Source organism: Aquitalea aquatica, assembly GCF_013911085.1.
Classification (GTDB): Bacteria; Pseudomonadota; Gammaproteobacteria; order Burkholderiales; family Chromobacteriaceae; genus Aquitalea; species Aquitalea aquatica.
The window spans coordinates 111,089-209,150 of record NZ_JACERN010000023.1; the positions used below are offsets into that span (position 1 = coordinate 111,089).

The 98,062-nt window shown below is 61.7% G+C and carries 97 protein-coding genes (1 of these 97 only partly in view); 53 read left to right on the forward strand and 44 right to left on the reverse strand.

Annotation, left to right across the window (positions count from 1 at the left end; translation table 11 throughout):
- Together H2Z84_RS08100 and H2Z84_RS21120 are read left to right on the forward strand one after the other, a co-directional pair.
- On the forward strand, window positions 1–1,094 hold the 3' portion of the coding sequence (locus H2Z84_RS08100; RefSeq protein ID WP_220272740.1) for a M20 aminoacylase family protein. Its footprint begins 85 nt before the window's first position; only the last 1,094 of its 1,179 coding nucleotides appear in the window; its start codon lies off the left edge, out of view; it ends in the stop codon at window positions 1,092–1,094.
- Between the two features lie 50 nt (window positions 1,095–1,144).
- A complete protein-coding gene (locus tag H2Z84_RS21120) occupies window positions 1,145–3,385 on the forward strand; it encodes an MFS transporter (RefSeq protein WP_220272741.1) in 2,241 nt (746 codons plus the stop codon).
- A gap of 56 nt (window positions 3,386–3,441) precedes the next feature.
- Here the strand turns inward: H2Z84_RS21120 and H2Z84_RS08115 are convergent, their stop codons facing one another.
- From H2Z84_RS08115 to H2Z84_RS08130, 4 genes are all read right to left on the reverse strand, one after another.
- Window positions 3,442–4,596, reverse strand: coding sequence for an SLC13 family permease (locus tag H2Z84_RS08115; RefSeq protein WP_181835529.1), 1,155 nt, complete (start codon window positions 4,594–4,596; stop codon window positions 3,442–3,444).
- Between the two features lie 55 nt (window positions 4,597–4,651).
- Window positions 4,652–4,975, reverse strand: a complete 324-nt coding sequence (locus tag H2Z84_RS08120; protein WP_181835530.1) for a superinfection immunity protein — start codon at window positions 4,973–4,975, stop codon at window positions 4,652–4,654.
- Window positions 4,976–5,044: 69 nt separating this feature from the next.
- Entirely contained in the window at window positions 5,045–5,626 is a 582-nt protein-coding gene (locus H2Z84_RS08125; protein ID WP_181835531.1) for a uracil-DNA glycosylase family protein, read from the reverse strand.
- A gap of 81 nt (window positions 5,627–5,707) precedes the next feature.
- Window positions 5,708–6,601 (reverse strand): DMT family transporter, encoded by an 894-nt coding sequence (locus tag H2Z84_RS08130; RefSeq protein ID WP_181835532.1) that lies wholly within the window; start codon window positions 6,599–6,601, stop codon window positions 5,708–5,710.
- A gap of 83 nt (window positions 6,602–6,684) precedes the next feature.
- Between H2Z84_RS08130 and H2Z84_RS08135 the strand changes: the two genes are divergently transcribed.
- The gene (locus H2Z84_RS08135; protein WP_181835533.1) at window positions 6,685–7,263 is read left to right on the forward strand and encodes an XRE family transcriptional regulator; all 579 of its coding nucleotides are present in this window, start codon (window positions 6,685–6,687) and stop codon (window positions 7,261–7,263) included.
- A 62-nt stretch (window positions 7,264–7,325) separates the two neighbouring features.
- Here H2Z84_RS08135 and H2Z84_RS08140 read toward each other — a convergent pair whose 3' ends face one another.
- Together H2Z84_RS08140 and H2Z84_RS08145 are read right to left on the reverse strand one after the other, a co-directional pair.
- Window positions 7,326–7,865 carry a DUF2059 domain-containing protein gene (locus H2Z84_RS08140; RefSeq protein WP_181835534.1) on the reverse strand — a complete coding sequence of 180 codons (540 nt, stop codon included), beginning with the start codon at window positions 7,863–7,865 and terminating at the stop codon, window positions 7,326–7,328.
- Between the two features lie 194 nt (window positions 7,866–8,059).
- Window positions 8,060–8,632, reverse strand: a complete 573-nt coding sequence (locus H2Z84_RS08145; RefSeq protein WP_181835535.1) for an RBBP9/YdeN family alpha/beta hydrolase — start codon at window positions 8,630–8,632, stop codon at window positions 8,060–8,062.
- A gap of 217 nt (window positions 8,633–8,849) precedes the next feature.
- On the opposite strand from H2Z84_RS08145, the gene H2Z84_RS08150 reads away from it, so the two are divergent.
- The 6 genes from H2Z84_RS08150 to H2Z84_RS08175 all read left to right on the forward strand — a co-directional run bounded on the left by H2Z84_RS08150 (window position 8,850) and on the right by H2Z84_RS08175 (window position 13,677).
- Window positions 8,850–9,851: a sulfate ABC transporter substrate-binding protein gene (locus tag H2Z84_RS08150; RefSeq protein ID WP_181835536.1), complete on the forward strand. Its 1,002-nt coding sequence runs from the start codon at window positions 8,850–8,852 to the stop codon at window positions 9,849–9,851.
- A gap of 153 nt (window positions 9,852–10,004) precedes the next feature.
- Window positions 10,005–10,778: an alpha/beta fold hydrolase gene (locus H2Z84_RS08155; RefSeq protein WP_181835537.1), complete on the forward strand. Its 774-nt coding sequence runs from the start codon at window positions 10,005–10,007 to the stop codon at window positions 10,776–10,778.
- Window positions 10,768–11,694, forward strand: coding sequence for a dienelactone hydrolase family protein (locus H2Z84_RS08160; RefSeq protein WP_181835538.1), 927 nt, complete (start codon window positions 10,768–10,770; stop codon window positions 11,692–11,694). The genes H2Z84_RS08155 and H2Z84_RS08160 overlap by 11 nt, the downstream gene beginning before the upstream one ends.
- Window positions 11,695–11,955: 261 nt before the next feature.
- The gene (locus tag H2Z84_RS08165) at window positions 11,956–12,630 is read left to right on the forward strand and encodes a CsgG/HfaB family protein (RefSeq protein ID WP_181835539.1); all 675 of its coding nucleotides are present in this window, start codon (window positions 11,956–11,958) and stop codon (window positions 12,628–12,630) included.
- Window positions 12,631–12,648: 18 nt separating this feature from the next.
- Window positions 12,649–13,002: a DUF4810 domain-containing protein gene (locus H2Z84_RS08170; protein ID WP_220272742.1), complete on the forward strand. Its 354-nt coding sequence runs from the start codon at window positions 12,649–12,651 to the stop codon at window positions 13,000–13,002.
- 9 nt (window positions 13,003–13,011) lie between these two features.
- Window positions 13,012–13,677, forward strand: a complete 666-nt coding sequence (locus tag H2Z84_RS08175) for a DUF799 domain-containing protein (protein ID WP_181835540.1) — start codon at window positions 13,012–13,014, stop codon at window positions 13,675–13,677.
- A gap of 77 nt (window positions 13,678–13,754) precedes the next feature.
- Here the strand turns inward: H2Z84_RS08175 and pyk are convergent, their stop codons facing one another.
- Window positions 13,755–15,164 (reverse strand): pyruvate kinase, encoded by a 1,410-nt coding sequence (gene pyk, locus H2Z84_RS08180; RefSeq protein WP_181835541.1) that lies wholly within the window; start codon window positions 15,162–15,164, stop codon window positions 13,755–13,757.
- A 621-nt stretch (window positions 15,165–15,785) separates the two neighbouring features.
- Here pyk and glpK point away from each other — a divergent pair.
- From glpK to yddG, 5 genes are all read left to right on the forward strand, one after another.
- Complete coding sequence (gene glpK / locus H2Z84_RS08185; protein WP_181835542.1) at window positions 15,786–17,282, forward strand: glycerol kinase GlpK; 1,497 nt, start codon at window positions 15,786–15,788, stop codon at window positions 17,280–17,282.
- A gap of 227 nt (window positions 17,283–17,509) precedes the next feature.
- Window positions 17,510–18,214 carry an MIP/aquaporin family protein gene (locus tag H2Z84_RS08190; RefSeq protein ID WP_181835543.1) on the forward strand — a complete coding sequence of 235 codons (705 nt, stop codon included), beginning with the start codon at window positions 17,510–17,512 and terminating at the stop codon, window positions 18,212–18,214.
- Between the two features lie 309 nt (window positions 18,215–18,523).
- On the forward strand, window positions 18,524–20,062 hold the full coding sequence (glpD, locus tag H2Z84_RS08195) for a glycerol-3-phosphate dehydrogenase (protein ID WP_309545458.1): 1,539 nt from the start codon (window positions 18,524–18,526) through the stop codon (window positions 20,060–20,062).
- A gap of 138 nt (window positions 20,063–20,200) precedes the next feature.
- Window positions 20,201–20,935 carry a helix-turn-helix transcriptional regulator gene (locus H2Z84_RS08200; protein WP_181835544.1) on the forward strand — a complete coding sequence of 245 codons (735 nt, stop codon included), beginning with the start codon at window positions 20,201–20,203 and terminating at the stop codon, window positions 20,933–20,935.
- A 77-nt stretch (window positions 20,936–21,012) separates the two neighbouring features.
- Window positions 21,013–21,876 (forward strand): aromatic amino acid exporter YddG, encoded by an 864-nt coding sequence (gene yddG, locus H2Z84_RS08205; protein ID WP_181835545.1) that lies wholly within the window; start codon window positions 21,013–21,015, stop codon window positions 21,874–21,876.
- A gap of 28 nt (window positions 21,877–21,904) precedes the next feature.
- Here yddG and H2Z84_RS08210 read toward each other — a convergent pair whose 3' ends face one another.
- The 5 genes from H2Z84_RS08210 to H2Z84_RS08230 form a co-directional block, all read right to left on the reverse strand.
- On the reverse strand, window positions 21,905–22,453 hold the full coding sequence (locus H2Z84_RS08210; protein WP_181835546.1) for a peroxiredoxin: 549 nt from the start codon (window positions 22,451–22,453) through the stop codon (window positions 21,905–21,907).
- A gap of 40 nt (window positions 22,454–22,493) precedes the next feature.
- Window positions 22,494–23,258, reverse strand: a complete 765-nt coding sequence (locus H2Z84_RS08215) for a DeoR/GlpR family DNA-binding transcription regulator (protein WP_124641675.1) — start codon at window positions 23,256–23,258, stop codon at window positions 22,494–22,496.
- A 96-nt stretch (window positions 23,259–23,354) separates the two neighbouring features.
- Window positions 23,355–23,954 carry an MOSC domain-containing protein gene (locus tag H2Z84_RS08220; RefSeq protein WP_181835547.1) on the reverse strand — a complete coding sequence of 200 codons (600 nt, stop codon included), beginning with the start codon at window positions 23,952–23,954 and terminating at the stop codon, window positions 23,355–23,357.
- 7 nt (window positions 23,955–23,961) lie between these two features.
- On the reverse strand, window positions 23,962–25,062 hold the full coding sequence (locus H2Z84_RS08225; RefSeq protein WP_181835548.1) for an NAD(P)/FAD-dependent oxidoreductase: 1,101 nt from the start codon (window positions 25,060–25,062) through the stop codon (window positions 23,962–23,964).
- Entirely contained in the window at window positions 25,062–26,495 is a 1,434-nt protein-coding gene (locus H2Z84_RS08230) for an aminotransferase-like domain-containing protein (protein WP_181835549.1), read from the reverse strand. Before H2Z84_RS08230 ends, H2Z84_RS08225 begins: the two co-directional genes overlap by 1 nt.
- Before the next feature lie 114 nt (window positions 26,496–26,609).
- Here H2Z84_RS08230 and H2Z84_RS08235 point away from each other — a divergent pair, with 114 nt between their 5' ends.
- Window positions 26,610–27,872 carry a benzoate/H(+) symporter BenE family transporter gene (locus H2Z84_RS08235; RefSeq protein WP_181835550.1) on the forward strand — a complete coding sequence of 421 codons (1,263 nt, stop codon included), beginning with the start codon at window positions 26,610–26,612 and terminating at the stop codon, window positions 27,870–27,872.
- A gap of 51 nt (window positions 27,873–27,923) precedes the next feature.
- Here H2Z84_RS08235 and H2Z84_RS08240 read toward each other — a convergent pair whose 3' ends face one another.
- Both H2Z84_RS08240 and H2Z84_RS08245 read right to left on the reverse strand, forming a co-directional pair.
- Window positions 27,924–28,940, reverse strand: a complete 1,017-nt coding sequence (locus H2Z84_RS08240) for a fimbrial protein (RefSeq protein WP_181835551.1) — start codon at window positions 28,938–28,940, stop codon at window positions 27,924–27,926.
- Window positions 28,941–29,173: 233 nt separating this feature from the next.
- Window positions 29,174–30,166, reverse strand: coding sequence for a fimbrial protein (locus H2Z84_RS08245; RefSeq protein WP_181835552.1), 993 nt, complete (start codon window positions 30,164–30,166; stop codon window positions 29,174–29,176).
- Between the two features lie 373 nt (window positions 30,167–30,539).
- On the opposite strand from H2Z84_RS08245, the gene H2Z84_RS08250 reads away from it, so the two are divergent.
- Complete coding sequence (locus H2Z84_RS08250) at window positions 30,540–31,952, forward strand: aminopeptidase P family protein (protein WP_258869337.1); 1,413 nt, start codon at window positions 30,540–30,542, stop codon at window positions 31,950–31,952.
- A 315-nt stretch (window positions 31,953–32,267) separates the two neighbouring features.
- Complete coding sequence (locus H2Z84_RS08255; RefSeq protein WP_181835553.1) at window positions 32,268–32,870, forward strand: CBS domain-containing protein; 603 nt, start codon at window positions 32,268–32,270, stop codon at window positions 32,868–32,870.
- Window positions 32,871–32,901: 31 nt separating this feature from the next.
- On the opposite strand, the gene H2Z84_RS08260 is transcribed toward H2Z84_RS08255, so the two are convergent.
- Complete coding sequence (locus tag H2Z84_RS08260) at window positions 32,902–33,393, reverse strand: Lrp/AsnC family transcriptional regulator (RefSeq protein ID WP_103525828.1); 492 nt, start codon at window positions 33,391–33,393, stop codon at window positions 32,902–32,904.
- A 119-nt stretch (window positions 33,394–33,512) separates the two neighbouring features.
- Here H2Z84_RS08260 and H2Z84_RS08265 point away from each other — a divergent pair, with 119 nt between their 5' ends.
- The 5 genes from H2Z84_RS08265 (at window position 33,513) to H2Z84_RS08285 (ending at window position 37,969) form a co-directional block, all read left to right on the forward strand.
- Window positions 33,513–34,418 (forward strand): DMT family transporter, encoded by a 906-nt coding sequence (locus H2Z84_RS08265; RefSeq protein ID WP_181835554.1) that lies wholly within the window; start codon window positions 33,513–33,515, stop codon window positions 34,416–34,418.
- 174 nt (window positions 34,419–34,592) lie between these two features.
- Window positions 34,593–35,534, forward strand: coding sequence for a choline ABC transporter substrate-binding protein (locus tag H2Z84_RS08270; RefSeq protein WP_181835555.1), 942 nt, complete (start codon window positions 34,593–34,595; stop codon window positions 35,532–35,534).
- A gap of 38 nt (window positions 35,535–35,572) precedes the next feature.
- On the forward strand, window positions 35,573–36,472 hold the full coding sequence (gene cdhC / locus H2Z84_RS08275; protein ID WP_181835556.1) for a 3-dehydrocarnitine:acetyl-CoA trimethylamine transferase CdhC: 900 nt from the start codon (window positions 35,573–35,575) through the stop codon (window positions 36,470–36,472).
- A gap of 1 nt (window position 36,473) precedes the next feature.
- Entirely contained in the window at window positions 36,474–37,439 is a 966-nt protein-coding gene (locus H2Z84_RS08280) for an L-carnitine dehydrogenase (RefSeq protein WP_181835557.1), read from the forward strand.
- A gap of 53 nt (window positions 37,440–37,492) precedes the next feature.
- A complete protein-coding gene (locus tag H2Z84_RS08285; protein ID WP_181835558.1) occupies window positions 37,493–37,969 on the forward strand; it encodes a thioesterase family protein in 477 nt (158 codons plus the stop codon).
- Here the strand turns inward: H2Z84_RS08285 and H2Z84_RS08290 are convergent.
- The 4 genes from H2Z84_RS08290 to H2Z84_RS08305 form a co-directional block, all read right to left on the reverse strand.
- Entirely contained in the window at window positions 37,966–38,949 is a 984-nt protein-coding gene (locus H2Z84_RS08290; protein ID WP_309545459.1) for a GlxA family transcriptional regulator, read from the reverse strand. The genes H2Z84_RS08285 and H2Z84_RS08290 overlap by 4 nt on opposite strands.
- 113 nt (window positions 38,950–39,062) lie before the next feature.
- On the reverse strand, window positions 39,063–39,497 hold the full coding sequence (locus H2Z84_RS08295; RefSeq protein ID WP_181835559.1) for a hypothetical protein: 435 nt from the start codon (window positions 39,495–39,497) through the stop codon (window positions 39,063–39,065).
- Window positions 39,498–39,572: 75 nt separating this feature from the next.
- Complete coding sequence (locus H2Z84_RS08300) at window positions 39,573–40,496, reverse strand: DUF2145 domain-containing protein (RefSeq protein WP_181835560.1); 924 nt, start codon at window positions 40,494–40,496, stop codon at window positions 39,573–39,575.
- 11 nt (window positions 40,497–40,507) lie between these two features.
- Window positions 40,508–41,005, reverse strand: a complete 498-nt coding sequence (locus tag H2Z84_RS08305; RefSeq protein WP_181835561.1) for a hypothetical protein — start codon at window positions 41,003–41,005, stop codon at window positions 40,508–40,510.
- Between the two features lie 187 nt (window positions 41,006–41,192).
- On the opposite strand from H2Z84_RS08305, the gene H2Z84_RS08310 reads away from it, so the two are divergent.
- The 7 genes from H2Z84_RS08310 to H2Z84_RS08340 all read left to right on the forward strand — a co-directional run bounded on the left by H2Z84_RS08310 (window position 41,193) and on the right by H2Z84_RS08340 (window position 48,548).
- Window positions 41,193–42,269, forward strand: a complete 1,077-nt coding sequence (locus H2Z84_RS08310) for an AraC family transcriptional regulator (RefSeq protein ID WP_181835562.1) — start codon at window positions 41,193–41,195, stop codon at window positions 42,267–42,269.
- Window positions 42,270–42,576: 307 nt separating this feature from the next.
- Window positions 42,577–43,467 (forward strand): N-carbamoylputrescine amidase, encoded by an 891-nt coding sequence (gene aguB / locus H2Z84_RS08315; RefSeq protein ID WP_181835563.1) that lies wholly within the window; start codon window positions 42,577–42,579, stop codon window positions 43,465–43,467.
- A 96-nt stretch (window positions 43,468–43,563) separates the two neighbouring features.
- Window positions 43,564–44,649 (forward strand): ABC transporter ATP-binding protein, encoded by a 1,086-nt coding sequence (locus H2Z84_RS08320; protein ID WP_181835564.1) that lies wholly within the window; start codon window positions 43,564–43,566, stop codon window positions 44,647–44,649.
- On the forward strand, window positions 44,639–45,529 hold the full coding sequence (locus tag H2Z84_RS08325) for an ABC transporter permease (RefSeq protein ID WP_103525835.1): 891 nt from the start codon (window positions 44,639–44,641) through the stop codon (window positions 45,527–45,529). The genes H2Z84_RS08320 and H2Z84_RS08325 overlap by 11 nt, the downstream gene beginning before the upstream one ends.
- Before the next feature lies 1 nt (window position 45,530).
- Window positions 45,531–46,319: an ABC transporter permease gene (locus H2Z84_RS08330; protein ID WP_181835565.1), complete on the forward strand. Its 789-nt coding sequence runs from the start codon at window positions 45,531–45,533 to the stop codon at window positions 46,317–46,319.
- A 66-nt stretch (window positions 46,320–46,385) separates the two neighbouring features.
- Window positions 46,386–47,429, forward strand: a complete 1,044-nt coding sequence (locus tag H2Z84_RS08335) for an extracellular solute-binding protein (protein WP_181835566.1) — start codon at window positions 46,386–46,388, stop codon at window positions 47,427–47,429.
- Window positions 47,430–47,510: 81 nt separating this feature from the next.
- Window positions 47,511–48,548 carry a histone deacetylase family protein gene (locus tag H2Z84_RS08340; protein ID WP_181835567.1) on the forward strand — a complete coding sequence of 346 codons (1,038 nt, stop codon included), beginning with the start codon at window positions 47,511–47,513 and terminating at the stop codon, window positions 48,546–48,548.
- A 39-nt stretch (window positions 48,549–48,587) separates the two neighbouring features.
- Here the strand turns inward: H2Z84_RS08340 and H2Z84_RS08345 are convergent, their stop codons facing one another.
- A complete protein-coding gene (locus H2Z84_RS08345) occupies window positions 48,588–50,204 on the reverse strand; it encodes an FMN-binding glutamate synthase family protein (protein ID WP_181835568.1) in 1,617 nt (538 codons plus the stop codon).
- Between the two features lie 114 nt (window positions 50,205–50,318).
- Window positions 50,319–50,726 (reverse strand): ribonucleotide reductase subunit alpha, encoded by a 408-nt coding sequence (locus tag H2Z84_RS08350; RefSeq protein WP_181835569.1) that lies wholly within the window; start codon window positions 50,724–50,726, stop codon window positions 50,319–50,321.
- A 180-nt stretch (window positions 50,727–50,906) separates the two neighbouring features.
- On the opposite strand from H2Z84_RS08350, the gene H2Z84_RS08355 reads away from it, so the two are divergent.
- A complete protein-coding gene (locus H2Z84_RS08355) occupies window positions 50,907–51,767 on the forward strand; it encodes a DMT family transporter (protein WP_258869338.1) in 861 nt (286 codons plus the stop codon).
- A gap of 23 nt (window positions 51,768–51,790) precedes the next feature.
- On the opposite strand, the gene H2Z84_RS08360 is transcribed toward H2Z84_RS08355, so the two are convergent.
- Window positions 51,791–53,116 (reverse strand): ATP-binding protein, encoded by a 1,326-nt coding sequence (locus tag H2Z84_RS08360; protein WP_309545460.1) that lies wholly within the window; start codon window positions 53,114–53,116, stop codon window positions 51,791–51,793.
- 3 nt (window positions 53,117–53,119) lie between these two features.
- Entirely contained in the window at window positions 53,120–53,845 is a 726-nt protein-coding gene (ompR, locus tag H2Z84_RS08365) for an osmolarity response regulator transcription factor OmpR (protein ID WP_103525874.1), read from the reverse strand.
- Between the two features lie 215 nt (window positions 53,846–54,060).
- Here ompR and H2Z84_RS08370 point away from each other — a divergent pair, with 215 nt between their 5' ends.
- The 3 genes from H2Z84_RS08370 (at window position 54,061) to H2Z84_RS08380 (ending at window position 55,252) form a co-directional block, all read left to right on the forward strand.
- Window positions 54,061–54,273, forward strand: a complete 213-nt coding sequence (locus H2Z84_RS08370; protein WP_181835570.1) for a hypothetical protein — start codon at window positions 54,061–54,063, stop codon at window positions 54,271–54,273.
- 90 nt (window positions 54,274–54,363) lie between these two features.
- A complete protein-coding gene (locus H2Z84_RS08375) occupies window positions 54,364–54,735 on the forward strand; it encodes a hypothetical protein (RefSeq protein ID WP_181835571.1) in 372 nt (123 codons plus the stop codon).
- A 49-nt stretch (window positions 54,736–54,784) separates the two neighbouring features.
- Complete coding sequence (locus H2Z84_RS08380) at window positions 54,785–55,252, forward strand: hypothetical protein (protein WP_181835572.1); 468 nt, start codon at window positions 54,785–54,787, stop codon at window positions 55,250–55,252.
- 71 nt (window positions 55,253–55,323) lie between these two features.
- Here the strand turns inward: H2Z84_RS08380 and H2Z84_RS08385 are convergent, their stop codons facing one another.
- The gene (locus tag H2Z84_RS08385; RefSeq protein WP_181835573.1) at window positions 55,324–56,298 is read right to left on the reverse strand and encodes a quinone oxidoreductase family protein; all 975 of its coding nucleotides are present in this window, start codon (window positions 56,296–56,298) and stop codon (window positions 55,324–55,326) included.
- 216 nt (window positions 56,299–56,514) lie between these two features.
- Here H2Z84_RS08385 and H2Z84_RS08390 point away from each other — a divergent pair, with 216 nt between their 5' ends.
- Both H2Z84_RS08390 and H2Z84_RS08395 read left to right on the forward strand, forming a co-directional pair.
- Window positions 56,515–57,054, forward strand: a complete 540-nt coding sequence (locus H2Z84_RS08390; RefSeq protein ID WP_181835574.1) for a heme NO-binding domain-containing protein — start codon at window positions 56,515–56,517, stop codon at window positions 57,052–57,054.
- Entirely contained in the window at window positions 57,051–58,469 is a 1,419-nt protein-coding gene (locus H2Z84_RS08395) for an ATP-binding protein (protein WP_181835575.1), read from the forward strand. Before H2Z84_RS08390 ends, H2Z84_RS08395 begins: the two co-directional genes overlap by 4 nt.
- On the opposite strand, the gene H2Z84_RS08400 is transcribed toward H2Z84_RS08395, so the two are convergent.
- Complete coding sequence (locus H2Z84_RS08400; RefSeq protein ID WP_181835576.1) at window positions 58,411–58,980, reverse strand: YqiA/YcfP family alpha/beta fold hydrolase; 570 nt, start codon at window positions 58,978–58,980, stop codon at window positions 58,411–58,413. The genes H2Z84_RS08395 and H2Z84_RS08400 overlap by 59 nt on opposite strands.
- A gap of 229 nt (window positions 58,981–59,209) precedes the next feature.
- Window positions 59,210–59,974, reverse strand: a complete 765-nt coding sequence (locus tag H2Z84_RS08405; RefSeq protein WP_181835577.1) for a substrate-binding periplasmic protein — start codon at window positions 59,972–59,974, stop codon at window positions 59,210–59,212.
- A gap of 118 nt (window positions 59,975–60,092) precedes the next feature.
- Between H2Z84_RS08405 and metH the strand changes: the two genes are divergently transcribed.
- Window positions 60,093–63,806: a methionine synthase gene (gene metH / locus H2Z84_RS08410; protein WP_181835622.1), complete on the forward strand. Its 3,714-nt coding sequence runs from the start codon at window positions 60,093–60,095 to the stop codon at window positions 63,804–63,806.
- A 49-nt stretch (window positions 63,807–63,855) separates the two neighbouring features.
- Here the strand turns inward: metH and H2Z84_RS08415 are convergent, their stop codons facing one another.
- The gene (locus tag H2Z84_RS08415; RefSeq protein WP_181835578.1) at window positions 63,856–64,923 is read right to left on the reverse strand and encodes a GGDEF domain-containing protein; all 1,068 of its coding nucleotides are present in this window, start codon (window positions 64,921–64,923) and stop codon (window positions 63,856–63,858) included.
- Window positions 64,924–65,216: 293 nt separating this feature from the next.
- Between H2Z84_RS08415 and H2Z84_RS08420 the strand changes: the two genes are divergently transcribed.
- Window positions 65,217–65,432: an HP1242/YdcH family protein gene (locus H2Z84_RS08420; protein ID WP_103525850.1), complete on the forward strand. Its 216-nt coding sequence runs from the start codon at window positions 65,217–65,219 to the stop codon at window positions 65,430–65,432.
- Between the two features lie 70 nt (window positions 65,433–65,502).
- Here the strand turns inward: H2Z84_RS08420 and H2Z84_RS08425 are convergent, their stop codons facing one another.
- Window positions 65,503–67,368: an ABC transporter ATP-binding protein gene (locus H2Z84_RS08425; protein ID WP_181835579.1), complete on the reverse strand. Its 1,866-nt coding sequence runs from the start codon at window positions 67,366–67,368 to the stop codon at window positions 65,503–65,505.
- A gap of 367 nt (window positions 67,369–67,735) precedes the next feature.
- Window positions 67,736–68,752, reverse strand: a complete 1,017-nt coding sequence (locus tag H2Z84_RS08430; protein ID WP_181835580.1) for a class I SAM-dependent rRNA methyltransferase — start codon at window positions 68,750–68,752, stop codon at window positions 67,736–67,738.
- A gap of 152 nt (window positions 68,753–68,904) precedes the next feature.
- Here H2Z84_RS08430 and H2Z84_RS08435 point away from each other — a divergent pair, with 152 nt between their 5' ends.
- The 3 genes from H2Z84_RS08435 to H2Z84_RS08445 all read left to right on the forward strand — a co-directional run bounded on the left by H2Z84_RS08435 (window position 68,905) and on the right by H2Z84_RS08445 (window position 72,159).
- Window positions 68,905–69,783, forward strand: coding sequence for an HD domain-containing phosphohydrolase (locus H2Z84_RS08435; RefSeq protein WP_181835581.1), 879 nt, complete (start codon window positions 68,905–68,907; stop codon window positions 69,781–69,783).
- 126 nt (window positions 69,784–69,909) lie between these two features.
- On the forward strand, window positions 69,910–71,145 hold the full coding sequence (locus H2Z84_RS08440; protein ID WP_181835582.1) for an MFS transporter: 1,236 nt from the start codon (window positions 69,910–69,912) through the stop codon (window positions 71,143–71,145).
- 75 nt (window positions 71,146–71,220) lie between these two features.
- Window positions 71,221–72,159: an alpha/beta hydrolase gene (locus H2Z84_RS08445; RefSeq protein WP_181835583.1), complete on the forward strand. Its 939-nt coding sequence runs from the start codon at window positions 71,221–71,223 to the stop codon at window positions 72,157–72,159.
- On the opposite strand, the gene H2Z84_RS08450 is transcribed toward H2Z84_RS08445, so the two are convergent.
- From H2Z84_RS08450 to H2Z84_RS08460, 3 genes are all read right to left on the reverse strand, one after another.
- Window positions 72,156–72,671 carry a M48 family metallopeptidase gene (locus H2Z84_RS08450; protein WP_103525856.1) on the reverse strand — a complete coding sequence of 172 codons (516 nt, stop codon included), beginning with the start codon at window positions 72,669–72,671 and terminating at the stop codon, window positions 72,156–72,158. The two genes, H2Z84_RS08445 and H2Z84_RS08450, sit on opposite strands and share 4 nt — an antisense overlap.
- 50 nt (window positions 72,672–72,721) lie before the next feature.
- A complete protein-coding gene (locus tag H2Z84_RS08455; RefSeq protein WP_103525857.1) occupies window positions 72,722–73,258 on the reverse strand; it encodes a GNAT family N-acetyltransferase in 537 nt (178 codons plus the stop codon).
- A 75-nt stretch (window positions 73,259–73,333) separates the two neighbouring features.
- Window positions 73,334–73,777, reverse strand: coding sequence for an Lrp/AsnC family transcriptional regulator (locus H2Z84_RS08460; protein WP_181835584.1), 444 nt, complete (start codon window positions 73,775–73,777; stop codon window positions 73,334–73,336).
- A 131-nt stretch (window positions 73,778–73,908) separates the two neighbouring features.
- Between H2Z84_RS08460 and H2Z84_RS08465 the strand changes: the two genes are divergently transcribed.
- The 4 genes from H2Z84_RS08465 to H2Z84_RS08480 all read left to right on the forward strand — a co-directional run bounded on the left by H2Z84_RS08465 (window position 73,909) and on the right by H2Z84_RS08480 (window position 75,987).
- Window positions 73,909–74,541 (forward strand): LysE family translocator, encoded by a 633-nt coding sequence (locus tag H2Z84_RS08465; RefSeq protein ID WP_258869339.1) that lies wholly within the window; start codon window positions 73,909–73,911, stop codon window positions 74,539–74,541.
- Between the two features lie 86 nt (window positions 74,542–74,627).
- Window positions 74,628–75,059, forward strand: a complete 432-nt coding sequence (locus H2Z84_RS08470; protein ID WP_181835585.1) for a carboxymuconolactone decarboxylase family protein — start codon at window positions 74,628–74,630, stop codon at window positions 75,057–75,059.
- 11 nt (window positions 75,060–75,070) lie between these two features.
- Window positions 75,071–75,382 (forward strand): antibiotic biosynthesis monooxygenase family protein, encoded by a 312-nt coding sequence (locus H2Z84_RS08475; protein ID WP_181835586.1) that lies wholly within the window; start codon window positions 75,071–75,073, stop codon window positions 75,380–75,382.
- Window positions 75,379–75,987, forward strand: a complete 609-nt coding sequence (locus tag H2Z84_RS08480) for an FMN-binding negative transcriptional regulator (RefSeq protein WP_181835587.1) — start codon at window positions 75,379–75,381, stop codon at window positions 75,985–75,987. The genes H2Z84_RS08475 and H2Z84_RS08480 overlap by 4 nt, the downstream gene beginning before the upstream one ends.
- A gap of 146 nt (window positions 75,988–76,133) precedes the next feature.
- On the opposite strand, the gene H2Z84_RS08485 is transcribed toward H2Z84_RS08480, so the two are convergent.
- Entirely contained in the window at window positions 76,134–76,679 is a 546-nt protein-coding gene (locus H2Z84_RS08485) for a YaeQ family protein (RefSeq protein WP_181835588.1), read from the reverse strand.
- Between the two features lie 83 nt (window positions 76,680–76,762).
- Complete coding sequence (locus H2Z84_RS08490; protein WP_181835589.1) at window positions 76,763–77,443, reverse strand: MliC family protein; 681 nt, start codon at window positions 77,441–77,443, stop codon at window positions 76,763–76,765.
- A gap of 252 nt (window positions 77,444–77,695) precedes the next feature.
- Between H2Z84_RS08490 and H2Z84_RS08495 the strand changes: the two genes are divergently transcribed.
- Entirely contained in the window at window positions 77,696–79,165 is a 1,470-nt protein-coding gene (locus H2Z84_RS08495; protein WP_181835590.1) for a DEAD/DEAH box helicase, read from the forward strand.
- Between the two features lie 192 nt (window positions 79,166–79,357).
- Complete coding sequence (locus tag H2Z84_RS08500) at window positions 79,358–80,179, forward strand: substrate-binding periplasmic protein (protein ID WP_181835591.1); 822 nt, start codon at window positions 79,358–79,360, stop codon at window positions 80,177–80,179.
- Window positions 80,180–80,194: 15 nt separating this feature from the next.
- Here H2Z84_RS08500 and H2Z84_RS08505 read toward each other — a convergent pair whose 3' ends face one another.
- Window positions 80,195–80,788 carry a TetR/AcrR family transcriptional regulator gene (locus tag H2Z84_RS08505; protein ID WP_181835592.1) on the reverse strand — a complete coding sequence of 198 codons (594 nt, stop codon included), beginning with the start codon at window positions 80,786–80,788 and terminating at the stop codon, window positions 80,195–80,197.
- 170 nt (window positions 80,789–80,958) lie between these two features.
- Between H2Z84_RS08505 and H2Z84_RS08510 the strand changes: the two genes are divergently transcribed.
- The 5 genes from H2Z84_RS08510 (at window position 80,959) to H2Z84_RS08530 (ending at window position 86,837) form a co-directional block, all read left to right on the forward strand.
- Entirely contained in the window at window positions 80,959–81,783 is an 825-nt protein-coding gene (locus H2Z84_RS08510; RefSeq protein ID WP_181835593.1) for an AraC family transcriptional regulator, read from the forward strand.
- 131 nt (window positions 81,784–81,914) lie between these two features.
- Window positions 81,915–82,463, forward strand: coding sequence for a YbhB/YbcL family Raf kinase inhibitor-like protein (locus tag H2Z84_RS08515; RefSeq protein WP_181835594.1), 549 nt, complete (start codon window positions 81,915–81,917; stop codon window positions 82,461–82,463).
- A 93-nt stretch (window positions 82,464–82,556) separates the two neighbouring features.
- A complete protein-coding gene (locus H2Z84_RS08520) occupies window positions 82,557–83,876 on the forward strand; it encodes a hypothetical protein (protein ID WP_181835595.1) in 1,320 nt (439 codons plus the stop codon).
- 204 nt (window positions 83,877–84,080) lie between these two features.
- Entirely contained in the window at window positions 84,081–85,988 is a 1,908-nt protein-coding gene (locus tag H2Z84_RS08525; RefSeq protein ID WP_181835596.1) for a sensor domain-containing diguanylate cyclase, read from the forward strand.
- Window positions 85,989–86,120: 132 nt separating this feature from the next.
- A complete protein-coding gene (locus H2Z84_RS08530; RefSeq protein ID WP_181835597.1) occupies window positions 86,121–86,837 on the forward strand; it encodes a pseudouridine synthase in 717 nt (238 codons plus the stop codon).
- Between the two features lie 18 nt (window positions 86,838–86,855).
- Here the strand turns inward: H2Z84_RS08530 and H2Z84_RS08535 are convergent, their stop codons facing one another.
- From H2Z84_RS08535 to H2Z84_RS08570, 8 genes are all read right to left on the reverse strand, one after another.
- Window positions 86,856–87,191, reverse strand: a complete 336-nt coding sequence (locus tag H2Z84_RS08535) for a rhodanese-like domain-containing protein (protein ID WP_181835598.1) — start codon at window positions 87,189–87,191, stop codon at window positions 86,856–86,858.
- Between the two features lie 1,227 nt (window positions 87,192–88,418).
- Window positions 88,419–89,870, reverse strand: coding sequence for a methyl-accepting chemotaxis protein (locus H2Z84_RS08540; protein ID WP_181835599.1), 1,452 nt, complete (start codon window positions 89,868–89,870; stop codon window positions 88,419–88,421).
- Window positions 89,870–90,424: a PAS domain-containing protein gene (locus H2Z84_RS08545; protein ID WP_181835600.1), complete on the reverse strand. Its 555-nt coding sequence runs from the start codon at window positions 90,422–90,424 to the stop codon at window positions 89,870–89,872. The genes H2Z84_RS08540 and H2Z84_RS08545 overlap by 1 nt, the downstream gene beginning before the upstream one ends.
- A 139-nt stretch (window positions 90,425–90,563) precedes the next feature.
- Window positions 90,564–91,244: a Fe2+-dependent dioxygenase gene (locus tag H2Z84_RS08550; protein ID WP_181835601.1), complete on the reverse strand. Its 681-nt coding sequence runs from the start codon at window positions 91,242–91,244 to the stop codon at window positions 90,564–90,566.
- A gap of 114 nt (window positions 91,245–91,358) precedes the next feature.
- Window positions 91,359–93,527 carry a TonB-dependent receptor gene (locus H2Z84_RS08555; protein ID WP_181835602.1) on the reverse strand — a complete coding sequence of 723 codons (2,169 nt, stop codon included), beginning with the start codon at window positions 93,525–93,527 and terminating at the stop codon, window positions 91,359–91,361.
- Window positions 93,528–93,705: 178 nt separating this feature from the next.
- Window positions 93,706–94,116: an ExbD/TolR family protein gene (locus H2Z84_RS08560; RefSeq protein WP_181835603.1), complete on the reverse strand. Its 411-nt coding sequence runs from the start codon at window positions 94,114–94,116 to the stop codon at window positions 93,706–93,708.
- Window positions 94,103–94,780 carry a MotA/TolQ/ExbB proton channel family protein gene (locus H2Z84_RS08565; RefSeq protein ID WP_181835604.1) on the reverse strand — a complete coding sequence of 226 codons (678 nt, stop codon included), beginning with the start codon at window positions 94,778–94,780 and terminating at the stop codon, window positions 94,103–94,105. Before H2Z84_RS08565 ends, H2Z84_RS08560 begins: the two co-directional genes overlap by 14 nt.
- A complete protein-coding gene (locus tag H2Z84_RS08570) occupies window positions 94,777–95,487 on the reverse strand; it encodes an energy transducer TonB (RefSeq protein ID WP_181835605.1) in 711 nt (236 codons plus the stop codon). Before H2Z84_RS08570 ends, H2Z84_RS08565 begins: the two co-directional genes overlap by 4 nt.
- 172 nt (window positions 95,488–95,659) lie before the next feature.
- Between H2Z84_RS08570 and hslV the strand changes: the two genes are divergently transcribed.
- Together hslV and hslU are read left to right on the forward strand one after the other, a co-directional pair.
- Window positions 95,660–96,220 (forward strand): ATP-dependent protease subunit HslV, encoded by a 561-nt coding sequence (hslV, locus tag H2Z84_RS08575; protein WP_103526111.1) that lies wholly within the window; start codon window positions 95,660–95,662, stop codon window positions 96,218–96,220.
- 68 nt (window positions 96,221–96,288) lie between these two features.
- The gene (hslU, locus tag H2Z84_RS08580) at window positions 96,289–97,629 is read left to right on the forward strand and encodes an ATP-dependent protease ATPase subunit HslU (protein WP_181835606.1); all 1,341 of its coding nucleotides are present in this window, start codon (window positions 96,289–96,291) and stop codon (window positions 97,627–97,629) included.
- A 25-nt stretch (window positions 97,630–97,654) separates the two neighbouring features.
- Here hslU and H2Z84_RS21125 read toward each other — a convergent pair.
- The coding region (locus H2Z84_RS21125) for a hypothetical protein (protein ID WP_220272745.1) at window positions 97,655–98,062 on the reverse strand (408 nt) is incomplete at its 5' end.

Consider the following 98,062-nt stretch of genomic DNA (forward strand, 5'->3'; position numbering starts at 1 on the left):
AACTTGGCTACGCCGAATGGCAGACCAGCGCCCTGATCGCCAGCAGCTTAGAGCAATGGGGTTATCAGGTAGAACGCGGCTTGGCGGGGACTGGAATCGTTGCCACGCTCAAGCAAGGAGATGGCAGCAAAGTGTTGGGACTACGCGCCGATATGGATGCCTTGCCCATTCAGGAAGAGGCCGATCGACCACATGCCAGCCGCCAGCCGGGGGTGATGCACGCCTGCGGACATGATGGCCATTGTGCCGCCTTGCTGGCTGCTGCCCGGCTATTGGCAGCCCCGGACAGCTTCAATGGAACTTTGCGATTGATCTTCCAGCCGGCCGAAGAGTGTCAGCAATCCGGTGCCAAGGCCATGCTGGAGCAAGGGCTGTTTCAGCGCTTTCCCTGTGATGCCATCTTCGCCCTGCACAACTGGCCTGGCATCCCGGTTGGCCAGTTCGGTTTGCTGGCTGGCCCGCTGATGGCCTCCACCGATACCGTGCATATCCGTATCCATGGTCACGGGGGGCATGGTGCCATGCCGCACCAGGCGGTTGACCCCATTCTGGTTGGTGCTGCCCTTACGCTGGCCTTGCAAAGCATCGTGGCGCGCAATGTCGATCCACTTGATGTTGCCGTGGTTACCGTGGGGGCCGTGCATGCGGGCAGCCTGTCCTCGGTGATCCCGGACCTGCTGGACATGGCGCTGACTGTCAGGGCGCTGCGCCCGCAAGTCCGTGAGCTGCTGCTGGAGCGCATCCGCCAGTTGACCTTGCAGCAGGCGGCCAGCTTTGGTGCAAGCGCTGAGATCACGGTGGACCCCTGTCATTTTCCCGTTCTGGTGAATGACGCAGAGCACACGGCCTTTGCCCGCCAGGTTGTGCTGGACTGGTTGGGCGAGCAGGGTCTTTATGCTTCAGTCAAGGCGCAGACCGGCAGCGAGGACTTTGCCTTCATGCTGCAACACTGTCCCGGTTGCTATCTGCTGCTGGGCAATGGTCCGCTGGAAGGCGGCTGCATGTTGCATAACCCGGCATACGATTTCAATGACCAGGCGCTGCCGTATGCGGCGGAATACTGGCAGCGTCTGGCCATGGCCTATCTGCGCTGATTCGCGGCGCGCAAGCAAAGCTGTTGTCTGCCAAGGAAGAGAGGTCCGTAATGAATAGCCCGGTTGGCGGTGTTATCCCGTCGCTTCTGGTTTCCAGCCAGGCCAAGCAGCGGCTGATCATTGGCTGCACCATCGGCAATGCACTGGAGTTTTTCGACTTCATCGTATTCAGTTTCCTGATGCTGTTTCTGGGGCCGGTATTTTTCCCCGCGGCCAGCGAGTATGGAAAACTACTGCTGACCACGGCAACTTTTGGGGTGGGTTTTCTGATGCGTCCGATCGGCGGCATGCTGATCGGCTCCTATGCCGACCGTCATGGCCGTCGCTCGGCACTGACATTGACCCTGCTTATGATGGGCCTGGGCTGCGGCATGTTGGCTGTGGTACCAAGCTATGCCCAGATCGGTGTAGCAGCGCCCTGCATCGTGGTGCTGGCACGGCTGATACAGGGTTTTGCTGCAGGGGGCGAAGTGGGGGCATCCACCACCTTGCTGGTAGAGCAGGCTGCGCCGGCGCAGCGTGGGTTTTACGCCAGCTGGCAGCCCGGCAGCCAGAATCTGGGCGTGATGCTCGGTGCCTTGGTGGTGATGGGCTTGGTCGCCGGCTTACCGGCGCAGGACATGGCGGAATGGGGTTGGCGTATTCCCTTCTTCATCGGCATGCTCACCGCACCGGTCGGGCTATATGTGAGAAGGCATCTGGAAGAAAGCCTGACCTTGGCTCCAAGCCTGGAGTCACCGCAGCAACTGACCAGGGAGGCGGCCAAACAGCAACCACTGCGTATGGTATTCCGTCATTACCGCGTCAAGCTGCTACTTAGCGTGCTGCTTTTGCTCAGTATTGTTGTATGTACCCAGATCATTGCTTTTTACATGCCAGCCTTTGCCGCCCGTGAACTGGGCTTGCCCACCAGCATGACCTTGCTGGCCAGCGTGCTGGTGGGGGGGATCGGCTTTGTGCTGGCACCGCTGGTGGGCATGCTGTCTGATCGGGTCGGGCGCAAGCCAGTCATCTTGTGGTCGCGGCTGCTGATGTTACTGCTGATCCTGCCGTGCTATCAGTTGCTGATTCGACAGCCTACTGTTGGCAATTTACTAATTGTTATCAGTCTGCTATCCGTGTTGCTGGTGATGCAGGTAGTGCCCGGCATCACCATGCTACCCGAGCTGTTTCCCAAGGCGGTCCGCACCACGGGCATGTCCGTTGCCTATGGCTTGGGTGTCTCGGTGTTTGGTGGTTTTTCCCAATTCTTTGTCACCTGGCTAATCCAGTGGACTGCCAGCCCATACGCGCCAGCCTGGACCATGATGGTTACGGTTGCCATTTCCAGCCTGGCCTTGTTAGGCATCCGCGACCGCACCGGCGAAAGTATGGATGAACACATCGCTAGAGTGGAATGTAATCAGTCGGTCATCGCTGTAGTAACAAGCAGTGTGCTGCGGTCAATATCAGGAGCAATCATGCGATATGCACAATCAGACATCCGCCTGTCCGAGGAAACCATACAGGCCTTCCAGCGCGACGGTGCGGTCTGCATCCGGCAGTTATTCAGTCCGGCGGAGCTGGCGGCATTGGCCGAGGGCATTGCGGCCAATTTGCAGCAGCCCAGCCCACGCGCCAAGGTAGCAAGCCAGCCTGATGATCCCGGCTGGTTTTTTGAGGACTTCTGTAATTGGCAGGAGAATCCGGCTTATCGCCAGTTGATTTTCACTCCCAGACTGGGGCAGGTGGCAGCACAGCTGATGGGTTCGCAGCAGGTTCGGCTATATCACGACCATCTGCTGGTGAAGGAGCCGAATACCCGGCAAAAGACGCCGTGGCATCAGGATCAGCCTTATTACAATGTGGAAGGGCAGCAAAACTGCAGCATGTGGCTGCCAATCGACCCCATCCCACGCTCTGCCACGCTGGAATTTGTTGCCGGCTCGCATCGCGGCCCATGGTTGATGCCACGCAGCTTCATGGACAAGCAAGCCAAGTGGTTTCCTAAAGGCAGTCTGGTGGACTTGCCGGATATCGAGGCAGACCGTGAAAATTTGTCCATCTTGGGTTGGGCGCTGGAGCCGGGCGATGCGGTGTTCTTCCACATGCTGACCCTGCATGCCGCCGCTGGCGTGGGCGAGCAACGGCGGCGGGTATTTTCGGTACGCTTCTTGGGCGATGATATGCGGCATGCGCCACGCCCTTGGGTGACCTCGCCCGACTTTCCTGGGTTATGTGATGTATTGCCAGCTGGGGCTGCACTCGATCACCCCCTGTTTCCCTTGCTGTTCCCGGCCGAAGGGCGCTGAATCGTCTGATGTGCCCGGCTATCTCACGGTAGCCGGGCTTTTTTGCGTGTGCCGGTTTACCGCAGAAAGTAGCCCAGTACACCGGCCAGCAGCAGTGCCGGCAGCGAGTACAGGTGAAACTGCAGCCAGATACCGCGCTCGCCGGCCATGCGCAGGGCGATCAGATTGGCCAGCGAACCCAGCACACAGCCAAAGCCACCGGCATTCACCGCATAGGCCAGCACTTTGTAGGCGCTGCTGTATTTCACTAGCAGGATGGTGGCCGGCACATTGCTGATCAGCTGTGAGCCTAGCAGGGCGGTCAGGTATAAGCCGCTGCTATTCAATCCGGCCACGGCATCGGTCCAGTGGCGTACCAGCGGCAGCTGGGTGAGCAGGCGGATATCGACAAACATCAGCATGAACACGGCAATCAGGCTCCAGTCCACCGCCAGCAGCAGGGCCGGGCGCAGCAAGGCCACTCCCGCCACGACGGCAGCCAGCCCCCAGCCGGGGTGGCCAGACTCCAGCGCCACCACAAAACCGACATACAGCAAGGCACAGGCCGCCAGCAAACGCGGCTGGTAGCCGCCAGCATCATCATGCAATTGGGCATGAATGCGCTGGCCGGGAAACGCCAGCGCGGTGGCCAGCAGCAGCAGGGCCGTGCAGCCCAGTGCCAGTGGGGCCATCTGCCAGGTGAAGCCGGCAAAAGACAGGCCGGAGAGCTGCCACAGCAGGATGTTTTGCGGATTGCCGATAGGGGTGAGCAGGGAGCCGGCATTCACCGCCAGTGCTTCGAAGATCACCAGCCGGCCAATCGGCAGACCGGCAATGCCGCGCAGCCCCAGGGTGAGCGGCACCACGATGAACAGCGCCACATCATTGGTGAGCACGGTGGACAGCAGGGCCGACATGCTGACCAGAAACAGCGCCAGCACGCGCTCGTTTGGCAGACGGTTGATGATGAGCCGGCCCAGATGCGCCAGGTAGCCGCTTTCCTCCACGCCCTTGGTCAGCAGCAACAGGCCGGACAGGGTCAGGATGGTGGGCCAGTCTATCCAGCTGGCAAACTGGCTGCCGGCTTGCGGCTGGGGCAGCCACAACAGCACCATCAGCAGCAGCAGGATATGCAGGAGCCGGTCGCGCAGGAGCCGGTCGCGCAGGAGCCGGTCGCGCAGGAAGGGGCGCAGCAGGTGTGAAAACAGCAAGTGGGGGCTAGGCGCAGACATGGCGGCAGCTTACGGGAAGGCTGCCGCCGCTATCAAGCGCGTTGATCTGGTGGTTTTAGTCCTGCGTGCGCAGGTCGTCGCGTTTGATGGCCATGCCCATGGCGATGATCCAGGGAATCAGCAGCCAGCCACCCAGGATGTTGAGCAGGGCAATGGTTTTCAGGCGCGGGCTTTTCACCAGCCAGGCAGTAATGGTGGGGATCAGATAGGCCGGCAGCATCACCAGCACATCGCCCAGCCACATGGCGGCGGTGACAAAATCCGGCTGGTTGGTGAAAGTGCCATACAGCCACAGCAGGAAGGCAAGGGCCAGCACGATGACACACAGGCCCTTGAGCAGATCGACAGGTTTCATGGCAGACAAGGTTGGTTCGGACATGCGGCAAGAGTAATCATGCACCGGGTGGTTTGGCAAACCAGCCGGTCAAATGTGCTGCAGATAAACCCTTCAGCTAGCGATCAGCAACTGCTGCACCCGTTGCCGCAAGGCTGGCAGTACCTCGGCGGCAAACCAGGGATTGCGTTGCAGCCACAGATTATTGCGCGGGCTGGGGTGGGGCAGCGGCAAGGTATCTGGCCAGCCGGCCTGCCAGTTGCGTACGGCCTGCGTGATATTGCCGGCCCCCGGCAAATGCCAGGCCAGCGCATGTTGCCCCAGCACCAGTGTCAATTGCAGGGCGGGTAATTGCTGCAGCAAGGGGACACGCCAGTGGGCGGCACATTCTGGCCGTGGCGGCAGGTCGCCATGGGGGCCTGTACCGGGATAGCAAAATCCCATGGGCAGGATGGCTACCAGCGTGGGGTCGTAAAACTGTGTGGCATCCAGGCCCAGCCAGTCGCGCAGGCGGGCACCACTGGCATCGTCAAACGGAATCCCCGAGGCATGCACCTTGCGGCCGGGCGCCTGCCCGGCAATCAGCAGCCGGGCGGCCGGGTGCAGCTGCAATACCGGGCGCGGACCCAAGGGCAGCTGTGCCGCGCACAGCTGGCAATGGCGAACCTGATCAAGCAGCGTGATGTAGTCGGACATGTGGGGTGGCCGGTAAAGGATCCCTGCCGTTTATGCACCGCAGTGCGGGTACTGGCAAGTGGTTTGTCCGCTATCTGTGGTTCAGTGCGGGTTGCGGCCCCCCAGCTGGCTGATCAACACGCTGGCTACGATCAGCGCCGCGCCGCTGATGGCCATGATGCCCAGTTGTTCGCCGGCCAGCGCGCCCACCAGTCCGGCCCACACCGGCTCCATGGCATAGATGATGGTGGCGCGGGTGGCTGGCACGGTTTTCTGCGCCCAGTTCATGGCGATCTGGATCAGCGCGGTGGCCAGCCCCATGCCCAGCAGGCTCAGCAACAAGCCGGGCTGTGGCTGTGGTGCGGCTTCGCCGCTGATTTGCCAGCCGATGCCGGACAGCAGGGCCACGGTCAGCAATTGCACCACCGCCACCCGGCGTGGGTGGCACTGGCCGGCAAAACGTCCAACCAGGCTGATTTCCAGCGCGATCATCGCGGCACCGGCTACGGTCAGCCATTCCCCCGGGCCGAAGTTGAAATGCAGGCCGCGCGGGTCGGACAGCAGCACCAGTCCGGCAAAAGCGACAAGAATGCCCAGCCAGGCAGCCAGCCGGGGATGGCGGCGAAACAGCAACAGCTGGAAGAGTGGCACCAGCGGCACGTACAGCCCGGTGAGAAAGGCCGACTTGCTGCTGGGAATCAGCTGCAGGCCGAGAGTCTGCAGGCTGTAGCTGCCAAACAGCACACTGCCCACCAGCAGGCCGGTCAATAGTTCGGTGCGGCGGATGCCGGCCAGTTCGCGCCAGCACAGCAACATGGCAATCAGCCCGGCCACGGCAAAACGCAGGCCGACAAAGCCGAAGGGGCCGGCCCATTGCAAGGCGTTCTGCACCACCAGAAAGGTGCCGCCCCAGATCATGGTGACCACGATGAGCACCATATCGGGCAGGCGGGAGTGGCGTGGTGGCAGGCTGGCGCTGGCAGTCAGGGTAGTCATGATGGCGTGTCGTGCATTGCTGGTGGGGGATAAGTGCAATATAATGCACTTGTTATTATTTGTGCAATATATTGCTCAATGCCATGAGTAACGGTTCGCTGGAAGTAATGCAGAATGTGTCGGCCAATTTGCGCCTGGCGCGGCAGCAGCAGGGCTATAGCCAGGAGCGGCTGGCCGAGCTTGCCGGCATCAGCCGGCGCATGCTGGTGAATATCGAAGCCGGTGAAAGCAATGCCAGCATCGCCACCGTGGACAAGCTGGCCTCGGCGCTGGGAATGAGTTTTGCCGAGGTGGTGCGGCCGCCACCACTGGCGGACAAGGAACTGGGGCTACCCCTGCGCATCTGGCAGGGGGTGCAGGACGACAGCCATGGCAGCCTGCTGGAGTCGGTGCTCAAGCCCGGCATGACGCTGGAGCTGTGGCGCTGGCAGCTGGCGGCTGGTGACAGCTACCACGCCGAGGCCGATGCCCTCGGTTGCCACGAAGTGCTGTATATGCTGGATGGCCAGCTGGAATTACTGCTGCCCCAGCAACAGCAGCGGCATGTGCTGCAGGCCGGGCAGTCCCTCACTTTTGCCCTGGACCAGGTGTACAGCTATCACAATCCGGGCCTGGTGGTCTGCGCGTTTACCAAGAGCATCCTGATGTACCCGCATGCCTGACTACCCTGCGGGCAATGCAAAACGGCCCGTACGGGCCGTTGGTGCTGCGGGTCAAGCCAGGCTTACTTGGTAATGGACTTGCCGTAGGCCTCGGCAGCGCTACGCATTTTCGGCAGCAGGGTTTTTTCGGCCGAACCCAACATGCCCTTCATGATGCCGTCGATCACCACCGGCTGCTGCTTCATCAGCTTCTGGCCGGCCGGGGTCTTATAGAAAGCCACGATCTGCTGCATCTCGGCAGCGGAGAACTGGGCGCTGTAACTCTTGACCACTTCCTGTTCGAACTGTTTTTTCACCGCAGCAGAGTTGAAGTAGTCGGTGGCAGATTTGCGCACGCCATCGGCGTAGCCCTTGAAGCCATCCTGGGCCTTTTTCTGCTGTTCCGGTGTCAGGTTGATCTTGTTCTTGACGAAATATTCTTGCAGCAGCGGGCCGGCAGAACCGGTAGTGCGGTTGGCCAGATCGTTCGGCATATTGTTCAGGCCGATCACCTGAGCCAGTTCCTTGGCGGCGGCATCCTGTGCGGCATCGGCATGGGCCAGCATGGGCAGGGTTAGCACAATGGCGGCAATGGCGGTCTTGATCGGGCTAGCAGCAAACATGGGACATCCTTATCGGGAATGGAGAGGATGACAGCAACCCTGCTGCGGAATACCTGCGGCAGGGAAATCAGCTGTCGGCCACTCTGGGCATCAGAAAACAGGCTGGCAGGAAGTGTGACACTGCCGGCCAGCGCGGTCAAAGATGCTTGGATGACCTCACAAAAGGACAGTTCCCGCCGGTGCCGGCGAGCGCTTCAGGCTGCAGCTTGTCGCCGGGCGCGGGCACGCTGCAGCAAGGGCGGTAGCAAGGCCAGCCCGTCCTCCCAGTGTGTATGGCCGGAAGCTACATTGATATGCCCGGCCTGCTGCAGCCAGGTGAGCGGGCTTTGCCAGTAGCCGGCCAGCCGCGCGGCACGCGCGGCCTTGCAGAAGGGGTCGTTGTCGCTGGCCACCACCTGGCTGACAAAGGGCAGCGGCTGGCGTGGCAGTGGGGCAAAGGGCATCAGTTCGCGCGGTACGAAAGGACGCTCCACATCCGCCGGGGCCACCAGCAGCGCGGCGGCAATGCGGTCAGGGTGGCGGCGCGCATAGTGTGCCACGGTAATGCAGCCCAGGCTGTGGGCGATGACGATGGCCGGCTTGCTGGCGCGTAGCAGTGCTTGTTCCAGCCCTTGCAGCCAGCTTTCCAGATCGGGCTGTTCCCAATTGGCGTTGTCTACCCGGATGGCGTCCAGCCGTTGCTGCCAATGGCTTTGCCAGTGGTCTGCACCACTTCCCTTCCAGCCGGGCTGGATGATGAAATCGAAATCGTCGGCAAATCGCGTCATGGCGCAGTCCTTATCCTGATGTGGCCACTATAGGACAAATTTGTTAGTGCAAAAAGTAATAAATAATTGTTTTTATATATTATTTGGAAATTTCACTTGCGGGCTTTATAGACTTATTTCGAATAACAGAATAAAAAACAATCATTTCTGGAACTAAGTAAATCCTGATTACAGTGTGCTGCATAACAGACCAGCCCATAGCCTCAGGAGCCGCCACATGACTACTATCCGCACCAATCTGAAAGCGCTGGCAGCCGTGCTGCTGCTGGCGGTGACCCCGCTCAAGGCGGCCGAACTGCTTAACGTGTCCTACGACCCGACCCGCGAACTGTACCAGGATGTGAACAAGGCTTTTGCCGAGCAGTGGAAGAAAAAAACCGGCGAAGAACTCACCATCAAGCAGTCGCACGGTGGTTCGGGCAAGCAGTCGTTGTCCATTCAGCATGGTCTGGCGGCCGATGTGGCCACACTGGCACTGGCCTACGACATTGATGTGCTGGCTGACGAAGGCCTGCTGCCGAAAAACTGGCAAACCCGGCTGCCGGACAACAGCTCGCCCTATACCTCCACCATCGTGTTCCTGGTGAAAAAGGGTAATCCGAAAGGCATCAAGGACTGGGGTGACCTGGTGCGCAATGATGTGCAGGTGATCACGCCTAATCCGAAAACCTCTGGCGGCGCACGCTGGAACTATCTGGCGGCCTGGGGTTATGCCCTGAAGAAAAACGGCGGCAATGAAGCCAAGGCCCGGGCTTATGTCAGCGAACTGTACAAGCATGTGCCGGTGCTGGATTCCGGTGCGCGTGGTGCCACGCTGACCTTTACCCAGCGCGGCCTGGGCGATGTGTTGCTGGCCTGGGAAAACGAAGCCGTGCTGGCCATCAAGGAAATGGGGCCGGACAAGTTCGACATCGTGACACCGTCGATTTCCATCCTGGCCGAGCCGCCGGTCGCCGTGGTGGACAAGGTGGTGGACAAGAAGGGCACGCGCAAGCAGGCCGAGGCTTATCTGAAGTTCCTGTACACCCCGGAAGGCCAGACCATTGCCGCAGAAAACTACTATCGTCCGCGTGATGCCAAGGTCGCGGCCAAGTACGCCAGCCAGTTTCCCAAGGTGAAGCTGTTCACTCTTAAGGACGTGTTTGGCGACTGGCGCGCCACCCAGAAAAAGCACTTTGCCGATGGCGGTGTGTTTGACCAGATCTACAGCAAGAAATAATTGCAGCCGCATTGCTGCTATTGCTGACCACAGGCCGCCTCGTGCGGCCTGTTTTCATGCCTGCGTGCCAGGCGAACCATGGCGATCTACGCGGAGTGGCCCAGCAGCGCTAGACTATGCGCTGCGTTTTCATGCCATGGGACGATAGGCTTCATGCAAGTTTTTCACAGTCAGTATGGCGCGCTGCGCTATCACGATCTGCCCGGTGGCGGCGTGCCGCTATTGTTCATCCATGGTCTGGGCTGTGCCGGCTCCAGCGACTTCCCGCGCGTGGCGGCGGATCCTGCGCTGGCCGGAAAGCGCCGGCTGCTGCTGGACTTGCTGGGGTCTGGTTTTTCCGACCGGCCGGATGACTTTGCCTATACCATCGCCGCCCATGCCGAAACGGTAGCCGGCCTGATCGACCACCTGGGCCTGTCGCAGCTGGATATCGTCGGCCACAGCATGGGCGGTGCGGTGGCCATTGCCGCCAGCAGCCTGCGTCAGCACAAGGTGGCAAGACTAGTGTTGCTGGAGCCTAATCTGGATGCCGGTGGCGGCATGTTCAGTCGTGCGCTGGCGGCCATGAGCGAAGACGAATTCATCCAGCGCGGCCAGCGGCGCATGGCGCGGCTGGCCAGTCGCGAAGGCAGCCCGCTGTGGGCCGGATCGCTGGCAGCCAGTCATGCCGCGGCGGTACACCGGGCGGCGGTGTCGCTGGTGGAAGGCGCGCAGCCAAGCTGGCGCAGTCAGCTGCAGGCGCTGGCCTTGCCACGCAGCGTGGTATTCGGTGCGCGTTCGCTGCCGCAGTCAGACCTGAACACACTGCCGCAAGCCGGCGTGGCCGTGCATGTGCTGCCCGATGCCGGCCATGCGATGAGCGAGGACAACCCTGCCGGCCTGGCAACCCTGCTGGCTGGCATTCTGGAGCGTGATCATGTGGCGTGAATATCGTTGTTACCGCCGAGCCCTGTTGCTGGCCCTCAGTCTGGTGCTGCCGGTACGGGCCGCCAGTTTGCCTGCCCCGCAGGAAGTCAGCATCCCGCTGCCCGGTGCCGGTGTGTTTGGCAGTACGCTGGATATGCCAGCCCTGCTGTACCACCCCGTCGGAGACGGACCGTTTCCGGTCTTGCTGTTTTCCCATGGCCGCGCCGGTAGCACGGCAGAGCGGCACCAACTGAAATATCCGATGAGCCGCAGCCAGCTGGCCTACTGGCTGGGCAAGGGTTTTGCCATCGTGGCACCGATTCGCCCCGGCTATGGCAACACCGGTGGTGGCGATCCGGAATACCACAGCGCCCACATGCTGGCGCCGGGGCTATGCAGTGGCCATCCGGATTATCGGCAGACTGCCGCCGGCGGCAGTGCGGCCTTGCAAGCGGCGCTACGCTGGATCCGCCAGCAGCCTTGGGGCGCGGGCCAGCCCATCGTGCTGGAAGGGCAGTCGGTTGGTGGTCTGCTTACCGTGGCGGTGGGCGCCACCACTCCGCCAGACGTGGTGGGCTATATCAACTTTGCCGGTGGGGCTGGTGGCAATCCGGAAAAGTCACCCGGACAAAGTTGCGATCCGGCGGCACTCACCGCGCTGTATGCCGATTTTGGCCGCCATACCACCTTGCCCAATCTGTGGATCTACGCCGAGAACGACCAGTACTGGGGGCCGGATGAGCCGGTGGCCTGGCATCAGGCCTTTGCCGCTGGCGGCAGCCCGACGCGGTTTGTCCATGCGCCTGCCGTGGCGGATGGCGATGGTCACGGCCTGAGCCGGCATCCCGCCGCCAATTGGGCCGCCTATCTGGATGCCTTCCTGCGTGATCTCCCCGGCAGCGCCCGGCGCCAACCTCCTGTGCCCAGTCAGCCCTAGCCGCTTGCTTGCCGGTTGGGCGGGCTGATCTGTATCAAGCAAATGGTATTTCTGCGGTGCCACCGGTAGCGGCATCGGCCACGCCACAAGCCTTGTCCGGCAAGGGCTGGGACAAGGCTTGTCACCCTCCTGTTTATTCCGAACGGTATTTTATAGCGTTCAATTTATGATTTAAGAATAGTAGGATGGCCCTCTGGCATGGCATGCCACTTTTGGCGTTGCCGACATTTGCAAAATCCGCAGTGCCCGTATTGGAGAAAGATGTTGAAACAAAAAGCTTCCGCCCTATTGGCGCTTGGTGTACTGGCTGCGCTGGCCGGTTGTGCCACCGAGAGTTCGCAGTCGCTGGCTGTGGCGCAGGTAAGCAGTGTGGCCAAGCCGTATGCCGGCGTGCGTGCACCGATTTCCATCGGTAAATTCGACAACCGCTCCAGCTATGCGCGTGGGCTGTTTTCGGATGGCGTTGATCGTCTGGGCAGCCAGGCCAAGACCATCCTGACCACGCATCTGCAGCAAAGCGGCCGTTTCAGCGTGCTGGACCGCGAAAACATGGCGGAAACCAAACAGGAAGCCAGCATCAAGCAGCAGTCGCAAAAGCTGAAGGGCGCCGATTATGTGGTGACGGGTGATGTCACCGAGTTTGGCCGCAAGGAGGTGGGTGATCAGCAGCTGTTCGGCATTCTGGGCCGTGGCAAGCAGCAGATTGCCTATGCCAAGGTCAACCTGAACATCGTCAATGCCGCGACCTCGGAAGTGGTGTACTCCACCCAGGGGGCCGGTGAGTACAGCTTGTCCAATCGCGAAGTGATCGGTTTTGGCGGCACCGCCAGTTATGACTCCACGCTGAACGGCAAGGTGCTGGATCTGGCCATCCGCGAGGCGGTAAACCGCCTGACCGATGCCGTGGATTCCGGTACCTGGCAGCCTGCCCGCTAACCCGACAAGACCCATTCCATGATGAAAGCCAACACCCCCCGCCTTGCCCTGCTGGTGGCGGCCTGCAGCCTGCTGGCTGCTTGCGCCCAGGCACCGAAAACCCTGTACCAGTGGGAAGGTTACCAGCCCCAGGTCTATGAACATTTCAAGGGGCAGAGTCCGCAGCAGCAGATCACCGAACTGGAAAAAGGACTGGAACGGATTGCAGCCAAGGGCAATGTGCCACCGCCGGGCTACCGTGCCCACCTGGGCATGCTGTATGCCGAAACCGGCCGTGATGATCTGGCCCTGCAGCAATTGCAGGCGGAGAAGGCCGCTTTCCCCGAGTCGGCGGTCTACATCGACTTTCTGTTGAAGAAATACCAGAAGTAGGAAAGACAGATGCGAAACACATTTCGATTGATGATCTGCCTGGTGGCCGCAGCACTGCTCAGTGCCTGTGCCAGCCAGCCGCCAGCCAAGCGCGATTACACTGCTTACAAGCAAAGTAATCCCAAGACCATTCTGGTGCTGCCACCGCTGAACAATTCACCGGATGTCAACGCCAGCTACAGCGTGCTATCCCAGCTGAGCTACCCGCTGGCTGAATCGGGCTATTACGTGTTGCCGGTAGCGCTGGTGGATGCCACTTTCAAGCAGAATGGCCTGACGGTGGCCGGTGATATTCACCAGGTTGCACCAGCCAAGCTGCGTGAAATCTTTGGTGCCGATGCCGCCTTGTTTGTCACGGTCAGCAAGTACGGCTCGACTTATACCGTACTGGATAGCGTGACCGTGGTGACTGCTTCGGCGCGACTGGTTGATCTGCGCAGCGGGACCGAGTTGTGGAGCGGTAGCGCCAGTGCGTCCAGTGCCGAAAATCAGAACAACAACTCTGGTGGCGGGTTGGTGGGCATGCTGATCAGTGCGGCGATCAGGCAGGTTGCCAACAACCTGAGTGACAGTGGCCATGATGTGGCGGGCATGACCAGCCAGCGGCTGTTGTCGGCCGGCTACCCCAATGGCTTGCTGTTTGGACCGCATTCCCCGCGTTACGGTACGGACTAAGCATACCGTCACGAAAAAGCCGCCAGCGGACTGCTCCGTTGGCGGCTTTTTTCATGCGTGGTGGGCCAGCAGGCCGATCAGGGGTAGACGATGCGCAGCAGGTTGGTGGCGCCCGGGGTGCCGAAAGGCACGCCGGCGATGATCACCATCGGCTTGCCCTGTTCGGCCAGGCCCAGTTTGGTGGCGCAGAAGGTGGTTTTCACCACCATGTCTTCCAGGTTTTCCGCGTCCGGGCCGTTATAGGCCACCACACCCCATACCAGGGTCAGGCGGCGGGCGGTGCTCAGCCGCGGTGAGATGCCCATGATGGGGGTATGCGGGCGCTCGCGCGCCAGGCGCAGGCAGGTAGAGCCTGAGGTGGTAAAGGCTGCCGATACGGTGACCGGCAGGATGGAGGCTACCTTGCGCACGCAGGCGGCGATGGCATCGGCCTGCTCGGGAGACTCGGCTGCGCTGTAATCCAGCGCCATCACCCGGCGGTAGTCCGGCGCACCTTCCACGCGGCGGATGACCCGGTCCATGATCTGCACCGCTTCTACCGGGAAGGCTCCGGCAGCGGTTTCGGCTGACAGCATTACGGCATCGGCACCTTCATACACTGCCGTGGCGACGTCATTGGCTTCCGCACGGGTGGGGGTGGGGGCGGAAATCATCGACTCCAGCATCTGGGTAGCCACGATCACCGGACGGCCCAGGTGGCGGCACTGGTGCACGATGCGGCGCTGTACCACCGGCACGTCTTCCGGCGGCAATTCCACGCCCAGATCGCCACGGGCCACCATCACCGCATCGGCCAGTTCGGCAATTTCGTCCAGCTGATCCACCGCTGACGGCTTTTCAATCTTCACTACGATGCCCACGCTATTGCCTATCATCTGGCGCAATTCGCGTACGTCTTCGGCGGTTTGCACAAAGGACAGGGCGATCCAGTCGGCACCTTCCTGCAGGGCAAACTGGGCGTCCTTGCGGTCTTTCGGGGTGATGGCGGACAGCGGCAGGATGGTTTGCGGCAGGTTGAAGCCCTTGCGGTCAGACAGCTCACCCCCCACGGCCACCGTGGTGTGGATGACCCGGTCCTGCACGCGTTCCACGTGAAACGACAGCTTGCCGTCATTCACCAGGATGTGATGGCCATGTTCCAGTGCGGCAAAGGCTTCCGGGTGGGGCAGGGTGACCTGCTCGGCATCGCCGTCCACCTGATCAAGCACAAAACGGTAGGGCTGGCCGGTGCTGACGGTGACTGGGCCTTGCGGGAAAGTGCCGATGCGCAGCTTGGGGCCTTGCAGATCAACCAGTACACCGATGGGGCGGCCCATTTCGGTTTCTGCTGCGCGGATGGCGGCCAGGCGGGCGCGGTGATCGTCGTGGCTGCCGTGGCTCATATTGAGCCGGAATACATTCACCCCGGCGCGTGCCAGCGCCAGGATCTGCTGCGGGCTGCTGGATACCGGTCCCAGCGTGGCGAGAATCTTGGTATTGCGGAGCATGTACTTGTCCTTGTCGATGCCCGGCCAGAGCTGCCGGCGGGCGTGAGGTGTTGTCTGGTGCGCCTGATCTGCAGGCTAGTTGCCTGCCAGGTTCTCTTTGTTTCCGCATCATGCTGCCACATCCGCGCTGTAGTGGCTGCGCTACCTTGCCGGTACTTGGTCTGGGTGTTGCCGTCTTGTCAGTAGACAAATTTTCCGGGTGCGAATCATGCGCGTTTTGCTTGCGCTGCGGTGGTCTGGTGTTGTTATTTTGCCTCGTCTGGCAAAACGCCTGGTTTGCTGCAAAGCAAGAAAGGCGCAAATCATTGTAGTGCGGTGCTTACAGACCATGGTCATTTGCGATATCGTGCGCTGCAAAACGGCCAGTTGGCCGCTAACGGCGGGTCGGATTTCAGCAAACAGCGAAAGTTTTATGCGTGTTGATTGACAGCTGAATCGTGACAACTAGAATTGGCCGAAAATAAAACGAACAATATAAATACAAAAAACAACATAACAAAGATTGCTGCCTCGCTTTTCCAGCCAGTTCGCTGGAGAGGTCTGAGGTGATGCCGTCAAAACCAGTCAGCAAAAAGCGCTCGGCCTGCAACGGCCCTTTGGATTGCAAAGGAGACACCTCACATGAAAAACCAGTTCATCCTGGCTCTGGACCAGGGAACCACCAGTTCCCGCGCCATTCTGTTCAATCAGGCTGGCGACATCGTTTCGCTGGCACAAAAGGAATTCCGCCAGATCTACCCCCAGCCGGGCTGGGTAGAGCACGACCCGCAGGAGATCTGGGGCGGTCAGGCCGGTGTCGCGGCCGAAGCCGTGGCCAAGGCCGGTATCGATGGCCGCAGCATTGCCGCCATCGGCATTACCAACCAGCGCGAAACCACCATCGTGTGGGACCGTGAAACCAGCCTGCCGGTATACAACGCCATCGTCTGGCAAGACCGCCGCACGGCGGAATTTTGCGATCAGCTGAAAGAGCGCGGCCTGGCCGACGCCATCCGCAACAAGACCGGCCTGCCGGTGGATGCCTATTTCTCCGGCAGCAAGATCAAGTGGATTCTGGACAATGTGCCGGGTGCGCGTGCCCGCGCCGAAGCCGGCAAGCTGGCCTTCGGTACGGTGGACAGCTGGCTGATCTGGAATTTCACCCACGGCAAGGTACACGTCACCGATGTGTCCAATGCCTCGCGCACCATGCTGTACAACATCCACACCCAGCAGTGGGATGCCGAGCTCTTGGACATCATGGGCATCCCGGCCAGCATGTTGCCGGAGGTGAAAAGCTCCAGCGAAGTGTATGGCCACACCCATGCGGCCCATCTGGGCGTGGAAATCCCGATTGCCGGCGTAGCCGGTGACCAGCAGGCTGCCCTGTTCGGCCAGCAGTGCACCCGTCCGGGCATGGTGAAGAATACCTACGGCACCGGCTGCTTCATGATGATGAATACCGGCAGCAAGCCGATTGAATCCTCCAATAATCTGCTGACCACCATTGCCTGGAAGGTGGATGGCCAAGTGCAGTACGCGCTGGAAGGCTCCATCTTCATTGGCGGTGCGGTGGTGAAATGGCTGCGCGATGGCCTGGGCATCATCCGTCATTCGGCTGATGTCGGCCCGCTGGCACAGGAAGTGGCCAGCAGCGACGGCGTGTACCTGGTACCGGCTTTTGCCGGCCTGGGTGCGCCGCACTGGAACCCCAATGCCCGTGGCACGATTGTCGGTGCCACGCTGGGGACCAAGGCTGCCCACATCGCCCGTGCCGCACTGGACAGCATCGCCTACCAGACCATGGACGTGCTCAAGGCCATGGAAGCCGATGCCGGCATGGCGATTGCCGAGCTGCGTGTGGATGGTGGCGCCACCGTCAACGAACTGCTGATGCAGTTCCAGTCCGACATCCTGGGGGTCGATGTGGTCCGTCCGAAAATCACCGAAACCACCGCGCTGGGTGCTGCCTATCTGGCGGGTCTGGCCGTGGGTTACTGGGATGGCGTGGCGGATATCCAGGGCCAGTGGCAGCTGGACCGCCGCTTCCAGCAGAACATGGCTGCCGATGAGGTGAGCAGCAATGTCCGTGGCTGGAACCGCGCAGTCAACGCAGCCAAGGCCTGGGCTGAATCCTGAGACGCAAGCTGACCGCCTTGTCCTGCCGCCGCCATGCCCGGGCGGACGGCAGGCCGGATGATCTGTCCGGCGGTTGCTGTGCTTCATTTTCCTGAGTGTCCACCATGCAGCCGGTGCGCCGACCTTGCGTCGCCAACGGCCTGCGGTGGTGGCAATAGCGTCGGGGGAGAGCAGCCGTCTGCCAATGTAGCGGACGGTAGCGGGAGCCCTGGCGCGGAGACAAAACCATGAATCCTTTGTTTGGTGAATTTATCGGAACGGCCCTGCTGGTGTTGCTGGGCAATGGTGTGGTGGCCAATGTGCTGCTGAGCAATACCAAGGGTCATAACAGCGGCCTGATCGTGATTGCCTTTGGCTGGGCCATGGCGGTGTTTGTCGGTGTGTTCAGCGTGGCCGCCATCAGCGGTGCCCACCTGAACCCGGCGGTGACCGTGGCGCTGGCAGTGGCAGGCAAGTTCGAATGGGCCCGCGTGCCGGGTTATGTGCTGTCACAGATGCTGGGCGGCATGATGGGTGCGCTGCTGGTGTGGGTGATCTACCGCAAGCATTACGAAACCACCGACAGTGCAGATCTCAAGCTGGCCACCTTCTGCACCGGCCCGGCCATTCGCAGCCTGCCGGGTAACCTGTTGTCCGAGGTGCTGGCTACCTTTGTGCTGGTGTTTGCCATCCTCAGCATGGTGGCGCCGAAGATGTCGCTGGGGGCGATGGATGCCCTGCCGGTGGCGCTGCTGGTGCTGGGCATCGGCGTGTCGCTGGGTGGTACCACCGGCTATGCCATGAGCCCGGCGCGCGATCTGGCCCCGCGCATCATGCATGCCCTGCTGCCCATTCCCGGCAAGCGCTCCAGCGACTGGGGCTATGCCTGGGTGCCGGTGGTGGGCTCCTTGCTGGGCGCTACCCTGGCCGCGGTGACCTATACCCATCTGTAATTTTGTTTTGCTCCTGGTCGCCCCGGAAGTTCGGGGCCGGCAAGCCACCTGCGGGTGGCTTTTTTTATGCGCTTTGTTTGTCTCCCGCATGTGTCCTGGTGCAGCCATGGGAGGGCGGATGGCGGGGGAAGCAAACAAAATTGTGGCCTATACGCACATTGCAGCGCACAAAACGAAAACAAACGAACATTTCATGTTGAATTTGTATTCGTATGACTCTATGCTAAGCAGCATCAACAAGCAGAATCCGCCTTCTTGCCCTGTAGCGACAGGCGCAGGCCGGATGCAGACAAGACCGAGGATTGCACTGTGAAACTCTATGACCTGATGGTGATTGGCGGCGGCATCAATGGCACCGGCATCGCGCGCGATGCGGCAGGGCGCGGGCTGTCCGTGCTGCTGTGCGAAAAGGATGATCTGGCTTCGCACACCTCGTCGGCCAGTACCAAGCTGATTCATGGCGGCCTGCGTTATCTGGAATATTACGAATTCGGCCTGGTGCGCAAGGCGCTGCAGGAGCGCGAAGTGCTGCTCAAGGCCGCACCGCACATCATCTGGCCGCTGCGCTTTGTCATGCCGCATGACAAGGCCCAGCGTCCGGAGTGGATGATCCGCAGTGGCTTGTTCCTGTACGACCACCTGGCCAAGCGTGAAGTATTGCCCGGCTCGGAAACCATCAGTTTTGACCGTCACCCTTCCGGCGCGCCGCTGAAAGCCGCATTCAAGCGTGGCTTTGTCTATTCCGATGGCTGGGTGCAGGATGCCCGGCTGGTGGTGCTCAATGCCATGGCGGCTGCCGAACATGGCGCGCGTATTGTCACCCGCACTGCTTGCGTGGGTGCGCGACGCGAGGACGGCCGCTGGATTTGCACCTTACAGCATAGCGATGGCCAGCGTGAGCAGGTGGCGGCCCGCGCCGTGGTGAATGCCGCCGGCCCCTGGGTGGAAAGCCTGTTGAAAGACACCCTGCAGCTGCCGTCGCCCAAGTCCATCCGTCTGGTCAAGGGCAGCCACATCGTGGTGAACAAGCTGTTCGATCACCCCTATGCCTATATTTTCCAGAACCCGGACAAGCGCATCATCTTTGCCATCCCGTACGAAAACGACTTCACCCTGATTGGCACCACCGATGTGGAATACCACGGCGACCCCGGTGCCGTGGCCATCGATGCGGACGAGGTGGATTATCTGTGCCGCATGAGCAATCGTTATTTCAACAGCCAGATCGGCCCCGACGATGTGCTCAGCACTTATTCCGGCGTGCGCCCCCTGCTGGATGACGAAGCCAGCAATGCCTCCAGCGTAACCCGTGACTATGCGCTGGAACTGGATGCCGACGTGGCACCGATGCTGTCGGTGTTTGGCGGCAAGATCACCACCTACCGCAAGCTGGCGGAAGAGGCGGTGGATCGGCTGGCCCCGCTGCTGGGCAATGGCAAGCCTACCTGGACGGCTGGCGTGCCGCTGCCGGGTGGTGACATGCCGAATGCCGATGCTGCGGCGTTCCTGGCGGCCAGCCAGCAGCGCTACCCCTGGTTGCCGGCAGCCGTACTGCAGCGCTATGTGAAGAGTTACGGCACGCGTCTGGCCACGCTGCTTGGCAGTGCCAGCAAGCTGGCCGAGCTGGGGGCGGAAATCCTCCCCGGCGTGTACGAGGCCGAGCTGAGCTACCTGGTAGACCAGGAATGGGCGGTCACCGCCGAAGACATCCTGTGGCGGCGCAGCAAGCTGCGGCTGCATTTGCCCGCCGATGCCGGCGCCATCCTGGATGGCTGGCTGGCGCAGTACCGTGCCGGCGCTGGCCTGCGCCAGCCTGAGCTGCTAGTCGCGGGCACCCAGCCGGGCTGAGTGATCGAGTTTGTTGTTGGCGTATCTTGTTGTATCGGGGCTTGCTCCCGTCTCCTCCCCTGGCCCCACCTTTCACGGTGGGGCATTTTTTTGTCTGCAACTTGACGCCACCTTGTGGCCAACCAGTACCATGCCGCCATGCATACCACTGATACCCTGTTGCTGGAGCTGCGTAGCTATCAGCAGGAAAGCCAGCAGCACCAGCATGATTACCACCAGCTGGTGTTGCCGGCGCGTGGCCGGCTGGAGCTGGAGGTCGATGGCCGGGGCGGCCATGTCGAGGCCGGGCAACTGGCGGTGATCGCTGCGGGTAGCGATCACGGCTTTGCTGCGCCCGGCGACAATGTCTTTGTGGTGGCCAATGTGCCGACGGCGCTGGCCCCGCAATTGGCGCAGCTGCCGGCGTTCCTGCCGCTGGATGCCGGTCTGCTGGCCTATGTCGCCTTTTTGCGCGAGGAGTTGCAGCGGCCACAGGCGGGCGAAAACGGGCGCCGGCAGATGTTGTTATTGCTGACGCAATTGCTGGCCGAGCGTGCCGGGGCCGGGCTGCAGCTGGACCGGCGCGTGGCAGCGGCGCGTGCGCTGCTGGATGCGCGCTTTGCCGAAGAAATCAGCCTGGTGCAACTGGCGGCGGCAGCACACCTGAGCGTGCGCCAGCTGTCCGAGCTGTTTCGCCGTCAGCTGGGCATGAGCCCCGGCCAGTACCAGCTGGAACAGCGCATGCAGCATGGCTGGCTGTTGCTGGAGCAGGGTAGTTTGCCGGTGCAGCAGGTGGCCGAGCACTGCGGCTATGCCAGCCTGTCCGCCTTCAGCGACCGCTTCCGCCGCCATTTCGGTATCGCTCCCAGCCATTTCCGCCATCCTGCCAAATAAGCCCGCCAGCCCGGCAAAGCCGCGCTAGTGGCCGCGCATTAAGCTGGCATATTGCCTTTCCATCACGGGTATTTGCCATGCTTAGCCGCCGCCAGGCTACCTTGATCGGCAGTCTGTCCATCGTGTTATGGGGCTGTCTGGCCCTGCTGACCCGGCTGACTGCCGGTGTGTTTCCGCCTTTCCAGTTGCTGGCGATGACCTTTGCGCTGGCCTTCGGCCTGATGCTGGCCAAATGGCTGCGCGCCGGTCAGTCGCCGCTCGGCTTTCTACGCCAGCCGCCATTGGCCTGGGCGCTGGGGGTGGGTGGTCTGTTCGGTTATCACTTTTGTTATTTTCTGGCCATGCGGCTGGCCCCGGCGGTGCAGGTGAGCTTGCTGGCTTATTTGTGGCCGCTGCTGATTCTGCTGTTTTCCGCCATGCTGCCCGGCCATCGCCTGTCGCGCTGGCATGTGCTGGGTGGCCTGTTGGCTCTGGGTGGCTGCTGGTTGTTGCTGGGCGGCGGGCAAGGGGGCTTTGCCAGCCAGTATCTGCCCGGCTATCTGATGGCGCTGCTGTGCGCGCTGATCTGGTCGCTGTATTCGGTGGCCAGCCGGCTGGTGGCACAGGTGCCGACCGATGCGGTGGGCTGGTTTTGCGCAGGCACCGCGCTGCTGGGCGGGCTGTGCCATCTGTATGGCGAAACCACGGTGTGGTCCGCGCCGTGGTCGGCCTGGCTGGGCGTGCTGGCCCTGGGCCTGGGGCCGGTGGGTCTTGCCTTTTTTACCTGGGATATCGGCATGAAGCAGGGCAATCTGCCCTTGCTGGGGGTGTTGTCCTATGCCGCGCCGCTGATTTCCACCCTGCTATTGCTGGTGTGTGGTCTGGCCCAGCCCAGTGGCGCGCTGGCTTTGGCTTGTGTGGCCATCATCGGCGGGGCGGCGCTGGCGGCACGCGGCCGCTGAGCCGCATCCGCCAGGCATGCGGGCAGGGCTAGTGGCCGGCCGCTTTCCAGGCTTCCACCGCCTGCATGGTATTGGCCACATGCTGGTTGGGGTCCATGGCGCTGTAGCTGTACCACACCTTGTGGTCCGGGGTGATCACGTAGGAGGTGCGGCTGGCGTAGCTGGTGCCGGGAATCATCACCGTATCGTAAGCCTTCATGATCTTGCGCTCGCCATCGGCCGCCACCGGGAATTTGCTGCGGCATTCGGACACGGAAAAGCGCTGCAGCTTTTCGATGTCATCACCGGATACGCCGATCACCGTCGCCCCCAGTGCCTTGAACTTGTCCACCGCCTCGGCAAACAGGTGGGCTTCCACCGTGCAGCCACTGGTGAAGGCCGCCGGGTAGAAGTACAGCACCACCGGGCCGTGCTGCAGCGCTTCGTTCAGCGAATACTGAAAGCGCTTGCCGCCCAGCGAGGCTTCGGTGCGAAAGTCGGGTGCGGCGGCGCCCTTGGCCAGCTCGGCCTGGGCCAGGGCCGAACACAGCAGGCCGCTGACACCCAGCGACAGACACAGACGGGATAACAGTTTCATGGCAGGACTCCGTAGTACAGCGGGTGCTTGGGCGTAAGGATCAGCCGGCCACAAACAGCTGGGTGCCGGCTTCGGCAATCACCGCTTCCATTTCCGGCGGCACCGGCTTGTCGGTAAACAAGGCATGCACCTGCGACAGATGGCCCAGTTCCACCAGTGCCGGGCGGCCAAACTTGGAGTGGTCGGCCGCCAGCAATACCTGGCGTGACTGCTGGATGATGGCTTCCGAGGTGCGTACTTCACGATAGTCGTAATCGCGCAGCACGCCGTCGTTTTCGATGCTGGAAATGCCGATGATGCCGTAATCCACCTTGAACTGGCGGATCAGCTGCACCGTGGCCTCGCCGGTGATGCCACGGTCGCGCTTGCGCAGTACGCCGCCCAGCACGATGACTTCGCAATCCGGGTAGTCGCACATCATGTCGGCCACGTGCAGGTTGTTGGTGATCACCCGCAGGCCGCGATGGCGGTGCAGCGCCTTGGCCACTTCTTCGGTGGTGGTGCCGATATTGATGAACAAGGAGGCATTGTCGGGAATCTGCTTGGCCAGCAGCTCGGCCAGCCGGCGTTTTTCCTCGATGCACAGTACCTGGCGCGCGTTGTAGGCCACGTTTTCCACGCTGGACAGCACGCTGGCACCGCCGTGATAGCGTTGCAGCAACTGGTGTTCTGCCATCAGCGCAATGTCGCGGCGTATGGTCTGGTGGGTGACGCCAAAATGGGCAGCCAGCTTTTCCACGGTGACATAGCTTTCGCGATGGACGATGCCCAGCAGCTCTTGCTGGCGCTGATTGAGAATGATCATGGTGGTGGGTCGTTGTCTGTATGCAGCGGTGTTGGAGGCTGTCCGATTCTACATGAGCGGCGCATTTCGCCAAATGCCGTCTGTATGAGCCACTTTTCAGTCCAGCCGGTGCAGCCTGCGGCGGAAGGCTTCGGCCATACTCAGCTGGCGCGGGCCGGGCAGGATGCGAAAGCGCTCGCCAGCCTGCAGCGTGCCCGTTTGCAATACCGCCAGATAAAAGCCGCAATGGCCGCTTTGCGCCATCAGCTTTACCGCGAGGCGCATGTCCATGTGCGCCTGGAACTTGAAGCAGGGCTGGCGCGGCTCGGTAATCTGCAGCTGGCAATCGGCAAATTCCAGCACATCCCCCACGTAGGCATCTTGCTCCAGCAGGCCGCTGATGGTGAGGTTTTCTCCCAGCATGCCGTGGTGCAATGTGCTGCCGGCATGGCGCGAACCATGCTGCTGGCAGGCTTGCTGCCAGAACGGGTAATGCTCCAGCGGATAGGCGTAGATGGCCTTGGCCAGACCGCCATGTACCGTGGGGTCTGCCTGCTCGTCGCCCGCCAGTCCCAGCTTGCCCACGGCAATGGCCGTGGGGTGGAGCAGGGTGCTGACCGGCAGCTTGTTGATGCCGCTCATGATGCGGCGGCCCTCGATCAGCATGGGGCTGACCGCTGCCAGATTGATGGAGTGCAGGGTGGGGCTGTCGCTCATGTCTGTCTCATCTGTGTTGATTGGCCATGGCAGTCACCGCCTCGGCCAGTGCCAGGCAGCTGGTCAGGCCGGGAGATTCGATGCCGTAGAGGTTGATCAAGCCTGTCACGCCATGCTCGGCCGGCCCCTGGATGACAAAGTCGGCATCCGGCTCGCCCGGCCCTGCCAGCTTGGGGCGCACCCCGGCATAGCCCGGTTGCAGCGCACCATCCGCCAGCTGCGGCCACCACTGGCGGATGCTGTGATAAAAAGCAGCGGCACGGGCTGGGTCCAGCCGGTAGTCCACGCTGTCTATCCATTCCACATCCGGGCCGAAGCGCGCCTGGCCGGCCAGATCCAGCGTCAGGTGGCAGCCCAGCCCGCCCGCTTCCGGCAGCGGATAAATCAGCCGCGAGAACGGCGAACGGCCACTGAGGCTGAAATACACGCCACGCGCATAATGGGCCGTCGGGATGGTTTCACGTGGAACGCCGACGATGCTGGCGGCAACGGACGCTGCCCACGGCCCGGCCGCGTTGATGACAGATCTGGCCTTGATGGTGATGCCGGCAATCTCCAGTTCCATGCCATCCGCCAGCACCCGGCCACGGCTGAGCGGGGAATGGCAGGCCAGCTGTGCGCCGTGGGCTTCGGCATCGGCCAGCAGGGCTTGCAGCAGCGCGTGGCTGTCGATGATGCCGGTGGATGGCGACAGCAAGGCGGCATGGGCGTGTAGCGCCGGCTCCAGCGCCCGCACCCCGGCGGCATCCAGCCATTGCAGATCGTGCACGCCATTGGTGGCGGCGCGTCGGGCAATGTCCTGCAAGCGCGGCATATCGGCGGCGGTGTCGGCCAGCAGCAGCTTGCCGATGCGCTGGTGCGGGATGTGCCGCTCGGCGCAGTAGCGATACAGCAGATCGCGGCCCTGCACGCACAGCCGGGCCTTCAGGCTGCCGCTGGGGTAGTAGAGGCCGGCGTGGATCACTTCGCTGTTGCGGCTGCTGCAATGCTGGCCAATCTGGCTTTCGGCCTCGCAGATCAGCACCTCGCGCCCGGCCATGGCCAGCTGGCGGGCAATCGCCAAGCCCACCACGCCCGCACCGATCACCACGCAATCCACGCTGTCCATCAGCCACGTCCTGCCAGTTGCTCACCTGCCAGCCAGCCTAGCAGGTGGATGTCCTCGGCCAGCTGGGTGGACCAGGGCAGGCCGCAATTGATGCGCAGGCAATGGCCAAAACGCGGCTCGGCGGAAAACACCAGGCCGGGAGCAAAGCTGATGGAGCGGGAGAGCGCTGCCTCCAGCAAGGCCTGGCTGTCCAGCCCTTCCGGTCCTTCCACCCATAGCAGCATGCCGCCCTGTGGCCGCCGTACGCGGGTGCCGCGTGGAAAGGCGTCCAGCACCGCGTCGCTCAGTTGTTCCATCTGCTGCTTCAATTGCTGGCGGATGCGCTGGCTGATGCGGGCGTAATCGCCGCTGGCCAGCACCTCGGACAACACCGCCAGCAAGATGGCCGGGCTGACCAGGCTACTGCTCTCGCGCAGCCGCTCCAGCGCGGCATGGTGGCGGCCACCGGACAGCCAGCCCAAGCGGAAGGCCGGGGCAAAGCTCTTGGTAAAGGACGAGCAGTAGATCACCTCGCCGTCGCGGTCCCAGGCCTTGAGCGGGCTAGGGTGCTGGCTGCCGAAATACAGTTCGCCGAATACATCGTCCTCGATGATGGTGAGGCCGTGACGACGCGCCAGTTGCAGCAGGCGTTTCTTGTTGTCGTCCGGCATCAGCGCGCCGGTGGGGTTCTGGAAGTTGGTCACCGTCACCAGGCATTTCACCGGCGCGCCGTGGCGCAGGGCGAATTCCAGTGCTTCCAGCGACAGGCCGGCATCCGGCGTGCAGGGAATCTCCAGCGCCTTCAGCCCCAGCATCTGCAGGGTTTGCAGCAGGCCGAAGTACACCGGGGTTTCCACCGCCACCACATCGCCCGGCCGGGTGAGCAAGCGTAGCGACAGGCTGATGGCTTCGGTAATGCCCTGGGTGAACAGGATTTGGTCCGCCGGGATGTCCAGCTGCCAGCCAGCCGCCAGCCGCCGTATCTGCTGCTGCAGCTGTTGCTGGTCGGCGGTGGGCAGGTAGGCGCCAATCAGCTCCGGCTGGCGCGCCAACCGCATTTGCATGCGCCGTGCCAGTTCCTGTGCCGGATACAGGCTGTGGTGGGCCTCGGCCATGTGCAGTTGCTGGCGGATGGATGAGGCCGACAGACGAATCAGATTGCTCATGCGGCTGTCCACATCCACCAGTGCGGCGGCGGTGGGGCCGGGCTGGGTGATGTTGCCGGCTGCCACATGGCGCGGCAGCGCGGCAAAAAAGCCGCTGCGCGGCCGCGCTACCACGCGCTGCTGTTCTTCCAGGTGGCGATAGGCCGCCAGCGCGGTCAGGGTGTTGACCCCGTGTTCGGCTGCCAGCTGACGCACCGCCGGCAGGCGACTGCCCGGTGGCCATTCGCCATTGTCCAGCCGGGCTTGCAACTGGCGGGCGATATGCAGATAAAGCGGAAGATCGGTCATCGCTGTTCTATATAACAGATTCAACCCAGTCTACGCTGTTTGCACCGGGTGTGGGAAGGCAGACGAATCGCCATCGCTTACCCTGTGTGCATTGACGCATCAAGGAACTCATCCATGTCCACCCTTTCCCCGCGAGAGTCTCCTGCCAGCCCGCCGCATGCTGATCGTGTGCCGTTCAGCTGGTCGCATTTCTCGCCTTCGGCCGGCCTTGCCGCAGTGCTTGCACTGCTGGTGGGGTATTCCGGCCCCTTTCTTATTATTGTGCACGCCGCCCAATCCGCCGGGCTGAGCGCGGCCCAGCTTGGCTCCTGGGTGTGGGCGGTGTCCATTGCCTCTGGCGTGGCCGGTATCTGGCTCACCCTGCGCTGGCGCGTGCCGGTGATTACCGCCTGGAGCACGCCGGGTGCGGCGCTGCTGTTGGCAGCGCTACCCGGCGTACCGTATGGCGAGGCAGTGGGGGCATTTCTGGCTGCTGCCGTCATTGTCACCCTGGTCGGGGTGAGTGGTGCTTTTGACAAGCTGATGAAGATTTTCCCGGCTTCACTGGCGGCGGCCATGCTGGCGGGCATTCTGTTTCACTTTGTCGCTGATGTGGCCGGGGCCGCCAGCCAGCAGGCGCTGCTGGTGGTGCCGATGACGGTGCTGTTTTTCATTGGCCGCAAGCTGTTTCCGCGCTTTGCGCTGTTGGCCGCCATTGGCCTGGGGCTAGCGCTGGCTGGCTGGCAGGGCATGTATGGCACGGCGGCCAGCTGGCAGGGCAGCAGCGGTCCGCTGTTTACCATGCCGCAGTGGTCGTGGACGGCCTTTGTCAATCTGGCCTTGCCGCTGGCCTTGCTGGCACTCACCAGCCAGTTTCTGCCGGGGATGGCGGTGTTGTCGGCTTCCGGCTATCACATTCCGGCGCGCTCACCGGTAACCGTGCTGGGGCTGGCTTCCATCATTACCGCGCCGCTGGGTGGTCATGGTGTGACGCTGGCAGCCATCATCGCTGCCATTTGCACCGGGCCGGAAGCCCACCCGGACCCGCAGCGCCGCTACATGGCCGGGCTGGTGTGCGGAGCGCTGTATATCGTGCTGGGCATTGCCGGTGGTGCACTGGCCGGCCTGGTGCTGCTCTTGCCCAAGGCGCTGGTGGTGACGGCGGCCGGGCTGGCGCTGTTTGGTACGCTGGCCTCCTCGCTGACTGCCGCGCTGATGGACGAAGGCCACCGCGAAGCGGCACTGCTCACCTTTGTGGTGGCGGCATCGGGCGTCACCATTGCCGGGTTGGGTTCACCCTTGTGGGCGGTACTGGCCGGTGGCAGCGTAAGCTGGCTCTTGAAGGCGCGCCCCAAAAGCACGCCGGCCATGACGCCGGTGATGCAAAGCAAAAACTGATCCGGTAGTTGAAGAAAAATGGCCGCCCAGCATGAAGCAGGCGGCCATTTTTTATTGGTAAGACAGGGTGAAGGTGGCGGTGGCTGAAACACTGCCGGGGGTAACCGTGCCGGTGCGGATATAGCTGACTGAAAAAGGAAAATTGCCCAGGCCGGCGAACTGGGCCAGGGCCAGCTGGCCGCTATTGCCTGCCGTGGCTGAGTCGGGGCCGAAACTGATGGGGCTACCCTGATAGGCCAGTTGCAAGCCAACGCCCTTGGCGGTGGAGCCACTACCCAGGCTGAGGATGTCGCTGGTCTGGCCGCTATTGTTGTTGTCGGTGAAGGTGAGGTACAGCTTGGTGGTGGCCGGACAATTGATGGTAAGGGCAAATGAGGTATTGCCGGCAAGGCTGCCCACCGTTGGCAGTGCGCTGTTACTGATCACCGGCAGGCTGATGGTGCTGGAACTGATGCCGCTGAGCGCGCAGCTAGTGGCCGTGGCAGAAAACGTATTGGCCAGCAAGGGCGTTTCCCCCGGTTGGGTGAGATAGGGCAACCATGTGCCACCCAGACGCAAAATGGCGCGGATATTGTTGCTGAGCTGAACTGTCCCCGTGCCAATGCTGGGGGCTATCTTGTAAAAAGCGAGGTAAAACGTGCCACTGAGCTTGGTCTGTACCCCGCTGCTGCTGCAGATCAACCGATTGCGGATATTGCCATCTCCAGTATTACTGCCATCAACCCACACCGTAGTGCGTGAACAGCTCGCCGGTGCGCTGACCGTGAAACCGGCCGCATAGCCGATACCCGGCACATTGGTGCTGAATACGCTGCGGCCGTTGATCATGGTGACATAGGCACCGGTGGTCATCTTGATGCCGAGTTCCTTGCTATTGCTGTCACTGCTGTCGCAGTTGAACTGTACGCCGGGTGTAGAGGCGATATCGCTGCCCAGCTGGCTGTTGAGCGGGATGTCGCGGGCAAAGGTGAGATTCGGCAGGGCAATGCTGCTGCCGGCGGCTGGTGTGCAGAGCGCCCACGCCGTTGTCGGCAGCAATAGACTGAGCAGACTGAGCAGATGCTTCATGATCCTGACAACCCCCCTCTGGCAGCGGCACAAGGCCGTATCCGCAGAATCTAGTCGTCTGGCTCAGTATGTTTTCTAAGAAAATTTTAATTTATCAGAAGAATATTCTGCAAAACACCTTGATGCCGTGCTGATGGGCGCTGCAGTGGCGCTGATATCGGGCAGAGGGATTTCGGATTCTTGTTCTGGAGATATCCTCTGCACCGCGGCAGGCGGTGCAGGGCAGCAGGCTGCTACTGATAGGACAGGGTAAAGGTGGCCGTGGCCGACAGGCTGCCGGGACTAACCGTGCCGGTGCGGATATAGCTGACAGCAAAGGGAAGGCTGCGCAGGCCGGTAAGGTTGGCCAGAAAGAGCTGATTGGTATTGCCTGAGGCGGCCGAGTCGGGGCCAAAACTGATGGTGCTGCCCTGGTAGGCCAATTGCAGGCCGACACCCTTGGCGGTGGAGCCACTGCCCAGGGCGAGGATGTTGCTGGTCTGGCCGATATTGTTGTTGTCGGTGAAGGTGATGTATAGCCGGGTGGCGGCCGGGCAATTGATGGCAATGGCAAACGGTGTGGTGCCGGCCAAGCTGCCTATCGTCGGCAGCGTGTTGTAGCTGAGGGCAGGAAGGCTGACTGTCGTGGGGTTGATGCCGCTGAGCGAACAGGTGGTGGCTGCCAGGGAAAAGGTGTTGACGCGCAAGACCGTGTCCCCTGGCTGGGTGAGATTGGGCAGCCAGACGCCGCCCAGGCGCAAAATGGCGCTCACGGCATTCGTGAGGTGGACTGTTCCGCTGCCAATGCTGGGGGCGGTCTTGTAAAAGGCGAGATAGAAGGTGCCTGCAAGCTGGGTTTGCACGCCACTGCTGTTGCAGATCAGCCGGTTGCGGATATTGCCATCGCCGGTATTGCTGCCATCGACCCAGACCGGGCCCTGCGCACAGCTCGCTGGCGCACTGATGGCAAAGCCGGCTGCATAGCCTACGCCCGGCACATTGGTGCTGAATACGCTGCGGCCATTGATCATGGTGATGTAGCTGCCGGTGTTGAGCTTGACGCCCAGTTCCTTGCTATTGACATCGTTGCGGTCGCAGTTGAACTGCAGGCCAGTTGACGAGACCGTATCGCCGCCCAGCTGACTATTGACCGGGATGTCGCGGGCAAAGGCGATATTCGGCAGGGTGATGCTGCTACCGGTGGCGACGGTACAGAGAGCCGATGCCGGACTGGCCAATACAGTCAAAATAAATATTATTAGGTATTTAATCATTACTTATGTGTATTGGGATGCTCGGGACTGGGCTACTTTAATGGCACAGTCATCCGGACCGGCAAAGAAAGTTCACTTGATGGGCGGGGATTTTCTTTTAAGTAAAGCCATAAATTCACGACTTTATTGTTAATGGTTGCAATGGTTTTTGGATGAGCAGGGAGGAGGTCTCGAGCGAGGCCTGTGCGGTGACGCCGGTACTGGGCTGGGTCTGTGCCAGTACAATTCTGGCGGCAAGCTGGTCATGTTCCGGCCTGCCGTGTACAGTGGTCATTCTGTATACAATTTTCCAGTCAGCGCCATATCGGCTATAAAATGCCGGCCGGGTGCGATAAGCACGGCTGACATGGTTGAAAAAGGAGTGAACAAGATGTTTTCTGCCGCCACCTATCAGCAGCGCCGTACCGCGCTGCAACAGTCTTTGTCAGGCAGCCTGCTGCTGTTCGTCGGCAATGTGGATTCGCCGATGAACTACCACGACAACATCTTTCCCTTCGTGCAGGATTCCAGCTTTCGCTACTTCTTTGGCCAGAACCAGCCGGGCATGGCCGCCTTGATCGACACGGCCGCTGGCACCACCACTTTGTTTGGCAATGATCCGGACGTGGCAGACATCGTGTGGACCGGTCCGCTGCCCACGCTGGCCGAGCGCGCTGCGCGCGCCGGCATCAGCCACAGCCAGCCCTATGCCGCGCTGGAACAGGTGCTGGCATCCGCGCAAGCTGCCGGGCGTCCCATCCATTACCTGGCCCCGTATCGCGGTGAAACCAGGCTGGAACTGGGCCGTCTGCTGAAGGTGCATCCGGCGGAAGTGGCGGCAGGTTTTTCCCCCGCCTTGACCCGTGCCGTGGTGGCACTGCGTGAAATCAAGAGCGCCGAGGAAGTGGCCGAAATGGAAGCCGCGCTGGCGGTGACTGGTGCCATGCATGTGGCGGCGATGCAGTCCTCGCGCCCCGGCGTGGTGGAACACCAAGTTGTGGGCATCATGGAGGGCATCATGCGCCGCCACGACTGGCAGCTGGCTTATCCGTCCATCTTCTCGCGTCGCGGCGAGGTGCTGCACAACCATGCCCACGACAATGTGCTGCAAAAGGGTGATCTGGTGTTGAACGACACCGGCTGTACCTCCGGTGGCGGCTACGCCAGCGACATCACCCGTACCTTCCCGGTAGGTGGGCGTTTCAACCAGCAGCAGCGCGAGTTGTACAACATCGTGCTGGACATGCAGCTGCAGGCCATCGCCGCCATCAAGCCCGGCGTGCGCTATCTGGACGTGCACAAGCTGGCAGCGCAGGTGATGGTGCAGGGCATGAGCGAGCTGGGTTTCTTCCACGGCCCGGTGGAGGAGATTGTCGAGTCCGGTGCCTATGCCATTGCCTTCCCGCATGGACTGGGGCATCAGATCGGCATGGATGTGCACGATATGGAAGGCCTGGGCGAGGATCTGGTGGGCTATGACGACACGGTGCAGCGCAGCCCGTTGTTCGGCATGGGCTATCTGCGGCTGGGCAAGGCGCTGAAAGCCGGCATGGTGCTGACGGTGGAGCCGGGCATTTATTTCATTCCGGCACTGATTGCTGCCTGGCAGGCCGAAGGCCGCCACAGCCAGTACATCAACTATGCGCGCTTTGCCGAGATGACCGCTTTTGGCGGCATCCGCATCGAGGACAATGTGCTGGTGACCGACTGCGGCAGCCGTGTGCTGGGTGAGCCGATTCCGAAAACGGTGGAAGAGCTGGAAGCCATCATGCAGATGTGACCCCGGCAGGCTACCGTGCCAGCCAAGTAAACCGCCCTTCGGGGCGGTTTTTGTTTGTCAGTTTCAACTTGCCGCACGCTAAGCAGAATGCTCTGCCGGGCGGGGTCGGCAGGCCGCGCCGCAACATTAATTTGCAGCTTGAGTGCAAGCGCGGCCTTGCATCCGGAAAATCCTGCCTAGAATGAAATCTGGACCGGGGTGGGGGAGACAGCCACGGTTCAGCCCGTCAGCGACGTGTCAGCCCGCCTGCCGCGCCACTGTGACCAGGCCTCGCCGCCTAGCCAGACAACAACATCGATCCAGCTGGAGAGTCACATGGAAACTTCATTTCAAGCGCTGCCATCCATGGCCATGCCCAAACATACCGACCTGGTGCATCTGGACCAGCGTCCACTGCGCCCCATCAATCTGAAAAGCCCGGCACTGGAGGTGATGACAGATCTGCGCATCATCGACCCGGTGAGCATAGGCGAGGATGAAATCCTGCGTCACGCCCATAATCTGATGATCAGCCGTGGTATCCGCCTGTTGTTCGTGCAAGACGAAGACAGCCGGCTGGTGGGCCTGATCACCGCATCCGACATCCTGGGCGAGCGCCCGGTGCAGTGCATGCTGGAGCATGGCAAGCGTCACGGCGAAGTGCTGGTGCGTGATGTGATGACGCCGCGCAACGAGCTGGAAATGCTGTCGCTGGCCGATGTGCAGCACGCCACCGTCGGCCACATGGTAGCCACGCTGAAGCAACAGGGACGACAGCATGCGCTGGTGGCCGAGCTGGATCTGAACACTGGCCATTACCAGCTGTGCGGTATGTTCTCCACCTCGCACATGGCGCGGCGGCTGGGCATGCCACTTAACTTTATGCGCGTGCCGCAGGCACTGTCGGAAATCCAGCACGCGCTGCTGCACGAGGGCTAGCCGGCAGCGCGGGGCTGCGGCTCAAGCAGGTTCAGCCCGCTTCGCCCGCCGTGTCTTGTGGAACGGCGGTGCTGTACTTGGTGGTTTCCATCACCACCAGCGATTCAAACTCGCGCACATTGTCATTGCTCATGATGTGCTCGCGGCAAAAGCGTTCGTAATCGCCCATGTCCCGCACCAGTACCACCAGCACAAAGTCCGGCCGCCCGGTCACGTGGTAGCACTCCACTACTTCCGGCGCGGCGCGGATAGCCTGCTTGAAGGCATCCACCAGCGCAATGCGCTCGCGTTCCAGAATCACATTCACCACCAGCCGTAATGGCCGTCCCAGTACCGCCGGGTCTACCAGTGCCACTTCGCGGCGGATGATGCCTTCGCTGCGCAGCCGCTTCAGCCGCCGGGTGACCGCCGTGGGCGACAGGCTGACGGCCTCGGCCAGCTCGTCGTGGGTGCGGCGGGCATCATCCTGCAGCAGGGCCAGCAGTTTGCGATCGTAGCTGTCCAGCTGTTTGTCTTCGGCCATATCAGTATTCCTGCATTGCATATTCAAAATCATCAGTTTGCGTGCATTCTGGCGCAGTAAAACGCAGCGGCGCAAGCTGCAGTGCTGCCTACACTGGCTGCATCTTCAGGAGATGCACCATGTCCACATCCAGCGCCGTACTGACCCCGTCTTTTTTCCGTAGCGCCAGCACCGCCCGCTGGCTGCCCATGGCCCTGTTCTGCGCACTGGTGCTGCTGTGGGCTTACAACTACGTGGTGATGAAGCAGACGCTGCAGGCCACCACGCCCATTACCCACCTGATTCTGCGCACTGCGCTGGGCAGCCTGACTCTGTTTGGCGTGTTGCTGGCGCGTGGCCGGGCCATCCGGCCGCAGCGGCTGGCGCAGGCAGCGCAGGTGGGGCTGAGCACTACCTGTATGTACAGCCTGTCCATTACGCTGGCGCTGGTCGCCGGGGCCGCCGGGCGTACCTCGGTGCTGGTGTTCACCATGCCGTTCTGGGTGGCGCTGCTGTCGCGCTGGCTGCTGGCCGAGCCGTTTACTCGCCGTGCCCGACAGGCGCTGGCTGCCGGCTTTGCCGGCCTGATGCTGATCGTGGCGCCCTGGCAGCTGCATGGCGGGGTGCTGCCGATGCTGCTGGCAGTGCTGGCCGGTTTCTTCTGGGCGCTGGGATCGGTGCTGAGCAAGCGGGCGACACGGGATGGCGGCATGGACAGCCTGAATTTTTCCGCCTGGCAGGCGCTGATCGGCCTGTTGCCGATTCTTGCCTTGTGGCCGTGGGCGGATTTCGCCCATATCCGCTGGTCGGCTGGTTTTGTGCTGGGCCTCTTGTATGCCGGGGTGTTGTCCAGCGCCGTGGGCTGGCTGGCCTGGCTGTGGTTGCTCAAGCGGCTGCCGGCCAGCACGCTCAGCTTCAATGCGCTGGTGATTCCGGTACTGGCCGTGGCCATGGCGGCCAGCCAGCTGGGCGAATGGCCGGCCAGCCGCGAACTGGCGGGCATGCTGCTGGTGGGCGCCGGCATCGTGCTGATTGCCCGGCGCTAAACAGCAGCAGGCAGGTTTCGCCAGGCGCAGCGACATCTGTCGCTGGTGTCGCCGCAAATGTCGCCACAGTACGCTGTGTCGCTGTCACAAGCCGTTAGATTTAGCCTGACTTGCTTAGCAGGCAAGGATGACCGGGTGCCTGCCCGGGACCGACATTCTGACGGGAGTGGAGACATGAACAAAAGCAAAGGCTGGTTGGCGCTGGGCTGTATGGCGCTATCGATGCAGGGCGCACTGGCGGCAGAACCGGCAAGCTGCCGGAATGTCCGGTTTGCTGATGTGGGCTGGACGGATATTGCGGCTACCACCGGGCTGGCCAGCGTGGTGCTGCAGGGCCTGGGTTATCTGCCGGCCAAGCAGATCGCCTCTGAACCCATCGTGTTTTCCGGGCTGAAAAACAAACAGCTGGATGTGTATCTGGGTTATTGGGACCCGTCGCAAACCCCGGCGATTACCCCCTTCATCCAGGCCAAGGCGCTGCAGGTGCTGCCTGTTCCCAATCTGGAAGGGGCCAAATACACCCTAGCCGTGCCCAGCTATGCCGCCCAGCAAGGCCTGCGCAGTTTTGCCGATATCGCCCGCTTCCGCGAGCAGCTGGGTGGCAAGATCTACGGTATTGAAGCGGGCAGCCAGGGCAATGCCCAGATCAAGAAAATGATTGCCGACAACGAGTTCGGCCTGGGCGGTTTCACGCTGGTGGAATCCAGCGAGGCCGGCATGCTGGTGGAAGCGACCAAGGCGGTGCGGCAGAAGCGGCCCGTGGTATTTCTGGCCTGGGAGCCGCATCCGATGAATTTCCTGATGCAGCTGACCTATCTCACTGGCGGTGACAAGCAGTTCGGCCCCGATTTTGGCGGTTCCAAGGTGTATACCGTGGTGGCGAATGACTGGTTGCAGCGCTGCCCCAATGCCGGCCGGCTGGTCAGTCAGCTGCGTTTCACCACCGACATGGAAAACCATGTCATGGAACCCATCATGAAAAAGGTGAAGCCGGAACAGGCCGCCCGCCAGTGGTTGCGTAGTCATCCGCAGGCGTTGGACAGCTGGCTGGCTAGTGTCACCACCTTTGACGGCAAGCCGGGACTGGCGGCCGTGAAATCCTATCTGGCGCGATAAGCCCCTTGCTTCCCTTTTCTCCTGCTGTGGAGTCCGGCATGAATCATGAAGTCATCCTCACCTGCGCCGTCACTGGTGCAGGGGATACCGTGGGCCGCCATCCGGCCATTCCCGTCACCCCGCGCCAGATCGCCGATGCGGCCATCGAGGCGGCACGCGCCGGTGCTACGGTCGCGCACTGCCATGTGCGTGATCCGGCCACCGGCAAGGCCAGCCGCGATCCTGCGCTGTACCGCGAGCTGGTCGAGCACATCCGCGCCGCTGGCGTGGACATCATCCTCAATCTCACTGCCGGCATGGGGGGCGATCTGCAGATCGGTGCTGGCGAACAGCCGTTGCAGTTTGGCCCTGGCACTGATCTGGTCGGCCCACTGGAGCGGCTGGTCCATGTGGAAGAGCTGCGCCCGGAAATCTGCACCTTGGACTGTGGCACGCTCAATTTTGGCGATGGCGATTTCATCTATGTGTCCACGCCGGCGCAATTGCGGGCCGGCGCGGCGCGTATCCAGCAGCTGGGCATCAAGCCCGAGCTGGAAGTGTTCGATACCGGCCACCTGTGGTTTGCCAAGCAGCTGCTGACCGAAGGGCTGCTGGATGCCCCGCCGCTGTTCCAGCTATGCCTGGGCATTCCCTGGGGCGCTCCCGCCGATACCACCACCATGAAAGCCATGGTGGACAGCCTGCCAGCCGGAGCGCAATGGGCCGGCTTTGGCATTGGCCGCCAGCAAATGCCCATGGTGGCGCAGGCGGTGTTGCTGGGCGGCAATGTACGGGTGGGGCTGGAAGACAACCTCTACCTGGACAAGGGCGTGTTTGCCAGCAATGGCGCGCTGGTGGAGCGTGCGCGCCAGTTGGTCGAGCTGATGGGTGCCAGGGTGCTCACCCCGGCAGAAGGCCGGCGCAAACTGGGCTTGCCGGCGCGCGGCGGAAAGGAATGACATGACTTACCGGACCGAAATCAACACCTTGGCGGCGCTCGGCGTGGGTGTCATTGGCAGTGGCTGGGTCAGCCGCGCACTAGCCGCCGGGCGCGATGTCATCGCCTGGGACCCGGCACCCGGCGCAGAAGCACGCTTGCGCGCCAATATCGCCAATGCCTGGCCGGCCCTGCAGCGCCGCGGCCTGGCCAGCGGTGCCTCTCCCGAGCGCTTGCGCTTTGTCGCTACTGTTGAAGAGTGCGTGGCTGCAGCGGACTTTATCCAGGAGAGCGCGCCGGAGCGGCTGGAGCTAAAACAGGCGCTGCACCAGCAGATCAGCCAGGCGGCTGCGCCGGATGTGCTGATTGCCTCTTCCACTTCCGGTCTGCTGCCCAGCGAGTTTTACCGCAGCGCCGTGTTGCCGCAGCGCTGCGTGGTGGGTCACCCCTTTAACCCGGTCTATCTGCTGCCGCTGGTGGAGGTGGTGGGCGGGCAGCATACCGACCCGCAGGCACTGACGGCGGCCATGCAGGTGTATGCCGGGCTGGGCATGCAGCCGCTGCTGGTGCGTCAGGAAGTGCCCGGTTTCATTGCCGACCGCCTGCTGGAGGCGCTGTGGCGCGAGGCTTTGCATCTGGTCAACGACGGTGTGGCCAGCACCGGGGAGATCGACGACGCCATCCGCTTCGGGGCAGGTTTGCGCTGGGCCTTCATGGGCAGTTTCCAGACCTATACCCTGGCCGGTGGGGAAGCCGGCATGCGCCATTTCATGCAGCAGTTTGGCCCGGCATTACAGCTGCCCTGGACCCGGCTACCTGCGCCGGAGCTGACCGAGACCCTGATCGAGCGGGTGGTGGAAGGTTGCCAGCAGCAACAGGCCGGGCGCAGTATCCTGGCGCTGGAAGCCTATCGCGATGATTGCCTGCTGAGCATCATGCAGGCCGTGGCAGAGGCGCGACAGCGCCATGGCCTGCCGCCAGGCTATTGATCAACCCTGGCCGGGGACGATGCGCCCCGGCCCAGTCTGAAAGCCAGAGCACCATGAGCAGCCTGCCCTTGTTGTACCGGGATCATGTCCGTAGCGAATGGGTCGATTACAACGGCCACATGCGCGATGCTTATTACCTGTTGCTGTTCAGCCATGCCAGCGACGCCCTGATCGATGCCATCGGGCTGGACGAAGCAGGCAGGGCGCGTAGCGGGCACTCGGTTTATACCGTGGAAGTGCATCTGAATTATCTGCAGGAGCTGAAGCAGGGCGCTGCGCTGCGGGTGGAGTGGCGGCTCTTGGGCCATGATGCCAAGCGGCTGCACATCATGCTGTTGCTCTACCGTGGCGAGGAAATGCAGCCGGCCGCCCTGTGCGAGCAGATGTTGCTGCATGTGGATGCCCGGCAGGGCAGGTCCGCCCCCTTCGCCGCCGAGGTCGCCGCGCGCCTTGCCGCCATGGCGGCGGAGCAGGCCAGTTTGCCGCTGCCGGAACATGGCCGGCACATTGCACTGCCTGTCCGACCTTAGTTGCCGGCGTGTGGCTCGCGGCGATCCAGGCTGGGAGCGCAGCCGAACAGCTTGCGATAGGCGCGGGCAAAGTAGCTGGCTGAATCAAAGCCGCAGGCCACGCTGATTTCCATGATGTTCAGTTCACTCTGACGCAATAGCCGGCGTGCACCCTGCAGCCGCAGCCGCAGGTAAAACCCGCTGGGGGTATCGCCCAGCTGGGCGCGGAACAATCGCTCCAGTTGACGACGGGTGATGCCGACCTGCCCGGCCAGATCATCACAGCGATAGGGTTGTTCCAGCTGGCTTTCCATCAGGCTGATGGCGTGTACCAGCTTGTGATTGTGTACGCCGTAGCGCTCGCTTACCTGCAGGCGCTGGTGGTCTTTCTTGTCGCGGATACGGCCCAGCACAAACTGCTCGCTCACCTGGATGGCCAGGGCATGGCCATGCCGTCTGGCAATCAGCTCCAGCATCATGTCGATGGATGCCGTGCCACCCGCCGAGCTCAGCCGCAGCCCGTCCAGTTCGTATAGCTCCTGGCTGACTTTCAGCTGTGGATAGCGTTCGCGAAACGCAGGCACCGCCTCCCAATGCAGGGTCAGGCGCTGCTGCCGGTACAAGCCGGCCTCGGCCAGAATAAAGCTGCCAGTGTCGATGCCTCCCAGTGCCACAGCTCGCCGGTCGAGCTGGCGCAGCCAGCCCAGCAGTGCCGGCGTGCAATGCGCCAGCGGGTTGAAACCGGCCACCACCAGTACGGTAGTGGCGTGCTCCGCATCTCCCCAGCAGCCTTGCACTTGCAGCTCCATGCCATTGCTGGCACAGACCGCCTGCCCGTCCCGGCTCAGCAAACGCCAGCGATAGGCATCGGCATGAAAGCGGTTGGCCGCGCGCAAGGGTTCGATGGCCGAGAGCAGACCCAGCATGGAAAACTGCGGCAGCAGCACAAAGCACAGTGTCTCGGTGGCAATCATGGTGGCAGGGTGCAGGGAGGAAGGCACAGCATAACGCCTTGCCCGCTGGCTCCCTACTGCCTGCCGGCAGGATCAGGGTAAGTGTGGGGGCCTGGCAACAGCCGGTGGGACGCTGCTGCGGAAAACCGCATAGGCCAGCCCTACACCACTAATGAAACCAGTGTGCCCACGGTGACGGCGGCAGCGGCCCAGCGGCCGGCGGTGAAGTAACTATTGTCTGCGCTGCTGGTCTCGACCGCCGGAGCGGTGGCGCTTGGGTCCGGCAGATTCAGTACGCCGTAGGTGAAGGATTTGACGGCCGAAGGCGGGTTGTCCTCGCCAGTGCTGCTGCTTTCTGCGCTGGCACTGTCAGTGGCCTTGCCGGCATTTTGCAGGCGAACCACCGTGGAGGGCGATAGCTGCTCCTGTTTGCCATCCTTGGCATCCAGCGCCGTCTTGCCATTCTGCCGGTTACTAAGTGGCAGTTTGCTGGTACTGCTGCTGGTCACTGCATTTGTCTTGTTGATATCCATCATGAGCTCGCCACGGGTAATGATGATCGATGCTTCATTATCGGCAGCCGGTGGCGGTGGCATGAGGGTGGGCAAGGTAAAGATGAGGTAAAGAAAGGTAAGGGCAGCCGTGGGCTGCGTGTGCGTGGCGGTCGGGCCCTAGTCCAGCTGCTGAACGGTATCCCCGGCTGCCGGGCTGCAATCGGCGGCCATGTCGTCCCAGCCGCGATGCGTCACCAGCGTGCTGTCACGCAGGCATAGCTGGAGGCGCTCGGTGCCGGCAATCTGCTGCCGGACAAAGCCTTCGATTCCCGCCGGCAGGCTGACCTGATAGCGGCGTGCGTCCAGTTCGGCGGCCGGGTGGTCGTCGTTATGCACCAGCGGCACCACATGGGCGGCCCATACCATGTAGCGGTGCTTCACATCGACGGTATCCGGGCGGTAGCCCTGCTGTTGCAGCCAGTCCTGTGCCTGCTGGCGCGCGGTATTGCCACCGGGCAGGCTGCCCCAGGCATGGGCCAGCAGCTCCACCAGCCACTGGTTGCAGTTCTGGTAACGGGTGGAATAGGGGTAGGCATTGGCGCTGTAGTCGGCGGACAGCAGCTGCAGTGCCAGCTTGTTGTCCAGCGCGGCCTGCCGCAATTGCGCCTCTTGTGCCGGGGGCAACAGCAGGATGGACAGATAAACCGTGCTGCCCTGGCGCTGGTCGATCAGAAAGCCCGGCAGGCCCTGGTCGTACAGATGGGGGCGTTGCTCATCACAGGCGTAATACAGCTGGCGCACCGACCACGGCGAGTTGGGGTTGTCACGCAGGCTGATGCCGGCATGCGACAGGCGGATGTTGAAGCGCTCCAGATCCAGCCCGGAGCGCGAGATGATGGCCGCCTGATGGCCAGACTGTTCCAGCAGGTTTTTTACCTGTTGGCTGAATAGCAACAAACCGCTCTTACGCGCCACGCTGGCTGGTGCAGCCTGTTCGCAGAACATCAGCGAGGAGGCCCCGGCCTTGGTGGGTAGTAGCGCGCCAAATGCAAACAGCCCTGCCAGTAGCAGGGTCTGGGCGATGTGCGTCGGCTGCCGCATGAGGCGGCTAATCAGGACACCACCTTGGGTTGTACGTCGGATTGCCATGCCTGATCCAGCAGCAGGGCAAATGGCTGCTTGTTGTCGGCACGGGCAAAGGCCAGGCCATAAGCCTGCTTCTGTGCATGTACGATCTGGCCGGTTTCCACGCCTGCGCGTTTCACATCAGCTTGTGCCACAAACAGATTGAACGGCTCCGTGGCAGCGGCCAGCGGCACCAGCGTCAGCTGGGTTTTGCCCGGCTGGTTCGCCTGGGCCACTGCGACGACCTTGTAGTCACCTTCGGCAATCTTGCCGATGGCCTTGGACGAATTCTGCAAGGAGGTGGAAATGCTGCCTACCGTCGCGCTGACGCTATCGGACACGGAGAGCAGGGAAACGGCAGCCTGTGCCGTACTGCACAGCATGCCCAGGCTAAGCAGCAGGGAGCCGGCAATGGTTTTCTTCAGATGGGTCATGGTCTTGGCGTTATCTATCACGGTGCGGAATAGTGCGGTGAGAAAAGTCATTGCAGCAGCGGCCTACTGTACTGAGCGGACTGTCGGTCAAGCCGGCCGTGGCTACGGTGGACTGCATGCGCAGGCCTATTGTTCCCAGTGGGCTGGGTGTGACACAAGCTGATTTACAAAAATTGATTGGCGATCGGCCTGCCTGGCTTGTGCGGCAGCAGTCAAGACGGCAAGATCAGGCCATTGCATGGCAAACCGCGAGGAAACCCGCTTGGCCCAGTCTTCCAGCAAGGACAGCGCTGTTTTGCCCGGCGGGAATAATCCATCCGGCCGGCCGGTGTCACTGCACGCCATCGTGGCCACGGTGAATGTGCTGGCCGAACAGGGCATTGCGGCGGCGGATCTCTTGGCCGGCAGCGGCATCCCGCCGGAACGATTGCAGGAGCCGGCACGGCTGATCAACCACCACCAGGAAATGACGGTGTTCGACAATGCCCGCCGCCTGTCCTGTGACGAAGCGCTGGGCCTGCGGCTGGGGCGTGCCATGCACACTTCCAATTACGGCATTCTGGGCTACACCATGCTGGTCAGTCCCACGCTACGGGTGGCACTGGAAACCGCCATCCGTTTTCCCTTGCTGCTGGCCAGCTATTTTACCCTGCGGCTGGAAGAGCGGGGCAAAGAAGCCTGGCTGCTGGCCGACGATTACCACTACCGGGCCGACCTGCTCAGCTTCAATGCCGAGATGTGCCTGTCCTCGATGTGGACCATCGCCGGCGACTGCATGGGTGTGCGCTGGAGCCCGAAGGCGGTGCACATGAGCTTCCCCCTGCCGGCCCACGCCGGGTTTTATCCGGCCATTTTCGGCCATGCCGGCCACTTTGACATGGCGGACAATGCGCTGGTTTTTCCGGCCAAATGGCTGGACCGCCCACAGCCACTGGCCGATGCCGTCAGCTTTCACATGGCACTGGAGCAATGCCAGCGCCAGCAGGAACAATGGGCCAGCAGCCATGGTTCGGCGCTGGTGGCACGGGTGCTGCGGCTGATCCAGTCCGACCCGGTGCGCTTTGCCCGTCTGGATGAACTCACGACCACCCTGCACATGTCGGAACGCACCCTGCGGCGCAAGCTGGCGGCATTGGGAACTTCCTTTCAGGCCTTGCTGGATCAGGCCCGCCATCAGCAATCCCTGCATCTGCTACATGACACCAGGCTGTCCATCGGCATGATTGCCGAACGGCTGGGTTTTGCCGAATCCGCCAGTTTTCGTCACGCTTTTGCTCGCTGGACCGGCAAGCGCCCATCCGACCTGCGCCGCTAGGCCGCAGCGATCCAGCCTCCGGCCAGCGCGGCCGCCTCCCCTGTTTTCCTGTCCTGCCCGAGATCACCATCTGCGGCCCGGCTAGCGCATTGCAGCATCGGCACTTGGCCATCCGGCCAGATGATTTGGCCGAAATTATCCCTTAGTTGACCGCTTTGTATCTTTCTCCACGCTGCCTTGTTGGCAGAATGAATAAAAAAATAACGGACCACTTCGCAGCCCGAACTCGCCCAGACCACGACTGTTGCCAACAGCCATGGCCCAGGGCGGCAGCCTGTCCGTTTACACAAGAGTGGAGGAGAAACCAATGAGCAAGGCATCCGTCGCCGTCATCCAGATGGCAGTCGATCCCGCCTCGCGCCAGCATAACTGGCAACAGGCGGAAACCCTGATCCGTCAGGCCGCGGCACAGGGCGCACAGATCATCCTGTTGCCCGAGCTGTTCGAGTGGCGCTATTTCTGTACCGAGCAGGATGCGCGCTACCACGCGCTGGCCGAACCACTGGCCGGCCACCCGGCCGTGCAGCACTTTTCCCGGCTGGCTGCCGAGTTGCAAGTGGTGTTGCCGCTGAGTGTGTTCGAAGCCGCCGGTCAGGCGCGCTACAACACCGTGGTCATCATCGATGCCGATGGCAGCGTACTGGGCCACTATCGCAAGACCCACATCCCGGATGGTCCGGGCTATTCCGAAAAATTCTATTTCAATGGCGGCGACACCGGCTTCAAGGTGTGGCACACCCGCTATGCCCGGCTGGGTGTGGGCATCTGCTGGGATCAATGGTTTCCCGAAGCCGCCCGCGCCATGGCCTTGCTGGGAGCAGAGCTGCTGTGCTACCCCACCGCCATCGGCAGCGAACCGCAGGACCCCACGCTGGATTCGCGCGACCACTGGCAGCGCACCATGCAGGGCCATGCTGCGGCCAACCTGATGCCGCTGTTTGCCGCCAATCGTATCGGTAGCGAACAGGGGCGCGACTTGTCCCAGACCTACTACGGCAGCTCCTTCATCACCGATGGCAAGGGTGCTGTGCTGCACAGTGCCGGGCGCACTGAACAGGCCGTGCTGGTACAGGAGTTCGATCTCGCCGAGCTGGCCGCCGTGCGCGCCAGCTGGGGCGTGTTTCGCGACCGCCGGCCGGATGCCTATGCGCCGCTGCTAACGCTGGACGGGCACACGCCAGTCCCTGCCGCAGGCTAAGCCTCTCTCATTTCCGAAGTATTGCGTGACTGCGCATGACCCGTCAGCGGGCAGGGCGCGGCCATGTTATCCACTGCATTCCACAGGAGGACTGCCATGACCGGCAACCGTGTGGCGATTGAGATCGACCATGTCTGCAAGCGCTTCGGCGCGGGCGAACAGGCCGTGCTGGCGCTGGACCATATCGCGCTGGATATCCGCGAAAACGAATTTTTCACCCTGCTGGGGCCATCGGGCTGCGGCAAGACCACCTTGCTGCGCATGATTGCCGGCTTCGAGGATGTCAGTGCCGGCGACATCCGCCTGTATGGCGCCTCGCTCACCGGCAAGCTGCCCTTCCAGCGCCCGGTCAACACCGTGTTCCAGAGCTATGCGCTGTTTCCGCACCTGACGGTAGAAGAAAACATCGCCTTCGGGCTGGAAATGCGCGGCTTCAAACCAACCGACATCAAACCCATCGTGGCGGAAAAACTGGAACTGGTGAAACTGTCCGGCTTTGCCCGCCGCCGGCCGCACCAGCTGTCCGGTGGCCAGCAGCAGCGCGTGGCCTTGGCGCGGGCGCTGGCCCCGTCGCCCAGGGTGCTGTTGCTGGACGAATCGCTGTCGGCGCTGGACCTGAAGCTGCGCAAGGAAATGCAGGTGGAGCTCAAGCGCCTGCAACGCGAAACCGGCATCACCTTTGTTTTCGTCACTCACGACCAGGAGGAGGCGCTCACCATGTCCGACCGCATCGCGGTGATGTCGGCCGGCAAGCTGCAGCAAGTGGGCAGTCCGGAAGACATTTACGACCGTCCGGCCAACCGCTTTGTCGCGGACTTCATTGGCGAAACCTCCTTCCTGCAGGGCCAGGTGGCAGAGGGGCAGCTGCAGTTTGGCGCGGCAGGCAGCCTGTCCTGTCAGGTGCTGGATCAATCACATGATGGCGCGGCAGCGCTGGCGGTACGGCCCGAACGGCTGCAGCTGTCAGTCAGCGGCAGCGGACTGGCCGGGGTGGTGGCCGAGGTGGTGTATCGCGGGGTGGATACCGTCTACCTTGTGCAACTGGCCGATGGCCAACCCTGCCGGGTGCGCCATACCAATGACAGCGGTGCCTCGCGCCTGGCGCGGGTGGGCGATGCGGTACGGGTAGCCGCCCTGCCGGGCGCCTTCCATCGTCTGCAGGAGGCCGGCCATGACGCTTGACCCCTATCGCCGCACCCGTCGGCGCTTGCTGCTGGCCCCCACCACGCTCACCCTGCTGCTGTTCATGGTGCTGCCCATGCTGCTGATGGGCTGGATGTCGCTGCTGGCCCCGGACACCTACGGTGGCGTGCGCTGGAAGGAATGGAGCCTGGATGCCTATGTGCAGTTCCTGTACGAGCGCGATCTGGACGACAGCCTCACGCTGAACAGCGATTACCTGCAAATCTTTGGCCGCTCCTTCCTGCTGGCCGGCTTTGCCACGGTGGTAACGCTGCTGATCGGCTTTCCCACCGCGCTGTATATCGCGCTGAAAGAGGAAAAAACCCGCCAGCGGCTGATCCTGCTGATTTCCATTCCCTTCTGGACCAACCTGCTGGTGCGCACTTACGCCTGGATGCTGCTGCTGCGCAATGGCGGGCTGATCGACAGCAGCCTGTCGGCCCTGGGGCTAAGCCAGGGCACGCTGGATGTGCTGTATACCCCCACGGCAGTGGCCATCGGCTTTGTCTATTCCTTCCTGCCCTTCATGGTGCTGCCCATCTACACCAGTCTGGAAAAAATGGACTGGCGGCTGGTGGAAGCGGCCTTCGACCTGGGTGCCAATCGCTGGCTGGCGCTCCGGCGGGTGATTCTGCCACTGGCCATGCCCGGCATCGTCGCGGGCTGTCTGCTGGTATTCATCCCGGCCATCGGCTCCTACTTCATCCCCGAGCTGTTGGGCGGTGGCAAGAGCCTGATGATAGGCAACCTGATCCAGAACCAGTTTGGCACCGCCCGCAATTGGCCGTTCGGGGCGGCCCTGTCCTTCATGTTGCTGGCACTGGTACTGCTGGTGATGTGGATCTACACCAGACGCTTCCAGCGTCCGCCGGGAGAATGACATGCAAGCCTCCAATACCTTGTGGCGCTTTCGCGGGGTCACCCCTACCGCCATGCTGGCCTTTGTCTATCTCTACCTGCCCATCGTGGTGCTGGTGGTGCTGTCCTTCAACGCCAACCGCATTGCCACGCTGTGGACCGGTTTCTCCTTCGACTGGTATCTGAAGGTGATGGACAACGACAACATCCTGCGGGCCACCAAGAACTCGCTGATCATCGCCAGCGGCGCCACGGTGCTGGCCACCAGCTTTGCCACCATGGCGGCGCTGGCCATGGCCGGCAAGCGCTTTCGTGGCCAGGCCTTCATCAATGCCATGCTGGGCCTGCCGCTGCTGGTGCCGGAAATCGTCACTGCCGTGGCCTCCTTGCTGTTTTTCCTGGCACTGGGGCTGGACCTGGGGCTGCTGACGGTGCTGATTGCCCACACCGTGTTCTGCATTCCCTTTGCCTACTTGCCCATCCGTGCGCGGCTGGAAGGGCTGGACCCACGGCTGGCCGAAGCCGCGGCCGATCTGTATGCCGGGCCGTTTGCCACCTTCCGCCGTGTCACCCTGCCGCTGATCCTGCCCGGCGTGCTGTCCGGGGCCATGCTGGCCTTCATTGTGTCGCTGGACGATTTCGTCATCACCTTTTTCGTGGCCGGTGCCGGTGCCACCACCTTGCCGGTTTACATCTTCGGCCTGATCCGTATGGGCATCACCCCGGAAGTAAACGCGGTATCGGCGCTGATGCTGCTGGTGTCGATTGCCTTTGTCGCGCTGTCCTACTGGATGGGCCAGCGCAAATCCTGAACCGGGTCGGCGGCTGATCCGCCCCTCATGTTTCGCTTGTTGCACAACATACGAAGGAGAAATGCCATGAAAGTCTGCAAACTGCATTCGCTGGCCCTGGCTGCGGGCCTGCTGGTATCGGCATCGGCCATGGCCGCTGGCGAATTGAACCTGTACAACTGGTCCGACTACATTCCGCAAGACCTGCTCAAGCGCTTTGAAAAGGAAAGCGGCATCAAGGTCAACCTGGATGTATTCGATTCCAACGAATCCCTGCTGGCCAAGCTCAAGGCCGGGGCCAAGGGCTACGACGTGGTGGTGCCGTCCGACTACATGGTGAAAATCATGATCGAAGAGGGCCTGCTGGAAAAAATCGACGCCAGCAAGATGGCCAATTTCAAGCTGGTGGAAGCCCCGCTCAACAAGCCGGATTTCGACCCGAAACGCGAATATTCCGCACCGTATATGTGGGGGGTAACCGGCTTTACCTATGACGCCAGCCGCGTGCCGGGCGGCAAGCTGGATAATAGCTGGAAGAGCTTCTTCACTCCGCCGGCCGCGCTCAAGGGCAAGGTGGTGGCGCTCAACGACGTGGCCGAGCTGTACAAGGCCGCCGCCATCTACCTGAAAGTGGATCAGTGCACCGAAGACCCCAAGCAGGCCAAGCGCATCCAGGACCTGCTGGAAGCGCAAAAGCCCATGCTGGCCATGTATAACTCCGATGGCACCATCGAACGCATGCAGGCGCAGGAAGTCATCATGCACCAGCAGTGGAACGGTGCGGCCTATCGCACCCGGCAAAAGCTCAAGTCCGCCGTGTTTGTTTATCCGAAAGAGGGCATCCCCTTCTGGAACGACAATCTGGTCATTCCCAAAGGTGCCAAGAACCGCGACAACGCGCTCAAGTTCATCAACTGGATGATGGAGCCCAAGAATATCGCCGAAGCCTCCAACTTCACCGGCTACAACAATGCCATCAAGGGCTCGACCGCTTTCTTCAAAGCGGATCTCAAGGCCGATCCGGCCATCAATCCCACCGCTGCCATGCGTGCGCTATTTGTCCCCAGCAAAACCTGCTCGGCCAAGGCCAATTCGCTGCGCGACCGGGTGTGGACCAAGCTGAAGAAATGACACTTGCCGGCTGAGGCCGGCTTCCCCTTGCCATGACTAAACAATGCCGCCGGCCCCTCCGCCTGCGGCAGGGAGACTTGCATGCTGACGATTTACAGTGACGACCACCATCTGCACCACGGCAATGCCGAGCTGATCGATGGCACCCTCAAGCCCTGCTTCGAAATGCCCAGCCGCGCCGACATGGTGTTGCAGCGCGTGCGCCAGACCGGGCTGGGCGACATCATTACCCCCACCGAACACGGGCTGGAGCCGCTGTTGCGCGTGCATGACGCCGGTTATGTGCGCTTTCTGGAGCAAGCCTGGAGCCTGTGGCAAGCCGAAGGGCGCAACCATGACGCGCTGCCGCTGGTATGGCCGGTGCGCGGCCTGCGTACCGACCGTATCCCGCAGGATATCGATGGCCTGATGGGCTATTACTCCTTCGATGCCGGGGTGCCCATCACCGCCGGCACCTGGCAGGCCATCCGCTCCTCGGCCAATGTCGCGCTGACTGGGCTGGACGCCATGCTGGCCAGCGGCCGCAGCACCTTTGCCCTGTGTCGTCCGCCCGGCCACCATGCTGCGGCCGACTACATGGGCGGCTATTGCTATCTGAACAATGCCGCCATCGCCGCCCAGGCCATGCTGGACAAGGGTGCCAAGCGGGTGGCCATCCTGGACGTGGACTATCACCACGGTAACGGCACGCAGAGCATCTTCTACCAGCGCAGCGATGTGCAGTTCCTGTCGCTGCATGGCGACCCGACGGTGGAATACCCCTTCTTCCTCGGCCATGCCGACGAGCTGGGCGAGGGTGCCGGGCTGGGTTTCAACCACAACTACCCGCTGGCCCATGGCACGGACTGGTCGCACTACGGCCCGGCGCTGGCCGATGCCTGCAGCAAGATTGCTGCCTATGCCCCGGATGCGCTGGTGGTATCGCTGGGCGTGGATACCTTCGAGCAGGACCCGATCTCGCGCTTCAAATTGAAGAACGCCGACTATCTGCGCATGGGCGAAGCCATCGGCGCGCTGGGCTTGCCCACGCTGTTCGTGATGGAAGGCGGCTATGCGGTGGAGGACATCGGGGTGAATGCGGTGAATGTGCTGTCCGGCTTTGAAAGCGTGGCGGGCTGAGTGCGGCGGGGAGGCCGGGCGGCCTCCCCATTGCTAGCCTCAGGCATGTGCCGGGGCTGGGGCAAAACTGCCCGCCTGCGCCATGCGCCACATGCGGCCATAAAACTCGGCCTTGATGTCGCTGCCCAGCAGTTCGCCGGGCTGCAAAAACACATGCAGCTGCGAGTACAGGCGGATTTCGGTATCGCTCACCCGCCGTACCAGATGATGGGCGGCCAGTTGCTCCGGGTGGGTAAGGCCGGCGGCAGCCAGCATCTCGGCCAGCGCATGCAGGGTGTTGCGGTGGAAGTGAAACACCCGCTCGGCCTTGTCCGGCACCACCAGTGCGCGCTGGCGTAGCGGGTCTTGCGTGGCCACGCCAGTGGGGCAGCGGTTGGTATGGCAGCTCTGGCTCTGGATGCAGCCCACGGCAAACATGAAGCCGCGGGCCGAGTTGGCCCAGTCGGCCCCGATGGCCAGCACGCTGGCAATATCAAAGGCGCTGATGATCTTGCCGCTGGCACCCAGCTTGATCTGGTCGCGCAGCTTCAGCCCCACCAGGGTGTTGTGCACGAACAGCAGGCCTTCGCGCAGCGGTACGCCGATATGGTCGGTAAATTCCAGCGGTGCCGCGCCGGTGCCGCCTTCCTTGCCGTCCACCACAATGAAGTCCGGCAGGATGCCGCTTTCCAGCATGGCCTTGGCAATGGCCATGAATTCCCACGGATGGCCCAGGCAGAATTTGAAACCCACCGGCTTGCCGCCGGACAGCTCACGCAGCCGGGCAATAAAGGCCATCATCTCCAGCGGAGTGGAAAACGCGCTGTGGCCGGAGGGCGAGACGCAGTCCTGGCCCAGCGGCACGCCACGGGTGGTAGCGATTTCCGGCGTCACCTTGTGCTTGGGCAAAATGCCGCCGTGGCCCGGTTTGGCTCCCTGGCTGAGCTTGATCTCGATCATCTTCACCTGCGGGTTTTGCGCCTGGGCGGCAAAGCGTTCCGCATCGAAATGGCCCTCGGCATCGCGACAGCCAAAATACCCGCTACCCAGCTCCCATACCAGGTCGCCGCCGTGCTCCAGATGGTAAGGGCTGATGCTGCCCTCGCCGGTGTCGTGGTAGAAGCCGCCTTGCTTGGCCCCCTGATTGAGCGCACGGATGGCATTGGCGCTGAGTGCGCCAAAACTCATGGCCGAGATATTGAATACCGATGCCGAGTAGGGCTGGCGGCATTGCGGGCCGCCAATGGTGATCCGAAAGCCGGCCGGATCGCTGCGTGGTGCCGGGCGGATGGAGTGGCTGATGAATTCGAAGCCGCTACCATAGACATTCAGCATGGTGCCGAAGGGCTTGTCCGAGGCTACGTTCTTGGCACGGGTATAAACCAGCGAGCGCTGGTCGCGGGAGAAGGGCAGCTGTTCGCCATCGGCTTCCAGCAGGTATTGGCGGATTTCCGGGCGGATGGTTTCCACCAGATAGCGGATATTGCCCAGTATCGGATAGTTGCGTCGTACCGCGTGGCGGGTTTGCGTGAGGTCCAGTACGCCGACCAGGCTGAGAGCAAGGGCCGCCAGGGTGAAGGGCCACAGCCCTTCGATCTGGTGCAGGGTCAGGCCGATCAGGCTGAACACGATGCAGGCGACAAAAAAGGCATAGCGGCTGAGCAGGGACAGATTCATGCGGGCTCCGGCAGGCAGGCTGAAACAGGTTGGAGCACGGCAAACCTGCTTGGTTGCCGGCAACGGTGTTTCAGCTTAGCGACTGCTCAGGCGCAATGCCATGCCCGGCGGTTTTCAATGAAAACGGACCGGTTCGCCCCCGGTGTCAAAAGCCAGGTAGCGCGACACATCACCACCGGTCTGGATGGTCTGGATCATGCGCTTAAGCGCGGCTTCGATGTCGGCTGCCGCAGGCGGGCGACCGGCTTTGCCGTCCAGACAGGCCACGAACACGATTTGCCAGGGCTCGCCCATGCGCGCTGATTCGGCCTGCAGGCTGGCAAAATCCACCAGCTCACTGGCGGCGCGGTCCAGGCACATGATGGGCAGCAGGATGCCGCCTTCGCCACGGGCAAAGCGCTCGGCCTCCTGCGGCTGGTGGTCGTCGTGCAGCACGGCCTTGGTAAATACCAGCAGCAGATGCTGTGGTTCGGCCTGCTGGCAGGCAGCGACCAGCAGCGCGTTGAAATCGTGGATGTCCATGGTGATCAGTACTGGGCGAAAGTGGCAGCTTGCAGTGTGTGGTGTGGCTACCCTGTTTGCCATCCTCCGCTGGAACTAGTTGGCAGCGGCATTGGAATGAGTCATTTGATGGCAAGAAACAGGGAGCGGCGGCGGCATTTCCCACTTATGCTGGCAGGCATGACAAAGGGGAGAGTGGCAATGCGACGGGAAATGGCAGGACTGGTGGTGCTGGCCGCCTTGTGGGGGGCTTCGTTTCTGTTCATGCGGGTGGCTGTGCCCGCGCTGGGGCCATTTGTGCTGATTGCCTTGCGGCTGGGGCTGGCCTCGCTGGTGTTGTTGCCCATTTTGCTGCTGCGCGGCGGTCTGCCGCTGTGGCGGCAACATTGGCAGCGCATTGCGGTGGTGGGGGTGTTTCTGTCGGCCCTGCCATTCTGCCTGATTGCCTGGGCCAGCCTCAGCCTGCCGGCCGGCGTGGCGTCGGTACTGAACGCCACCACGCCGTTGATGACCGCGCTGTGGGCCATGCCACTGGCGGGTGAGCGCATGAGCGTGCCACGGGCGGCCGGCTTGTCGCTGGGCTTGGCCGGTGTGCTGGTGTTGATGCTGGGGCGCGGGGCTGCTTTCGATGTGCAGACTTTGCTACCGGTGCTGGCCATGCTGGGTGCCACGGCTTGTTATGGCTGGTCCGGTCACATGGCCAAGCGCTGGCTGCCCGGCCTGCCTTCGCTGGTGACAGCCACCGGCAGCCTGTTCAGCGGGGCCGTACTGGTGACGCCACTGGCCTTGCTTACCCTGCCGGCCCAGATGCCATCGGCCACGGTCTGGGGCGCGGTGGTGATGCTGGCGCTGGGCAGCACCGCCCTGGCCTATCTGATTTTCTATTGGCTGATCGACAAACTGGGTGCCACCCGCGCCAGCAGCGTCACTTATCTGGTGCCGGTATTCGGCGTGCTGTGGGGGAGCCTGTTGCTGGCCGAGCCGGTGGGCGTGCTGATGCTGCTGGGCGGGCTGCTGATTCTGTGCGGGGTATTGCTGCTGGGCTGGCGCCGTGCTGGCTGAGCGAAGCGGCACCAGCCTTCACTTCAGGCGCTGATTGGTACGGTCTGGCCGAGTGGCAGCAGGATACGAATGCGAAAGCCGCCATCGGCCTCGTCGGCAAACTGCAGCTGGCCGTGGTGCTGTTTGACCACGCGCGACACGATGGCCAGCCCCAGTCCGCTGCCACCATCGGTACCGCGGTGTTCGGCCAGCCGTTCGAACGGGGCCAGTGCCGATTCACGCAGTGCGGCGGGAATGCCAGCACCGTGGTCGATCACGCTCAGCTCAGCCATGCCGTTGCGCTGGTCGATTTCCACCCGTACCGGCGGTTTGCCATAGCGGCGGGCATTTTCCAGCAGATTGGACAGCAGCCGCTCCAGTGCCAGCGCATCGGCCTGCAGTTCCGGTTCGGCATGACGGACCAGGCTGACATCCAGTCCACTGCGGGCCAGACGGGCCACCACGCTGTCGGCCAGTTCTGCCAGTGCTACCGGTTCCAGCCGCGCTGATTCCTCGGCACGGGCAAAGTCGATGAACTGGCGCACAATACGTGACAGCTCGTCGATGTCCGCCAGCATGTCCGGTGTGTCCGGGCTGCTGTCCTGCAACTCCAGCATCAGCTTCAGTCGGGTCAGCGGGGTGCGCAGGTCGTGCGACAGTCCGGCCAGCATCAGCCGGCGTTCGCGGGCCGCGCTATCCAGTGCGCTGGCCATGTGGTTGAAGCCACGTGCCAGGGCCGCCAGCTCTCGCGGGCCGTCTTCGCACAGTGGCGGCGGCATATTGCCACGTGCCAGCTCACGCGAGGCCTCCACTACCTTGCCAATCGGGCGGGTGATGCGCCAGGCCACCAGTGAAGCCAGCAAGGTGGCCAGCAGGGTGGCCAGCAAGGCGGCCTGCATCAGTGAGTAGATGGGGCGGTCACTGTAGCGACCAAAGGGAATCACCAGCCAGTAAGGGGTGTCCAGCACATGCAGGTTGACCCACAGCTCGTTGCGGTCTTCGCGGTGCACCATATAGCCGCGCACGGTGTCGTCCAGCCCCTTGCTCAGCCGGCTGACCAGGCTGTCGGCCACGCGTGGCAGCTCGGTGTCGAACTGCTGCCTGGCCGCCGCTTGTTGCGGCAGCAGGCGCGGCAGGCCGGGGCGGTTGTAGCTGGCCAGAAACGCGGTACGCTGGGCGGGGTTCATATTGTCCATTGAGCCTTCGAGGAAGGCCAGCGTATCCACCACCTGGGCATACAGCTGCTTGTCCATCAGCTTGTGGCGCTCACCCGCCGCGATATAGACCGTGACGATCTGGGTGGTGACCACCACCACCACTACCAGCACGATCAGGCGAAACAGCAGGGAACCGGCAAGGCGTCGCAACACCGCTTACTCCCGCTCGCTGCCGTCGGGCACGAAGACATAGCCGTAGCCCCACACGGTCTGGATGAAGCGCAGGGGGCTGTCGCCGCCTTCCAGCGTCTTGCGCAGGCGGGAAATGTGCACGTCGATGCTGCGATCCAGCGATTCGCCATTGCCCTTGCCCAGCGCCATTTCCATCAACTGTTCACGGGTGAGCGGGCGGCGCGGATGCGTGGCCAGTACGGTGAGCACGGCAAATTCGGCGGTGGTGAGTGACAGGGCTTGCTGGTTTTTCAGCAGTTCGCGCCGTCCCAGATTGAGCTGGAACTCGCCAAACTCGATCACTTCGTCGGACTCGTGGCGGGCGGCCAGTGCTGGGGTGGCATGGTGGCGGCGCAGTACCGACTGGATGCGGGCGGTCAGCTCGCGCGGGTTGAAGGGCTTGGGCAGATAGTCGTCTGCACCCATTTCCAGCCCGAGAATGCGGTCCACATCTTCGCCGCGCGCGGTCAGCATGATGACGGGCACCGTCTCGCCCTGGGCGCGCAGGCGGCGCACCACGGCCAGGCCGTCATCGCCTGGCATCATCACGTCCAGCACCATCAGGTCCGGGCGGTTTCGCGCCAGTTTGCGGTCGAGTTCGCGGGCATCCGGCAGGGTGTCAACCACATAACCCTGCTGTCCCAGGTAGCGGGTAAGCAGCTCGCGCAGTTTGGCGTCGTCGTCGACGATAAGAATCTTGTTGTGTTCCATGGTGTTTTCCTTGAGCGCACGGCGCGGCAAAGCGGCAGGCATGCTGATGGCAAAGCTTAACCCGGCCCAGCCGGCTAGGCGATGGTGGATCATGAATTTCTGTTAAACGTTATCTGCCGTTCACAAAAGTTAACATTTGGTAACATGTGACACACGGATGCGCAAAGGCCGCCTTCTACACTGGGATCGTGTGCTGCATGCCGGAGATTTTTATTATGAAAAAGTCATTGATTTTAAACATTTTTGCCATTGCTGCCCTGAGTCTGGGCGCGACGGCGCAAGCCGCCGAACGCGGCGGTAATGGTGCCGATATCCGCGAGGCGCGCCAGTTGGCCGCACAGAGCACGCAAGTGGCGACGCCTGCTGCCGGATACACCGTGCCGGATGGCGCATCGACCTCGATGCGCCGTCCTAGCGGTGAGAAGTAAGCACCATCGTCATTCATGTCCATCAGCCTTCTGCCGTTATGCCGCTGAGTCAGCATGGCAGGAGGCGTAATGTCAGGTTAAAATGAAGCCATGAAGTACCATGCCATTTATGTCTTGCTGTTTGCCTCGGTGACGGCATTCGCCTTGCCGGCGCTGGCGCAGGGCCCAAATGGCGCGGAGGACGGCGCGGCGGAATTCCAGCGTTTCCCACCCCGGCAATCTGCCGGAGAGGAACGCCGCTTGCGCAATCTGCGTCTGAAAGAGGCCGTGCAGGCCGGTGACTTGTCGCCGGAAGACGCACGGCGCCTGCAGCGTCGCCATCCTCCGGGGGGGCCGCCTGCGGGTGGCATGGGCGAACCTGACCGTTTTGCACCGGATGGTTTTTCACATCCTCCGCCGGGGCAGCGCAATTTCTGGCGCGACAAGCGACAAAAGGCTCAGGAGCAATTCCAGAACGATTGATCCGGCTATCTTTAGTAGCCGGACATTGCCAGTGGCAAGGATCACGGCCTTGAACAAAGCTTGGGGTAGGTGGAGTAAGGGCAACTGGCTGGTGGGTTTGGCCATGTTGGCAGGGATGATGTGGTCGGCGCCAGTGCTGGCCGCCCCGGACTGTGACAAGGCCATGGCACCGCAACGCTGTGCCAGTTACCGGCAAGGCTGGCTCAGTTGTTCAGATCTGACCGCTGGGTCGCGTCGCGCCTGTATCGAACAGTTCACCCCGGCGCTCAGTTGCCAGCGCAGCCGTGATGCCCGGCGCTGTGAAGCCTTGCTGGCGGCACAGGCTGCCTGCGAGGGGAGCGAGGGGCTGGCTCGACGGCTGTGTGTGCGTGAGCGACTGCCCGCAGCCGATTGCAGCCGCGCCAGCGACAAGGCCCGCTGCGAGCAGCGGGCGGCGGCAGAGCAAAGTTGTGCTGAAACTGCGGCCCAGCAAGGACGAGAATGTGTACGCAAGGCACTGGCTCCTTCAGGTGACTGAAACCGCCACAAAACAAAACCCCGCTGTCACGACAGCGGGGTTTTTCATGCAGAGCAGCTACTCGCAGGTACTCAGGGCAGCAGAATGATGGAGCCGGTGGTGCGGCGGCCTTCCAGATCACGGTGTGCAGTCGCTGCGGCAGCCAGCGGGTAACTGGTGGATGGCTTGACCTGCACCGCCCCGGCGGCAATGCGTTCGAACAAGGCCGCCGCCGAAGCTTCCAGTTCCTCGCGCTGGGCAATGTAGTCTCCCAGCTTGGGCCGGGTGAAAAACAGCGAGCCTTTTTGCGATAGCAGCAGCGGTTCGAATGCCGGCACCGCTCCCGAGGCATTGCCGAAGCTGACGAAAGTACCACGCGGGGCCAGGCTGTTCAGCGACATTTCAAAGGTGCTTTTGCCCACTGAGTCGTATACCACCGGCACGCCCTTGCCGCCGGTGATCTCGCGTACCCGCGCCACCACATCTTCCTCGCTGTAGTTGATGACATGGGCGCAGCCCAGCTGGCGGGCCAGTTCGCCCTTGGCCGCCGAGCCGACCGTGCCGATCACCTGTACCCCAAGCGAATTGAGCCACTGCACGGCGATCTGGCCTACGCCACCTGCGGCGGCATGCCACAGTACGGTCATACCGGGCTGCACGGCAAAGGTGCGGCGGATCAGGTACTCCACGGTCATGCCCTGCAGCATGATGCAGGCGGCCACTTCATCGCTGATGCTGTCCGGCAGCCTGACCAGTACCGCTGCGGGAATCAGCCGGACCGTGCTGTAGGCTCCCAACGGCCCGCCGGCATAGGCGACGCGGTCGCCCACTTGCAGCTGTGTCACGCCTTCCCCTACTGCGTCCACTACCCCGGCCGCTTCGCTGCCCAGGCCACTGGGCAGGGCAATCGGATAGAGTCCGCTACGCTGGTAGGTATCGATGAAATTGATGCCGATGGCGCGGTGACGCAGGCGTACTTCGCCTGGGCCGGGTTCGCCGACACTGATGTTTTCCAGCTGCAGCACATCGGGTGACCCGGTGACATGAAAACGGATGGCCTGGCTCATGGAATCGTCCTTTTTTCAGCATGATGACAGGCTGTCGAGTCTGCACCGCAGGCTAGTACCACGCAAGCCGTCTGCAGAGAACAGAGTGTTTGCCGTGGGCGATGACTTGGTGTTTGTCCCGTTTTCTTCCTACATTGAATCCATGGTGCCTTGCAGCGTGCAGGGTTAATCGTAGCGGGCGGAGCAGCGCATGCAAGCCACACGAAGGGAACAAGCATGAAAGGCGTGGTGTTTACCGAGTTTCTGGAAATGGTGGAGAGCCGTTTTTCTGCCGACATGGTGGATGACATCATCGAGGATGCCGGCATCAAGTCGGGAGGCGCCTACACCGCGGTGGGCAGCTATCCTTTCGCCGAGATGGTGGCGCTGGTGACGGCCTTGTCACAGCGCAGCGGGCTGGAACCACAGGCACTGATCTATACCTTCGGCCATCACCTGTTCGGGCGCTTTGCCCTGCTGTATCCGTACAGCATTCAGGGCTGTAGCAGCGCCTTCATGGTGCTGGGCAATATCGAGAAGCACATTCACCAGGAAGTACAAAAGCTCTACCCGGATGCACAGCTGCCACAGATCGAGGTGCTCAGCAGCGATGAGCGGAGCATGGTCTTGCTGTACAGCTCGCCGCGCTGCCTGGCACCGTTGGCTTCCGGCCTGATCCAGGGGGCGCTTGATCATTTCGGTGAACAGGGGCGCATCGGGGTCGAGCCACTGAATGACGAGGGCAGCAAGGTACGCTTCGTGGTGGACCTGGTATGACAGATGCTGAACTGGCCCAGCTGCAAGACCAACTGCTGCGCTACCAGAAGCGCTACCAGCGCGAGAAGACTGCGCGCAAAGAGGCCGAGGTGCTGCTGGAGCAGCGCAGCCGCGCCTTGTACGATGCCAACTTCGAACTGTCCACTGTCGCGGCCCAGCTGGAAAAAATCGTCGAATGGCGTATGGCGCAGCTGTCCGAGGCGCTGCTGAAAGCAGAAATGGCGGCCAAGGCCAAGTCGGAATTCCTGGCGGTGATGAGCCACGAAATCCGTACCCCGCTCAACGGGGTGCTGGGCATGGCCGAATTGCTGTCGCATTCCCACCTGACTTCGGAGCAGGGCGATCAGGTTGCCACCTTGCAAGAGTGCGGCACTTCGCTGCTGGCCCTGATCAACGACATCCTCGACCTGTCCAAGATCGATGCTGGCAAGCTGACGCTGGAACAGCGGCCTTACAATCTGTATGCCTTGCTCGATAGCGTGGTCAATCTGTTTGTACCCAAGGCGATGGAGGCGGGGCTGCGTATCGAATGGCAACGGCCGCTGGGCAGTGCCTGGCTGCTGGGTGATGCAACCCGGCTGCGCCAGATCACCAGCAATCTCTTGAGCAATGCCATCAAATTCACCCATCAGGGTGATATCACCGTGACGGTGGGCATCGAACCGCTGGAAGATACTTTTGATATGAAGCGCCTGGTGCTGGTGATCCGTGATACCGGCATCGGCATGACTCAGGAACAACTGGGCAAGGTGTTTACTGCGTTTGAACAGGCCGACTCCACCACCACCCGGCGCTATGGCGGTACCGGCCTGGGGCTGGCCATCTGCCGTCGGTTGGCCGAGGCCATGGGCGGACGCATCGATGTCAGCAGCGCGCATGGCGTGGGTAGCAGCTTCAGTGTGCACTGGGTGGCCACCGAGGCCAGCGCCCCGGCGGCCGAGACCCCCGTCGTCGTGCTGCCGGTTGAGCCGCCCAGCTCCAGCGTGGCACCGTTGTCGGTCATGGTGGCCGAGGACAATACGGTGAACCAGAAGCTGATCATCAAGCTGCTGGAAAAACTGGGTTTTCGCGATGTCATGCTGGCGGGCAACGGGCGGCAGGCGCTGGAGCGGGTCAGCCAGGGGGGGGTGGAGCTGATCCTGATGGACATGCAGATGCCGGAAATGGACGGGCTGGACGCCACCCGCGCCATTCGCCAGCTGGATCTGGACTACCAGCCCCACATCATTGCGCTGACGGCCAATGCCTTCGATGAAGACCGTGAGCGCTGCCAACAGGCCGGCATGAATGACTTCCTGTCCAAGCCGGTGAGCCTGGAGCGTCTGTCAATGGCCATGCAGCGTGGCAGTGACCGGCTCAGCAGCCAGAGCCTGCCCACCCCAGCAGGGGCGGCAGACACTCAGGCCAGCGTTTGAGGCGGTGGTCGTCGCCATTGAAAATGGTTTGCCGGTGGCCGCGGTAATAGCGAGCCGCAGCCTGCCAGTCCAGTACCTCATCTGCACTGCCCAGCCATAGCCAGTATTGACCCGCCACTGGCGCGGGCAGGCGCATGGTCAGTAAAGCCTGCATGTCGGCATCATCCAGTAGGTATTCTTCCCCGGTGTAAGGATTGCGCTGCGCACCCAGATAGCCCTGCAGATCAATATACGGTGTGATGGCTGGATTGATCAGCGCGGCTTTGCGGCCATGCTTTTCTGCCAGCCAGCCGGCGTAATAGCCGCCCAGCGAACTGCCGATCAGCCAGCTGTCGGCGGGCAGGGATAGCAATAATGCTTCCGCCTGAGCAATGGCGGTGGCCGGGTGCGGCGACAGCTTTGGGCTATGCAAGGTGACCGCAGGGACATGCTGCGCCAGCCAGGCGGCTGTCTCCTGTGCTTTCAGGGATAGAGGGCTGGAGTTGAAGCCGTGCAGATAGATGATGTGCATGATGCGTATACGAAAAAGGGCAGATGGATGAGAAAACCCCTGGCGCCTGCCGCCCTTAAAACGGTGCACCCTGGCAGGTGTCGGGCCGGGAATGACTATTCGGCCGGAAAATCGCAAAAACCGCTACAGCGATAGTGCAACTTGCTGGTTTGGGGGGGGCGCTGACCGTCCGCATGGTGTTTGCAGCCGGGGCAAGCCGGCGGGCTTGCCCTGTTTCACGTGAAACAGCTTATTGCGTCTGCCATTCGTAGGCTTTGAGAATGGCTTTCAGCTTGCCGCTGCGGCGCATGGCTTCGATGCCCTGGTTCAGCTTGTCGGTGCTGACTGACGAGTTGGGTGCCACGGCACACATGGTGGGCATATAGGTCACCGTCATCGGGTGCTGTTTGAAAGCCCGCGCCTCCTGCGGATTGGTCTTGGCCCACCAGGCCAGCTCCAGTTCCGAGGAGATGGCGACATCGGTCAGTTTCTTTTGCAGTGATTTCACCAGCAGCTCCAGCCGTGATTCATCCACGCGCGTGGTGCGGCCCACTGCCCATAAATGCTCCAGTGTCGGATAGCTGTAGCCACGAATGGTGCCGATGCGCTTGCCAACCATTTCATCGGTCTGGTGCAGGTCGGGCATGTCTTTGAGCGATAGTGCCCGCTCTACCTGTGGATAGAATTCGCGTGTCCAGCCCAGGCGGGTGGCATTGCCATACCATTCCGGATTGGCATTGCACACAATATTGACCCTGCCAGCCTCAATGGTGCTTTCCACCCGCTTGCGGGCGATCACCACATACTGGGCTTTCAGTCCCAGTTCGCCGGCCAGTGCATCGCCCAGTTCCTTGGTGAGGCCGCCGGCCAGCGCCTGGTTATCCGGCGTCAGTACCACGATGGGCGGTGCGTCCGAATCCGACACCCCGATTTTCAGTATGCCGTTTGCTGCGGCTGCTTGTGCCAGTGCTGCTCCCGTCAACAGCGCCAGCCAGGTCTTATTCAAACGAACCATAAGCTTGTACTCTCTTCTTCTTAGTTAGTTGTCTGACAGTTCCAAACGCAATGGTAATATGATCGGCCGCACCTTGAGTGTGCCTTTTATCGATACAGCCAATTACAGCCTGTTTGCCATGACCAAAAACACCACCCACCCGGTATTTTCCCAGCTGTCGCAGCGCATCCTGATTCTGGATGGCGGCATGGGCACCATGATCCAGCGCCATGATCTGCAGGAAGCTGATTACCGTGGCGAGCGGTTCGCCGACTGGCCTTGTGACGTAAAAGGCAACAACGACCTGCTGGTATTAAGCCGGCCCGATGTGATCGGTGGCATTCACCAGGCCTATCTGGATGCCGGGGCCGACATCATTGAAACCAACACCTTCAATGCCACCTCGATTGCCATGGCCGACTACCAGATGGAAAGCCTGGTATGGGAAATCAACCATGCCGCGGCCCGGCTGGTAAAAGAGCTGTGTGTGGCCCAAACGGCAAAGAACCCGGCCAAGCCGCGCTTCTGCGCCGGCGTGCTGGGGCCCACCAACCGCACCGCCAGCATCAGCCCGGATGTGAACGATCCCGGTTATCGCAATGTCAGCTTTGACGAGCTGGTGAAGAGCTATACCGAGGCGATTGACGGCCTGGTGGCCGGTGGCGCGGACTTTCTGTTGGTTGAAACCATTTTCGACACCCTGAACGCCAAGGCGGCGGTGTTTGCCATCCACCAGTATTTTGATGATCACCCCGATATCGCCCGGCTGCCCATCATGGTGTCCGGCACCATTACCGACCAGTCCGGCCGTACGCTGACCGGTCAGACTACCGAGGCTTTCTACAATAGCCTGTCGCACGCCGATGCCCTGTCCTTTGGCCTCAACTGCGCGCTGGGACCGGACCTCTTGCGCCCCTATGTGGAAGAAATGTCCCGCGTATCCGCCACCTATGTGTCGGTGCACGCCAATGCCGGTCTGCCCAATGCCTTTGGTGGTTACGATCTGGAACCGGCCGCCATGGGCGAGTTCGTGCGCGAATGGGCCGAGTCCGGCCTGATTAATATCGTTGGCGGCTGTTGTGGCACCACGCCCGACCATATCGCCGCCATTGCCCGTGCGGTGGATGGCATTGCCCCGCGCGCCTTGCCGGACATCGAGAAAAAGTGCCGCCTGTCCGGGCTGGAGCCCTTCAACATCGGCGACAAGGACCTGTTCGTCAATGTCGGTGAGCGTACCAATGTCACCGGCAGCCGCGCCTTTGCCAAGCTGATCCTGAATGGCGACTACGCCACCGCGCTGGACGTGGCGCGGCAGCAGGTGGAAAACGGCGCGCAGATCATCGACATCAATATGGACGAAGGCATGCTGGACGCGCTGGCGGCCATGGATCGCTTCCTCAAGCTGATCGCCGCCGAGCCGGACATCGCCCGCGTGCCCATCATGATTGACTCCTCCAAGTGGGAGGTGATCGAGGCTGGCCTCAAGTGCATCCAGGGCAAGGGCATCGTCAACTCTATCTCCATGAAGGAAGGCGTCGCCAAGTTCAAGGAGCAGGCACGGCTGTTGCGCCGCTATGGCGCGGCGGTGATCGTGATGGCCTTTGATGACAAGGGCCAGGCGGATACATACGCCCGCAAGGTGGAAATCTGCGAAAAGAGCTATCGCATTCTGGTGGACGAGGTGGGTTATCCGCCGGAAGACATCATCTTCGACCCCAATATCTTTGCCGTGGCTACCGGCATCGAAGAACACGCCCGCTACGGCCTCGACTTCATCGAGGCCACCGGCTGGATCAAGCAAAACCTGCCGCACGCCAAGATTTCCGGTGGCGTGTCCAATGTGTCCTTCTCCTTCCGTGGCAATAACAAGGTGCGCGAAGCCATCCATGCGGTGTTCCTCTACCACGCCATCCAGCGTGGCATGACCATGGGCATCGTCAATGCCGGTGCGCTGGAAGTGTATGACGAAGTCGACAAGGAGCTGCGTGAACGCATCGAAGACGTGGTGCTGATGCGCCCCCTGGCCGATGGCGCGGATGCCACGGAAAACCTGATCAATCTGGCCGAGAAGTTCAAGGGCGAAGCCGCCGGCGAGAAAAAGGTGGAAGACCTGGCCTGGCGCGAATGGCCGGTGGAAAAGCGGCTGGAGCATGCGCTGGTCAAGGGCATCACCACCTTTATCGTGGAAGACACCGAAGAAGTCCGCCTCAAGTGCGCGCGCCCCATTCATGTGATTGAAGGTCCGCTGATGGACGGCATGAACGTGGTGGGCGACCTGTTCGGCGCCGGCAAGATGTTCCTGCCGCAGGTGGTGAAATCCGCCCGGGTGATGAAGGCCGCCGTGGCGCATCTGGAGCCCTTCATCGAGGAAGAGAAGATCCGCATGGGTCTGGCCGATGCGCCGGCCAAGGGGGTCATCATCATGGCCACGGTCAAGGGCGATGTGCACGACATCGGCAAGAACATCGTGGGTGTGGTGCTGCGCTGTAACAACTACAAGGTGATCGACCTGGGCGTGATGGTGCCGTGCCAGACCATCCTGGACGCCGCGCGCGAACACAAGGCCGACATCATCGGCTTGTCCGGCCTGATCACCCCGTCACTGGAAGAAATGAGCCATGTGGCCAAGGAAATGCAGCGCCAGGGCTTTGATATTCCGCTGCTGATTGGTGGCGCTACCACTTCCAAGGTGCACACGGCGGTGAAGATTGCGCCGCACTACCAGCACCCGGTGATTTATGTGCCGGATGCCAGCCGTGCGGTGGGGGTGTGCTCCAACCTGCTGTCCGACACCTTGCGCGATGCCTTTGTGGCCGAAGTGGCTGCCGAGTACCAGCGTGCCCGCGAAGGTCATGCCAACAAGGCCAACCGCAAGGTGGTGAGCCTGGAGGTAGCCCGTGCCAACAAGCAAAAAACCGACTGGGCCAGCTATGTGCCGCCACAGCCGCAGTGGCTGGGTGTGCGCCGCTTCGAAAACTACCCGCTGGCGGACATCGCTGCCATCATCGACTGGACGCCATTCTTCCAGAGCTGGGAGCTGGCAGGTCGTTTCCCGTGCATTCTGGATGATGAAATCGTTGGCGAATCGGCGCGCAGCCTGTATGCCGATGCCCAGGTGATGTTGCGGCAGATCATCGAGGAAAACTGGCTGTCTGCCAGCGCTGTCATCGGTCTGTTCCCGGCCGCCAGCGTTAACGATGACGATATCGATATCCGCAGTGTGGATGGCCACAGCAGCCAGATGACCTGGGTGGGCCTGCGCCAGCAGCTGCCGAAAATGGATGGCAAGCCCAATTGGGCGCTGGCCGACTATATCGCCCCGGCCGACAGCGGCGTGCAGGACTATATCGGTGCGTTTGCGGTGACGGCCGGCATCGGCATCGAGCCGCACGTGGCCCGTTTCGAGGCGGCCAACGATGACTACTCGGCCATTCTGCTCAAGGCGCTGGCCGACCGTCTGGCCGAAGCCTTTGCCGAACTGATGCACCAGCGGGTACGCCGCGAATTCTGGGGCTATGCCGCTGACGAGACGCTGAGCAATGAGCAGCTGATCGACGAGGAATACCGCGGCATCCGCCCGGCTCCGGGCTATCCGGCCTGTCCGGATCATACGGTCAAGAAGGCGCTGTTTGCCTTGCTGGATGCGCCGGGCATCGGCATGACCCTGACCGAAGGCTATGCCATGCTGCCGACTGCCGCTGTCTCTGGCTTCTATTTCAGCCATCCGGATGCGCGCTACTTCGGCGTGGGCAAGCTGGAAAAGGATCAGGTGCAAAGTTACGCCCAGCGCCGTGGCGTGTCGCTGGAGCAGGCCGAGCGGGATCTGGCACCGAATCTGGGCTACGACGCCTGATCGACTGTCTGCCAGTAAAAAAGCCGCCGGTGGGCGGCTTTTTTGTGGGCTAGCTCGCCTGGACCAGTGTTTGCTGTGGCACCGGGTGGCCACAGGGCAGGGCCAGTACAAAGCCATTCTTGCCACGGTGCTTGGCCTGGTATAGCGCCGCATCGGCCTGGCGCAGGGCTGCGGTCAGGCCGATGCGGCCATCCATCAGCACGATGCCGATGCTGATGGACAGCCGCCGTTGCTCCACGCTGCAGGTATTCACCCGGTGTATCAGCTGGCCAGCCAGTTCGCTGACGCGCTGGCTGTCCAGCAGCCGGGTGAACAGGCCGAACTCCTCGCCGCCCAGCCGCCCGCACAGGGCCACGTCGGGATGTCCGCTCAGTTGCTGGGCCACTTGTTGCAGCACCTGATCGCCAGCTTCATGGCCGAAGTCGTCATTGACGCTCTTGAAGTCGTCGATATCCACCATCAGGAAATGACCGTGCTGCGCCGGATACCAGGCTTGCAGCTTTTCCAGCAGGCTGCGGCGGTTGTCGATGCCGGTGAGGGCATCCTGAAAGGCCAGCGCTTCCAGGTCACGGCGCAGATGATAGCCACGTAGCCGCAGGCGGCGAAACAGGATGTTGAGCATCAGGCCCGAGGCCAGCGTGACCAGGGTCAGCAGGGCAATCAGCGTATCTTGTTGCCATAGCCGCCGGTCATCCAGTGTGCCTTGCAGCAAAATGGCCCAGACACAGCCGCTGGCCAGCATGAAGCAATATGAGCTGTGGAAAACCGGTGCCATGGTGAGGGTGATGCATACCGCAATCGAGGTGCTCCACAAGCTGGTATTGCTGACAAACAGCATGTTCAGACGGAAACCCAGCGCCAGACCGCACAGGTTCAGCAGCATGCCCAGCAGCAGGGTGTGGCGGTGACTGGCATTCAGCGACAGCACGGTACCGGCCAGCATGATCAGGCAGACCAGCACGGTGTTGGCGGCGTCGACCTGCTGGTGTGGGTGGCTGAGCAGCAGGGAAGCCAGCCAGGATAGCTCCCCCAGCAGCTGTGTCCATACTGCGATGGGCCGCAGCTCGAGAAAGGATTGATGCTGGAAATCTGCATCGCCAGCATAAAGGTACTTCATGGGGCCTCCTTGCAACGCGGCGACAGCGGAGGCTGCCACTCCGGGGACATCGCAGCATCGTGGCGGCTCGGTCCAGGGTGGTCGACTGGACCTATGTGCAGGCGGTGGCGGCGCGGAGCCGATATCCTGCCTGCCGTGTACTCTTGCATCCGGACTTGGGCGGTGCACAATGGCCGGATGTCTGTTACCGGCGCATATGCCTTAGATCAAGAAAGCAGACTGGTGTCGGGGCTAGCATGAAGTTGTAGTCAGGTGGCATGCGCGCCACCCCACCCACCCATCAGGAGAAGCCGATGTTCCCAGAATTCCGTGATCTGATCAGTAAACTGAAAACCGAAGACGACCACTTCAGCCGCCTGTTCAACAAGCACAATGAACTGGACCAGAAGATCAAGAATATCGAGGCTGCCATCGAAAAGGGCAGCCAGCAGGAGGTGGAGGTGCTGAAAAAGGAAAAGCTCAAGCTTAAGGATGAGCTATACGTGATCCTGAAAAAAGCCGAAGCCTGATATCCGGCATCGGCCATAAAAAAACCCGCCAGTTGGCGGGTTTTTGTTTGTGGCAGGCAGGATGGTGGCATCAGGCCGGGTCCAGCTCTCCCGGACGGACCTCCTCGTCGACTTCCTCTCCCAGAAAACCGCCGCTCTGGTGTGCCCACAGCCGGGCATACAGGCCGCCCTTGGCCAGCAGGCTGGCATGGTCGCCTTCTTCCACCACTCGGCCCTTGTCCAGCACGATCAGCCGGTCCATGGCGGCGATGGTGGACAGGCGGTGAGCGATGGCCACCACGGTTTTGCCCTCCATCAGCCGGTACAGGCTGCTCTGGATGGCGGCTTCCACTTCCGAGTCCAGTGCGCTGGTGGCTTCATCCAGCAGCAGGATCGGCGCATCTTTCAGCATCACCCGGGCAATGGCCACGCGCTGACGCTGGCCGCCGGACAGTTTGACGCCGCGCTCACCCACATGGGCATCGTAGCCGCGGCGGCCCTTGGGGTCGGTCAGGGCCTGGATGAAATCATGCGCCTCGGCCTGCTTGGCGGCATGGATCATGGCTTCGTCGCCGGCATCCGGCCTGCCGTATAGCAGGTTGTCGCGTACCGAGCGGTGCAACAGCGAGGTATCCTGCGTCACCATGCCGATCTGCGCGCGCAGGCTGTCCTGGGTCACCGTGGCAATATCCTGGCCGTCGATCAGGATGCGGCCCTGCTCGATGTCGTAAAAACGCAGCATCAGGTTGACGATGGTGGACTTGCCGGCACCGCTGCGGCCGACCAGGCCGATTTTCTCGCCGGGGCGAATGGTGAGGCTCAGCCCGTCGACAATGGTGCGTTCGCCACCATAGGAAAAGCTGACATTGTCGAAGCGTATCTCGCCACGCGCCACCTGCAGCGCTGGCGCATCCGGCTGGTCGACAATGGCGACTGGCCGCGACAGGGTGCTGATGCCGTCGTGCACGGTACCGATATTTTCGAACAGGCTGGACATCTCCCACATGATCCAGTGCGACACGCCATTGAGCCGCAAGGCCATGGCCGTGGCGGCGGCTACGGCACCAATGCCCACCTGGCCCTGGGTCCACAGCCACAGCGTGGCACCGGCGGTGCTGGCAATCAGCCCCATGCTGAGAATGTGGTTGGCGATTTCAAAGCCGCTGACCAGGCGCATCTGGCCATAGGCCGTCTGCATGAATTCCTGCATCGCACTTTTGGTGAAGGCGGCCTCGCGCTGCCCCTGGGCAAACAGCTTGACCGTGGCGATATTGGTATAGGCATCGGTCACGCGGCCGGTCATCAGCGAGCGGGCATCGGCCTGGCGGGCCGAGGCCTTGCCCAGCCGTGGCACGAAGAAGGCCAGGGTGGCGACGTACAGCAGCAGCCAGCCGATGAAGGGCAGCAGCAGGCTGCGATCAAAGCTGCCGACCACGGCCACCATGGTGATGAAGTAGATCACCACAAACACCAGGATGTCGGTGATGATCAGTACCGTGTCACGCACCGCCAGCGCGGTCTGCATCACCTTGGCGGCCACCCGGCCGGCAAATTCATCCTGATAAAAGCTCATGCTTTGCCCCAGCAGATGGCGGTGAAACTGCCAGCGCAGGCGCATGGGGAAATTGCCGAACAGACTCTGGTATTTGAACATGGCCTGCAGGGCGATCAGCAGCGGGCTGGCCAGCAGGATGCCGCCCAGCAACAGCAGGTGATGACGCTCCTGGGTCCATAGCTGTGATGGCGCCACATGGCTGAGCCAGTCGACAATGGAGCCCAGCATGGAGAACAGCAGGGCCTCGAAGGCGCCGATGAGCGATGTCAGCAGGGTCATGCACAGGATATAAGGGCGCATGCCGCTGGTGGCGGACCAGACAAAGGCCAGAAAACCCTTGGGGGGTTGGACGGGAGGAGTATCCGGGTAGACGTCTACCCGCTTTTCAAACCAGGAAAACATAAAGATCGTCCTTGTCGGGACCGGCGGTCCGTTGAGGTTGTATGGGTGTATGACGATAGCTTGAAGCGAAGCGATCAGCAATGCTTTTTTTGCATGGCTGGATTCTGACCTACCGCCAGCGTTGCGGCTAGCTCGGCGCAGCTGACAAAACCCCTGCTGCTGCGTTACCCCCTTGGTACTGCCTGCCTCTGCGCGCCTTGCTCCTGGGGGGGCACGCTATTTTGTTAGCCACTTTTAGTGGGCTTTGCGTGCCGGCAGTTCCTGGCGCAGTGTTGTTGTTTTGTCCGGAGGAGAGCAGAAGCGAGGATGGGCAGAAACAATACTGCCCGGCCGAGCGGGTCGGCCGGGCAGTCTGGCTCCATGGCAATCAGACGTGCAGCAGCACGATCTTCAGCGGATGCTGGCCATCGGCGCTGGGGAAATCCTGCTCCGGGGTAATCCATTCCACTTCGTGAATGGTGCGGCCGGCTTTTTCCGCGCTGCGCTTGAGCGATTCCAGCCAGGCATTGCCGTCAACCTGGGCCACATTATTGCAGCAGATCAGCATGCCGCCTTCGGCGGTGCACAGCAGGGCCGGCTTGAACAGCGCCTGGTAGTCGTTGATCAGGTCGACCACGCCGAAGGGGCTCTTGGCGTAACGCGGCGGGTCGAGGAAGACCAGATCAAACTGGCGGGCTTCCAGGGCCGGGAAGGGAGGCATTTTCTTGCCACGCACCATCTTGGGCTGGCCGATGCCGGACAGCTGGCGCAAGGCGGCAAAGGCATCGCTCTGCACGCAGCGTGGACGGGTGGCCAGGCTGTTGAGCTTGGCATTGGCGCGGCCGACGGCCAGGCTGGATTCGGCAAAATCCACGTTCAGCACAAACTGTGCACCACCCTTGGCGGCAGCCAGGCCGACACCGCAGGTGTAGGCGAACAGATTGAGCACGCTTTTGCCTTCGGCCAGCTGCATCACGCGGCGGCGGCCGGCGCGCAGGTCGAGAAACAGCCACGGGTCCTGGCCGCTGTGGCGACCACGAATGTGGTAGCGGATGCCCAGCTCATGGGCAACGCGGTTTTCTTCGGCCACGGCTTGTTCGGGCAGGCTCAGGGTGTTGTTGATGCGGGAATTCTTGCCGCTGCGGTCGTTGTAGACCAGCTGCAATTCCGGCAGCAGGCCGGCGTAGAAGCTGCGGATTTCGTCCAGCTCGGCATCTTCCAGGCTCTGGTGGAAGCTTTGCACCAGCAGCAGGTCGCCGTAGCGGTCTACCGTCAGGCCGGCCACGCCTTCCACGCTGCCATGGAACAGGCGGTAAGTATTGGTATCTTCGGCGATCAGGCGGCTAACAAGATCACTGCGGCGGTCGGCTGCTGCTTGCAGCAGGGCGCTCAGGGAGTCGGACATGGAATGCTTTCTTTCTGGAATGGCTGCAATTGTAAGCCCTGTAGTGGAATGCCTCAAAAATTAGCGCTAAGTTGTAAGAATTCATTGGCATAGTCGACCCATGACAGACAGCCAGATCTGGGCCAGCGCATGGCCACTTAGCGGAGCACAGCATGCAGGCAGCACAAGAATTACTGAAAACCCTCTACACCATGGCGATGATGGTGGAGACCCGCGATGCCTATACCGGTGGCCATTTGTGGCGGGTATCGCGTTTTTCCGGCCTGCTGGCACAGGAGCTGGCGCTGCCCCGCGGCGAAGTGCTACGCATCATGCTGGGTGGTTTTCTGCATGATCTGGGCAAGATCGGCGTGCCGGATGCCATTCTCAACAAGCGCGACCGCCTGACTGACGACGAGTACGCGGTCATCAAGACCCATCCACAGCAGGGGGCGGATCTGCTGCGCGAACATCCGCTGGCGGCGCTGGCGATGGACGCGGTGCTGATGCATCACGAAACGCCGGACGGGCGTGGCTATCCGGCTGGCCTGCAAGGTGAGGCCATTCCGCTGGTCGCCCGTATCGTCGGCATTGCCGATGCCTTTGACGCCATGACCAGCCACCGGCCCTACCGTGCCGGCATGCCAGTTTCCCGTGCGCTCGACATCATCCGCGATCATCTGGGCAGTCAGTTTGACCGTGCCTGCGGCGAGCGCTTTATCGCGCTGGGCGAGGCCGGCAAGCTGGAGCATATCGTCGGCCATAGCGAGGCGGGCATTCCCATGCAAAGCTGCCTGGCTTGCGGCCCCATCATCGCCATTCCGCGCCGCATGCATGACGGTGCCTCCGTGCATTGTCCCTCCTGTGGCGGCGAGTACCAGTTGAGTCGGCAGCGGCAGACGCTGGCTCTGGCACCCACTGGCCGGCGTGATCCGCTGCAGGTGCAGCGACCCGCAGTGGACCACGAACTGGTGGCCGAACTGGTACAGGAGGCTTCTGCCTGCCTGCAGCCGGTACGACAGGCTGGCTGGCTGGCGCGGCTGTTTGCCTGAGCCCGGCCCGGGGCGCGGCGATTGTGTCAGCGTCTGTTAAGCACGGGATGTAAGGCTAGAGTTACAGCCGTTTAGTCGGTAGGCTTGATCTCTTTGTCATGGCCGGTCCGGCCGTTTTTGCCCCTGATGAACGACGCTTCTGCATCCCTGCGGCATTGCCGCCCTTTCTGGCAGTTCTGGTCGGCCCGCGTGCTGCTGACTGCCGGTTTTCAAATCCTTACCGTGGCTATTGGCTGGCAGGTGTATGCCCTGACCGGCAGTGCCCTCGACCTGGGGCTGGTGGGACTACTGCAATTTCTGCCGCGGGTGCTCCTGGTGCTGGTGACCGGAGTGGTGTCTGACCGCTTTGATCGCCGCCGGGTGGTAGCCATCAGCCTGTTTATCCAGTCGCTGGCTGCGCTGACTTTGCTGCTGGGCAATCTCGGCATGGGCTGGCAGGTCAGCCGCGCGCTGATCTTCGCCCTGTCGGTGGTGGTGGGCTGCTGCCGCGCCTTTGACATGCCCGCCATGCAGTCGCTGCTACCCAATATCGTGCCGCCTCGCTTGCTGGGGCAGGCCATTGCCATGGCGGCCTCGGCCAATGAGGCAGCCACCATCATCGCGCCGGCGCTGGGCGGTTTCCTGTATGCCGTGGGTGCCGAACTGACCTATGGCCTGTCGGCCGCCTGTTTTCTGGCCTGCCTGGTGCTGGTCAGCCTGCTGCCCTCCAGCCGGGTGCTCCCCACCGGCCAGCGGGTGTCGCTGGATTCCTTGCTGATGGGCGTGCGCTTCATTCGCAGCCGGCCGGATATTCTGGGGGCGATTTCGCTGGACCTGTTTGCCGTACTGTTGGGTGGGGCGACCGCCTTGCTGCCAGTGTTTGCCCGCGACATCCTGCTGACCGGGCCATGGGGTCTGGGCCTGCTGCGTTCGGCCCCGGCCGCCGGGGCGCTGCTGATGTCGGTGTGGCTGATGCGTCATCCGATACGTCGTCGCTCCGGGCATATCATGTTTGCTGCGGTTGCCGTGTTTGGCCTGGCCACCATCCTGTTCGGTCTGTCACGTTCCTTTCCGCTGTCCTTGCTGGCGCTGATGCTGCTGGGCTCGGCCGATGTCATCAGCGTGGTGATTCGTGGCACGCTGGTGCAGCTGGAAACACCGGATGACATGCGTGGCCGGGTGAATTCGGTGAACTCGCTGTTCATTGGTGCCTCCAACCAGCTTGGCGAGTTCGAATCCGGTGTCACGGCGGCCTGGTTGGGAACCGTGCCGGCCGTGGTGCTGGGCGGAGCGGGCACCTTGCTGGTGGTGCTGCTGTGGATGCGCTGGTTTCCGCAACTCGCCCGGCGTGACCAGCTGGTATCCAGTCCTGAAACCGTCTGAGCTGGCACATTTAATGACTTTGGTATATTAATGTGCGGCAAACGCTGAAGTTTGCCCAAGTCAGGAGAAGTACACATGCATGCAGTCAGCCCCAAGCTGACCGACTGGTTGTACCAGCTCAACCAGCTCATCGGCCGCCTGCGCGACAGCGGCTACAAGCCCACCGCCATCGGTGCCCGCGAGGCGCTGGCCAATGTCACCCGCAGCTTGGTCAGTGCCGGGCCGGACATTGCCTGGGTCAATGATGAAATCGTCCATGGCCGCGACTACAGCGTGCCGGTACGTATCTACCATCCGGCACCGGGCGAGGCACGACCAGTGCTGCTGTTTCTGCATGGTGGCGGCCATACCGCCGGCAGTGTCAGCGTATACGACCCCATCAGCCGCCGGCTGGCGGCGGCCACCGGCCATATCGTGGTGGTGCCGGAATACCGGCTGGCTCCGGAAAACCCCTATCCGGCAGCACTGCATGATGCTTATGCCGCTGCCCGTGGCGTGTTTGCTGCGCTCAGTGCACGCCAGCTGCCATTTCTGCCAAGCCTGTCGCTGATCGGTGATTCTGCCGGTGCGGCGCTGGCGGCTACGGTGAGTGCGCGCGCGCAACATGATACCGCCTTGCAGATTGCTGCCCAGGTGCTGATCTATCCCAGCCTGGACTACAGCATGAGCCTGCCGTCGATTAGCGAGAATGGCGAAGGCTATTTCCTCAACAGCGATCGCATTGCCTGGTATTTCGACAATTATTTCCAGCATGGTGAAGACCGGCTGGCGGCGTCGCCCTTGCACATGGCGATGACCGAGCGGCTACCGGCCACCCTGGTGGTATCGGCGGGTTTTGATCCGCTGCGCGACGAAGCGCTGAGCTACCTGGATAGATTGCGCACGGCAGGCGTGCCGCACCAGCATCTGCATTTTGATGACCTGGTGCATGCCTTCCTCAATATGGAGCAGCTGGTGGCGGACGAGTGCGTCCAGACTTACCAGCAGATCGCCGCCTTCCTCGACCGCAACTAGCGCGGAGCCGGGCTGGCGGCTGGCTCCAGTTCGCGCAGGGTCAGCCACAGCCGGGTATCAAATTCCAGCTGGTGATAAGCCGGCTCCATATGGCAGCACAGCTGATAGAAGGCCTTGTCGTGGTTTTTCTCGCGCAGATGGGAAAGCTCGTGAACGACGATCATGCGCAGGAAGGGCTCGGGTGCGTCGCGGAACAGCGTGGCAATGCGGATTTCGTGCTTGGCCTTGAGCTTGCTGCCCTGCACCCGCGAGATCTGGGTATTGGTGCCCAGCGTCCCTTTTACCGGGTGCTGGCGATTGTCGTACAGCACCTTGGTGGGCGCCGGGGCATTTTTCAGATAGCGCTGTTTCAGCTCGCTGACATACTGGTACAGCGCGTTATCGCTCTGCACGGCGTGGCTGTCGGGATAGCGGCTGGCCAGCCAGTTGCCCAGGCTGCCGTCGTCCAGACGGGCCTGGACCTGGGCGAGCAGGCTGGGTGGGTAGTGCAGCAGGTATTTGAGGGCAGACATGGCGCCAGTTTAGCAAAGCCGGCGCGGCACTGTCGCAAGAGGCCTGCTGTTTATGCCTGGACGGCGGCCAGTTGTGCCGGCTGCGCCCAGCGATAGCACAGGGCAATGGCCTTGCGTCCGTCCGGTGCCAGTACGTTCTCGCGGTCTACCATTTCCCCGCCCATGCGGCTGTAAAACCGCCGTGCCTCGCTATTGGCCTCGTATACCCACAGGTGCATAGGCCGGCCCGGCTGCAGGGTGTCGGCCTGCGCTGCGGCGGCCTGCAGCAGGCTGCGGCCAACGCCACGGCCTTGCTGACCGGGCAGTACGTGCAGATTATCCAGCAGCAGGCCACGCTCGGTTTCGCCATCCGGCAACAGGCAGACAAAGCCCACCGGCTCGCCTTCCCACAGGGCCAGCAGCACCCACAGATGATTGTCGTAATGGAAACGGCGGGTCCACATAGTGTGGCGCTCGGTGGGGGCAACGTGGTCGAGATAGTCGTCGGACAGAATGGTGCGGTAGCTGTGCTGCCAGCTTTCGGTATGCAGCCGGGCAATCAGTCCGGCATCGTCAAAGGTGGCAACACGCAGGGTCAGCGAGGTCATGGGGCTTGGCTAGGGGCTAGGGATACCGGCATTTTACGACAGCCAGATGACATTAAGGTTCGCTTTACATGGCAATTAACGCGGCGTGCGCAAAGGGCGCGCAGCAATCGGGGTGGACAGGATGATGGAGGTGCGGGTTTCGCCCAGATGATTCACCCGTGCCACCAGTGTTTCCAGATGGCCGACATCGCGTGCCAGCAGGCGGAACAGATAGGAATCGGCCCCGGTAACATGGTGGCACTCCAGCACTTCCGGCATGTCCTCCAGTAATTGCAGCAGTTTTTTCTTGTAGGGCTGCGCCACGGTAATGCCCACCATGGCCGACAAGGTGTAACCAGCTTTGGCGGGCGACAGCCGGGCGTGGTAGCCCTGGATCACCCCGGCTTCTTCCAGCCGTTTTACCCGTTCGGACACGGCGGGCACCGACATTTCCACCGCGCGGGCCAGCTCGGTCAGTGACAGCCGTGCGTCCTGCTGCAGGCATTCCAGAATCTTCCAAGCCTTGCTGTCGATTTCCATTAGCGCCCCTTTATGGTCGAAATGCATTCTGGCTTTAATTTATCAGTTATATGCATGGGTTTGCCTGAAAAAAACCATGTCAGCCAGCTGGCTGGCCGGGCAGACTGGCTGTTCTTGTCAGGAGTCCTCTCATGCATATGTTGATCTTGTTTGCCCAAGCCCTGTTGCTGGGGCTGGCCATTGCCGCTCCGCTAGGCCCCATCGGCCTGCTGTGTATCGACCGCAGCTTGCGTCAGGGACCGTGGGTGGGGCTGGCCACCGGGCTGGGCGCGGCGACGGCCGACGCACTGTATGCCACCTTGGGCGCGCTGGGCCTGAGTGCGCTGATTCAGCAGCTGACGGCGCTGGCCCTGCCGCTGGCGGTAGCCGGCAGCCTGCTGTTGTCATGGATGGGGCTGGGCATGTTGCGGCGGCATGCGGCAAGCGAGGCCGCCCGGGTGGCAAGTGCCCATGGCTGGTGCAGTGCCTGGGCATCGGCGCTGCTGCTGACCTTGAGCAATCCCATGACCATCTTGTCTTTTCTGGCCGTGTTCGCCAGCCTGTCCGGCCATGCCGCGCCGAGTAGGTCCGAAGCCCTGCTGATGGTTGCCGGTGTATTTGCTGGCTCGGCACTATGGTGGTGTGTGTTGGCTTTCGGGGCTGGCCGCTTGCTGGGCCGACTGGGAGAGGCCGGGCGGCAGCGCATCGATATCGTCTGTGGCCTGTTGCTGCTGGGTATGGGCTTGCTGATGCTGTGGCGTGCGCTGGCCGCCCTGGCGAGATAGTGGTTCCTTGTCTGGCGATAAAAGTGGATCTGTAATAGGGCCATTGCCGGATGAATAATACCGGCTTGCCCTCAGGAGAAACCGTCATGTCCAGCCTGCGTCAGCCTTATGTCGAATTGTCCGGTCCCGCCTTGCAGCATTTGCGTGCCATCAAGAAACTGCTGGAAGACAGCCCCTTGGGGCGTAATCTTGTGGAACTGGTGTATTTGCGTGTGTCGCAGCTGAATGGCTGCGCCTTTTGTCTGGACATGCATGCCCGGGCCTTACGCAACGGCGGGGAAAACAATGCCCGGCTGGATACGCTGGCCGGCTGGCGGTTGAGCCCGCATTTTTCGGCAGCCGAGCAAGCCGCGCTGGCCTGGGCCGAAGCGCTGACCGATATTGCCGCCAGCCAGGCGGCCGATGCCGTGTATCAGCCCTTGCTGCAGCATTTTTCTGCGCAGGAAATCTGCGACCTGACCATGGCCATCGCCAGCATGAATGCGCTGAACCGCCTGGCCATCGCCATGCGGCAATAAGGAGACACAATATGTACGTGGTGATTTTCCGGGCGGTGGCCCGCCAGCTGGACGAGGAATACAGCCGGGTAGCGGCGCAATTGCGGGAACTGGCGTTAAGCCGCTTTGGCTGCCTGGAGTTTGTCGCGGTGAATGAAGACGGGCAGGAAGTTGCGCTGTCTTACTGGCCGGATCTGGGCAGTATCCGCGCCTGGAAAGCCGATGCCGATCATCTGCTGGCACAGCAACTGGGACGCGAGCGCTGGTATGCCGGCTACCGGGTACAGATTGCCGAGGTCGTGCGTGACTATGCTTTCCCGGTCAGCACGGGGGAACAGCCATGAGCCTGTACTGCCCTGCGGCGTTTGCTGCCGAAGCTGACTATGCCCGCCAGGTGATGGCCGATAATCCGCTGGCCACGCTGATTACCCAGGCCGATGGCGAACCCTGGCTCAGCCATGTGGTGCTGCTGCCTGATCCAACCGAAGCAGATTGCCTGCTCGGTCATCTGGCGCGGGCCAACGGCCATGCCGGGGTGCTGTTTGGGCAAGACAGTGTGGCGGTGTTTACCGGTGTGCATGGCTATGTCTCGCCGCGCTGGTATGTGTCGGACGGCATGGTGCCTACCTGGAATTACCGGGTGGCGCATGCCCATGGACGGGCCGAAGGGGTGGAGGGGGAGGCGCTGTCGGCCTTATTGCAGCAGCTGGCACTGCAGTTTGAAGGCGAGGCGGGGTGGAATAGCAGCGCACTGTCGGCGCAGGCCATGGCCGCCATGCAGCGCGGCATTGTCGGCTTCCGGCTGCGGGTGCAACGCTGGGATGTCAAGGCCAAGCTCAGCCAGAACCGGCTGCCGCAGGATAGGCAGAGCGTGATCGCCGCGCTGGAGCAGGGCGATGAAGCCGCCCGTCAGCTGGCAGCCAGCATGCCACGGCCTGTGCACGGCTAACCAAACCGTGTACGACGACGCAGACGGTAGCCGAAGTCCTGGCGCACCGAGGTGCAAGGCCGAAGTGGGCTGCAGTAGGTTTTGGAGCCGGTTGACGATCTGGCGGACACAGAATGAGTCGCATTGCGCAGATCGTAAACCAGTTCTTAATGCGGCACTTTCAGCGGCTCTACCTCCACCAGCACGCTGCGGCTTTCGTCCGCCAGCCACAGTTGGCCGTCTTGTACGGTGGCGGTCAGCTGCATGCTGCGCTGGCACAGGCTGGCCAGTTCGGCCAGGGTGGCCGTGCTGATGCGGTAGACGCTGAGCTTGTCCAGCTTCACCAGCTTGTTTTCGATCTGCGGCCACCATACTTCGCTGGAGCGGCCGCCATGGCTGTACAGCACTACCTTGTCGGCACGGCTGCAGGCTTTTTTCAGGCGTTTTTCATCCGGCTCGCCCAGCTCGATCCACAGTTCGATTTCGTCGCTGTAATTCTTCTGCCACAGTTCGGCTTCGTCGTCGGAGCTGAGGCCACGGGTAAAGCTCAGGGTTTCACTGGCGTTCAGCACAAAGGCCACCAGGCGCACCATCATGCGCTCCACGGTTTCCGAAGGATGCTGGGCCAGGGTCAGGTTGTGGCTGGCATAGTAGCCGCGGTCCATATCGGAAATCGACAGGCCGGCTTTATAAATGGTGGCTGTAAGCGCCATGATGAGGTGTCCGCAATGTGGGGGTGAAGGCCGCCGCACTGGCAGCGGCCGTAATCTGGAACAAACCGGGGGCGAGTCGGGCGCTATTGCTCTGGCTGGCTGATGCACAGCAGGCTTTCGCCTTTCCAGTTGATGCTGGCTTCCTTGCCCCGGATGGTGAACTCGACATTCTGGCCGGCGTAGCGGGCACCGCCGGTGACCAGTTCCTGCTGATGCAGGATGACCTGGCTTTTGCCACGGACCAGCCGTGCCGTTGCCGGCTTGGTGCGATAAAAGGTGGCCAGTACATCGTTATTGCCGCCACCACCGCACAGGTAGTGCAGCGGGGTCAGCGAGGGTGCCAGCTCCCAGCCGGCCTGCAGTTCGGTAATGCGCAGAATATAGGTATCCCCCAGGCACATATGGGGATTGTCGTTCTTCATGCATTCCTTGAGATTGTGCGCCCAGCGCCGTTGCTCCTGTTCCAGTTTGTTCTGGCTGGGTGCGCCGGCGCTGTTTTGTCTGGCCTTGTCCATGGCCTGGGTGAAAACCTTGTCCAGGCGGTTGCCCAGGCGGATCAGCCCTTCATCCTGGCACAGCATGGTTTCCATGGCATTGGCCGGCTTGTTGCAGTCGAATTCGGTGGCCTGCATGGTGGGCGTGGGCGGCAATGCCGGCGGTATGGGCTGGCGCAGGCCGCCACGGCTGCCGTTTTTGTCCGGCCCGGTACCAAGCGAGTGCGATCCGTTCAGGGCATGCGCCTGGCCGGATACGAGCAGTAGCAAAAGGACTGCGAATGGTACTGGGGGGATTTTGAGCATGCTTTATTGTGCCATGCGGCGCGATGTTACGCTGCACCAATGCGCAGGATGATTTCCCTGGCCGGGCAATTGTCTGTAAACTCGCCGACTTCCGCGTCTTGCCAATCGGCGCGCAATGCAAGCCTCATCCCGAGGCCTTCCGCATTTATTTCAACCGTTTATCGTCAGCCTAGATTGGTGTCGCTTACTGCGATCAGGCAGTCGCAGGAGTGCAGTATGTCCGAAATTACCTTTGCTGACCTTGGTCTGGCGCAAGCTTTGTTGCGTGCAGTGGCCGATACCGGCTACACCATCCCCACGCCGATTCAGGCACAAGCCATTCCCCAGGTACTGCAAGGTGGCGATCTGCTGGCTGCCGCACAGACCGGTACCGGCAAGACCGCTGGCTTTACCCTGCCGCTGCTGCAGTTGCTGATGGACAAACCCTCGCGCCAGCCCGGCAAGCCGCGTGCACTGGTGCTGACGCCCACCCGCGAACTGGCTGCCCAGGTGGAAGAATCGGTGCGCGAGTATGGCAAGCATCTGCCGCTCAAATCCATGGTGATGTTCGGCGGCGTTGGCATCAACCCGCAGATTTCCGCCCTGAAAAAGCCGGTAGACATCCTGGTGGCCACGCCTGGCCGCCTGCTCGACCATGTCAGCCAGCGCACGCTGGATTTGTCCGCCGTGGAAATCCTGGTGCTGGACGAAGCCGACCGCATGCTGGACATGGGCTTCATCCACGATATCCGCAAGGTACTGGCCCTGTTGCCGGCCAAGCGCCAGAACCTGCTGTTCTCGGCCACCTTCTCCGATGAAATCAAGACCCTGGCCGACAAGCTGCTCAACCAGCCCAAGCTGGTGGAAGTGGCTCGTCGCAATACCACCAACGAGCTGGTAGACCAGCGCGTGCACCTGGTGGACCGCGACAAGAAAACCGATCTGTTGATCAAGCTGATCCGCGATCACAACTGGTATCAGGTGCTGGTGTTTACCCGCACCAAGCATGGTGCCAACCGTCTGGCGGAAAAGCTGGACAAGATTGGCATCCCGTCGGCGGCCATTCATGGCAACAAGAGCCAGAATGCCCGCACCCGTGCCCTGGCCGATTTCAAGACTTCCAAGCTGCAGGTGCTGGTGGCTACCGATATTGCCGCCCGTGGCCTGGATATCGACCAGCTGCCGCATGTGGTCAACTTCGAATTGCCGAATGTGCCGGAAGACTATGTACACCGTATTGGCCGTACCGGCCGCGCCGGCAGCCCGGGCGAAGCCGTTTCGCTGGTTTGTGTCGACGAGTTCAGCTTCCTGCGTGAAATCGAGAAGCTGACCAAGCAGTCCATCGCCCGCTTTACCATTCCGGGTTTCGAGGCGGACCTGAACGTGAAACCGGAGCCGATTCCCATGGGTGGCAACAGCGCCGGCCGTGGTCGTGGCCAGGGTGGTGGTGGTCGTCAGGGGCAGGGCGCACGTCAGGGCCAAGGTGCTGGCAAATCGCGTCACGAACAGCAGAGCAAGCCGACCGGTCATGGCCATCGCCCGACCGGCAGTGCGCCGCGCAGCAAGGCCGCCGAGCCGCGTAGCCAGGGCGGCCAGCCGCAGCCGGCCCGTCAGGCCGCCACGGCCAAGCCGGGCAATGCCCCGCAACAGCGTCGTAGCCAGCCGGCACGCCCGGTATCGGCCTTGCTCTCGCCCAACAAGCGCTAAGTCGGAGGGCCCGGTCGGCGCGGTTGTGGCCGAGCGCCGGGCTTGCTGTCACCGCTGGTGGCCCGTATGCTGAAGTGAACCGAGTCACTGCCGCGATCGTCAATACATGACGGCAATGCCAGGCAGTGACCGTCGCGGGGAAGTCTGGCGTTATCACGCCAGTGGCTAACGATTCGAGTTAGGGAGCAGGTCATGAAGCAATGGCTTGCAGGTCATGCCGGTACCATCCGGCATGTTGCCCTGGGCATCATATTGCTGGGGTGGGCGCTGGCCGCATTGGCCGCGCATGGCACGCTGCCGGGAGGCAGCCGCTTGTCCATTGTGTTGGCGTCCGATGAGTGGCCCCCTTATCTTGGCAGTCATCTTCCCGACAACGGCATTCTGTCCCGCGTGGTCACGGCAGCTTTTGCGCGCGCCGAGGTCACTGTGGTTTACCGATTTCTGCCGAATAACCGCAGCTTGCAATCGGCGCGGAATGGCACTGCGGACGGCAGCCTGGGCTGGGCTCCCAGCCCCGAGCGTTTGCAGGACTTGCTGTACAGCCTGCCGGTGATGTCGGCCCGCATGGTGTTTTTCCAACGCAAGTCAGAGCAGCGACGCTGGACGCAACTCGCTGATCTGGCCGGGCTACGCATCGGCATTACCATCGGCAATTTCTATTCCGCAGAGTTCGACCGCCTGGTGCAGCAAGGTGTGCTGCATACCGATGGCGCGGCGGATGACCTGAGCAATTTCCGCAAGTTGCTGGCCCGGCGCATCGACCTGTTTCCCATTGAGGAAGATGTCGGCCAGTTTTTGCTGGCGCGCAATTTCTCCCCCGCGCAGGCCGGGCAGCTGTCCGGCAGCCCGGCATTCTGGTCCGCACCCTTGCATGTGGTGATCTGGCGGCGGCATCCGCAAGGTGCCGAGCTGATTGCCCGCTTCAATCGCGGCTTGCAGGCCTTGCAAAGCAGTGGTGAATTCGAGCGCATGGTGCGGGAAACGCGGCTGGCCTGCCAGCGCAGCCAGCCTTGACGCGCCGCTGCAGGATCAGCCGGCCGCCGGGGCTAGCTGGCCGGCAATCTGCGCTGCAGCTTCCTCTAGTAGTTGGGCAGACAGTGCGGGGTCGTTAACAGCACGCGCCAACAGCAAGGCACCAACCATCAGGCTCAATTGCACAGTCGGTTTGAGTGGGTGGCTACCATTGGCGGCATCCTGCTGTGCGGCCTCGGCCAGTGCGGCCAGCTGTTGCTCTAGTCCGCTGGTAAACGCCTCGCGCGCGGGACTGCCACGCCGGCTCAGCTCGCCGGCCAGTGCGACTGCCACGCAGCCGGTGTCCGGAAAATCCCGATGCTGAATGCTCAGGTAGTGCTCGCCCACCGCCAGGCATTGCTGGCCTGGGGCGGCTTGCTGGCCTTGCTGCTGCCACTGCAGTGACATCTGCTGCATGGACTGCTGGCAGACCTGGGCAACCAGATCCTCCTTGTCCTTGAAGTGCCAGTAAAAGCCGCCGTGGGTCAGCCCAAGGTCGGCCATCAGGTTGGCAATACCCACCGCTGCAATGCCTTCCGAGCGAAAGCGCAGGCTGGCCATGTCCAGAATGCGCTGGCGGATGGCGGTTTTATGTTGTTTGTCGTAACGCATGCGTGCTCCCGCTGGGGATTAGCTGATTTTTTATGATGTATATCATATAAACAATAGCCAACTTAATCAGCAAGATAGCGTTTAACGAATTTGCCGGTGGCAGTCGGTATTTTTCTGCAGCCATGAGGGCAAGACTTGCCGGCCGCACCGATTCGCGCTGCAATGCAGGCATGTCTTCATCATCTGTATTGGCCGGCACGCTGGCCACTTACCACTCGCGCCGGCAACAAAGAATCGCCCGCGTGCCGATCTGGCAGTCGCAGCTGATTGCCGTGCTGGAAGGCTGCAAAATCATCCACACGGACAGCGGCGAGCTGATCTGCCGCGCCGGGGACTGGCTGCTGCTGCCTGCCGGACAGGAGCTGGAGCTGGTCAACCAGCCGGATGCCGACAGCGGTCACTACCTGGCCCTGGCGCTGACCCAGGACCGGCAATGGCTGCAGCGCTTTCATGCCCTGCATGGCCACTTGCTGCTGCAGGCAGCGCCGGGTAGCCCGGTATTCACCCCCAGTGCCAACAGCCGCCAGGCTTTGCAGCAGCTAGTGAGTACGCTGGAAAACGCGGATGACCCCATGGCGCAGGCCTGGGCCGAGCATGGCTGGCAGGGCTTGATGCTGGCCTTGTTGCAGCAAGGCCAGGGCCGCAGCCTGTTGCTGCTGCCGACCGAGGATGCCCGCCAGCAATTGCAGTCACTGTTTGCATTCGATCCAGCACATGACTGGACGCCGGCTGCAGTGGCCCAGCGGCTGGCCATGAGCGAGGCGACGTTACGACGGCGGCTGGCTGCTGCAGCCACTACCTTTTCTGCCTTGCTGACGGAAGCGCGGCTGGCGCATGGGCTGGGGCTGGTAATGACTGGGCGCCAGTCCTTGCTGGACGTGGCCCTGGCCAGTGGCTATCAGTCGCCATCGCGCTTTGCGGCGGCATTCCGGCGCCGCTTTGGCCTGACGCCCAGTGCACTGCGTGCCACCCGCGAACTGCCCGAAGAAAGTTGAGCTGCTTGAGCGGCAAAGGCGATGCGCTGAGCGGCTGCGGCGCGCTGCGGTCGATTGGTCTGCCTAGAATGATGCAGGCAATGCGGCCATCTCTGCCGCTGTGCATCCTTTATTCTTCGTGGAGTAACACCATGGTCCGTCATTTATTGCCGACTCTTGTTTTTGGTCTGTTGTGCAGCACGGCACACGCGTTTCAACTGGGCAGTAGCGAGGTAAAAGCCGGCGGCACGCTGTCGCGGGCCCAGGAATTCAACAGCTTTGGCTGCAGCGGTGGCAATACCTCGCCTGCACTTGCCTGGAGCGATGTGCCGGCAGGCACCCGTAGCTTTGCGCTGACTGTCTATGACCCGGATGCGCCAACGGGTAGTGGCTGGTGGCACTGGCTGGTATTCAATCTGCCAGCGGCCACCCGCTCGCTGCCGACGGGGGCCGGTAGTGCCGATGGCCAGCACTTGCCGGCCGGCAGCGTGCAGAGCAAGACCGATTATGGCCAGCCGGGCTTTGGCGGTGCTTGCCCACCGCTGGGTGACAAGCCTCACCGTTACATCTTTACCGTACATGCACTGAAGGTGGACAAGCTGGACCTGCCGGCTGATGCCATGCCGGCGCTGGTGGGCTATATGCTGAATGCCAACAGCTTGGGCAAGGCCAGTTTCACTGCCTTTTACGGCCGTCATTGAGGGCAGCAGGCCGACGAGACTATGGCATCGTCATCTTGACGTGGACGGGCTTACACGTTAAACAAGGTTTTATTTCTGTTGTGAGCCCCTGTCATGTCGCGCCTGCATACCTTTGTCACCCCCCGGCCCGATGCCGCATTGATGCAGTTTCTGGTGCCGGTCAACCGCTGGCTTAATCTGCATGGTGTGCCGTTGCTGCGCGACCTGCCTGTACTGGGGCGGCTGCCCGGCTTTTCCGGCGTAGCCGATATCCGCGAATGGCATGTGCCGCGCGAGCACGAGGCGCGTCTGCAACAGGCGCTCAGCCCGCGCAATGTCAGTTTTATCGGGCCCAATCATCCCGAATTCTTTACCGACTGGATGATAGACAAGGAGCTGTCGGCCCGGTATGCGCCACAGCTGGCCAGCTGGGCCACGCATACCGTGGTGAATGGCATGGGTGCTGCCATGCAGCGTTTCTGGCTGCGCAACAACCTGATTGCCCAGATTCCGGGTGCCGCCAGCCAGGCGGCCAAGCAGCATTCCGTAGATTGGGCTTTGCAAGGCCATGGTGTGCTGTTGCACCCGGAGGGCGCAGTTGGCTGGCATGCCGACTGGCTGGCGCCGTTGTTTCCGGGGATTGCCGAACTGGCGCTCAGCGCGCATGCCCGCTTGCAAGCCATGGGACTGGAGCGCATGCCGCCGGTGCATATCGTCCCGGTGGTGTGGAAGTTGCGCTTTTTGCATGATGAAACCCGAGCCATCCGCCGCGAGCTGTTGTGGACGGCAGCCCGGCTGCGGCTGGATGTCAGTCCGGATGCCGACTTGCCGCAACAGTTGTTCCAGCTATTGAGTGGCGTGCTGGAGCGCGAAGCCACCCGCTGTGATATCGGCTTGCCCTTGCGGCATGAACAGGCCTATTTCGAACGCCAGTTGCACTTGCAGCAACAACTGGCCACCCGGCTCGACCTGCTGGCCGGCGCAGAGCATGCCAGCCTGAGCCAGGGGCGCCGCTGGAGCCGGGTGCTGCGGGAAAGCCAGGATGAAAGCCAGCGCCAGGGCATGAAGCCATTGCTGGCAGCCTGGGAGCGCTTGCAGCGGCTGGCGCCTGCCGCCTACAGCCAGCCTTTGCTGGCGCAAGAGCAGGTGGCCGAATGTATCAAGCGGGTGCGCAACGATTACTGCAAGGGACGTCTGCGCGACACCCTGAACGCCTTCTTCCCACGGCCGGCTGGCCCGCGCGCGCTGTACATGCGCGTAGTGGAGCCTATCGACATCAGCCGCTGGTTGCTGGAACAGCCTGATGGCAGTGCCGCCGCCCTAGTGGCGCAGATGCGCATCAGCATGCAGCAGGAACTGAACAGTCTGCTGGACGGACTGCATAAGCGTGAGCCCTACTGGACCCTGCCCAACCCGCTGATCAGCCGCGCCTGAGCGCTACACATGGCTGGCACCTGCCGGCTATCTGGCCTGTTTGTTCGATCAGTACCACACGCCGCTAGCGTAAATGGATGAATCCGTGGATTTATCCCAAATGCTTAGCTATTCTTGCTGCCCATGCCGCGACACAAATGACGAATCCTGTTTTGTCTGGTCACGGCCCTATGGGGAGTCGCGGTGAGCACATCAGGCAAAACAGTGAAGCCATGGCTGGCCAGTGCTGGCGGGACCTTGGCCAGTGCGGCTGGGCTGTGGCTGTCGGCGCTGCTATCCATGCAGTTACCGCGCTCGGTAGATTTTGGTGTACTGGCTTTGCCGCTGTGGCTGCCTGCCGGGCTGGCGCTGGCCATCGCCATGCACTGGGGTTGGCGCAGCGCTGGCGGCCTGTGGCTGGGCATGGCGGTCAGCAATGCGCTGGTATTGCACTATGCCTGGCCCGCGGCCCTGCTCATTGCGCTGGGGCAGAGCGGCGCCCCCTTACTGGCCGCCTCGATGTTGCGCCGGCAACAGGCTTTGCCATTCTATCGGCTGTCCCGTGTGTTGATGTTTCTGTGGTGTGGGGTGCTGGGTAGCGCCTTGCTCTCTGTTGTGTGGAGCGGTTTTTTCCTGGATGCCGGCATCCTGCCGGCTGGCGTTGAGCGCTGGCAATGTCTGCTGGCCCGTGGACTGGGTGAGCTGAGTGGCATGCTGGCGCTCACGCCTTCTGCGCTGTTCCTGCTGCAGGCGGAGCCGGCCCGTTATAGCCGTAATCCGGCCCGCTGGCTGGAAAGCATGCTGCTGCTATGGGTAAGCCTACTACTGGCGGTGGTGGAATTCATCGTGGCCGATTATCGCCATGGCGTGGCGGCCAGCCTGTGGCCGCTGTTCTTTATCGCCCTGATGTGGGTGGCTTTTCGCTGCCGATTGGCATTGGCTTACTGGCTGCATAGCGGCATTGTGTTACTGGCTTTCGCCGGTGTGCTATTGCATAACGGTGCTGCCTATCAGGACCCCGGTCTTAGCGGCATGGCTGCTGCCGGCATGCTGTTGCTGGTGCAGTCACTGGCCTTGCTGGTGTTTGGGGCGCTGGTGGCCGAGCGGCGCTTTACCGAAGACTGGTTGCGTCGTGCCAACCAAACCTTGGAAGGTAAGGTGGTGGAGCGCACCCGCCAGCTGGCAGAAAGCGAAGCCCGTCTCAAGCTGATGGCCGATGCTTCACCCTTTCCGCTGGCCATGAACAATCTGAACGGCGGCGGACTGATCTACGCCAATGCCCAGGCGGAAAGCCTGTTCAAGTGCCGGCTGGATGGGTTGCAACGGCGGGTGCAGGATTTTTATGTCGATCCGGCCGAGCGCGAGGGCATTTCCGCCCTGCTGCGCAGCCAGGGGGCGGTGCGGGATCATGAAGTCCAGCTACATGATGCCGAAGGGCGGCAGTTCTGGGCGCTGGTGTCCTGTGCGGTGGTGCATAGTGATCAGGAGCTGTATGTCATCAGTGGCATCAATGACATCAGCGAACGCAAACGGCTGGAACGCAGCCTGCACGCTGCCAACGATGCCTTGCGCCAGCATGTGGCAGAGATCGAGTCATTGCAGGTTGGCCTGCGCGAACAAGTCCGGCGCGACCCGCTGACCGGCCTGTTCAATCGCCGCTATCTGGATGAAATCCTGCCCCGTCTGCTGGCGCACATGCTGGCTCTGGATGGCACGGTGGCTGTCATGATGCTGGATGCAGATCACTTCAAGCGCATCAATGACAGTTATGGCCATCAATGCGGCGATGCCGTGCTGGCCGCGCTGGGCGCTTTTCTGCGCGACCGTTTTCGCAGTGGCGACATTGTCTGCCGCTATGGCGGCGAGGAATTCTGCATTCTGATGCCTGGCATTGCGCTGGAGGCCGCCAGCCACAAAGCCGAACAGCTGTGCGCGGCAGTCCGGCAGCTGCCCATCCAGGCGCTGGAGCACCAGCTGCACATTACCCTGTCCATCGGCTTGTCGGTGTGCCCACTGCATGGCGAAGACCCGGAAAGCCTGATCCACGCCGCCGATGCCGCGCTGTACCAGGCCAAGGCGCTGGGGCGCGATCAGGTACGACTAGCCAGCAACACCCAGCGTGTCTTGTCCTGAGCTTGCTGGCGATTCCTTTTCCCGCGGCCCGCTGGTCTCTGCAGGTACTGCCGCATAGCAGGCATCGTGGCAGGTACCGGCTGACGATGGGCCGCCATGCCGGCCAGCGGGTGGCGTGCTAACATTCCGCCCATGGAACTCTACAGACTCTTGCAACAACAAGGCTTTGGCAGCCGCAAGGAATGCCGCAAGCTGGTGGAATACGGCCTGGTGGAAATCAACGGCGAAGTGGCCGAGGATTACCGTCAGTTGTGCAGCCTGGATGATATCGACGAACTGGTGGTGGACGGCGAGCCGTGGCCGCTGCAATCCGGCCCCATCTACGTGATGCTGCACAAGCCGGATGGCTATGAAACCTCGCACAAGCCCATGCACCACCCCAGTGTCTATACCCTGCTGCCGTGGCAGTTTGGCAATCTGGATATTTCGGCAGTGGGCCGGCTGGATGTCGACACCACCGGCTTGCTGCTGCTGACCAATGACGGCCAGTTTGTGCATGCGCTCAGTTCACCGAAGCGTCACGTGCCCAAATGCTATGAGGTCACCCTGAAGCACCTGGTACAACCCGAGCTGGTGAAGCATTTGCTGGCAGGGGTTTTCCTTAAGGATGACAACGAGAAGATCGCTGCCGACCAGGTGGATGTGGTGGATGAGATCACCATCCGCATGACGATTACCCAGGGTAAATATCATCAGGTGAAACGCATGGTGGCCGCTGCCGGCAACCGGGTGATGAATCTGCACCGGCTAACGGTTGGCGAGCTTAGTCTGGGAGAGCTGGATGAGGGGCAGTGGCGCTATCTGAGCGCCGAGGAGCTGGCCAGTTTCGGCTTTGCACCGAGGGGCTGAACTGATCCGGGTGGTGCTTTACAGCAGCTGGTGCAGCTTCTGCATGGCTTCGCGCATGCCACCGATGCTTTCGATATGGGTGTAACCCAGGCTGCGCAGTCGGGCTGCGGCCAGTCTGGCCCGTTCACCGGTACGGCAGTAAAGTGCCAGCGGGGTGGCCGGGTCGGGAATGGTGCTGCGGGCCTGTTGTTCCAGTTGTTCCAGCGGTAAAGAACGGGCGCCGGGGATGTGCTCGGCGCTGAATTCTTCGCTGGAGCTGACATCAATCACCAGCCGGCTCGAGCCGCTTAGTAGTCGCTGTGCAAAGGCAGCTGCGGTTACGCCACCCAGTAGTGCACCAAAAAGATGTTTCATTGCCGTCCTGCCCTGTCATCAAGGGGTGAGCCTGCGTGGCAGGCTTTGCTTATATCTTGCAGTCTTGCATGCATTTGCCATGGCGGGCATTGTGGCAATTACCTAGCGTAATGAAATATTGTGTAAATCGTTTGTTTAACTTCAGCCAGCCAGGCTGGTGCGAAAATCCTGCCATCCCATCCAATCCAATCCAATCCAATCCAATCCAATCCAATCCAATCCAATCCAATCCAATCCAATCCAATCCGTCCCTGGTTTGACGGGGTAGGCACCTAGGTCCTCTCTTAGGCGCGTTGCCTCTTGAAGTAATGCATTGTGTTTCGTCCGTGGTGGGCGACGGTGTGAGCGACTAGCTCTGACTGTGAATGTACTTGGCAAGTGAAGCGGCCATGGTGGGGTGGAGCCATGTCGGGTTTGGTGCAATCTCGTTATTGCTCTGGCCCCTGTCGCCATGTCCTTGGGGGCAGGCCGCGACGACTTTTACCTTGGTATCCGGTCCGGTCCGATCCGGTTTGCTGCTGCGAGGTGTTGCGCTGGATTTCTAAGTAGCAGCTACCGATTTCCTGGGGCTGCTTGCAGTATTTTGCAAGGAGATTTGTTGTTGATTTTTTTGCCTAAAAATTAATCAAACATTGTTTTGTAATTTAAATAATGAAATACATGATTTATTTACGTAATGATTGGTTGTGATATCTCGAGATGTGCTTTGGACAGGATGGCCTGTGTTGAATAGCCGCATGTCAGGGGCGACTGCAGTGCGCGAGATCGCGCAAACCCTAGCTAGCTGCACGATGGCTCGCTGTAGCAGAGCCTTCCTGCCAGCGTGCTAGCAGGTAGCAGCTACAGCGTGATGGCAGGATGGACGGTGGATGTGGTGAAGCAATGGCGTGTGCAGGGTGCTAGGTGGTGGCTAATACTGCCTAGGGTGGCTGCTGCTGCAATTCACCGGTGAAGTCATCGCGAGGACCTGGGTGTGCGGTGGGGTGTTGTGGGTGCAGATCCTGCAGGCTGGGCAATCTAGGGATAGGCCGGTTGGCTCGAATCAACGCAGGCCCGGTTGTCAGCCGCAGTGGCACGCTGCCGGCAGGGGGTATGTCATCTTCATCATGCAAACAGCCCGCATGCGCGGGCTGTGGTTTGTTCAGTGACGTCGTGTTGGTTTGTGCTGAGCGGCACTCACAAAAAACCTGCGGCGGCCTTGCATCGCCTTGCCGCAGGGACATTACGCTATTTTGTTCGCTGCTCTTGGCGTGGGTGCTTTTCTTCCACCATGCGGTCCAGCAGTTGCAATACCTGCGCACTATCGCTTTCCAGCGCCTGCATGTGGTGCAAGATGGCATCTTCGTCGAGCACTGCCTTGTTGGTGGCTGCGGCAATGGCCTGCTCGATGTTGTCGGCAACGCGCTGGTCGGAGGAGGCCAGCTGATTGAAGGAACGGGTGTCGCCAAAGCTGTTACGGCCCTCACTCTGACGCCACGGTGCCAGATCGCTGCCGTGGGGAATATCCATGCCTTCCTCGATGGCGTGATAGACCATCTGCTTGTGCATGACATGGCCCACCTTTTGTAGTGAAACCTGCGACATATCACGCACTTTCTGGACTTGGCCCAGCACGGTATCGGACTGTTCGGCCAGGGTGCTGAAGCGATTGCGGAAGGACTCAACCGAAGACTTGACCTCGTCGGCTACCGATCCGGCTTCACCCGCGCGGCTTTGCATGTCGCCAATGCGGCTGGACAGGCTGCCCAGTACTGACTGCACCCGATGGGCAGTGTCCTTGCTGCGCTCGGCCAGCTTGCGGACTTCGTCGGCCACCACGGCAAAGCCGCGGCCCATTTCGCCGGCGCGCGCGGCTTCGATGGCGGCGTTTAGCGCCAGCAGATTGGTTTGGTCGGCAATGGCGGAAATGGCGGCCAGCGATGATTCGATGCCGGTCCATTCTTGCGCCAGCGCACTGCTGGCTTCGTTCATGCTTACCACGCTGCCGGCGATCGTGTCCATGTGACCGGATAGCAGCACGGCGCTCTCCAGGCTCTCGCGTGAGGCGCTGGCGGTGTCACGGGTGATGCTGGAAACCTGGTCCATAGCCGTGCTGATCTGTGTCAGGTCGCTTTGGTTGCTGGCCAGGTTCTGCCGCAGATGCGGGTTGTTCAGTGCAGCCAGCTGGGACGACAGGCGATTCTTGCGGATATAGCCGTCATTGTCGGCCATGGCCTGAATGGCACTGTCCACATTGCGCAGCGATTCGGCAAACATGCCGGGCAAGCCCTGGCTGAGCGGGCGGCGGGTGTAGTCGTTGTCACTGACCCGGCGAAAGCTGGTGTTGATTTCCTTGAAGTAGGTTTCCACCAAATCGAGAAAGTCGTTCAGCTCCCAGGCCACCAGGCCCACTTCGCCCATGTCGCGAGTGCGCGAGGCGCGGTGGTGCAGCTCGCCGTCGCAGGCGTAGCCCAGTTGTTCGTGCAGGGTGTTGAGCACCGTGAAGATGCGGCCGCTGCCCAGCCAGATCATGATCGACAGCAGCAAGGAAAACACCACCAGGAAGACTTCTACACCCAGTCGCCAGCTATCTGGCAGCAGTAGTGAAGCCAGTACGGTGCACAGCGTCAGGATATTGAAACCGATCAGCCAGAAGCCAAGACGGGTGCGCAGAAAGGGTGAACGGGTACGGCGGGCCATTATGCGGTTTTCCCGGTGGTGAGGTGGGTGTCGAGCAGCGACAGCACAAAGCTTTCATAGCTGTGGCCCTGCTTTTCCAGCTCCGCCAGCAGCCACTCCATGGAGGCATCCGGTGCGCTGGCCTTGTTGTGGCTGCTTTCCAGCTGGCACATTTTGGCATAGATGGGGATGACGGTTTCTACCGCACGACGGCCCGGTGGGCGGCGTACCGAAAAGTAACCCTCCAGCTTGTTTTTGCTGTCGTAGTCCGGGGTGACGTTGGCCAGCACCCAGTAGTAATTACCGCTGGCGGTGTAGTTTTTTACCACGCCGAAAAACTCACGCCCGGCCTGCAGCGTCTTCCACATCAGCCGGTACACACCGCGTGGCATGTCCGGGTGGCGGATGAGATTGTGTGGTTTACCCAGTAATTCGCTTTCCGGGTATTCAGCCAATTGCATGAAGACGCGATTGGCATAGGTAATGTGGCCGGTACTGTCGGTCTTGGTGACAATCAGTTCATCGGCTTCGAGCTGTACTTCCTTGCTGGTTTCGGTTCTGATCAGCTGCGTCATGGAGGGTTTCCGCTGGGCTTATGCGTACAAGCATATGTCGATTAAGTAGCTCTGTAGGGAACTTTACTTACTTGTGACGGAAAATTTCATGACAGTAATCAGTTTTTTTAAGATTGAAACAAGAAATATCACCGCAAAACTATAGATCAGCCCACATGCGCAGCAGGTTGTGATAGTTCGCCGTCAGCGTGACCAGTTCGGCGGTATCGCCGTGTTGCTGACGTAAGCGGGAAATGGCCATGTCCATGTCGAACAGCAGGCCACGTTTGGCATCGTCACGGATCATGCTTTGCGTCCAGAAGAACGAGGCAATGCGCGCACCACGGCTAACCGGCTCCACCCGGTGCAGGCTGGTGGAGGGGTAGAGCACCATGTCGCCGGCGGGCAGCTTTACACTGTGCAGGCCGTAAGTATCTTCCACCACCAGTTCGCCACCCTCGTATTCGTCTGGCTGGCTGAAGAACAGGGTGCAGGACACATCGGTACGTACCCAGCTTTGGTCAAAGGGATGGCTGCGCACGGCATTGTCCACGTGATTGCCAAAGTCCATACCGCCCTGATAGCAGTTGAACAGCGGTGGAAACACGGTCTTGGGCAGCGCGGCAGAGAAGAACAGCGTATTGCGTTTGAGCGCCGCTTCCACCATGGCTTGCAGTTCGCGGGCGATCTCCAGGTGTTGTGGCAATTGCAGATTGCGTTTGACCTGGGCCGACTGGCTGCCGGCAGTGATGCGGCCATCGGCCCAGTCGGCCTGGGTCAGCAGCATGCGGCCATGTGCCAGTTCTTCTGGTGTCAGCACCTCGGGGATATGCAGCAGCATGGCGTTTATTCCTTTTATATAGATTTTTTCTGGATGACTCAGCCGGCCACCGTGGTGATCGGCTGAGTGTGGCTGCTGCCCAGCGCCATCGCGTAGCAGGGCAGCAGGGGCGGCTTAGTATTTCAAGCCGACGGTCAGCTGTGCTTCACGCGGTGTGCCCAGGGTGGCATGACCGCCATAGGCACCATCGAAGTACTTCTTGTTGGTCAGGTTGTTCAGGTTCAGTTGCACGCGGTAATGCTTGGTCTCGTAACTGAGCATGGCATTGCCGATGGTGTAGTCCGGCAGGTAGTTGACATTGGTTTCGGTGGCATAGCGTTTGCCGACATAAGTGGCACCAATACCGCCGGTGATCAGGTCGGTAAACTTGTAGGTGGTCCAGATATTGGCGGTCGCGCGTGGGGTATAGCGCGGCATCATGCCTTCGGTACCGGTCTGGCCCTGTGCGGCCGGAGCTGCCTTGTCGATCTTGGAATCCATCAGGGTGACACCGGCAAAGACTTCCCAGCGCTCGGTCAGGCGGCCGCTGCCTTCCACTTCCACGCCATTGGTGTGACGTTTGCCGGATAGCACCACCACGCTGGTATCCAGCGGATCGGTATTGCGCTCGTTGGTCTTTTCGATGCGGAACAGCGCCGCACGCAGGCTGGCATCGCCATCCAGCAGGTCCCACTTGGCCCCCAGTTCGATATTGCGGTTTTTCTCCGGGTCTACCTTGGCGGTGGCTTTGTCCAGCGAGTAGGTCTCGCCGGACGGGTTAAACGATGTGCCATAGCTGAAGTAGTAGGACTGGGCCAGGTCCGGTTGCCAGATCAGGCCGCCGCGCCAGCTCCATACATTGTCAGTACGTGACAGGTCGTAGCTGTTGCTGCTGTTCAGGCTGCCGTTGGCGTTGTAGGCGCGGACGTTGTAATCCCCTTCGAAGCGGTCGAAGCGGGTGCCCAGTACGGCTTTCCATTGACGGTTCAGCTCAATGGTATCCATGGCGTAGAGGCCAATATTACTGGCCTGGAACTGGGTATTGCTGGTGCGATAGCGTGCCAGATTCACGGCATCGGCCGAGTTGGGGTTGCCCACGGTGGTGGACGGCACGCTGTTGAGCAAGGCGTAGCGGCTAGTGTCGGACAGCTCGTAGCTCAGCTCCATGCCGGTCAGCAGGGTGTGGCGGATGTCACCGGTGGCAAAGCGGCTGGTCAGGTCGGTCTGGTTATTCCACGACTGGTCCACCCCGTCGCGCAGTGGTTTGCTGCGACGCATGATGGCGCTGTCGCTGGTGTCTGTGCTGGCCAGGCGCGGGGCGGTGGGGCTGACATCACGCCAGAAACGGTTATAGCGCAGCTGGTTGGACAGCTCCATGCCGTCGCCAAAGTCGTGGGTGATCTTGGCGGTGACGATGTCGGCGGTGGTCTTCTCGAAGTCGCCATCCAGCCCGTAAAACTTGCTGCGATCCACGTTCAGCGGTTGGCGGGTGGCCGTGTTATACGGCACGCCGTAGTCCGGCACATTGTTTTCTTCCTGGTGCATGTAAGACAGCACCACGGTGGTGGGCTCGCCCAGGCCGAAGGCCACCGACGGTGCAATGCCCCAGCGTTCGTTCTTGGCCGCACCACGGTCGCTGCCATCGTGGGTGTCCATCAGGCTCAGTCGCACGGCAGAGTGGTCGCCGGTCGTCTGGTTGATGTCGGCGGTCACGCGCTGGAAATCGTTGGTGCCAATGGTGAGGTCGCCTTCCAGCTTGCTGCCCAGGTAGGGCGACTTGCTGACCTGGTTGACCACGCCGCCGGTAGAGCCGCGGCCAAACAACATCGAGCTGGCACCCTTCAGTACTTCCACCTTGTCATCGTTGAAGGCATCGCGGTTGTACTGACCGATGTCGCGCATGCCGTCGCGATAAGTATCGGTGGCAGCGGAAAAGCCGCGAATCACCACCTGGTCGCCGGTGCGGCCACCTTCGCCAGCGGCAAAGGTAATGCCCGGTACATTACGCAGGGCGTCTTTCAGCGTGGCGGCGCCCTGATCCTGCATCAACTGCTGGTTGACCACGGTGATGGACTGCGGAATATCGCGCAGCTGCTGCTTGGTTTTGCCGATATTGCTGGTCACCGTCTTGTAGGTGTCGCGTACCGGGGCTTCACCTTCTACGGTGACGGTTTCCAGTGTCTGGCCGGTTTCAGCCGCCAGCGCCAGGCTGGGGCTCAGCGCCACGGCCAGCATGCCGACTGCCATGCGTGCCGGCAGTTTGCGCTGCTGCAGGTGGGCGGATTGCTGCAAGCTCTGTTTCATGGATTCCTCTCTTATTGTGTGTCATGCACGGTGTTATGCCTGCCCTGGTGCCGGGAGAACGGCGCAGCCGTCCCCGCACTCCGTGTGGGCGGAGCGTTGCAATGGGCCAGGCATGGGGTGGGGCCGGCCGGTGTGTCACCCCCGTGACGTACCGACCCGCAAAAAATGCGCGGCTGCGCTAAGGTGCTTCGGTGACGAAGCCAATGCGGCTGACGCCGCTTTGCTGAGCAGCGGCCAGCGTGGTGGCCACCAGCTCGTAACGCACGCTCTTGTCGGCACGCAGGTTCAGTTCAACCTTGGGGTTGGCCTGCACGGCTGCGCTAAAGCGTGCGGTCAGTGCCTCGCGCTTGACCGGCTGATCGTTCCAGAACACGCCGCCATCGGCAGCGATGGACAGGCGGATCTGCTCCGGCTTGTCCTGATGCTGTGCCGCCGCCGCTTGTGGCAGATCCAACTTCACGTTATTGGTCAGCAGCGGTGCGGTGATGATGAACACCACCAGCAGCACCAGCATCACATCCACCAGTGGTGTGGTGTTGATTTCGGCCATCGGCGCGCCGGGGCCTTTGTCAAAACTACCGAAGGCCATGGTCGGACTCCGGCTGGGTCAGCAGTTGGGCATGCAGATCATGGGCAAAGTGATCCAGCTGCTGCGACATCACGCGCTGGCTGCGGGTGAAGGCGTTATAGGCCAGCACTGCGGGAATGGCAGCGGCCAGACCGGCCGCAGTGGCGATCAGTGCCTCGCCAATCGGCCCTGCCACGGTGGCAATGCTGACCTGGCCGGCCGCGCCGATGTTCACCAGTGCGTGATAGATACCCCACACCGTGCCGAACAATCCGATAAATGGCGCGGTGGAGCCGATCGACGCCAGCAGGGTCATGCCGGCTTCTTGCCGGGCATTTTCCTGTGCCAGTGCCTTGCGGATGGCGCGGGTGACGAATTCGTTCAGATCGCAGGCCTTGCCCAAGGAGCGCTCGGCATGCTGCTGATGGTGACGCAAGGCTGCCAGACCCTGGCGGGTGATCTGTGCCATCGGAGCGTTGGACTCGCTCAGGGCTTGCTCGGCACTGTGCCAGTCCGGTGCATCCCACAGGGCTGTTTCGGCCTGGCGATTAGCCTGACGCAGACGCAGGGTTTGCACCCCGCGCTGCAGGATCAGCGACCAGGTGGCAATCGACATCAGGATGAGAATCATGAATGTTGTGATCAACACAACATCCCCTTGCTGGAAGACGGTCAGTAGCTTCATGGTTTACGCAGGTTCTTCAGGGAAAATTGAACAGGGACAATAAAGGTATAAGGAATGGCCTCGTCACCACGCTTGGCCGGGATGAACTTCCAGCCGCGCACCGCGGTCAGCGCCGCCCGGTCCAGCCGGGGAAAGCCGCTGCCTTGCTCCAGCTCCACCGCAACGGGCAGCCCCTGGGCGCTCACCTGAACGCGCAGGCGTACGGTGCCGGCTTCTTCCATCTCGACCGACAGTGGCGGATACAGCGGCTTCGGATTATTCAGATAACCACCACGGTACAGTGGCTCGTGTACCACGGGCGTAGGGGCGGGTGTTGTGGCCGCGCTCACCGCAGTGGCAGGGCTGGTTGGCGCCGTGTCCGGGTGTTCGGCGCTGGCAGGCTTGGCGGTTGCTGCTGCGGCACGGGCTTGTGTGGGTGCCACGGGTGTCGGCTTTGGCGTGGGGGCGAGCACCGGGCGTGCCGGAGTAGGTTTGGCCGCAGGGTGTGGCCTGGCCTTTTGGACGGATGGTGCCGGAGCAGGTGCAGTGACCGCACTGGGCGCTGCCAGCGTCATGGCGGGCAGGCTGTCGAGCCGGGGCAGCTGTACCGCCGTCTGGCTGGCCAGCAAGCCTGTCACTAATAGCAGTGCCAGCGCATGCAAGCCACAGCTGCCCAGCACCGCGCCGGTGGCTGGCGCAGTGTCGGAAGATTGGAGTCGCAGATTCATGGCAATAATGATAATGCAAACCATTATCATTATCAATTATTAAGATTGATGAAGTGCTGTAGTACCAGCACCCCTGCCGGCGTTAGGGTTGGCTTGCAATCCCGGTGATTGGCTGCATATTGGAAAATGCACGTCTGCATGGCGCAGACCACCTAATGTATTGGAAAGAAACATGCAGCAGTTTGACGGAACCACCATCGTTTCCGTCCGTCGCGGCGAGCGCGTGGCGCTGGGCGGCGACGGCCAGGTAACCCTGGGCAATATCGTGATCAAGTCCACGGCCCGCAAGATACGTCGTCTCTATCACGGCAAGGTGCTGGCGGGGTTTGCTGGCGGCACGGCCGATGCCTTCACCCTGTTCGAACGCTTTGAAGCCAAGCTGGAAAAGCACCAGGGCCATCTGGTGCGCTCCGCTGTCGAACTGGCCAAGGATTGGCGCACCGACCGCATGCTGCGTCGGCTGGAAGCCATGCTCATCGTGGCCGATCAGGAATCCACGCTGATCATCACCGGCAATGGCGACGTGCTGGAGCCGGAGCAGGGCATTGCCGCCATCGGCTCTGGTGGCGCATTTGCCCAGTCTGCCGCGCGCGCGCTGTTTGAGAACACCGAGCTGGACCCGGCGGTGGTGGTCAAGAAGTCGCTGGAAATTGCTGGCGACATCTGCATCTATACCAACCAGAACCACCTCATCGAAACACTGGGGGCCGAACCCCAGCCGGCTGCCGAATAAACCCAGCCTTTCGTCCCCATCGATTCACGGGCCGCTGCGTTGCGAACGCGCCGGCCGGGAGTACTGTCATGACCCAGATGACCCCGCAAGAAATCGTTCACGAACTCAACAAGCACATCATCGGCCAGGACGCCGCCAAGCGCGCCGTCGCCATTGCCCTGCGCAACCGCTGGCGCCGTCAGCAAGTGGCCGAGCCGCTGCGCAGTGAAATCACCCCCAAGAACATCCTGATGATAGGCCCCACCGGCGTGGGCAAGACCGAAATCGCCCGCCGCCTGGCCCGCCTGTCCGGCGCGCCCTTCATCAAGGTAGAAGCCACCAAGTTCACCGAGGTCGGTTATGTCGGCCGCGACGTCGACACCATCATCCGCGATCTGGTGGAAGTGGCGATCAAGGAAACCCGCGATGCCGCCATCAAGCGCAACCGGGTGCGTGCCGAGGATGCCGCGGAAGACCGCATCCTCGACGTGCTGCTGCCGCCTGCACGCAGCCAGGCAGGTTTCTTTGGCGAACCGCAAGCCGAAGAAAGCAAGCCGGAAGACGGTCACACCCGGCAGAAATTCCGCAAAATGCTGCGTGAAGGCAAGCTGGACGGCAAGGAAATCGAAATAGAAGTAGCGGCACCGCAGTCCAAGATGGAAATCTTTGCTCCGCCGGGCATGGAAGACTTCTCCAGCCAGTTGCAAAACATGTTCCAGGGCATGAATGCCGGCAAGAAAAAGGCCAGCAAGCTGAAAGTGGCCGAGGCCTTCAAGTTGTTGATCGATGAAGAAGCCGCCAAGCTGGTGAATGAAGACGAGCTCAAGGCCGAGGCACTAAAGAATGTCGAGCAAAACGGCATTGTCTTCCTCGATGAAATCGACAAGGTCACCAGCCGCTCGGAAGGGCAGGGGGCCGATGTCTCGCGCGCTGGCGTACAGCGCGACTTGCTGCCCTTGGTAGAAGGCACTACTGTCTCGACTAAATACGGCATGGTCAAGACTGACCACATCCTGTTTATTGCCTCTGGCGCCTTCCAGCTGTCCAAGCCGTCCGATCTCATTCCGGAACTGCAAGGCCGCCTGCCGATCCGGGTCGAACTCTCCTCGCTATCGGTCGACGACTTCGTGCAGATCCTCACCAGCACCGATGCCTGCCTCACCCGCCAATACCAGGCGCTGCTGGCCACCGAGGGTGTCGAACTGCAATTCGAGGAATCCGGCATTCGTCGCCTGGCCGAGATCGCCTGGCAGGTTAACGAGAAAACCGAAAACATCGGCGCCCGTCGGCTCTACACCGTAATGGAAAAACTGCTGGAAGAAGTGTCCTACGATGCGCGCTCGGGCAGCTGCCAGATTGATGCTCATTATGTGGATGGCAAGCTGGACCTGCTGTCGCAACGCGAAGATCTCGCCCGCTACGTCCTCTGATTTCCCTCCGACTCTCTATATAGAGTCAACCAGGAAGCCCCAGACAGCGCCCGATAGGGCGCTGTCTGTTTGTTGGGCGTCGAGATAACCATGCTAAATGGCATAAATACAGAATTAATTCACGATTCGCTGAGCAGATTGCTAATCTGGCTGGCGTCGCCTGATGGGCGATTGCCGTTTTTCTGCGGTAAGTCAGCAGGATGATTAAAAAAATTAAACATAAAAATCGTTTTAAATCATAAAGATAAAAATGATCTTGTGAATTATGGCCATTTCTCAGTAAAAAGGCGTTGACGAGGGTGGGGCGTGGCGGTATAGTTCGCCTCCTCAGCAGACAACGCAGCGACGGAAACGAAACGCAGCGACCTGCACCGCTCTTTAAAAAACAGAATAACCGATAGGTGTGAGTGCTTGGCGAAAGCCAAATACTTGC

Coding starts and splice junctions, on each gene's coding strand:
- H2Z84_RS21120 (WP_220272741.1), top strand. CDS start 1,145: ATGAATAGCCCGGTTGGCGGTGTTATCCCGTCGCTTCTGGTTTCCAGC.
- H2Z84_RS08115 (WP_181835529.1), bottom strand. CDS start 4,596: ATGTCTGCGCCTAGCCCCCACTTGCTGTTTTCACACCTGCTGCGCCCC.
- H2Z84_RS08120 (WP_181835530.1), bottom strand. CDS start 4,975: ATGTCCGAACCAACCTTGTCTGCCATGAAACCTGTCGATCTGCTCAAG.
- H2Z84_RS08125 (WP_181835531.1), bottom strand. CDS start 5,626: ATGTCCGACTACATCACGCTGCTTGATCAGGTTCGCCATTGCCAGCTG.
- H2Z84_RS08130 (WP_181835532.1), bottom strand. CDS start 6,601: ATGACTACCCTGACTGCCAGCGCCAGCCTGCCACCACGCCACTCCCGC.
- H2Z84_RS08135 (WP_181835533.1), top strand. CDS start 6,685: ATGAGTAACGGTTCGCTGGAAGTAATGCAGAATGTGTCGGCCAATTTG.
- H2Z84_RS08140 (WP_181835534.1), bottom strand. CDS start 7,865: ATGTTTGCTGCTAGCCCGATCAAGACCGCCATTGCCGCCATTGTGCTA.
- H2Z84_RS08145 (WP_181835535.1), bottom strand. CDS start 8,632: ATGACGCGATTTGCCGACGATTTCGATTTCATCATCCAGCCCGGCTGG.
- H2Z84_RS08150 (WP_181835536.1), top strand. CDS start 8,850: ATGACTACTATCCGCACCAATCTGAAAGCGCTGGCAGCCGTGCTGCTG.
- H2Z84_RS08155 (WP_181835537.1), top strand. CDS start 10,005: ATGCAAGTTTTTCACAGTCAGTATGGCGCGCTGCGCTATCACGATCTG.
- H2Z84_RS08160 (WP_181835538.1), top strand. CDS start 10,768: ATGTGGCGTGAATATCGTTGTTACCGCCGAGCCCTGTTGCTGGCCCTC.
- H2Z84_RS08165 (WP_181835539.1), top strand. CDS start 11,956: ATGTTGAAACAAAAAGCTTCCGCCCTATTGGCGCTTGGTGTACTGGCT.
- H2Z84_RS08170 (WP_220272742.1), top strand. CDS start 12,649: ATGATGAAAGCCAACACCCCCCGCCTTGCCCTGCTGGTGGCGGCCTGC.
- H2Z84_RS08175 (WP_181835540.1), top strand. CDS start 13,012: ATGCGAAACACATTTCGATTGATGATCTGCCTGGTGGCCGCAGCACTG.
- pyk (WP_181835541.1), bottom strand. CDS start 15,164: ATGCTCCGCAATACCAAGATTCTCGCCACGCTGGGACCGGTATCCAGC.
- glpK (WP_181835542.1), top strand. CDS start 15,786: ATGAAAAACCAGTTCATCCTGGCTCTGGACCAGGGAACCACCAGTTCC.
- H2Z84_RS08190 (WP_181835543.1), top strand. CDS start 17,510: ATGAATCCTTTGTTTGGTGAATTTATCGGAACGGCCCTGCTGGTGTTG.
- H2Z84_RS08200 (WP_181835544.1), top strand. CDS start 20,201: ATGCATACCACTGATACCCTGTTGCTGGAGCTGCGTAGCTATCAGCAG.
- yddG (WP_181835545.1), top strand. CDS start 21,013: ATGCTTAGCCGCCGCCAGGCTACCTTGATCGGCAGTCTGTCCATCGTG.
- H2Z84_RS08210 (WP_181835546.1), bottom strand. CDS start 22,453: ATGAAACTGTTATCCCGTCTGTGTCTGTCGCTGGGTGTCAGCGGCCTG.
- H2Z84_RS08215 (WP_124641675.1), bottom strand. CDS start 23,258: ATGATCATTCTCAATCAGCGCCAGCAAGAGCTGCTGGGCATCGTCCAT.
- H2Z84_RS08220 (WP_181835547.1), bottom strand. CDS start 23,954: ATGAGCGACAGCCCCACCCTGCACTCCATCAATCTGGCAGCGGTCAGC.
- H2Z84_RS08225 (WP_181835548.1), bottom strand. CDS start 25,062: ATGGACAGCGTGGATTGCGTGGTGATCGGTGCGGGCGTGGTGGGCTTG.
- H2Z84_RS08230 (WP_181835549.1), bottom strand. CDS start 26,495: ATGACCGATCTTCCGCTTTATCTGCATATCGCCCGCCAGTTGCAAGCC.
- H2Z84_RS08235 (WP_181835550.1), top strand. CDS start 26,610: ATGTCCACCCTTTCCCCGCGAGAGTCTCCTGCCAGCCCGCCGCATGCT.
- H2Z84_RS08240 (WP_181835551.1), bottom strand. CDS start 28,940: ATGAAGCATCTGCTCAGTCTGCTCAGTCTATTGCTGCCGACAACGGCG.
- H2Z84_RS08250 (WP_258869337.1), top strand. CDS start 30,540: ATGGTTGAAAAAGGAGTGAACAAGATGTTTTCTGCCGCCACCTATCAG.
- H2Z84_RS08255 (WP_181835553.1), top strand. CDS start 32,268: ATGGAAACTTCATTTCAAGCGCTGCCATCCATGGCCATGCCCAAACAT.
- H2Z84_RS08260 (WP_103525828.1), bottom strand. CDS start 33,393: ATGGCCGAAGACAAACAGCTGGACAGCTACGATCGCAAACTGCTGGCC.
- H2Z84_RS08265 (WP_181835554.1), top strand. CDS start 33,513: ATGTCCACATCCAGCGCCGTACTGACCCCGTCTTTTTTCCGTAGCGCC.
- H2Z84_RS08270 (WP_181835555.1), top strand. CDS start 34,593: ATGAACAAAAGCAAAGGCTGGTTGGCGCTGGGCTGTATGGCGCTATCG.
- cdhC (WP_181835556.1), top strand. CDS start 35,573: ATGAATCATGAAGTCATCCTCACCTGCGCCGTCACTGGTGCAGGGGAT.
- H2Z84_RS08280 (WP_181835557.1), top strand. CDS start 36,474: ATGACTTACCGGACCGAAATCAACACCTTGGCGGCGCTCGGCGTGGGT.
- H2Z84_RS08285 (WP_181835558.1), top strand. CDS start 37,493: ATGAGCAGCCTGCCCTTGTTGTACCGGGATCATGTCCGTAGCGAATGG.
- H2Z84_RS08295 (WP_181835559.1), bottom strand. CDS start 39,497: ATGCCACCGCCACCGGCTGCCGATAATGAAGCATCGATCATCATTACC.
- H2Z84_RS08300 (WP_181835560.1), bottom strand. CDS start 40,496: ATGCGGCAGCCGACGCACATCGCCCAGACCCTGCTACTGGCAGGGCTG.
- H2Z84_RS08305 (WP_181835561.1), bottom strand. CDS start 41,005: ATGACTTTTCTCACCGCACTATTCCGCACCGTGATAGATAACGCCAAG.
- H2Z84_RS08310 (WP_181835562.1), top strand. CDS start 41,193: ATGGCAAACCGCGAGGAAACCCGCTTGGCCCAGTCTTCCAGCAAGGAC.
- aguB (WP_181835563.1), top strand. CDS start 42,577: ATGAGCAAGGCATCCGTCGCCGTCATCCAGATGGCAGTCGATCCCGCC.
- H2Z84_RS08320 (WP_181835564.1), top strand. CDS start 43,564: ATGACCGGCAACCGTGTGGCGATTGAGATCGACCATGTCTGCAAGCGC.
- H2Z84_RS08325 (WP_103525835.1), top strand. CDS start 44,639: ATGACGCTTGACCCCTATCGCCGCACCCGTCGGCGCTTGCTGCTGGCC.
- H2Z84_RS08330 (WP_181835565.1), top strand. CDS start 45,531: ATGCAAGCCTCCAATACCTTGTGGCGCTTTCGCGGGGTCACCCCTACC.
- H2Z84_RS08335 (WP_181835566.1), top strand. CDS start 46,386: ATGAAAGTCTGCAAACTGCATTCGCTGGCCCTGGCTGCGGGCCTGCTG.
- H2Z84_RS08340 (WP_181835567.1), top strand. CDS start 47,511: ATGCTGACGATTTACAGTGACGACCACCATCTGCACCACGGCAATGCC.
- H2Z84_RS08345 (WP_181835568.1), bottom strand. CDS start 50,204: ATGAATCTGTCCCTGCTCAGCCGCTATGCCTTTTTTGTCGCCTGCATC.
- H2Z84_RS08350 (WP_181835569.1), bottom strand. CDS start 50,726: ATGGACATCCACGATTTCAACGCGCTGCTGGTCGCTGCCTGCCAGCAG.
- H2Z84_RS08355 (WP_258869338.1), top strand. CDS start 50,907: ATGCGACGGGAAATGGCAGGACTGGTGGTGCTGGCCGCCTTGTGGGGG.
- ompR (WP_103525874.1), bottom strand. CDS start 53,845: ATGGAACACAACAAGATTCTTATCGTCGACGACGACGCCAAACTGCGC.
- H2Z84_RS08370 (WP_181835570.1), top strand. CDS start 54,061: ATGAAAAAGTCATTGATTTTAAACATTTTTGCCATTGCTGCCCTGAGT.
- H2Z84_RS08375 (WP_181835571.1), top strand. CDS start 54,364: ATGAAGTACCATGCCATTTATGTCTTGCTGTTTGCCTCGGTGACGGCA.
- H2Z84_RS08385 (WP_181835573.1), bottom strand. CDS start 56,298: ATGAGCCAGGCCATCCGTTTTCATGTCACCGGGTCACCCGATGTGCTG.
- H2Z84_RS08390 (WP_181835574.1), top strand. CDS start 56,515: ATGAAAGGCGTGGTGTTTACCGAGTTTCTGGAAATGGTGGAGAGCCGT.
- H2Z84_RS08395 (WP_181835575.1), top strand. CDS start 57,051: ATGACAGATGCTGAACTGGCCCAGCTGCAAGACCAACTGCTGCGCTAC.
- H2Z84_RS08400 (WP_181835576.1), bottom strand. CDS start 58,980: ATGCACATCATCTATCTGCACGGCTTCAACTCCAGCCCTCTATCCCTG.
- H2Z84_RS08405 (WP_181835577.1), bottom strand. CDS start 59,974: ATGGTTCGTTTGAATAAGACCTGGCTGGCGCTGTTGACGGGAGCAGCA.
- metH (WP_181835622.1), top strand. CDS start 60,093: ATGACCAAAAACACCACCCACCCGGTATTTTCCCAGCTGTCGCAGCGC.
- H2Z84_RS08415 (WP_181835578.1), bottom strand. CDS start 64,923: ATGAAGTACCTTTATGCTGGCGATGCAGATTTCCAGCATCAATCCTTT.
- H2Z84_RS08420 (WP_103525850.1), top strand. CDS start 65,217: ATGTTCCCAGAATTCCGTGATCTGATCAGTAAACTGAAAACCGAAGAC.
- H2Z84_RS08425 (WP_181835579.1), bottom strand. CDS start 67,368: ATGTTTTCCTGGTTTGAAAAGCGGGTAGACGTCTACCCGGATACTCCT.
- H2Z84_RS08430 (WP_181835580.1), bottom strand. CDS start 68,752: ATGTCCGACTCCCTGAGCGCCCTGCTGCAAGCAGCAGCCGACCGCCGC.
- H2Z84_RS08435 (WP_181835581.1), top strand. CDS start 68,905: ATGCAGGCAGCACAAGAATTACTGAAAACCCTCTACACCATGGCGATG.
- H2Z84_RS08440 (WP_181835582.1), top strand. CDS start 69,910: ATGAACGACGCTTCTGCATCCCTGCGGCATTGCCGCCCTTTCTGGCAG.
- H2Z84_RS08445 (WP_181835583.1), top strand. CDS start 71,221: ATGCATGCAGTCAGCCCCAAGCTGACCGACTGGTTGTACCAGCTCAAC.
- H2Z84_RS08450 (WP_103525856.1), bottom strand. CDS start 72,671: ATGTCTGCCCTCAAATACCTGCTGCACTACCCACCCAGCCTGCTCGCC.
- H2Z84_RS08455 (WP_103525857.1), bottom strand. CDS start 73,258: ATGACCTCGCTGACCCTGCGTGTTGCCACCTTTGACGATGCCGGACTG.
- H2Z84_RS08460 (WP_181835584.1), bottom strand. CDS start 73,777: ATGGAAATCGACAGCAAGGCTTGGAAGATTCTGGAATGCCTGCAGCAG.
- H2Z84_RS08465 (WP_258869339.1), top strand. CDS start 73,909: ATGCATATGTTGATCTTGTTTGCCCAAGCCCTGTTGCTGGGGCTGGCC.
- H2Z84_RS08470 (WP_181835585.1), top strand. CDS start 74,628: ATGTCCAGCCTGCGTCAGCCTTATGTCGAATTGTCCGGTCCCGCCTTG.
- H2Z84_RS08475 (WP_181835586.1), top strand. CDS start 75,071: ATGTACGTGGTGATTTTCCGGGCGGTGGCCCGCCAGCTGGACGAGGAA.
- H2Z84_RS08480 (WP_181835587.1), top strand. CDS start 75,379: ATGAGCCTGTACTGCCCTGCGGCGTTTGCTGCCGAAGCTGACTATGCC.
- H2Z84_RS08485 (WP_181835588.1), bottom strand. CDS start 76,679: ATGGCGCTTACAGCCACCATTTATAAAGCCGGCCTGTCGATTTCCGAT.
- H2Z84_RS08495 (WP_181835590.1), top strand. CDS start 77,696: ATGTCCGAAATTACCTTTGCTGACCTTGGTCTGGCGCAAGCTTTGTTG.
- H2Z84_RS08500 (WP_181835591.1), top strand. CDS start 79,358: ATGAAGCAATGGCTTGCAGGTCATGCCGGTACCATCCGGCATGTTGCC.
- H2Z84_RS08505 (WP_181835592.1), bottom strand. CDS start 80,788: ATGCGTTACGACAAACAACATAAAACCGCCATCCGCCAGCGCATTCTG.
- H2Z84_RS08510 (WP_181835593.1), top strand. CDS start 80,959: ATGTCTTCATCATCTGTATTGGCCGGCACGCTGGCCACTTACCACTCG.
- H2Z84_RS08515 (WP_181835594.1), top strand. CDS start 81,915: ATGGTCCGTCATTTATTGCCGACTCTTGTTTTTGGTCTGTTGTGCAGC.
- H2Z84_RS08520 (WP_181835595.1), top strand. CDS start 82,557: ATGTCGCGCCTGCATACCTTTGTCACCCCCCGGCCCGATGCCGCATTG.
- H2Z84_RS08530 (WP_181835597.1), top strand. CDS start 86,121: ATGGAACTCTACAGACTCTTGCAACAACAAGGCTTTGGCAGCCGCAAG.
- H2Z84_RS08535 (WP_181835598.1), bottom strand. CDS start 87,191: ATGAAACATCTTTTTGGTGCACTACTGGGTGGCGTAACCGCAGCTGCC.
- H2Z84_RS08540 (WP_181835599.1), bottom strand. CDS start 89,870: ATGGCCCGCCGTACCCGTTCACCCTTTCTGCGCACCCGTCTTGGCTTC.
- H2Z84_RS08545 (WP_181835600.1), bottom strand. CDS start 90,424: ATGACGCAGCTGATCAGAACCGAAACCAGCAAGGAAGTACAGCTCGAA.
- H2Z84_RS08550 (WP_181835601.1), bottom strand. CDS start 91,244: ATGCTGCTGCATATCCCCGAGGTGCTGACACCAGAAGAACTGGCACAT.
- H2Z84_RS08555 (WP_181835602.1), bottom strand. CDS start 93,527: ATGAAACAGAGCTTGCAGCAATCCGCCCACCTGCAGCAGCGCAAACTG.
- H2Z84_RS08560 (WP_181835603.1), bottom strand. CDS start 94,116: ATGGCCTTCGGTAGTTTTGACAAAGGCCCCGGCGCGCCGATGGCCGAA.
- H2Z84_RS08565 (WP_181835604.1), bottom strand. CDS start 94,780: ATGAAGCTACTGACCGTCTTCCAGCAAGGGGATGTTGTGTTGATCACA.
- H2Z84_RS08570 (WP_181835605.1), bottom strand. CDS start 95,487: ATGAATCTGCGACTCCAATCTTCCGACACTGCGCCAGCCACCGGCGCG.
- hslV (WP_103526111.1), top strand. CDS start 95,660: ATGCAGCAGTTTGACGGAACCACCATCGTTTCCGTCCGTCGCGGCGAG.
- hslU (WP_181835606.1), top strand. CDS start 96,289: ATGACCCAGATGACCCCGCAAGAAATCGTTCACGAACTCAACAAGCAC.